The sequence below is a fragment of the Pedobacter sp. B4419 genome, from assembly GCF_059693725.1.
In genome coordinates this window covers 2,358,317-2,473,659 of record NZ_JCASSL010000002.1, presented here as the reverse complement: position 1 = coordinate 2,473,659, position 115,343 = coordinate 2,358,317, and the positions used below count along the sequence as shown (strand labels likewise).

Below are 115,343 nucleotides of genomic sequence, written 5' to 3'. Positions count from 1 at the left end.
GCCAGCAAACTCTTTGGTTATTTTGTACAGCTCGTAAGCCTGCTCCGAGTTGGTTTGATAGAAAGATTTGGCGCCGATCTTGAATTTCACTTTGTTGGTATCAGATCCATCTAATGACATTTCTTCAAAAATGTGGTCTCGGCCCGCATATACGATCACTTCCTGATCAAAAATAGTGTCGTTTCTTTTTTGGTTAACGATGTACATTAAGGAAGTAATTTCTGGAAACGAAACTTTCACCTGCTCCATCAATCCATCAATCTGATCTTGACTGGCATAGGCAAAAACCACTACCACCATCAGCTCGCCTGTTGAAGAAGTACGGATAATCAAGTTGCGAAGTGCACCTTCATGGTTACGTAAATCGTAAAAGCTCAGGTCGTTTTGCAAGGCATATTCGCGAATACGCAAACGCAAGCTATTGCTCGGCTCTTTTTGGAGGTAGCAATGCTCGATATCCAATATTTTATCAAAACGCAAAGGCACATGAAAACCCAAGGCATTCATTTCTTTATCGCCGTGCTCCATTTGCATATCGCCTGCATTGAGCCAGCGCTTATTAGAAAAAGTATATTCTAGTTTATTGCGGTAATATCTGTTTACTACAGAGCCCAAAATCGGTTCCATGGCACTGGTATCTACCTTGGCCAATCGTTGCAAGGCGGCCTCTACATTTTTATGTTTAAAGCGCAGTTGTGCTTCATAGTCCATGTGTTGCCATTTGCAGCCTCCACAGGTACCAAAATGACTACAAAATGGATCAGTGCGTAGTTCAGAAGGTTTTTTGAGGCTTTCGATTACGGCTTCGGCAAAATTTTTCTTCTTTTTAACCAAGCGTACATCTACTACGTCTCCGGGAACGGCTTTGTCTACAAATATCACCAAGTCATCAGCTTTGCCAACGCCCTTGCCTTCTTCGGCAATATCAATAATCTGCAGCTCAGAGATTAAAATCGGAGCGCTATTTCTTCTGTTTCTACTCATTAGCGCAAATATACGGGTAAAAGACTAGAGTCGGAAGTCTATAGTCAAGAGTTCATAGTTGATAGCCATTATCTATCGTTCAGCAATAAAAGACGTGAAAGATTAAATGGAAGAGGGAAGATAGGTAGAAAATTCAAGGCATAAACTTCCCTTCGAATTCGGGAATTCGTATTGCGAATATTCAAATGAGCTTACTGCTGTCCAAAAACTTTTAGGATTAATCCAAAAACGCCTTCAACCAGATCAAAGTTCATGTCGAATTGTTCATCAACCATTACAGAAATTTCTAAAACTTCTTTACTCATGACCTATTTTAATGATATTTCAACAAAAATAGTGTTTTTGAACCAAAAACCAAAATGGTATATGTTAAATTTATGTAAAGTCGATTTAAAACTGCGGCTTGTTTTTTTATTATATTTGATTACATCTTGGGAACCTTACTTATCGCATTCTACCCTGCTATTTCCAAATTAATTACCAAGAAAAGTAATTAGAGAATTTACAACGCCGCTTTTACCAAATAAGGCAATATTTCTTTTTGGAAGGTGACGAAGTTTTTGCGTACGTCGGCATCGCTAACCGAGGTAAAGGCAAAAGAGAATACAATACTTTTGCTGGCTTTGAGCAAAAATGCCAAACCGCCCCTACGTGCAGGATTCTTTTTAAAACTATCTAATTCTAGATAGGCCGAAAGCAACAAGGCCTCCAACTGGTCTGACAGATGTTTGAGAAATTCTTGCGAGTTGGCATTTTCACGTACAAAATCCCAGCCTATAAACTCGTTGCAAACCGTAAAAGAAAGGCGACAGGTTTTCATTACCAAAGCCTTTAAATGTTCTTCTTCGCTGGCAAACTGTACTTTATTACTTAAAATTTCATGCAGGTTAACATCCAGATAATCCATCAAAATGGCATCTAGCACCTGTTCCTTGCTGTCAAAATATTTGTAGATGGTAGCCTTTGCAATACGTGCTTTTTTGGCAATTTCGTTTACGCTGGTTTTATGGTAACCATATTTTCTAAACAGCTCTTTAGCTGCTTTGACAATGCTTTCTTTTATTTTTTCTGGTTCCATTAATTAGTCACCTGTAAGTTATTGCCTGCAATGGCAACACTGTATTGTTTTAAAGATGTTTTAGCTGGCGCCTTTACCGGGCTGCCATCAAACAAAGAGTACTTGGCTCCAGAAACAGGGTCTGTAACCGTAATGGTAGGATCATCTAGCACAACGGCATTCTTCTTTTCGGGGTTCACGGTACTGCAACGATCATAAGCCACATAGGCATTATCTGGCCTGCGGTAAATGATGATTCCCGCTACGCCATAACCATTTAAAGTTATCGCCCCTCCTGCACTGCTCAACCTGCTGAGCCTCGGATCGGTTAAGGGCGCACTGAAATTGACCGGATAATCGGGTATCAGGTTATTTTCTTTGGCACAGGAAGTGGCCATAAGCACGATGAATAATATCCCGATCAGCTTTTTCATTAAATTAATGCGCTTTTATATTGTTTAAGGAAACGTACATCGTTCTCTGAGAACAGACGCAAATCCTTGATTTCAAATTTAAGGTTGGCAATACGCTCAATACCCATTCCGAATGCAAAGCCACTGTATTTTTTACTGTCGATGCCACAGTTTTCCAAAACGTTTGGATCAACCATGCCACAGCCCAAAATTTCTACCCAGCCACTGTATTTACACATTGGGCAACCTGCGCCCTTGCAAATGGTACAAGAAATATCCATCTCTGCCGACGGCTCAGTAAAAGGGAAATACGACGGTCTGAAACGAACTTTTGTTCCTTCGCCATACAGCTCTTGTACAAAATAGAATAAGGTTTGCTTCAAATCGGCAAACGAAACCTTTTCGTCTACATATAAGCCTTCTACCTGATGGAAAAAGCAGTGTGCCCTTGCCGAGATGGCTTCATTACGGTAAACACGACCTGGCATTAAGGCCCTGAAAGGTGGCTGACCAGCTTCCATCATCCTTACTTGTACCGATGAGGTATGCGTGCGCAAGGCGATATCGCCTTTTTCGCCTCCTTTTTTGATGAAGAAGGTATCCTGCATATCTCTTGCCGGATGTTCTTCGGGGAAGTTCAAAGCCGAGAAATTATGCCAATCGTCTTCTATCTCTGGTCCTTCGGCAACGCTGAAGCCCAATTTATTAAAGATTTCAATGATTTCTCTCCTTACAAGGGCCAAAGGGTGACGCGCACCTACTTCAAAGCCTTCGCCAGGCAAGGTCATATCCAATTGCAAATTATTGCCTGATGATTGTGTACTTTCAACGGCTTCGTTCAGCGACTGGTATTTAGCTTCTGTTAATTGCTTGAATTCGTTCAGTACTTTGCCCAAAACCCTTTTCTCTTCTGGAGAAACGGCCTTGAACTGATCGAAAATATCTTTGATGATGCCCTTGGTTCCTAAAAACTTAATACGGAACTGTTCTAGTTCGTCGGCATTACTGGTATCAAATGCATTGACCTCTGCGGTGTACTGTGTGATTTGGTCTTGTAACATCTGCCAAATATACAGCATTTTATAGAAATATTTTGCTGCCACTCGGTTCAAAAATCATCTTGAGCGCTTTTATTACAAGAAAATGAACTAAGCAACACAAAAAATACAGGCTTTCAAAAGCCTACTTCATGTTTTTATTTAAATAGCTACAAGTTTTATCGAGCACCAATTGCCATTTACCCTCTTGGCTAAACTCGTGGTTGGCACCTGCAACAAAAAACAATTCATTGGGAACCTTAATTTCGTTAAGCTTGGCCGTAAACATTTGGAAAGTATTAAGATCTTGTTTTGGCAAACCCATTACCTCGTTATGCTCTGGAAAAATATTGAGTGTTGGCACTTTTTTGCTGGTATTTGCTGTATAAATTGGGCTAATTGCCTTGAAATGTGCTTCATTTTCGACGCTTACTTCAAAGCCTGTATAGCGATAACCTCCTTCTAAAACATAAGGTGGCAACAGCTCCCAGTTGGTAAAATTGGTGAAAGTGAGATCTAATGCACCAGCAATATTGGCAATGGCTTTTACTTTGTCGGTATTTTGGGTGCTATAGCCATAAAGCAATCCCAAAGTACCACCTGCACTATGGCCAACCACTGCAACCCTAGTTTGGCTTGCTACCCATTGTTTGGCATGGGCAAGTGCATAATCAACGGCAACACCCACATCTGCAACTTGGTCTTTGATCTTGATATTGCTTTCTAAATGCAATGGCGACGCTACGCCCAACAAGCCTCTAGAATCTACCAATCTGTAATTGATATTGAGCACGGCAAAGCCACTTGCGGCCAAGTATTTAGAAATTGGGGTAAATTCGCTTTTATCCCCGCCAATGAAACTGCCTCCATGCACCAGCACAATAACACCAGTATTGGAGGTTCGGTTTGGTGGCAGGTAAACGTCCATTTTTTGCAATGGATCATTTCCATATGCCAAATCAAGATAAGTTTTGGCTTGGGCAGCTACCTGAAAAGAAGGTGGATCGCTCTTTTCACATTTTGTAAAAAGCATGAGGCAAATAAGCCCCATGCCGATGATCTTTAATCTTCTTTTCATTGATTTTTTAAAGCCTATTTAATAACGCCCAGTTCTTTACCTACTTTGGTAAAGGCGGCAATTGCCTTATCTAAATGGTGTTGTTCGTGGCCAGCCGAAAGCTGTACCCTGATTCTTGCCTTGCCCTGCGCTACTACCGGATAGAAGAACCCGATCACATAAATTCCTTCTTCGAGCATTTTAGCAGCAAACTGTTGGGCAACTTTCGCATCATACAGCATTACCGGAACAATGGGGTGGAAACCTGGCTTAATATCAAAACCAGCTTCTGTCATTTTCTCGCGGAAATATTTGGTGTTGCTTTCTAGCTTATCGCGCAAATCGGTGGTTTCGCTTAACATGTCCAATACCGTAATTGAAGCACCTGCAATTGAAGGAGCTAGGGTATTAGAGAAAAGGTATGGGCGAGAACGCTGACGCAGCATATCGATAATTTCTTTTTTGCCAGAAGTAAAACCGCCAGAAGCACCGCCAAGGGCCTTGCCCAGGGTACCTGTAATGATGTCGATTCTGTCCATTACATTAAAGTGTTCGTGCGTACCACGACCTGTTTTGCCAATAAAGCCCGAGCAGTGCGATTCATCGATCATCACCAAAGCCTCGTATTTATCGGCCAAATCACAGATTTTATCCAATGGAGCTACCGAGCCATCCATAGAAAAGGCGCCATCGGTAACAATAATTCGGTGGCGACAGTTTTTGGCAGCGATCAATTGCTGTTCCAAATCTGCCATATCAATGTTTTTATAACGGAAACGTTGTGCCTTGCAAAGCCTCACGCCATCAATAATAGAGGCATGGTTCAATTCATCAGAAATAATAGCGTCTTCTGGTCCGAACAAAGGCTCGAAAACCCCGCCATTGGCATCAAAAGCAGCCGCATATAAAATTGTATCTTCAGTACCCAAAAATTGAGAGATTTTAGCCTCCAACTCCTTATGGATATCCTGGGTGCCACAGATAAAACGTACAGAAGACATTCCATAGCCATGCGCGTCGATTGCTTTTTTGGCAGCCTCGATTACTTTTGGATGCGAGGATAATCCCAAATAGTTATTGGCACAAAAGTTAAGCACTTCTGCTCCGGTACTTACTTTGATGGCAGCACCCTGAGGCGTGGTAATGATACGCTCGCGTTTGTATAGGCCGGCGTTTTCTATTTCTTCTAGTTCTTTCTGTAGAACAGGCTGTAAAGTTTTATACATATTTATTTTTCATTTAAGATGCAACCATTCTGCTGGCAGATCGCTCTACAAATATAAGACACGTTAACAAACTTTAACAGTTTAAATGTGTTAAGTTCCAGAACTTAATCGATATTTATATTTTAATACTATTTATGAAGAAAATCTCTCTCTCCTTACTTTTCATCCTGTCATTTCTTAGTTTCTCGTTTGCCCAGCAGTATCAATTGAGCGGAAAGATCACCGATAACAAAGGCGAAATCATTCCTTTTGCTTCTGTTTATATCAAAAATACTACACAAGGTGTTTCGGCAAATGTTGATGGTTTATACAAGTTGACGTTGGATAAAGGGAGCTATACCTTGATTTATAAGGCTATTGGCTATAAAGAAGTGGAGAAAACTGTTTCGATCAGCCAAAACATGACGCTTAACGAAACATTGGCCGAAGAAAGCTATACTTTAAAAGATGTGATAATTAAGCCAAATGCCGAGGATCCAGCCTACGAAATCATCAGGCAGGCCATTGCAAACAGAAAAAAACACTTGAACGAGGTGGAAGAATACACCACTGATGTTTATATCAAAGGCTTACAGAAACTGGTTGGCGCACCAAAGAAATTCTTGGGCAGGGATATCCAAAAAACATTGGACCTGGATACCAACCGCAAAGGAATTCTGTATTTGTCTGAATCGCAGTCGAAGTTCAGCTTTAAGCGTCCGAATAAGATTAAAGAAGAAATGGTATCGTCTAAAGTATCAGGACGGAGCAATGCCTTTAGTTTCAACAAAGCGTCAGATTTGATCATCAATTTTTATGAAAACCTCTTGTTTGAAGGATCAGGTTTAAGCTCTAGAAGCTTTGTATCGCCCATTGCAGACAATGCGCTTTTCTATTACCGATACAAATTATTGGGCGCTTCTGAAGAAAACGGCGTAATGATCAACAAAATAGAAGTTACACCACGCCGCAAAAACGATCCGGTTTTTAGGGGTGTCATTTACATTGCCGATGAGAGCTGGAGGCTAATGGGCACCAATTTGTTTCTTACCCAAGATGCCGGCATCAACCTGATCGACACCCTAAACATTGGGCAGCAGTTTATTAAGGTAGATAATGTTTACATGCCATCTAACATTAAGTTTCAATTTAACGGAAGCGTATTTAAGTTTAAGTTTGAAGGATATTTTGTGGGAGTTTACAGCAATTTCAATATCCATCCCAACTTCCCGAAGAACTACTTTACTGCCGAAATCCTGAAAGTAACCAAGGCCGTTAACAAAAAAGATTCGCTTTATTGGGCCAATAACAGGCCTATTCCGCTTACAGATGAGGAAAGATTCGATTACAAAAGAAAAGACAGTATCGCCCTGCGCAAGGAGTCAAAGCACTACCTCGACTCTTTGGAACGCGAGAACAATAAATTCGGTCTGGCCAAATTACTCCTAACCGGTTTCAGCATTAACGACAGGTACAACAAAAAATATTTCTATTTCGATCCGCTCATCCGCTCTATTTTTTATAACACGGTTGAAGGCGTGGGCATCAAGTATGGCGTTACTTACAGAAAACAACTGGAAGACCGTAAATTTTATAGCATTAGGCCTGAGGTCCGTTATGGATTTTCTAACCACATATTTACAGGGAGCCTAAGTGGATCCTATTATTACGACCCGCTAAAACGCGCTTCCATTAGTGCTTCTTTTGGCAATGAGATTGCCGATCTTAACCGCTATGGTTCGATGAGTTTATTAACCAACTCTATCAATACCTTACTTTTTGAACGAAACCTGTCTAAGTTTTACAAAAAGGAATTTGCCAATGTCGCTACTACTCGAGAATTGGCCGATGGACTCCAAGCTTCGGTTTCTGTAGAATATGCAAAGAACTCTACTTTAAAAAACACCAATAGCTTTAAGATCAGAAACGTAAAGGATGAGGAGTTTACTTCAAACAATCCTTTTACGCCAGACAAAGAAACACCCTTGTTTCCTACTTACAGTTCGTTTACCGTGGGTGCAACCTTAAACTATACCATTGGACAGCAATACATCACCAGGCCTGATGGCAAGTTTTATGAAGACTCGAAATATCCAAGCTTTCAGTTAGGCTACCGAAAAGGCATCAAGGGCTTATTGAGCAGTGATGCAGATTACGACTTGTTAAGCATAGAGATCTCGCAAGAGCACATTAGTGCCGGTTTGCTGGGCTTCTCTTCATTTGCAGTGGGTGCGGGCAAATTTTTGAACAACAATGTTGTTTATTATCCAGACAGCAAACATTTCAGAGGCAACAACTCTACTGTATTCCCTCCCAACCTGCGCAAGTTCAGGTACCTCGATTTTTACATCTACAGCACCAATCAGCAATATGTTGAGGCACATTTTGAACATAATTTTGCCGGTTTCATGACCAATAAAATCCCGCTGTTGCGCAAGTTAAAGCTCGAAGAATTTGTGGGCATCAATTACTTAACCCAACCACAAAAGAAATACTACGCGGAATATTACTTTGGCGTACAACGCTTAGGTTTTGGGATAAGTTATGGTTACGCCTACAACGGCAACAAAAAAGTAGAGGAAGGTTTTAGGATTGCCTATGCTTTCTAAGGCTTAAGGTTAAAAGCTAGAAGGCAGAAGGTTAAATTAGTTCTGACCCCTTAGCCTTCCATCCCTCAACCTTTTACCTTCTTTCTACCTTCAACCTTTTTTCATATCTTTGCAACGCATTAAACGCCGTTTGCAGCGGTATCAATGGAACATGAACTATCAGACATTACTTTATTACTGCTATTCTCCAATAGCCGATGCAGAACAATTTGCTGCAGACCACCTTGCTTTTTGTAAATCTTTAGGTCTTGTAGGCCGTATCATTGTTGCCGACGAAGGCCTTAACGGAACTGTTTCTGGAACTGCCGAAGCCTGCACAGTATATATGGCGCACATACATGCCGATGAACGTTTTGCCAAAACAGAATTCAAGATAGACAATGTAACTGAACCTTCTTTTATCAAGATGCATTGCCGTTATAAGGCAGAGATCGTGCATTCTGGATTGAGAGATACGAGCATTATCGATCCAAATAAACAAACCGGAAAACATCTCGAGCCATTAGAATTCAGCAGGATGATGGAAGAAGAAGATGTGATTGTTTTAGATGTCCGCTCCAACTACGAGCATAACCTGGGCAAGTTTAAAAATGCCATTACGTTAGACATCGACAATTTCCGTGATTTTCCTGACCAGATCAATGCTTTGGCGCAATACAAAGACAAAAAAGTGATGACTTATTGTACAGGTGGCATCAAATGTGAAAAGGCCTCAGCCCTGCTCCTGCACCATGGCTTTAGCGATGTATATCAATTGCACGGTGGCATTATCAAATACGGCAAAGAAGCTGGCGGAAAGGATTTTGAAGGAAAATGCTATGTTTTCGATAATCGGATTGCTGTTGATGTGAATTCGGTAAATCCTACGGTGGTATCCACATGTTTCAACTGTGGCAAAACCACGCCGAAGATGATCAATTGTGCCAACCCAGAATGCAATGAGCATTTTACGCAATGCGATGAATGTGGAGAAGAATTGCAAGGCTGCTGTTCTGTTGCCTGTTCTAGCCACCCGCGCAAACGCCCTTATGATGGAACCGGCTATTATGTAAAAGTTCCTCAGCCAGTGGCAAAGGCATAGGCAACGACGAAGAGGTTCTGAATGTTTGGATAAGCTGATCACAATTTGTGACAAGCTATTTCCAACAGCAAACGTAGCCTATAGGTTAATCGTAGATGGCTTATAGTTGATAGCTTAATTGCGAAACTGATTGTTATATTTATTTATACAAAAAGCTTAAAAATTTCTTATCATATCCTGTATTCAGGCTATCAATTACAGACTATAAACCAGATTACATGCGCGCCTTTTTAACCATCCTCTTTTTGCTCATTTCAAATACCTTCATGACTTTGGCCTGGTACGGCCATTTAAAATTCAAGGATATGGAATGGAGCAAAAGTTTAGGGCTTTTAGCCATTATCTTGATCAGTTGGGGTATTGCCTTGTTCGAGTATATCTTTCAGGTACCAGCCAACAAATACGGCTTTAAAGAAAATGGAGGCCCTTTTAACCTGATGCAGCTTAAGGTAACCCAAGAAGCGATTTCCATTACAGTTTTCCTCATTTTCTCCATCCTGTTCTTTAAAACCGAAAAAATTGCTTGGAATCATATTGTAGCTTTTGTGCTGATCATTCTGGCTGTGTTCTTCGCCTTTATCAAGAAATAAAGAGCGTATTATTTTTTAATACCTATATTTATTTTGTTCAAATTATTGACTTGCAGTTCCTTTAGAACAACTTTGTATATGCTCACTAAAAATAAGACGCTCCAATACCTGCTTACCTGCGTATGCCTTTGCCTGTTCTCTGTTTCTCTTTGGGCCAGCGACATCCAAAGTATTGGAGTGCCTTATGTACAGAACTACCCTAAATCTTCTTACCTATCGGGAAACCAAAACTGGTCTATAGCCAAAGACAAGGCTGGCTTGGTTTATTTTGGCAATGCCGAAGGCTTACTGGTTTATGATGGCAAATATTGGCAACAGTATAAAATGCCCAACAGACAAATTGTTCGCTCGGTAGCCACCAGCAACGATGGATTGATTTATACGGGAAGCTTTGGAGAGTTTGGCTACTGGTCATACCAAAAACGCAAATTAGCCTATACATCGTTAACCAAGCTCATCCCTAAACCCAATCAGCTTGTAGACGAAATCTGGAAGATTTATGTAGACGGCAAAAGGGTAATTTTTCAATCTTTTTCTGCCATATACATTTACGAAAACAAAAAAGTAAGCGTTGTTAAGGCACCTAATGCATTATTGTTTCTGCACCAGGCCGGCCAACGTTTGTTTGCAGAAGTTTTGGGCAAAGGCCTTTTCGAGTTAAAGGGAAAAACACTGACACCTCTGGCAGGAAGCGAAACTTTAGGCGCTACAGGTATCCTTTCCATTCTACCTTACAAAGAAGGCAGTTTTATAATTGGCACCAGCAAAAATGGCCTATTTATTTATGATGGAAACGGTTTCAAGCCATTTGTAAATGCAGCTAATACCTTCCTTAAAACCTATCAGCTCAATAACGGCGTCAAAATCCTGAACAAGTATTATGCTTATGGCACCATCCTCAATGGTTTGATCATTATAGATGAGGATGGCAATATCGTCCAACGGATCAATAAATCGAGCGGTTTGCAAAACAATACCATCCTGAGCCTCTATGCTGATAACGAGCAAAATCTTTGGGCTGGCTTGGATAACGGAATTGATCGGATAGAGCTTAACTCTCCCCTCTATTTTTACTTTGATAAGGTTGGCCAATTTGGCACGGTTTATTCAAGCTTAATTTTAGGAAATAAAATATATTTGGGAACCAATCAGGGACTGTTCTCTAGTCCTTGGTTACCCGAAAGCGGCAACCTGTTCAACTCGTTTGATTTTCGCCTTGTGCCCAATACGCAAGGCCAGGTATGGGATTTACGGGTAATTGACGGCCAGTTGCTGTGTGGACATAATGATGGTACTTTTAGCGTGTCTGGCAACCAGATACAGAAAATATCATCGGTAAGTGGCGGCTGGACCATCAAGAAACTAAATTCCAATCCAGACTATCTTATCCAGGGCACTTATACGGGATTGGTTATTTTTGCAAAAGCAGCCAATGGCCAGTGGAAATTTAGTCACAAGATTGCAGGCTTTGGCGAACCTTCGCGGTATGTTAAACAAGATGCCAAGGGCGATATTTGGGTAAGCCATGCCTACAAAGGCCTCTATAAGCTTACGCTCAGTGCAGACCTGAAAACGGCAACCAACATTAAATATTACGATGAAAAGAATGGTTTGCCCAGCAGCTATAACATCAATATTTTTAACATAGAGAACAGAATACTTTTTTCAACCGACACTGGTTTTTACGTATACGACGAGATCAGCAATCATTTTAGCAGGTACGAAACCCTGAACAAAGAATTGGGCAGCTTTAAGTCTGCGAATAAGATTATTGATGCCGGCCTTAAAAAATACTGGTTCATCAGCCACGGCAAAATGAGTTTGGTTAATTTGGCAGAACCCGGAAAAATATCAATCGATTCGACAAGGTTTAGCGTATTGGATGGCAGGATGGTTCAATATTATGAGAACATCAGCCAAATTGACGATAAAATATACCTCATCAGTGTAGACGACGGTTTCGTCATTTACAATACTACAGATACCGAAAACAAAGAGAAAGCTAAGCTTCCTTCTGTATTGATCAGGAGACTGGAAGATATTACCGATAAGTACACTACGTTGGCAGAAAATGGCGACAATACCGAAACCATAGAAATCCCTTTCAGCAGAAACAACATCAGGATCTCTTTTTCCCTACCTTATTACCGTCAGTCTAAAATCAAGTTCCAATATTATTTGGAAGGCTATTCTAAACAATGGTCTGATTGGAGCACGGCCACCCAAAAAGATTTGACCAATTTGGGCAGGGGCACCTACAAGTTTAAGGTACGCGCGAAGATTAACGAAGAACCCATTAGTCAGGTTACCGAGTATGAATTTACTATCCTGCCGCCATGGTATGGCAGCAATTGGGCTATTGCATTTTATGCTTTAGCTGGTGTAGTTGCATTGATTGCGGGCAAGCGTATTTATGAGGCCAAATTAAACAGAGACCAACACCTGATTACCCAAAAATTGCAGGCCGAAAAAGAAGAATTCTTAAAGAAAGAAGCCGAGGCTACAGAAAAGCAGATCATCAAGTTGCGTACCGAAAAGCTGCAAGCCGAATTAGCTAGCAAAAACAGGGAATTGGCCAATTCGGCCATGAGCCTAGTTTATAAGAACGAGCTGTTGCAGAAATTGAGTCAGGAGATTACCAAGCTTAAGGATGAAAACGGCAAGAAATTATCCGAGGATCAATTGCGAAAAATCCAAAAGGTAATTGACGATGGCATGAACGATGAGCGTGATTGGAATCTATTCGAGAGCAGCTTTAACGAGGCTCACGAAAGCTTCTTCAAAAAGCTAAAAGCTAACCACCCCGACCTTGTTCCGAACGACCTTAAGCTCTGCGCCTACCTGCACATGAACATGAGCAGCAAAGAGATGGCATCCTTGCTAAATATCTCGCTCAGGGGTGTAGAAATACGCCGCTATCGTTTGCGTAAAAAACTAGATGTACCCCACGATAAGAACCTTGTTGAGTTTTTAATGGAACTCTAGCACTACATCATTACCTCTCATCATCTATTTTCAGGTACACAATTTCCGACTTCAATCTTTTGGTTTGTAGTACCTGCTATTTTCGTGTTATCAGTCTAAAAACGCTGTTTTTGAACCAAAAATCAATTTTGTTGCTGGAGCTGAGATAGTACATCTAGTCCCTTTGATGTATTAATGTATAGGTGAGCTCGCTTGCACCAACCAAACAAAAACAGAAAATTAGATTAATCAATTAACACAAACATGTATAACAGTATGAAAAAAATCTTTACAAAATTTTCTGTTTTAACTTTTCTCTGTTTGCTTTTTTTATTAGACGCAGCCTATGCCCAAAACGTTACAGTTAAGGGGGTAGTAAAAGACGATCAAGGCCTACCTGTTCCGTCGGTAAGCGTAGTAATAAAAGGAACAACAAACGGAGTACAAACAGACGCTAACGGAAGTTATTCCATTAGCGCGCCAGCCAATGGCACCTTGGTATTTACCTATATTGGTTTCAATACCCAAGAGATTGCCATTAACAACAAAACAACAATCAATGTCAATTTAGTTTCTTCTACCAACGACCTCCAACAGGTAGTAGTGGTAGGTTATGGCACTCAGAAAAAGGTAGATGTTACAGGATCTATTTCAAGTGTTAAAGGATCTGATATTGAAAAATTGGTAGTAACAAACCCTGTTGCTGCTTTACAAGGTAAAATACCTGGTATGACAGTATTGAATAACGGTGCGCCTGGCTCAAGTCCAGTTGTTCGTTTACGTGGGGTTGCTAGTACAAAATTTTCAAATCCATTGTATGTTGTAGATGGTTTGTTGCAAGACAATATCGATTTCCTTAACCCAAATGACATTGAGACCATTGATTTATTGCGTGATGCATCCTCTACAGCGATATATGGTTTGCGAGGTGCTAACGGCGTAATTGCTATCACCACAAAAAGAGCCTCAAGAGGCAAAACCGTGGTTAACTTTCAGAGCACGGTTGGTATACAGCATGTAACAAACAAAATCGATGTTACTGATGCAACTGGATTTAAAAAACTGTATTCTGCTCAATTGGCTAATACCGGAGCTGCACCTTTCGACTATACCAATTACACGGCAAACACGAATTGGCAAGATGAAATACTTCGAAATGCGATTATAAACACCAACTCCTTAAGCATCTCCAACAGTGGAGAGAAATCAACAACATTAATTAGCCTAGGTTATAACAATCAGGATGGAGTTGTCAAATACAATAATTATAAAAAATTTATTGCCCGCTTAAATGAGGAGATCAGAATTACAGATAACATCAAGGTAGGTGGGGATTTAACCGGTTTTCATTGGAGAAACCAGCCAACTGCTGCCTCCCTAAATAGGGCGTTGTGGGCTGCTCCTATTGTGCCTATCCAAAGAGATGAGAACACTTATTACGCCATGCCTTCATTCCAATCTGGTCAAGTACCGAATCCGGTTGCAGAAATGAACCGCACTAGAGGTGCATCAATAAACCGTGGTTACAGATTTAATGGAAGCGTTTATGCGGAAATCAAATTCTTAAAAGATTTCACTTTTAAATCTACTTTTTACACGGATCTTGGATTTAATAATGCCAGAGGCTATACGCCACTCCCTTTCAGCTTCATTAGGCTAGGAGAAGGTACAAATCCAACTGAGACCACATACGATAACGCTGCAAGAACCACCATAAGCCAAAATACTTTTGAAAGCAGAAAGTATCAACAAGATCATACTTTAAACTATAGTAAAGATCTTAAAGGAGGCCACAGAATTAATGCCTTGCTTGGTTTTACAACTATATACTCATCAAGTACAACATTAAGCGGTTCTCGTAGAGACACTACACTAAATGTGCCTTTCGATCCAAAATTCTGGTACTTGTCAGATAACATCATTAACCCAAACAATCCAACTTTTAACGGTGGTGGCGGTGCTGAAGAATCTAATGTAGGTGCATTTGCTCGTGTGAGTTATGCCTACAACAATAAATATTTATTAAATGCTACTTTAAGGAGAGACGGTAGCTCGAGGTTTGCACCTGCAAACAGATGGGGCACTTTTGGTAGCGTAGGTTTAGGATGGGTTGCCAGCGAGGAAGACTTTTTTAAAGACAATGTTAAAGGCATAGATTTCTTAAAATTACGCGCGGCTTGGGGTAGGTTAGGCAACTCGAATGGAGTTGATGCCAATCTTTACCAACAAGGTTTACAAACCTCTACTGTTGCAGTATTTGGCAACAATGTTTACCCTGCCATTCAGAATGCCTATTTCCCCGATCCAAACTTGCGTTTCGAGATTGTACAGGGAACTGATATTGGGTTAGAAGTTAGGGCTTTGAATAACCGATTAAATGCAGAAGTTACCTATTACAACAAAACAACAGATGGAATTTTAACTGCATTAACTTTGCCCGGCACTACAACCTCTTTCTTTACTAACCTTGGAAAAATCACCAACAAAGGTATTGAAGCAAGTTTAGGCTGGAATGATAAAATTGGAGCCGATTTTGGCTATAGTATTTCTGGTAATTTTAGTTATAATAAAAACGTTGTTAACTCAATTGGCGATAAAACCAACTTTCAGATCTTGGGTAACGGTGGCATTAACGTAACCGAATCTGGCAGATCTATTGGTTATTTTTATGGCTATAAACAAATCGGCATTTACCAAACTTCAGCCGATATTGCTAAAATGGCTGGCTTCGCAGATTCTGCCCCAGGTGATATTGCCTATGCAGATTTAAACGGGGATGGCGCAATCACGGCAGCAGACAGAACCTACTTAGGCACTCCATTTCCTCCTTATAGCTATGGTTTAAATCTAGCTTTAAACTATAAGGGATTTGATGCAACGATAGAAGGTCAAGGCGTTGCAGGCAATAAGATTTATACCCAACGCAGAACAGGAAGCTTTGCCGTATTAAATTACGAAAGCAACCGATTAAATGCTTGGACAGGCCCTGGAACCAGTAATGTTGAACCGATCATCAACAGAAACCGCAACAATAACTTTCTATTCAGTTCTTATTTCTTAGAGCCTGGAGATTATTTCCGTATACGTAACGTACAATTAGGATACACTTTTGGCGCAAATATGATGAAATCAGTAGGCATCCAAAAACTGCGTGTTTTCATTAGTGGCCAAAATATTAAAACATGGACTAAAGCAACTGGTTACAGCCCAGAGGCCCAAGTTGACAATATTTTAGGTGGAGGTGCTGACAATGGCGTTTACCCAGTTCCTGCTATTTATTCTTTTGGCTTAAACGTAACATTCTAACCGATTATCATTTAATTTTTATAAAATGAAAATATTATATAAAACAACAAAGAAAATTAGCCTTGCATTAATTGCAATAACGCTTATTTCTATGGCTTCTAGTTGTAAAAAGTTTTTAGACACACAAAAACAAGGCGAATACACAGATGAGAATTATCCATATCCTGGAGGTTCAGGACCGTATGATCAATTTCTATTTGCTGCCTATAATGGTTTGAGGGCTTATGGAGTACATTCGTTTGGCTTCGTATTGTCAACGAGCGTAAGAAGCGACGATGCAGATATTGGTAGTATTTCTGGCGATGGAGGCGCAAACGTGCAAAACTTCGAAACATTCCCACTATCTCCCGGAAATGGCATTGTAAACGGCATGTGGGTAGAATATTACAGCTTAATTGATAAATGTAATATTACTTTGGATCAAATAGAAAACAACAAAGATTTGGTAGCTACCGAAGCTAATAAGATCCAATCTCAAGCGGAAGCCAGGTTCTTAAGGGCTTATGCTTATTTTAACATGGTGAGATTATTTGGCAAAATCCCGTTAATTGTAAAGCCAATTACGGTAGCACAACCAAGCGGACCACAGAAACCGGCTTCAGAAATTTACACATTAATAGAAGGTGATTTACAATTTGCCGCTGCAAACCTACCTATAAAATGGGATCCTCGGTTTGTTGGCCGTGCAACAAGCGGTGCAGCTAACGGTTTATTGGCCAAGGTTTACTTAACGCAAAAGAAATGGGGGCCGGCAATGACTGCAGCAAATGCAGTAATGACGAATGGACAGTATGATTTATCAACTTCTTACGACAAAATCTTTGGAGAAGAAGGCGAGAACAGCAAAGAAAGTGTCTTCGAAGTTCAAGCTACGGCGTCGGCAGCTGTACCAACCGCAAATGGTGTTCAATATGCGGCGAACCAAGGCGTAAGAAGTACAAATGAGTGGAACTTGGGTGATGGATTTAACGTACCTGGTGCAACTTTAGATGCTGCATACGAGTCTGGAGATCCACGTAAAGCTAGAACCTTTTTGTATAGAAGTACTTCGACTACCACCTATAGAACTTTCTATGGAGAGACTACCCCTACAACGTGGGTAAATCCAATTTACAATCATAAGGTTTATACAAATCCTGCAAGAAGGGCATCGATAGGCAATAGATTTGGCTGGTGGATGAACATCAGGATTTTACGTTATGCGGATGTAGTTTTAATGTACGCCGAAGCAGCAAATGAGCTGGGAGGAACAACAAATACAACTGCAGCTTTGGCAGCTTTAAATAGTGTTCGTGCAAGAGCGAGAAATGGGAATACAGCCATTCTTCCTAATGTGACAACAACAGATCAGGATGCATTACGTTCCGCAATTCGCCAAGAAAGAAGAATTGAGCTAGCCATGGAGAACGATCGTTTCTTTGATTTGGTAAGGTGGGGCATATCAGGTGCCGCAATGGCAGCTGCTGGCAGGCCTGGGTTTGTAGAGGCTCGAGATGTTTTGTTACCAATTCCTCAAACTCAAATTGACCTCAGCAAAGAACCGAATAAACTAACCCAAAACACGCTTTACTAATTCTTATCAATATGAAATTTTCGAAATTAAATATAAAGTGTTGCTTGCTAGGTTTTGTGCTGGCAACAGCCATTTTCTCATCCTGTAAAAAAGATGGAAACCCAAATAACCTCCCAGAGGTTAACCCAAATGATTACCAAGGCAAAATTGATGGTTTTGCAAGTACAGATGAGGTTTTTGCGAGCAACTTAGTTGCTTATTTTAACTTTGACGACAACTATGCAGAGAAAATAAGTGGCATAACGCCAACATCTGCTGCTGGCAACTCATTTGTAACTGGATTTAAAGGCAAAGCAGTAAGTTTGAACTCAGGCTATCTGTATTATGCAACACAACTGGCTGCACTTAAAACAGATGTTTTTAAGAGTTTCACCATAAGCCAATGGATTAAAATATCCAATAACGGTTCAAAACGCACCATGTTATTGACAATAGCTAGACCAGGCAATCTTCAAGGCAGTCTAAATATCAACTTGAACACCAATGGAAAGCCCGCAGACAACATTGATTATATTGCTATCCAACCTATCTTTTTAGCTGTTGGAGGAGGAACTCAAGATAATTTAAATGCTACCCTTTCACCGAAAATCGGCCCCAACAATTGGGTTCATTTGGTGATAGCTTACAATGGCTTAACTGGGCGATTTAACATCGTTGCCAACGGTGTAAATATTGGAAGCTATTCTGATAGGGGCATCGGCAACAGTCTTTTCAAATCTTATGAACCTGGCGAGTTAATCTTTGGTGCCAATTACAATCTCATCCCAGGCAAAACGGTTAACGCTGATGCCTCTTATGCAGCGATGACGGGCACAATTGATGAGGTAAGGATATATAATAAATTCATGCCAGATGCAATTGCTAAAGCATTGTATCAATTAGGCATAGCCAATAAATAGAATTCTGAATACAGTGCCTTAACTGGCACTGTATTCTTTCATCACAATCATCTCTAAGCATTGAAATCAAGTTTTACCTCATCGTTGCGTATAAAAAGTTTAGTCAAAATTTTATCGGCTATATTTTTAACAGTTTCTATTTTGGCTTGCAAAAAGAGCAAAACCGATACTCCGGTTAATACAGATACTTCTTTATCGTTTACCGTAAACAATGCAAATAATGGAACCTTAAAGTATAGTGGCCTAAATCTCAAACCTGAAGTTAAATTTACGTTCACAGAAGCCATCAATACCACTTCAGTAACCAATGGGGTTAAATTAACCGATGCAACAGGTGCCAGTGTACCTGTAACTACAACTTTCCAAAATGACAACAAGCTTTTGTTGATTAGCCCACAAGCTGATTTTAAATCTTTTGGAAGCTATACTTTATCGATTACCGATGGCCTGAGATCTTCAGGAGGTGGCAAATTGATCAACCCGGTTAACATCACTTTGATTGCCGGTTTAGACGATACCGATAAATTTCCAAGGATTACAGACGACGAGCTGCTCACGCTCGTACAAAAACAAACCTTCAAATATTTTTGGGACTTCGGACATCCTACAAGTGGCCTGGCCAGAGAGCGAAATACTTCAGGCAATACGGTAACTACAGGCGGTTCGGGCTTTGGTGCAATGGCCATTGTTACCGGTGTAAGCCGTAACTTTATTACCCGTGCCGAAGGTTTGGCACGTCTGCAAAAAATGGTAGATTTCCTTAAAAACAAAGCTACACGATACCATGGTGCCTTTCCGCATTGGTTAGATGGCGAAACTGGAACTACGCTTCCTTTTAGCACCAAAGACAACGGCGCCGATCTCGTGGAAACATCACTATTAATGCAGGGATTAATAACTGCCCGACAATTTTTCAATGCCGGCGACGCCAACGAAACCACTCTCAGAAATGACATCACCGCGCTTTACAATGGCGTAGAATGGGCATGGTTCAGAAAAGACAATGGCAATGTACTTTACTGGCATTGGAGCCAGAATTACAACTGGGATATGAATTTGCCAATCCAAGGCTGGAACGAATGTCTGATTACTTATGTATTAGCCGCTTCCTCTCCTACCTCAAGCATTCCAAAATCGGTATATGACCAAGGCTGGGCAAAAAATGGCGCTATTAAAAACGGTGCCAGCTACTATGGGGTTCAGTTGCCTTTGGGCAGTCCAAATGGTGGACCCTTATTTTTGGCTCATTATTCGTTTTTGGGCATCAATCCTAATGGTTTAAGCGATGCCTATGCCAATTACGAAACCCAAACCAAGGCACATACCTTGATCAATTACAATTATTGTGTAGCCAATCCGGCTAAAAACTATGGTTACAGCGAAAACTGCTGGGGCCTAACTGCAAGCGATATCCCTGATGGCTATACCGCAAGCTCGCCGACCAATGACAAAGGCGTGATTGCCCCTACCGCAGCCTTATCTTCGTTTCCATATACCCCAACAGAGTCTATGAAAGCGCTTAAATTCTTCTATTATAAATTGGGCGATAAAATCTGGAAAGAATACGGATTTGTAGATTCTTTTGCATTAAACGATCCTTGGTTCGCCAGTTCTACTTTGGCAATAGATCAAGGTCCAATTATTATCATGATCGAAAACTATCGCAGCAAATTGCTTTGGAACTTGTTCATGAGCGCTCCCGAAATTAAAACCGGAATGAGAAACTTGGGCTTTACTAGTCCTAACCTATAAAAACACACACATGAAATTCAAATTCTTAATCATACCTTTTACGCTGGTTGCGCTTTGTATCAACACATCGGCACAAACTTTTGAGCAAATCAAGAAAGCCCCGGCAATCAAAAAAAACCTTTCTGATGATCAATTATTAGACGTTGTTCAAAAACAGACCTTCGAATATTTTTGGGATGGCGCAGAACCTACTTCTGGTGCTGCCAGAGAGCGCTACCATGCCGATGGCATTTACCCCGAAAAAGATAAAAGCACAGTGGCGACCGGCGCTACGGGTTTTGGATTGATGGCCATTTTAAGCGGCATCGACAGAAAATATGTTAGCCGTGAAGCAGGCTTGAAAAGACTGAACCAAATCCTCGATTTCTTAGCCAAATCTGATCGCTTTCACGGCGCCTGGCCACATTGGTTCTATGGCGAAACCGGAAAGGTGCGTCCTTTCGGGAGAAAAGACAATGGTGGTGATTTGGTAGAAAGCTCCTTTGTAGCGCAAGCGCTGATCTGTATCAACGAGTATTACAAAAACGGAACTCCTGAAGAAAAAGAAGTTTCAAAAAAAGCCGATGAACTGTGGAGGGGTATCGACTTCGATTGGTACCGCAATGGCCAAAACGTGCTCTATTGGCACTGGTCGCCAGAATACCTTTGGCAAATGAATTTTGCGGTTAGAGGCTACAACGAATGTCTCATCATGTACGTATTGGCGGCCTCATCGCCTACACATGGTGTGCCTGCGGCTGTATACCATGAAGGCTGGGCAAGAAACGGCGAACTTAAAACCAATTTTGAGGTGTATGGGCATCCCTTCACCTTGTCGTATCAAACACCAAAAAACACTGTTGGCCCCTTGTTCTGGGCACATTATTCTTACTTGGGCTTAAATCCGAAAGGCCTCAAAGACCAATATGCAGATTATTGGCAAAACAATGTAAACCAAACTTTGGCCATCCACGATTATTGTGTAGCCAACCCTAAAGGCTTTAAAGGTTATGGACCAAACAACTGGGGCCTAACAGCCAGCTATTCTGTAAAAGGATATGCTGCACACAGCATTCAGGAAGATTTTGGCGTAATCTCTCCTACGGCAGCCATTTCTTCTCTTCCTTACACCCCAAAAGAGTCAATGAAGGTGATCAGACACCTTTATGAGAACATGGGGAAAAAAGTTTGGGGCAAATATGGATTTTACGATGCCTTTTCTGAAACCGACAACTGGTATCCAAAAAAATACTTGGGCATTGACCAGGGACCAATGGTAGTGATGATCGAAAATTACAGGTCAGGCCTATTATGGAATCTGTTCATGCGCAATACAGACGTACAAAACGGCTTAACCAAACTGGGATTTGAAAGCCCTTACCTTAAAAAATAACACAAGTGAAACCATTGAGCAAACAGGCTATTACTAACTGTTTGCTCATTTATTAAACATTACATATCTAATCATACACAAATGAAAAAAAACAGTTTCCTTCTTCTTTTAGCTACGTTCTTCACTATCCAAGCCAGTGTTGCCCAACAAAAGGCATCAAGCGCTTCAACACAAAAAATGGATGTCTTCATTAAAAACCTGATGGCAAAAATGACCGTTGATGAAAAGATTGGACAGTTGAATCTAGTTACGGGTGGCGAAGCAACTACAGGTTCGGCAGTAAGTACCGATGTAGAATCGAAAATTGCAAAAGGAAACGTGGGTGGTATTTTCAGTTTAACCACTCCCCAAAAAATCAGAAAAGCACAAGAAATTGCCATGAAAAGCCGTTTGAAAATTCCTTTGATTTTCGGACAAGACGTTATTCACGGCTATAAAACTACCTTTCCTATTCCTTTGGCATTGGCAGCGAGCTGGGACATGCCCCTGATCCAAAAAACTGCCCGTGTAGCCGCCACAGAAGCAAGTGCTGATGGCTTGAACTGGACATTCTCGCCCATGGTTGATATTGCCCGCGATGCCCGTTGGGGCAGGGTTGCCGAAGGCAGTGGTGAAGATACCTATCTGGGTGCTGAAATTGCCAAGGTAATGGTTAAGGGCTACCAAGGCGACGACTTGACCAAAAACAATACCATCATGGCCTGCGTAAAACATTTTGCCTTATATGGCGCCGCAGAGGCTGGGAGAGACTACAACACCACCGACATGAGCTTAGACAGGATGTACAACGACTACCTCCCACCTTACAAAGCTGCCTTAGATGCCGGCGCAGGCAGTATCATGGTTTCCTTTAACGATATAAATGGTGTACCCGCAACAGCAAACAAGTGGTTGTTAACCGATTTATTGCGCAAACAATGGAGCTTTAACGGCTTCGTGGTTTCAGATTATACCGGTGTTAGCGAATTGATCGATCATGGCTTAGGCGATTTAAAAACCGTATCGGCGCTCTCGTTAAAAGCAGGTACCGATATGGACATGGTAAGCGAAGGATTTTTAACCACGCTTAAAAAATCATTGCAGGAAGGGAAAGTAACCCAAGCTCAAATTGACCAGGCTTGTCGATTGATTTTAGAAGCCAAATATAAATTAGGCCTATTCGACGATCCATTTAAATATTGCAGCGAAGAACGGGCAAAAAATGAAATCCTAACTCCAGCCAACATCCAATTTGCTAGAGAAACGGCTACCAAGACTTTTGTGCTCCTGAAAAACCAAAATCAGGTATTGCCTCTTAAAAAAACAGGCACTATTGCACTGGTTGGTCCTTTGGCCAATAGCAAAGCCAATATGCCCGGTACCTGGAGCGTAAATGCCGACATGAACATTGTTCCTTCTTTGCTAGAAGGCATTAAAAACGTAGCAGGTAACGACGTAAAGATATTGCACAGCTTGGGTTCAAACCTTACAGCCGATGCTACCTTGCAGGCCCATTCGACCATGTTTGGAAGGGAAATTCCTAGAGATAACCGCAGCGAAGAAGAGCTGATTAAAGAAGCTGTAGATAATGCAAAAAAGGCAGATGTAGTGGTAGCAGCCCTAGGCGAATCGTCTGAAATGAGTGGCGAAGCTTCAAGCCGTACAGATTTGGGCATTCCAGATGTGCAACAAAGGTTATTGCAGGCATTGGTTAAAACTGGAAAACCAGTAGTTTTGGTGTTGTTTGCTGGCCGACCAATGACCTTAAAATGGGAAAGCGAAAATGTACCTGCCATCTTAAATGTTTGGTTTGGGGGTATCCAAGGTGCAAATGGAATTGCCGATGTTTTATTTGGCAATGTAAATCCTTCGGGCAAATTGCCGATGACTTTCCCTCAAAACGTTGGCCAGTTGCCATTGTATTATGCACACAAAAATACAGGTCGCCCTTTGGCAGAAGGCAAATGGTTCAGCAAGTTCCGTTCTAATTATTTAGATGTAAGCAACGATCCCTTGTATCCCTTTGGTTTTGGCTTGAGCTATACTACCTTTGCTTATGGCGATTTAAAACTGAGCACCAGCACGCTAAAACCTGGCCAAAAAATCACAGCCAGCATTACCGTAAGCAATACCGGTAAAGTTACAGGCGAAGAAGTGGTGCAACTTTATATCCGCGATTTAGTGGGCAGCAGCACCAGACCAGTGAAATTGCTAAAAGGCTTCCAGAAAATCAGCCTGCAGCCAGGCGAAAGCAAAACAGTTAACTTTAGCATAGATGAAGAAGCTTTGAAATTTTACAACAGCGATCTTAAATTTGTTGCCGAAGCCGGCGATTTCAAAGTATTTGTTGGCCCGAATGTGAGAGACGTTAAAGAGGCTGACTTCAAATTGGTAAAATAAAATATAAATTAGTCATCCTAACATAATTTGTCATTCTGAGCATAGCGAAGAATCTATATAAAGAACCCATCACTTAGATTCCTCCTATCGTCGGAATGACAAAATCACTGGAATAACAAAATTTGCTCCACATGAAAAAATTAATCCCTTTCCTGCTTTGCTGTTTTACGATTGTGTTGGCGCAGGCGCAAGATTTTTCCAAGTTCAAAAAGGAAAACTTCATTGAAGGTACGGATACCTTAAAATACAGGATTTTATATCCCGAGAATTTTGATGCTGCCAAGAAATATCCTATCGTATTCTTTTTGCACGGCCGCGGAGAAAGTGGCAACGATAACGAAAAGCAATTGACCCATGGCGCCAAAATGTTTCTGGCCGATGATTTCAGGAAGAAATTTGAGGCGGTGGTTATTTTTCCGCAATGCGCAGAAGAAAGCTATTGGGCCAATGTAGAGATAGAGGCTGTTAGCAACAAACGTTTCTTCACTTTTGTAAAAGGCGGGCAACCCACCAAATCGATGTCGCTGTTGTTGCAGCTCACGGATAAAATATTGAAGGAGCCTTTTGCAGATCGAAGCAAAGTTTATGTAGGTGGCTTGTCTATGGGTGGCATGGGAACATTCGAAATCCTGAGACGCAAACCTTCAACTTTCGCAGCGGCCTTTGCCATTTGTGGCGGAGATAACGTAGCGAACGTCAAACGATACAAAAATGTTCCACTTTGGATTTTTCATGGCGGTTTAGATGATGTAGTTTCTCCACAATTCTCTTATGGCGTATACCGTGAGCTCAAAAAACTAAATCACGAACCAAAATTCACCGTTTATCTCCAAGCCAACCACAACAGCTGGGACAGTGCTTTTGCAGAACCCGAATTGTTGCCATGGCTGTTCAGTCACGTTAAAAAATAACAATAAAAAAGCCCCTGAATGTATCGGGGGCTTTTTTATTTGTAATGGTATTCGATTTACTCGGCCATGTTATGATAAACGGCCTGTACATCGTCATCTTCCTCAAGCTTATCGATTAGTTTTAAAACATCTGCAGCTTGTGCTTCAGTAACTTCGTGGTGTGAAAGCGCGATACGCTCTAACTTCGAACTTTTCAACTCGATTCCTTTTTCTTCCAGGGCTTTTTGTAAAGAGCCAAAATTCTCAAAAGCACCTTGAGCTACGGCTACATCGTTTCCTTCCTCATCAGCCTCTACATACAATTCTTCTAAACCCGCATCAATCAATTCAAATTCAAGCTCTTCCAAATCTAAATCTTCGGCTGGTACAAACCTAAAGATAGACTTACGGCTAAAAACGAAATCCAATGATCCTGTTTTACCCAAAGAGCCATCTGTTTTGTTGAAATAGCTGCGTACGTTGGCTACGGTTCTGTTCGTATTATCAGTTGCAGTTTCGATCAGTACGGCAACACCATGTGGCGCATAGCCTTCGTAAACGATCTCCTCATAGTTAGCCATCGATTTATCAGAAGCACGCTTAATCGCTGCATCTACCCTATCTTTTGGCATGTTTACCGCTTTGGCATTCTGAATTGCCGTGCGCAAACGAGAGTTGGTTTCCGGGTGTGGTCCACCGTCTTTTACCGCAATTACGATATCCTTACCAATACGCGTAAACTGAACCGCCATTTTGGCCCAACGCTTAAATTTTCTTTCTTTTCTAAATTCGAATGCTCTTCCCATTTTAGTATCAAATATTTAGTATCGAGTATCAAGATTTGAGAAGTGCGATTAATTTCCTTTTTGCCTTCTCCCTTCCACTTTCAACCTTGTTTATTTTTTCAAATTCTTCAACATTTCATCAGTCATTTTGGCCAAATCAAATTCAGGCTTCCATGACCAGTCTTTTTTTGCATAACTATCGTCTATTGATCTTGGCCAGCTATCGGCAATGGCCTGACGAGGATCATTTTCGGTATAAGTTAACTTAAAGTCAGGAATATGCTTACGGATTTCTGCCGCCAGCACCTCTGGCGTAAAGCTTACACCTGCAAAGTTATAGCTCGATCTGATGCAGATATTTTCCGCTGGCGCATCCATCAGTTCAATGGTTCCGCGAATGGCATCGTCCATATACATCATCGGCAATTCTGTAGTGGCCGACAAAAACGACGAGTAGCTTCCTTTTTTCAGGGCTTCGTGAAAAATATGGATCGCATAGTCGGTAGTACCTCCGCCCGGCGCAGCTTTCCAGCTGATCAATCCCGGATAACGGATACTCCTCACATCTAAGTTATATTTCTGATAATAATATTCGCACCAGCGCTCACCCGCCAATTTACTGATTCCGTAAACCGTATTCGGATCCATGGTGCAATATTGAGGCGTTTGGTCTTTTGGCGAATTCGGTCCGAAAACGGCAATCGAACTTGGCCAATAAACTTTTGCGGTTTTATAAACCAAAGCCAAATCGAGCACGTTTAACAAACCATTCATGTTCAGGTCCCATGCCAATTTTGGGTTTTGTTCTCCAGTAGCCGACAATAACGCAGCCAGCAAATACACCTGTTTTGGCTTATATTTTTCGAAAATCTCTTTCAAGATATCTTTGTCCAAAACGTTCACAAATTCAAAAGGTCCGGCGTTTTTCAATTCATAATCCGGCCTCCTGATATCGCAGGCAACTACATTATCATTTCCATACGCCTTACGCAAGGCAGTAACCAATTCGGTTCCAATTTGTCCGTTCGAACCTAGTACTAATATTTTCTCGTTCATTTTTAAAATAGGTATGGGAAGCAAAGGTAAAAAAATGCGTCAAACCTTATCATAGGTAATGATCTAAATTTTTACGCCATTTATCGTCTTGTAAATTAATTTTTACAAAGCGTTTATGCGTCTGGAGGCTAGCCTAAGTGTATTTAATACAATATATAATCTATAATCATTCTAAATAAAGTTCGATGTTCTTTGAGTTAACATATAATCAGTAATTTAAGTGCACAGAAACCTTTAACCAAATACTTATGGACAGAAGAGAAGCCGTAAAAAGTGTTGCTTTCTTAATTGGTGGAGCCTTATCGGCAACTACCCTTGCAACCTTGTTCGACAGCTGCAATGAACCGGGTAAAGACAGTGCGCACTTGTTCACTGCCGACCAAGAAAAACTAGTTACAGAGCTGGCCGACATCATTATCCCAACTACCCAAAAATCGCCAGGCGCCAAAGCCGCCAATGTAGGTCCTTTCATTGTAATGATGATGAAAGAGTGCTATCCTGAAGATGCTCAAAAAGCCTTCGTTAAAGGTCTGGATGATTTGGAAGAACGTTCGAAAAAAGATTTCGGCAAATCTTTCCTAGCCATCTCGGTAAAAGAACGCGAGCAATTGGTAACCAAGCTCCGCGATGAAACGGTAGCCTCGCAAAAAACAGAAAAAGACGAAAACGAAAAATTGCAGAAGCAAGAACAGGAAACCAAGGAAGTCAAACCTGAAAAGGAAAAAGCAGGCAATCCTATGGCGGCCAAAGAAAAACCTAAAACCAAACCTATGTTTTTTGCCATTGCAAGAGACTTGACCATGTTGGGTTATTTCACATCAGAAATTGGCGCTACCAAAGCGTACGAATTTGTAGAGATTCCTGGCCGTTACGACGGCTGCGTAGATCTTAAACCAGGTCAAAAAGTTTGGGCATAAATCGATAATCTTTCCATATGAACTTAAATACAAAAGCTGCGACACAAAATACTTATGATGCCATTGTAGTAGGCTCGGGTATTAGCGGAGGCTGGGCAGCTAAAGAACTAACCGAAAAAGGTTTAAAAGTGCTGATGTTAGAACGCGGCAGAAACATTGAACACATTAAGGATTACACCACGGCCATGAAAAAGCCATGGGAATTTGAACATAGAGGCAGACTAACAGAAGCCCAAAAGGCAACGCATCCGGTTCAGATCCGCGATTATCCTTATCAAGAATACAACGAAAGCTTCTGGGTAAACGATTTGGAATGCCCTTATACCGAGGTAAAGCGTTTCGACTGGTACCGTGGTTTCCATGTAGGCGGCAAATCGTTGATGTGGGGCCGCCAGAGTTACCGCTTAAGCGACCTTAATTTTGAAGACAATGCCAAAGACGGACATGGCGTAGATTGGCCGATCCGTTATAAAGACATTGCCCCTTGGTACGATTATGTAGAGAAATTTGCAGGAATCAGCGGCCAGGCCGAAAACTATCCCCACTTCCCTGATGGACAGTTTTTGCCTCCAATGCAGATGAACTGCGTAGAAAAATCGGTAAAAGAGCGTATCGAAAAAAAATACAACAAGGCCCGTATCATGACCATTGGTCGTACGGCAAACCTTACCGTAGAGCATGGTGGCCGTGGCAGTTGCCAATACCGAAATTTATGTAGCCGTGGCTGTCCATTTGGTGCTTATTTTAGCACCCAATCTTCTACGCTACCTGCGGCTATGGCTACTGGTAATTTGACCTTACGCCCTTTTTCTTTGGTAAACGAAATCATTTACGACAAGGAAACTCAAAAGGCCAAAGGCGTCCGCATCATTGATTCGGAAACCAATGAGCACCATGAGTATTTTGCTAAAATCGTTTTTGTGAACGGCTCTACATTAGGCACTACTTTCTTGTTATTGAATTCTACCTCAGCAGAGCACCCTAATGGTTTGGGCAATGCCAGTGGCGAATTGGGCCATAACCTGATGGACCACCATTTCCGTTGCGGCGCATCTGGACAGGCAGAAGGTTTTGAAGATAAATATACCTACGGTAAAAGAGCGAATGGCATTTATATTCCCCGCTACAGAAACATAGGCAACGATAAACGCGATTATGTTCGTGGTTTTGGTTACCAAGGTGGCGCTAGCCGTTCGGGCTGGCATAAAGATATTGCCGAATTGGCTTTTGGTGGCGATTTCAAAGACTTGATTTCTACACCGGGCATTTGGAACATGGGCTTGGGCGGTTTCGGCGAGTCGTTGCCATACCACAAAAACCATGTGTACATCGACAAAACCAAAAAAGACAAATGGGGTCAGCCAGTATTGGCTATCGATTGCGAATTTGGCGACAACGAGTACAAAATGCGTCAAGATATGATGAACGATGCGGCAGAAATGCTGGAAGCGGCGGGCATTAAAGATGTAAAAACCTACGATAACGGTTCTACGCCGGGTATGGCCATCCACGAAATGGGAACTGCACGTATGGGCAAGGATCCAAAAACTTCGGTTTTAAACAAATGGAACCAGATGCACGAGGTGAAGAACGTATTTGTAACCGATGGTTCATGTATGCCTTCGGCGGCCTGCCAAAACCCATCATTGACTTATATGGCATTAACCGCAAGGGCAGCAGATTACGCCGTAAGCGAATTAAAGAAAGGTAACATTTAATTATCAAGGTATAAGGTAAAACGGTTTAGGCATAGGGTTAAATAGACCTTATGCCTTAAATACTGAAACCCTTCACCTCAAAACACTATGCAAGACAAAATAAGAATGGGTATGATTGGTGGCGGACGCAAAGCCTTTATTGGCGCAGTTCACCGCATGTCGGCCCAATTAGATGGATTAATAGAATTAAGTTGCGGGGCTTTAAGCTCCGATCCTAAAGTAGCGCTTGAATCTGGCAAAGACCTAATGTTGCCTGCCAACAGGATTTACGAAAGCTACCAGGAGATGATCACCAAAGAAAAGCAATTGCCCGAAAACGAGCGGATGCACTTTGTAAGCATTGTTACCCCAAACAACGTGCATTTTGAACCTGCAATGCTGGCCCTCGAAAATGGTTTCCACGTAGTAATAGACAAACCCATTACCCTCACCTTAACAGAAGCCAAAGCCCTTAAACAGAAAGCCGACGAAACCGGACTTTTTGTTTGTTTAACCCATACCTATGCAGGTTATCCGATGGTCAAACAGGCTAAGCAAATGATTAAAGATGGACAGTTGGGCGAAATCAGGAAAGTTTGCGTAGAATATCCGCAAGGTTGGTTAAGTCAACCTGCTGCTGGTGATAACAAACAGGCCGCTTGGCGTGCCGATCCTGCCAAAAGCGGCATTAGTGGCTGCATGGCCGATGTAGGTACACATGCTGCCCATTTGGCCGAATATATTTCTGGACTGCAGGTTACAAAAATCTGTGCCGATTTAAATATTGTAGTAAACGGCCGTGCCTTAGACGATGACGGGAACGTACTGCTCAAATTTAACAATGGGGCAAACGGGACTTTAATGGCTTCGCAAATTGCAGCTGGTGAAGAAAATGCCTTGAAAATTAAAATCTACGGCGAAAAAGGCGGGATGGAATGGCACCAAATGGATCCGAATAATCTCCTAGTAAAATGGCTGGATCAGCCGATGCAGGTTTACCGCACAGGCAATGCCTATGTAAGTGAAATTGCCAAATTCAATACCAGAACTCCATCGGGACACCCAGAAGGCTATCTGGAAGCTTTTGCCAATATTTATAAAAACTTTGCTTTGGCTTTGACAGCCAGACTTGATGGCGAGACCCCTACTCCATTTATGCTTGATTTCCCAAATGCCAATGATGGCGTAAGAGGAATGGCCTTTATAGAAAATGTAGTGGCCTCGAGCAAATCAGACCAAAAATGGTACGATTTTAAAATTTAAAACAAATGACAACGATACAAGGACCAGCCATATTTTTAGCCCAATTTATTGGAGATGAAGCCCCATTCAACTCGCTTGACGGCATTTGTAAATGGGCCGCTGATTTGGGCTTTAAAGGTATCCAAATTCCTACCCTCGATGCTCGGTTTATCGATTTAAAGCTAGCAGCCGAAAGCAAAACCTATGCGGATGAACTGAAGGCTAAAGTAGCTTCTTATGGCTTGGCCATTACCGAGCTTTCTACGCATTTGCAGGGGCAATTGGTGGCGGTAAATCCGGCCTATGATCAATTGTTCGATGCGTTTGCGGCACCAGAAGTAAAAAACAATCCGAAAGCTAGAACCGAATGGGCTGTACAGCAATTAAAATACGCGGCCAAGGCTTCCCAAAACTTAGGATTAAATGCCCATGCTACTTTTAGTGGCTCCCTGCTTTGGCATACCTTCCACCCTTGGCCACAACGCCCAGAGGGTTTGGTTGAAGATGGATTTAAGGAATTAGCCAAACGTTGGTTGCCTATCCTTAACGAATTTGACAATTGTGGCGTAGATGTTTGCTACGAGATCCATCCAGGCGAAGATCTTTTTGATGGCGAAACCTATGAAATGTTCTTGGACAAAGTGAACCACCATCCAAGGGCATGCCTGTTATATGATCCATCGCACTTTGTGTTGCAGCAATTAGACTATATCCAATACATCGATTTTTACCACGAACGCATCAAGGCTTTCCACGTAAAAGATGCCGAGTTTAATCCTACTGGCAAACAGGGCACTTTTGGAGGTTACCAAAGCTGGGCTAACCGCGCAGGCCGCTATCGTTCGCCAGGCGATGGGCAAGTCGATTTCAAACGGATCTTCAGCAAGTTGACCCAATACGATTTTAAAGGCTGGGCAGTAATGGAATGGGAATGCTGCATTAAAGATTCTGAAACCGGTGCCAGAGAAGGAGCCGAGTTCATTAAAAAACATATTATTCCGGTAACCACTAAAGCATTTGATGATTTTGCGGCTTCGGGCGGAGATACCGGTTTCAACCAAAAAATATTAGGCATTTAAACAAAATCAATACACGTACACCAATGAAACTTTCACAGCAAACACTTTTATTTTTAAGCGGACTGGCATTATTTCTTGCATCCTGCGGCGGTTCCAGTCCGGACGAATCTTCAACGGCCAATACCGAAACGCCGCCTCCCGCAGCAGCCAAACCGGCCATGGAGCCCGGCGAACTGCTGATCGTCAAGTCGGACTGCATCGGCTGCCACCACAAGGAAGACAAGCTGATCGGACCCGCCTACCGGGAAATCGCAGCCAAATATCCAAATACGCCGGAAACCGTTGCCGCACTGGCAGGAAAGATCATGAAGGGAAGCAAGGGCACCTGGGGAGCGGTCCCGATGACCCCGCATCCAAAAATCGGCAGCGACGATGCGCAGCTGATGGTAAAATATATCTTATCGCTCAAAAAATAACATCCCCTAAAAACTTAAGCTATGGATAAGGAAAAAAAAGAACCGGAAGTACAAAGCAGACGCAGCTTCATCAAGGCGGGAGCGATAGCCGCCGCTGCATTCACGATCGTTCCGCGCCACGTATTGGGCGGCAGGGGCTTTCTCGCCCCCAGCGACAGGCTATTGGTGGCGGGCGTAGGCGTGGGCGGCAAGGGCCAGAGCGACATCGCGGCATTCGCAGCCAGCGGCAAGGCCGACATCGCCTTTCTGTGCGACGTGGACGACCGCCGGGCAGCCAGGAGCGTGAAGGACTTCCCTAAGGCAAAATACTACCGCGACTGGCGCGAAATGTACGACAGGGAGCATAAGAACTTCGATGCGGTTTCGGTATCTACCCCGGACCACAACCATGCCGTACAGACCCTGGCTGCCATGCAGCTGGGCAAGCACGTGTACGTCCAGAAGCCTCTGACCCACGACATCTACGAGGCGCGTGCACTGACCGCAGCGGCAAAGAAATACAGGGTGGTAACCCAGATGGGCAACCAGGGCGCATCAAACGACGGTCCGCGCCAGATGAAGGAATGGTACGATGCGGGCCTCATCGGCGACGTGCATACCGTCTACGCCTGGACGGACAGGCCGGTTTGGCCGCAGGGCATTGCCTGGTCTGCCAACAGAGCCGAAGTGCCAAAAGAGCTGGACTGGGACCTGTGGCTGGGAACGGCTCCATACAAGGACTATGTAGACAAACTGGTGCCTTTTAACTGGCGCGGCTGGTGGGATTATGGAACCGGTGCGCTGGGCGATATGGGCTGCCACCTGCTTGAAGCTCCATTTAGTGTATTGAACCTCAGATACGCCACCGAGGTACAGGCCAGTGTGGGCTCTGTCTATGTTGACGAATTCAAACGTGGCTACTTCCCCGAAAGTTGCCCTCCATCGAGCCATGTTACCCTCAAATTTCCCAAAACCACCAAGACCAAAGGCGATGTAACCGTACATTGGATGGACGGTGGCATCCAGCCGGAAAGGCCGGAAGAGCTCCAGGCCAGCGAAACCTTTGGCGACGGAGGCAACGGAACACTGTTTATCGGTACCAAGGGAAAAATGATGGCCAGCACCTATAGCGCCAATCCGCGTTTGTTGCCTTTGTCTAAAAATGCCGACATCAGGGTGGCGCCAAAGTTTGCCCGTGTACCCAACCAGGCCAACGGCCACTATGCCCAATGGGTGGAAGCCGCCATTGCCGGCTATGGCAAAAACGAGGTCAGCTCGCCGTTTGAGATTGCAGGCCCGCTGACCGAAGCTTTATTGATGGCGAATTTGGCCATCAGGGGTGCCGATATCCAGAGAAAAGGTGCCGACGGCAAAATCAGCTATCCGGGCAGGTACACCAAATTGCTTTGGGACAACGACCAGATGAAGGTGACCAATTTCGACGAGGTGAACCAGTTCGTAAAAAGGGAATACCGCAAGGGCTGGACCCTTGGCGCTTAACGAGATTAAAAAAGCTATATTAAAAATATTATAATGAAAAAGTATTTATTATCAGCTGCCGTTTTATTGGCGATGGGCTTTGGTGTGGCTGCACAGACCGCCAAGGTGCCCAAGGGTTTTAAATTGTTGTTTGATGGCAAATCTGTTGCCGGCTGGCATTCCTACGGAAAGACTACGGTTGGCCAGGGATGGAAAGTGGAAGATGGTGCCCTGCATCTCGATCCGAAAGCGAAGAACAACGACGGAGGCGATATCGTAACCGATAAAGAGTATTCGAATTTCCATTTGAGCCTCGAATGGAAGGTGGCGCCAAAGGCCAACAGCGGCGTCATTTTCTTTGTGCACGAGGAACTGCCCAAATATGGCCAGACCTACAGCACAGGCCCGGAAATGCAGGTTTTGGACAACGACGGCCATCCAGACGGAAAGATTGCAAAACACCGTGCCGGCGACCTGTACGACCTGGTAAAAAGCTCTTCGGAGCCCGTGAAGCCGGTCGGCGAATGGAACAAGGCCGAGATCATCAGCGACAAAGGCAAGCTGACCTTTATTCTGAACGGCGTGAAGGTTGTAAATACCACTTTATGGGACGACAATTGGAAGGCCCTGATCGCGGGCAGCAAGTTTGCCAAATGGCAGGGCTTCGGCACCTACCAGACCGGGAAGATTGCACTGCAGGACCACGGCGACGAGGTATGGTACAGGAATATCATGATCAAGGAACTATAAAATGGAAGATGTAAGATGGCAAGTGGACAACCTGTCCTCCATCTTACCTATTTCATCTACATTTTACCTAAAAACTAACCAAACTAAACCAAATGAACGCAACTACAAGATTTAAACTATCTTTCATGATGTTCCTGGAATTTTTTATCTGGGGCGCATGGTTTGTAACAATGGGTACCTATCTGGGCAAAAACCTACTATCTGACGATATACAGATCGGCTCGGCCTATAGTACACAATCACTTGGAGCCATCATCGCTCCGTTTATTATCGGATTGATCGCCGACAAGTTTTTTGCGGCCCAAAAAGTACTAGGTGTTTTGCACTTGGTAGGCGGTGTGCTGTTATGGCTGGCTGCTACCTCGTTAAATTTCGATAGTTTCTTTCCATTCATTTTAGGCTACATGATCGCCTATATGCCAACCTTGGCCCTGGTTAATTCTATTTCGTTCAAACAAATGAAAGATCCGGGAAAAGAATTTCCTTCGATCCGTGTTTTCGGAACCATAGGCTGGATTATAGCAGGCTTGGCAATCGGCTGGCTAAACTGGGAAAAAGACGGCAACCTGATCCTCACTTTTAAAATGGCCTCGGTAGCCTCGATCATTTTAGGTCTATTCAGTTTTCTGTTGCCTAATACGCCTCCCGCCAAAAAGAATGAAAAAACTACATTTGGCGAAATCATTGGTTTAGATGCCATCGGCCTATTAAAAAACAAATCCTACCTGCTGTTCTTTCTAGCCTCGGTAGCTATTTGTATCCCTTTGGCTTTCTATTACAATTTTACAAATCCATTCTTAAACGAAGTAGGCATGAAGTCGGCCGCTGGAGTACAGTCGCTAGGCCAGGTTTCAGAAACTGTATTCATGATTCTAATGCCGTTGTTCTTCGTAAGGCTGGGCGTTAAAAAAATGTTGGCTATTGGCATGATTGCCTGGGTAATCCGATACCTTTTCTTCTCCTTTGGCAATGCCGACGCCAATTATTGGATGTTGATTGCGGGCATTGTACTGCATGGGATCTGCTACGATTTCTTTTTCGTTACCGGACAGATCTATACCGATAAGCTTGCCGGCGAGAAATTCAAAAGCGCTGCACAAGGATTTATCACCTTGGCTACCTATGGTGTAGGTATGCTAGCTGGTTCGTTTATTTCAGGCATTATTGCCAACAAATATGCGATTGCTGGTGGAGGCCACAATTGGTATGATATTTGGATTATCCCTGCTGGTATTGCCTTTGTGGTTTTTCTATTGTTTATTCTATTATTTAGCGATAAAAACAAAGACGTAACCGAAGCCAAAAATTAAACTTGATACTACCCGTACATATGAATTCTAGAAGATCTTTTATTAAACAAACCGGTTTGCTGCTAGCAGGAGCAAGCCTATTGCCTTCTTTGCCGTCGTTTGCTTTTGCACCAGGCAAAAGAGTGGCAGGACTACAGCTTTACTCGCTTAGAGATTTATTGCCGAAAGACGTGAAAGGCGTTATTGCCGCCGTGGCCGATGCCGGTTATGGCGAAGTAGAAACCTATGGCTATACTAAAAAAGATGGTTTTTGGGGCTTAGAGGCCAAGGCCTTCGCCGATTTGCTTAAACAGCACGGCTTAAAAGCACCAAGTGGGCATTATGACATGGATGGCTTTCTTTCAACAGGAAACAGCGATGTGCTAAAAACTTATATCGAAGCTGCAAACATATTGGGTTCTGAATATATAACCATCCCCTCATTAGGTGGTTTCCATGTAAAAGACCTTGATGGCTTTAAAAAAGTAGCTGCCAAATTAAATGAAGCCGGTGCCTTGTGCAAGGCTAACGGACTAAGGTTAGGTTACCATAACCACGATTTCGAGTTCAAGAAATATGGCGAAACCACTGGCTATGAGGTAATGCTTAAAGAAACGGATGCCAAACTGGTAGATTTTGAAATGGACCTGTATTGGGTGGTAAGATCGGGCAATGACCCTTTAAAACTGATTGCCTCACATCCTAAACGTTTTGCCATGTGGCATGTAAAAGACATGGATAAAACCAATCAGGCTTTAAATACCGAAGTGGGTAAAGGTTCTATAGACTTTAAGGCAATTTTTGCACATGCCAAGCAATCTGGTGCCAAACACTTTTTTGTAGAGCACGAAACCAATTATCAGCCTAACGAACTAGCCTCTATTAAAACCAGTTGCGATTATGTAAAGGCCAACCTGCTTTAGCAATAAGCACTTATAAAAGCCCAACTCTTTCTTAAGCCAAGGAGTTGGGCTTTTTTATTAAGAATCTAAGATTGTTCTTCGTTATGTTGTGCCTCGGCTACCAAATCTTTAATGGCCGATTTACGTTTTTTAGGAGCAGGCTCTTTAACAAAATGTGGCACTTCGGTTTCCGCTGCCAACTCCTCATGCTCCTCTCCCACAATGCGGCGTTTTAACGAATCGTAACCGTTGCGTACACCACTGCCTAGGCTTTTGGCACCATCGGTTATTTTTTTACGCGATTCTTCACCACTGGCCGGGGCAAATAAAATACTAATTACTGCACCTGCAGCCAAACCTGCTATTAGCGCTACTGCTACTTGGGCGTTATTATTCGATCTTTGAGCAAAAAGTTTTGCCATTATTTTTCCGTATTTCATAACAAACGTTTTAAAAACAACAACACTATCAATATTTTGTTTAAAATAATTGACATGTTTTTCCGTGGTCTGCGACCCACAGAGCATGAAATTCAGCCATCTAATTCAACTTGGTTGCCAACACGCAGGCTTGCCTAAAGCTTTCTTTTTTGCCATTTAAGGCAAAGGCGTCAAACTGCACCACATAAATCCCAACATTGCTTTTTTGTCCGGCGTCGTTCATTCCATCCCATACAAAACTGCCGTTAGTAGCCATACTGGTATTTCTTTCTAGTTTGCGCACCAGTATTCCTTTATCAGAATAGATATTTATATTGGCCAAATTGCCATTGCTCACAAAGCGATAATCAATCTGGAGCTGGTCTTCAAAACCGTCGCCATCTGGCGAAAATGTTTTGCTGCCTAGGCTTACGCTATTTTTGGCCATATTGATGTCCTCTTGTTGCGAATTGGCATAAGTAGGCGTAGCAAAACCAACACTTGCCGCCGCAGATTTAAAATTGCCGGCTTCATTGGCAGGTTTGCTCAACGAAACCCGTTCTAACGAAACTCCATCCGCATTGCGCAATAAAGCCAGGTGCATATCTTCGTTATAAGCCAAGCTATCTATTGTCCGTTGCGCACTGAGCAAAATTACCGTACCCTTATCGTTATTAAAAGCTGGCAGGCTTGCCATCGATACAAACTGATCTGGAAAATTCACCTGATATTGCGCTTTAACGGCATTTGGATTAGTAGTGAGTACCCAATAGCTCTTGGCAGGCATGAGAAATGAAGCGTTGCTTACGTTCCTAATGCTGGCAGGCTTGCCATTTGCATCGATATTAGCCAATTGAAGGTTCTTCAAATCCAAAAGCTGATTGCTGGCATTATAAATCTCTACAAAATCGACTCCCCCGCTTTTGGGATTAGCCAAAACCTCGCTGATTAAAATATCGCCCCTTTGCAGATCATAGGGCTTTACGTAAATAAAATTGGCCTTATGTTAGCCGCAATTATATTTCCCTTGAGGTCTTTTACATTGACAACTGTTAAAACATAGTTCCCTGTTGGCAATGCCTGATTGTAGGTTAATTGATAGACATTGGACAAAGCTGTAGCCTTAACCGCCGTCGGAACTCCAACATTAGCAATCGAATAATTATTGATCTCCAAGGCCGAACTTGCATTTAAGCGTTCAGAAAAAACCGCTTCTACAGTCTGATCATCAATGGCTTTGGCACTGAGCAAGGCTGGTGGCGTGGTATCGGGCACTAGTTCGCTGATGCTGAAATCGTCGAAAATGAAACCTTCAGATCTTGTGGCGGTATATCTGCATGAAACTCCAAACCAATCTGTACTGATGAAAGTATGATCCGTAACGCTGCCTTCTAAGCTATAATTCGTTCCACCGGTAATATCCGTAAATAACTCCCAATGCCCTTCATCAGTTCGGGTTATTTTTATTCTGGCCATAAGCTTATTTACATCGCTCCGCGTTTTGGCAGGGCCATCTATAATTTTGCTTACCGTGGTTCCGGTTTGTCTGTACAAATCGTAGCTGTCTGCATTGCCGTTTTCGCCAATCTGTAGAAAGTAGCCGTTTAAAGGGCGACTGAAGTCTTGCTGATCAGCTACTAAATAAATTTTTGCCTGGTTGGCCACCGAAGGATCAAAGTTCAGTTGCACAAAGAATTCCCACTTGACGTTCGCCCCCAGCAAATTAGGCACAGATAGCATAACCGTTTGTGCACTAGCACTTAAGGAAGTTTGCAATTGCTTTTCGGCATTCACCTTAAAAGCTGTAGAGCTGCCGTTCCATGTGGGATTGGCGCTAAAGTTTCCGTCAGAAAAATCGTCGAGAACCTGGCCGAATGCAAGTTTAGCACTCAGCATCATAAAAAAGAGCAAAGTTTTTCTCATATTTGGTAGATATTAGAAATCAATTAAATATAATTAAAAAAAATGAAAGTTGCAGTAGTAGGTGCCACAGGATTAGTGGGCACTGTTATGTTAAAAGTATTGGAGGAAAGAAACTTCCCGTTAACCGAATTAATCCCAGTTGCTTCAGAGAAGAGCGTTGGTAAGTTAATTACGTTTAAGGGTAAGCAGTATCCAATCGTTAGCATGGATACTGCAATTGGCATGCGCCCGGCTATCGCTTTGTTCTCAGCAGGTGGAAGCACTTCGCTAGAGCATGCGCCACGTTTTAAAGAGGCGGGCACAACCGTAATTGATAACTCATCAGCTTGGCGCATGGATCCAGCCATCAGATTGGTGGTTCCAGAAGTAAATGCCAACATTTTGTCTATCGACGACAAAATCATTGCCAACCCTAATTGTTCGACCATCCAAATGGTAGTGGCCTTAAAACCATTGCATGATAAATATAAAATCAAAAGAGTAGTGGTATCAACCTATCAGTCGGTTACAGGAACCGGTGTTAAAGCGGTTGACCAGATGATGAACGAGCGAAAAGGTATCCACGATGGCCCTATGGCTTATGCCTATCAAATCGATTTAAATGTGATCCCTCAAATTGATGTATTTACCGAAAACGGCTATACCAAAGAGGAAATGAAAATGATTAACGAAACCCGTAAAATTATGGGCGACGATAACATTCGTTTAACAGCGACTACCGTGCGTATTCCGGTAATGGGCGGGCACTCTGAGTCGGTAAACATCGAATTCGAAAATGAGTTCGACGTAGCCGAAGTGGTTGCGCTATTGGAAAAAACAGAAGGCATCATCGTTGTTGATGATATTGCCAACCTTAAATATCCAATGCCAAAAGATGCACATGAAAAAGACGAAGTATTTGTAGGCCGTATCCGCAGAGACGAATCAATGCCAAATACCCTAAACATGTGGATCGTTGCCGATAACTTGCGCAAAGGCGCCGCTACCAATGCGGTACAGATTGCCGAGTACCTGGTAAAAAAAGAACTGATCTAATTTTTTAAGTTGAAATAGAAAAAGTGATGTTCAGGCATCACTTTTTTTGTTTCGCCACGTTTTGTAATCACGATCAAGCCCAGCCTTGTATGAAAATTTTAAAATCACTTGCCTTTTTATTGCTGCTCTGCACGCAAACCATTTTCGCCCAAAACACAGCCACAAAGCTAGAACAGGCCTATGCCAATTTGGTGAACGATGAGCAGGCCAAATATGCCATTACCTCGCTCTGCGTATTGGATGCCCAAACCGGAAAGGTAATTTTTGCCAAGAACGAAAACATTGGATTGGCTACGGCTTCTACCCTTAAAACCATTACTTCGGCAACGGCATTTAGCGTGCTAGGTAAAGACTTCAAGTTTCAGACTACTTTGGCTTATACAGGAAAAATCACTACCGATGGCACTTTACAAGGCGATTTGATCATCATCGGCAGTGGCGACCCGACCTTGGGCTCATGGCGCTATGAACAGAGCAAAGAAAATGTAGTACTTAACCAATGGGTAACCGCCATCAGAAATGCAGGCATCAAGAAAATAGAAGGTTCGGTAATTGGCGACGACAGTTTATTCGGCACCCAATCGATGCCCGAAGGCTGGATTTGGCAAGATATGGGCAATTACTACGGTGCCGGCACATCGGCATTGGCTTGGCGCGAAAATCAATTCGATATCCATTTGAAACCAGGTTTTGGCACTGGCAGCGAAGTTAAAGTACTGGAAATGGTACCCACGATGCCTTATATAAAAGTTATTAACGAATTAAAAACGGGTTCGAACGGCTCGGGCGATAATGCCTATGCTTTTTTGCCACCTTACAGCTATACTGCTTATTTGCGCGGAACCTGGGGCCAAGGCATCAGCAAAGCTGGAATTTCTTTGGCTTTGCCCGACCCTGCCTTTGATGCAGCATTTCGTTTGCAGGATACTTTGGCAAGGCTAAATATTAGCAGTTCAAAAGAGGCAAGTACCGCACGTAGGCTTGGCTTGGAAGGAAAAACCATTGCACCTATCACCCAAAAACTGGCGACCATTAGTTCTCCGGAACTGAGCGAAATTGTGTACTGGTTCAATAAAAAGAGCATTAACTTGTATGGCGAACAACTGTTAAAAACCATCGCCTGGAAACTGGGCAAAACGCCCACCACCAGAAACGGAGCGGCTTCGGTGATCAGCTTTTGGGCAGCCAAAGGCATTGATCGAAACGCCTTGAATATTTTGGATGGCAGCGGACTCTCTCCCGGCACCAGGGTTACCACCGCGGCCATGGCCAGCGTCCTATTTCAGGCTCAAAAAGAAGATTGGTTTAATGCCTACTACAATTCATTGCCCGAATACAATGGCATGAAGATTAAAAGTGGCACCATTAACGACGTTTCGGCTTATGCGGGTTACTATACGGACAAGAATGGCAATAAATACATTGCCGTGATCAACATCAATAACTACAATGGTTCGGGCATTAGCAAGAAGCTGTTTAAAGTGCTGGATGCGCTTAAATAAGTCTGAAGTCAGTAGTCAATAGTCCATAGTCGATGGTTTAGTGTGAATCATCATTGCACAAAAGACTTCGTCATTGCGAGACCGATATTTCATCGGGAAAAGCAATCTCTTTCGATAGTTTTTTACACCATGCGTCATCCCAGATTTGATCCGGGATCTACCTCGAGAGAGATCCTGATTCGTTCAGCATTTTATTGTTTGTAAAGCCAACACGGTATTTCATTTGACTGTTAGTCCCGCTTTTTGCTAAAGCTTTTCGCTTCGCTCAAAACTATCGCTGTCAATCGGGTTTAGCAACAAACGGTTCTTGCTGCTAGGTTTGGTTGCACTGGCCAAGGTAAAATAGTCCGACTTTACGCTCTATCTTTTTTGCCAATCAAGGCAAAAAAGATAGAGCGTAAAGTCGGACTTCCTTAAGCCTCTTGCAGAAAACTTGCGCTCCAAAACATGATTAGCTAGAGTTTCAGCAATTCAACAATAAGCTTATGAACCAATAGTTCAAATATTTCTTATCTTGAAAATCCATAACAAAAACAACGCTTTTATATGCAGTTCGAACTTCGACCCTTTCAGCTTAGCGATTTGCCCAGTTTGGTAAAATATGCCAACAATTACAACATCGCCAAAAACCTGAGCAATAAATTTCCTTTTCCCTATACACAAGATGATGGTGTAGCTTTTATCAACCTAGCCTTATCAGCCACGCCCCAAGAGATTTTTGCCATTGTGGTTAACGGTGAGGTTGCGGGCTCTATCGGAGTACATCCACAACAGGATTTCTACTGCAAAAATGCCGAAATGGGTTATTGGATTGCCGAAGACTATTGGGGCAAGGGCATTGTTCCGGAAGCTGTAAAACTAATGTTGAGCTATGGCTTTAAAACCTTTGACATTACCCGCATATTTGCGCGTACTTTCGACACCAACATGAAATCGCAACGCGTATTGGAAAAAGCAGGCTTTAAATTGGAAGCAGAGCTGGCAGGTACTTTTTACAAAAACGGAACTGTTTACGACGAACTGATCTATGCCGTGAGAAAACCTTCGGGCTTGTAAGCATTGTGCTACTTTGGCTGTAACTATCCAAGCGAGCTGGTGTCTTAAATGCAAATTCCTTAACAATGGCTAATCCCTTCAAAAACGGTATACTTATTTTTCTAATTACTTTGTTAACAGTTGCCCAAGCAGCTGCCCAAAAAAGCAAAGCCGCACAAATTGAAGATTACCTCAGTAAAGCGCATCAGTCTGGCCTATTTAATGGCAATGTATTAATTGCAGACCAGAACAAGGTGGTTTTAAAAAAGGCCATTGGTTATGCCGATGCTTCAAAGCAAACACAGCTTACCACAGTCTATCGTTTCCATATTGGCTCTATAGCTAAAGAATTTGATGCGGTGGGTATCATGATGCTTCAAGAACAAGGCAAGTTGAACCTGACTGATAAAGTATCGAAGTTTTTTCCAGACCTACCATCTTGGGCACAAAAAGTCAGCATCAAAAACCTATTGCAATATACCAGCGGCTTACCCGATATTAAATGGAGCACCGTACATAGCGATGCCGATAACTGGAAAGACCTACAGGCACTGCAACAACTAGATTTCGAGCCGAGGAGCACTTACGCCTATAACAACAACAATACGTACATGCGCAGACGGGTGATTGAAAAAGTATCGGGTTTAAGCTTCAATGATTTCGTAGTACAAAAAATATTTAAAAAGGCGAACATTAAAAACGGCCTCATAGATCCAAACGATCAAGTTCCCTTAATGGCAAAATCATTTAACAATGCCTTTAAACAAGATGGCTTAGAAGTACCTATTTCTGGCTGGGCTTGCCTAAATTTGGATGATTTTTATACCTGGATGCAAGCCATCAATAACTTCAGCATCATCAATCCTGCTTCAACACGCGAAATCATTACCCCTTTTGGCGAAAACCAACAAGCAGGCTTGGGTGGCGGAATTATGAAAGACAATCGTGTAATTACCCACGTACACGATGGAACCGCAATGAATTATCAGGCCTTAGCCCTAACAGATACCAACAAAGGAAGGACGATTATCTTGTTAAGCAATCATAAACAAGGCAATAACTATGAAATTGCCGAAGCAATAGCAGCAATTTTAGACAACAAGCCTTACGTCCCTCTACAAAAGGGCAACTAAAAAATACCCGCTTTTCTAGTGTGAATGTTTTTAGGTAGATTAGTTATCACATGTAACTCTTAAACCTTAAAGAACAAACAGCTATGGATAAGAATCCATCCCTCATTCTCAAAGCCGGCCTATTGGTAGGCACATTGGATATTTTGGCAGCTCTTATTAATTTCTATATCCAAACAGGAAGAAATGTAGGCATTGCCCTTAAATACATTGCCAGCGCAGTATTTGGCAAAGAAGCCATGGGCGGAGGCAACGACATGATCGTTTATGGGCTGCTGTTGCATTATCTCATTGCTTTTGCCTTTACCATGTTATTTGCGATCATCCATCCTAAATTGTGGCAATGGTTTAAAAGTACGCCTCTTATTGCCCTTTTATATGGCATTTTTGTTTGGGCGGTGATGAATCTTCTTGTCGTGCCCAATTCTAAAGCGCCCCAGGGCCCGTTCTCCTGGTCATCGGCATTGCTCAACTGTTCAATCCTGATTGTTTGCATTGGCTTGCCCCTAGCCTATCTTTTTCGCAAAAACCATGTAGCTAATTCCCTTAAAAATTAATAAATTGCGATTTCATTCCATTCATTTTTAATCTTTTCATGAAACGAAGCCTATCTTTTATTCTGTTCCTATTTTTTAGCTTTCAAGTTTTTGCCCAGGCCGTTGACAATGGTGGTTCAGCCACAAGCAGTACCGACAATAGCGTTCCTAACGAGACCGAATCTATTGCCAATAGCGAAATTGCCATTATTCCAGAACCGGTAAGTATTATTAAGCAGGCCGGCCATTTTGTATTGCCAGCAAACATTGTTATACAAGTACACAAATCGCCTGAGCTGAAACAAACCGTGGCTTTTTTGCAAGAACGTTTGTCTACTCCTACTGGCTATTATGTAAGCACCGTGAGCACGGCTACCGCAGCCGCAACCATTAAGCTGATCATTAACGAAACCAACGAAGCTACCTTAGGGATTGAAGGCTACCGCTTAACCGTAGGCCAAAAACAGATCACCATCAGGGCCAATAAACCTGCAGGGCTGTTTTATGGCGTACAAACCCTATTGCAATTGTTGCCAAAAGAAATCGAGAGCAAAGAAGAAGTGAAAGGCGTAAAATGGACCATGCCTTGTGCAGAGATTACCGATTATCCGCGTTTAGGCTGGAGGGGATTAATGTTTGATGTTGCCCGTCATTTCTTTACCAAACAAGAGGTAAAGCAGTATATAGATGCCATGGTGCGTTACAAATACAATGTGTTACACTTGCACCTTACGGATGATGAGGGCTGGAGAATTGAAATTAAAGGCCTACCCAAATTAACCGAAGTGGGTGCCTGGAATGTGAAACGTGTAGGTTCTTTTGGCGATTTTATTCCGCCAACGGCAGATGAGCCACGCAATTATGGTGGTTTTTATACCCAAGACGACATTAAGGAATTGGTAGCCTATGCCCAAGAACGTTTTGTGAATATTTTGCCAGAGATCGATGTACCTGGACATAGCTTAGCCGCCATTGCTTCTTACCCAGATTTATCGTGCACGCCAGAGGCCGTAAATTATAAAGTACGCAGCGGCGAGAAAATCATGGACTGGAGCCGTGGTGCACCACCAATTGCAATGGTAGACAATACCCTTTGCCCAGCTAACGAGAAAGTTTATGTTTTCTTGGATACCGTAATTACCCAAATTGCCAAGTTGTTTCCATTCGAGTATATCCACATGGGTGGCGATGAAGCTCCACATAACTACTGGGAAAAGAACGACCAGATTAAAGAGCTGATGAAACGCGAAGGCTTGAAAACAATCCCAGAGGTACAGGGCTATTTCGAGCGCAGGCTTGAAAAGATTGTCCAATCGAAAGGCAAAAAATTTATGGCTTGGGATGAAGTTCTAGAAGGTGGCGTTTCTCCAAGTGCGGCTGTAATGAGCTGGAGAAATATGAAATACGGCACCGAAGCGGCTAAAGCCGGTCATGAGGTAGTAATGAGCCCAACCCAATATGCCTATATCGATTACATGCAGGCCGATGCCATTACAGAGCCTCGAGTTTACGCTTCGCTGCGCTTAAGCAAATCCTACGAATTTGACCCTGTTCCAGAAGGCGTAAACCCTATCTACATTAAAGGCGGACAAGCTAATTTATGGACCGAACAAGTGTTCAACATCCGTCAGGCCGAATACATGACTTGGCCACGTGGTTTTGCCATTGCCGAATCGGTATGGTCGCCAAAGGAGAAAAAAAACTGGCCTAATTTCTTTGCCCGCACCGAACAGCATTTTAAACGTTTAGATGTAGCCGAAACCAAGTATGCACCGAGCGTTTACGATCCGATATTTGCCGTAAGAAGAAGTGCCGACCGCAACCTGTTGGTAACTTTAAGCACCGAGGTAGAAGGTTTGGACATGTATTACAGTTTCGACAATTCATTCCCTGATCGTTTTTATCCAAAATATACTGCACCGTTGGTACCTCCTGTTGATGCCAAGATGTTGAAAGTAATTACTTACAGGGGCAAAACTCCGGTTGGCCGTATGATGAACATGCCAATTGAAGAACTGGAAAAAAGAGCGGGAAAAAGATAACTCGAACTAATCATCAATGCTATGATGACTTATAAATTCAAATTCTTACTTGCCTTATTGATCCCATTGGGCATAACTTCCTTACATGCGCAAAATACTCAGGTAAAGCTGATTAAAAATGCAAAGGCAAAAAAGATAGACGTATTTATAGGTAATCAACTTTTTACTAGCTTTTTATATCCCGATAGCATAGAAAAACCTGTGCTGTATCCGGTTTATACCAGCAATAAAACCGAGGTGACGCGTGGTTTCCCACTTCATCCAAAGTCTGGAGATCCCACAGATCATCCTCATCATATTGGGATTTGGTTTAACTTCGAAAATGTAAATGGCCTCGATTTTTGGAACAACTCCTATGCCATTCCCAAAGAAAAGAAGAGCCAATATGGCTGGATAAAAACCGACCGCATAGTTGAAGCCTCAAGCGGACCGAAAGGCACATTAAGATACCATGCCAATTGGACCAACCAAAAAGAAGAGGTTTTGATCGAAGAAAATACCCGCCTAACGTTTAGCGGGTCGGGCAACAACCGCATTATTGATCGTTTTACTATCTTAAAGGCCAATACCGACATTACCTTTACAGACGCTAAAGACGGCTTTTTAGGCATGCGATTAGCCCATGAACTACAGATACCGAGCAAGGAGGACCAGAAGTATATTGACGACAAAGGCAATGTAACTTTGGTAAAAGGGGGCATGGATAAAGTAGCCAATGGCAATTATTTAACCAGCGAGGGCAAAACTGGGGATCAAGCCTGGGGTACGCGCGCATCTTGGTGCAAAGTATATGGAAAAATGGGCACCGACTCGGTAAGCATTACCATTATCGACCATCCAAAAAATATAAATTATCCTACCTACTGGCACGCCAGAGGCTATGGTTTATTTGCAGCCAATCCACTTGGCGAAAAAATCTTTTCTAACGGCAAGAGCTCAACAAACCTGCAATTAAAAAAAGGCGAAACAATCACGTTCAGGTATCGCATGGTCCTAAATGCCGGCACTACTTCTATCAATCCTCAACAAATCGAGGTACTTGCTGCAGATTTTGCCCGATTATACTAAAATCAAACTGGGTTTCACTTTTACAAATTAGGAATATATTTTAAATCAGCCTGTTAAGCCGTTTGTTATATCAAATATTTTGTTTAATTTAACATAAGCTTTAAAAGGAGGTTTATTATGAACGTTATCCAAAAAGTTGAGCATTGGGGCGATGCCCATCACGCAAAATGGCTAGATGTAGTCCGCATCGTTTTAGGTCTCATCATCTTTAGCAAAGGTATAGCACTGATCAGTGATACCGGCCAGCAACAAGAACTCTTATTAAAAAACAATGTATTCGGATTTTCAGAAATGATGTCGAGCGTTGCCATTCACCTAGTGGCCTTTGCACATTTGGTGGGTGGAATTCTGATTACCATTGGTTTGGTTACACGTTTCGCCGTAGTGATCCAAATCCCGATTTTAATCTGTGCGATCCTATTTGTAAATATTTCAAATGGTTTCTCGGCACTTAATTCAGAGCTTTGGCTATCGCTAATTGTGCTTTGCCTCTTGGTGCTATTTTGGGTAATTGGTTCCGGCCCTTTCTCTGTCGACCAGCAAATCCGAAAGAAAAAATCTTAATATAGCCTTCTTATTTTACTGGCTGATCTACTTCTTTAATTGGGTCCTGTATTCTGATGGCCTCATGCCTTTGATTTCTTTAAAGAACTTATTAAAGTTAGTAAGGTTATTGTAGCCACTTGAAAAACAAACGTCTGCAATAGAAAGATCTGCGTTCTGCAGCAGTTTACAGGCATGCCCTATTCTGATCTCGTTAATAAACTGCGTTAGCGATTTTTGCGACCGACCCTTAAAAAACCTGCAAAAGGAATTGGTAGTCATATTGCAAAGGTCTGCCACTTCCTTTAAATGGATATCCCGCTGGAAGTTTTGCATCAAAAACTGGTATACCTTGTTGATCCTATTGTTGTCCTTCTCATCGTACTGGTTTTTAAACGTAACGCTGGCCAAATACTGGTAATCGTTAGATTTTGATAAGATTTCGATGATCTTAAGGATAGATATAATCCGCTCAAAACCACTTTGGGCTGGTATTTCCATTAAAAGAGACTTCACCTTTTGATTGGTTTGTCCATTAAACATCAATCCTCTGCAAGACCTTTCTATCAGATCCTGTGTTTGGGCCAAGGTATTTTGGTCATCGGTTAGCCCCATCAAAAAATCATGGGGGAAATAAATTACGGTAGACTTCACGTTATTATTTTCCTGATCGAGATAGCTCCTGTCGTTTTGCCAAATATGTGGCAGGTTCGGCCCCATGAGCACCAGGTCATTGTCTTCAAAATTGCCGACATGGTCGCCTACTATGCGTTTACCAGAGCTTTTCTCAATCCACACCAATTCGCACAAATCGTGAAAATGAAAAGAAGAGATCAAACTATGGGTATCGAGTTGTTTGATCCTTATGTTTTTATGGCCAGCCAGGTCCACTTTAATCAGTTCAGGCCTCATCGTTAATTGACATTATTTTAACATAAACAAAACTAAATTAATCATTTTCTCAATAAATAGCTATAAAGAGGTAAAATAGTTTAAGGTTTTACAAATTTAGTTTTACAAACAAGCTTCCTTTCCACATTAAATTTACAACACCCAACAAATAGGTCAAGTATCCCCTTCTGTTTGTGGGCACAGATATAAGCCGAAAACTTAGCCGCATCAAACGGTAAAACCATTTAGTGCAAGCCTCTAAAACCAAAAAACCTAAACCACTCAGTACCATTTATTTATATACTGAGCTATAAAACATTTCCAAGGGCGGTCAACCTGAGGGAATTTAATATGTGTATTTAACCAAATAAACCATCTATGAAAAAAACACTTTTACTATTTATCATTTCGCTGTTCTCCTTATTTGCTTTGGCCCAAAACAAAAAGCAAATCAAGGGAACCGTAAAAAGCAGTGAAAAAAAACTGCTTGAGGGCGTAAACATTGGAGTTATTGGCCAAAACATAGGAACCACGACGGATGTTTCTGGTAATTTCTCCCTCGAAGTGCCTAATCCCTCCAGTGCAAAACTTAGGATAAGCTTTGTAGGCTTTAAAACTTTGGAAGTTGCTGTGGGCGACTCGACTTTCCTCAACATCGTGCTAAATGAAGACGACAAAACTGCGCTGAATGAGGTTGTTGTAGTAGGATTTGGTACAACAAGTATCAGGAAGAATACTACTTCTGTAAGCACTTTAAACACCGAAGCCATTAAAAACGTTCCTGTTGGGGATATGGGATCGGCTTTGCAAGGCAGGCTTCCTGGCGTGATCGTGCAACAAGGTTCTGCAGAACCTGGACAAAATGGGGCCAGTATTTCTATTCGTGGCAATGGAGAGCCATTGTACATTATCGATGGTTTCGTTTCTAACCGTCAGCGGTTTTTAACCTTAAACAAAACCGACATCAAATCGCTAACCATTTTGAAAGATGCCGCCTCTACGGCAGTTTATGGAATGAACGCCGGTAATGGCGTAGTGGTGATTACCACCAAACAGGGAGAGGCGGGGCAATTAAGTGTAGAGTACCAAGGCAATTATGCCTTCAATACTCCTTCATACGTTCCGCAGCGTATGAATGCATTTGAGTATGCAACTGCATTAAACAACCTTTATCAGGCTTTAGGGCAAGGCGTTAATGCTTTTAAAACCCCAACGGAAATGGATCAGATCAATCAAAATCTGTCCAGCTATACCAATTGGGAAAAGACATTGTTGCGCAATTATGCCCCTCAGAAAGAGCATACCGTTTCGATAAACGGCGGTACCGAACGCTTAAAGTTTTTTGGCAGCTTGAACACCCTGGGACAGGAAGGAATTATGAAGTTTAATTCCCTAGATTACAACAGGTATAACTACCGCTCTAATGTGAGCAGTTATTTTGATAAGATAGGCTTAACGGTAGAATTGAACGTCAATGGTACTATATTGGACGAAAAATATCCTCCTGCCAGTGCCTATACAATCTATTCGCGTTTAAGAGACCGTAATCCTTTCGAAAAACCATTTACCTCTAGCGGGAACATTTCTAATCAGTTCGATAATCCGGTTCTTCAGCTGATGAGCCCAGGCTATATTAAACTCAGAACGGTTTATAACCAATTGGCGGGTGCATTAAATTGGAAAGTGCCTGGAGTAGAGGGCTTAACTTTTGGGTTTAACGGAAACTATAATGTAAACACCCAAGACCGCGTAGACTGGATACAGACGGCTACTTATTACGATGAGCAGGGCAATGCCACTAAAGAAGATCCGGCGAATATTGGGATCAGCCGTTCGTCGTTCATGACAAGCCAATATGACTTTAACTTTAGGGCAGATTATAAAAAGACCCTTTTCGAAAAACATAACATAGAGGCTACTTTGGTCCATACCAGACAGCATTTTTACAACAACACGCTAACTGCAGGTTCAAGAGGCTTCAATACTACAGAAATCCATCAGATTCAAAAGGGAGATGCGACATTGATCACGGCTTCGAACACGGAGGGCGAGCAGGCTTGGATGGGTTATGTGGGTCGTTTCCACTATGATTATAACCGTAAATACATGCTTGAGTTTGCCGGCCGCTATGATGGCTCAGACAATTTTCCCGATGGCAAAAGATGGGGCTTCTTCCCTTCTGTATCGGCAGGATGGGCCGTTTCTGAAGAGAAATTTTTCGAAGGCATCAAAGACAAAAAAGTATTCAATTACCTTAAAATCAGGGCTTCGTATGGACAAATCGGCGTAAACAACATCGACCACTGGTTATATGCCTATCTGCCAACTTACAACTATAACTCTAATGCTTATGTAGTAGATGGCAAGTTGCAAAACAGCGTAACCCCAGGCCCAACCCCAAGCGTAAACATTACCTGGTTCGACCGTACCAAATACGATGCCGGTATTGATTTCTTCCTATTCAACAATAAGCTAGAAGGCTCTTTTGATTACTTTTTCGAAACCACTAAAGGATTTTTATCTGCTGATAAATTCCGTTATACCGATCCTATCGGCTATGAGCTTCCACTTATTGTATCAAAAGCCGAAGACAGAATAGAAGGCTTAGATGGCTCGCTAAAATACAATACGAAGATTGGAAGAGTGAATTTTAATGCAGGCTTCAACTTTACTTATTACAGGTCGATTGCCTTTAGAACAAATGAGGATAGCGTTACATTGGCAAACCCTCGCTTGCGTGCCCAAGGCAACGAGAAATTTTATGTAGGTACGGGTTATATCGGTGCTAAATTTTATACCAATCCGCAAGATATCTTGAACAATCCAAAACGTGTTACTTCTCGAGATCTTAGACCTGGTGATTTGCAATACCAAGATGTAAATGGAGATGGAAAGATAGATGGTCAGGATCAGGCGAGATTTGGGCACAATACTTCTCCAACTTTTGTATTTGGCATTGACATTGGCGCCAGCTATAAGGGAGCAGCTATTGCCGCAACCATACAAGGCACTGGCGCTAGGCAAACCTACATGAGCAATGTAGCCATGGGTTCGGAAGGGGAAAGAAGGTTGGATTTTGCTTTCCAAAACGATAACTGGTCGCCAAGCAACCCTAACGCCACGATGCCAAGACCAGGCAACGCTTCCTTAAACGACAATAACAATTATGCTTCGTCTGATTTTTGGGCACGCAAATCGAATTACATCCGACTAAAATCTGTAACCCTATCCTACGACTTTAAGTATGCGATACTCGACAAACAAAACTGGCTGCGCAACCTTACCGTGTTTGTAGCAGGCGTTAACCTGTTTGCCGTTGGTCCATCTGTAAAATATGGCGATCCTGAGGCCAACAACTTCGATGGCTATTCTTATCCAATGATGAGAACATATTCTGCAGGCTTTCAATTAGGTTTTTAAATATTAGATAAAAATGAAAAAATATAAATTAATTTGGATTTTGGGCTTGATAGCCTTCGGTCTTTCTTCTTGTAAAAAGTTTCTAGATACCAAGCCATACGACAAAATAACTGGCGAGCAAACCTGGAGCAGCGAAAACCTAACAACCGCATTTATTTACCAGATCTATGCAGATGTATTAGCCGATGGCTCATGGTTGGCGGCCTATGCCCACAATAATTCTGCCCGTGCAGAAAGCGTAACCAAAAATGCCATGGCAGGCACCTTGAACGGCCCTTATTGGTCAAAAGATCGCGCAGAACTAATGACCAAAAACGACAATTATGGCTGGTTAAATTATGGTTTGCTTTGGAGAATACATACGGCGATCAAAAATATCCAAGCAAGCGCCACATTTTCAGAAGCCTATAAAAAACGTTCATTGGGAGAGCTCTATTTTTTAAGGGCTGCACATTATTTTATCTATGCGAAGCAATTTGGCGGCTTACAAATTATTGACCGCGAGCTTGATCCAAATGAAAATTTACAGATCCCTAGAAAATCAATAAAAGAGACTTACGATTTTATCCTGGCCGATTTGGATAAAGCAGTGGCGGCGCTTCCGGCAACGGCCGAAAGAGGCAGAGCATCTTCTAATGCAGCGAATGCGCTTATCATGCGGGTAGCTTTACAGGCCGCGGCCTATGTTGATGGTGGTACAGCAGGCAGCACCTATTATGATAAAACAATCGCATCTGGCACTGCCCTTGGCTTGAATGCTGCCGGATCGCAGCTCAGTCCTTATGCAGATATGTTTAGAAAATATGAAACTGCAATCGCAACCAAAGAGAACATCTTAACCAGAGAGCGTTCTAAAACCAATACTTCGCTTTACGATATCCCAATGCAATACCAAGGCTTATGGGCCAACGGCAAGTTCTCTGATTATGCAAAGCAGAATTTCCCAATCAATGTAACCATGAACTTTTGGGGAATGGACGGTGGCGCCTGGCCAACTCAAGACTTAGTAGATGATTACCTGGTTAAAGATGTAGATGGCAGCATTAAATTTTGGCAAAACGCATCCTATGTAACCACAGGCGCTGATGTAGATGAAAAAATGTATTTCAGCACGACCAAGAAGAGAGATCTTAGATTCTATGCCTCCATTTTATACGATGGTTGCATGTATTTTAACAATCAGGCCCGCGTGTTTTTTAGGAGAGACGGTAATGTGAGCAATGCAAACAGTAAAATTAATGAGGGATCATTTGCCGAATACGGCTACAACGCCGGCAATACCGAAAACTATAATTCTTCTACTGGTTATGCCATGCTTAAATATAATTACGACCATGTAATCAGCTTACCAAATCCTTCAGACCAAAAACTGGATTACTCTTTTTCTGTATTGCGCTATGGAGAAGCTTATTTGAACATGGCTGAAGCTTATTTAATGAAAGGAGATTATGAAAATGCAAAAAGATACATGATCCCAACCATGGTTAAACATGCCGGTTTTGACGAAAGCCAAGTCATCAGCTACTTAGCGCCTTTATCTGGAAATGTATGGGGCAACTCTTTATTCGAAGCTTACAAGAGAGAAAGAAACGTAGAAATGGTGTATGAAAACAATGATCGCTACTGGTCTCTCTTACGTTGGGGCATGAGAACTTCAGGTGGCGTTAAAAATGGAGAATTTGCCACAAGTGGCTATGTCATTCCCGATTTACAGGGTACCCTTCGTGGCATACGCATTTCGCGTGATGGCAAAACCTATACCTTTTTTACAGACAACAACGTGGTTGGCGAAGCAAGATTTACGGCCAAACGTTACCTGTTACCTATTAATGAAGCCTTCCGCTTAAGATCTGGCATTAACCAGAACCCAGGTTGGGATTGATTTTACTACTAATTTGAATAGAAATGAAAAACATGATAAAACCACTGCTTAATATCTTTTTATTTGGACTGATCTTCTCGCTCTCGGGCTGTTTAAAGAAAGGATTAGACAAGCTGAATAATTCGAGCCTAAAAGTAATGTCGACGGTTGACTATACTTACAGATTTTTATATACCGATACCATTCAAAAAGGCACGCCCAAACAAGAGATCCAAAAAGATCGCGTTTGCGAAGTATTGTTAAAGAAACAAACGGTAGCCATTAAAGAAAATGGACTGGATGGATTCCAAACCACCTTGTCTTATGATGCCAATTCGGTATTGAAAGCTGGACCAACAGGTTCTGTAACCAAGGCAATGCTCTATGCCCAATTTGATAAACTGATAAAAGTAGACCAATTGAACAAATTATGGGTTTACGTAACCGTTTCAGATGTGGCCACGGTAAGTCCTGTAGGTGACGCACCTAAATTGGGCAGTCCTGGAGATTTTTCGAAGGACCGCATTTACCAGGTAAAAGCATCTGACGGCTCTACCAAGGATTACTTAATCAGAACAATAAAAGGCTTTTAGATTTAGTTTAGTTTAAAAAGGAGAGGCTTGGTCATGAAAATGATCAAGCTTTCTTGTTTATAGGACTGTGCTAAAATCGTTAGAACCAATTTTAGACCCTGATTTATCACCTTTAGCCGCTACAAGAAAGTAGCAATAAACAAAAAGGCCAACTTATTTAGCTGGCCTTCATGTATCAGTTGAATTAATTTTGAACTGGTATAACCTGAGTTCGACTATTAATTTCTATTATTTAATACCCCAATCTATGACCATCCCTCTAAATTGGGAAATTACCACTCAATTTAGCCTATTATAAAACTAGAAGAAGATCAGGTTAAATACTACAGTAATGAGGAGCACGATAACTCCCAAGTACAAAGGATTGGTATACCAATATTTAGATTTGATCTGTTCACGTGGCGTAAGGCTATAAACCAAGCCAACCAAATCCTTTTCTGGCTTTGCATTTGTAAACAAACTCACCGTTATGGTCACCACCGTACAAACGATAAAAGAGATAGAAGCAATCGTAAATGCCTGACCAGTGGCCGAGTAAAAATCAAACAAATGCGAAATCCACGCCCCCTTGCCCTCGGCCATAGAAAGTCCATGAGTAATGGCAGCTGCTACAGTTCCTGACAATAAGCCCCAAAAAGCACCGTGCCCAGTTGTTCGTTTCCAAAACATGCCCAAAAAGAAAGTGGCAAACAACGGTGCGTTTACAAAACTGAAAACCAGCTGCAACAAATCCATAATGCTATTGAATCCTTTTGCTACATAGGCCGTAGCAATCGAAATCAGAATGCCAACAATGGTAGTCGCCTTTCCTACCAAGAAGTAATGCGCATCTGAGGCATTCTTTTTGATATGGGTTTGATAGATATCATAAGTCCAAACGGTATTAAACGCGGTTACATTTCCGGCCATGCCACTCATAAAAGAGGCGATCAACGCCGTTATTCCCAAGCCCAACAGGCCATTTGGATATAGTTTTTGCAACAATAAAGGCAATACCATATTGTAGTCTTTATCGCCACTTGCATTCACCGGAAGGGCAAAACCAGTATACTGATTTTGCAGGGCCAACAAAATGATACCTGGCAAAATAACGATAATCGGCATCAAGATTTTAGGAAAGGCCGCCAGTATTGGCGTGCGCTGGGCCTCATTTAAATTTCTGCTGGCCATGGCGCGCTGTACCACCAAAAAATCGGTGCACCAATAGCCGAAGGCCAAAACAAAACCCAATCCGAAAACCATACTAAAGGCATCAACGCCCATGGGGTTATTCGCGGGGCTATCGAGCCCTTTCCAAACGTGGAGCTTTGCATCTTCTACATGTTGCAAAATGCCTTGCACACCCCCAGCCTTTTCCAGACCGATGTAAACCAGCGGTGCAATGCCGATAATGATCAGAAAAAACTGCAACACTTCGTTGTAAATGGCACTGGTTAATCCACCAGAAAATGTATAGACCAGCACAATGCCCGCCGCTAGCCAGATCGAAAGGTCAAAGTTCCAGCCTAATATAGCTTCCATCAGCATCGCCAATGCGTATAGCGAAACACCCGATGAAAACACCGTCATTGCTGCAAAGGTAAGCGCGTTAAAAGTTCTGGTTTTCTCGTCAAAGCGGAGTTTGAGGTATTCGGGAACGCTTCTGGCCTTGCTTCCATAATAAAACGGCATCATGTAAACACCCAAAAATATCATCGCCAATGCCGCACCCAACCAGTAAAAGTGCAAGGTGTAAAGCCCGTATTTAGCGCCATTTGCGGCCATGCCCAATACTTCTTGTGCACCCAAATTGGCCGAAATAAATGCCAAACAAGTAATCCACAAGGGGATATTATGCCCGCTCAACAAAAAATCCTTGCTGGTTTTGATCTTCTTTTTAAGGATAAGCCCAACGCTCATTACAAAAAGAAAATATATGCCTATAATGACATAATCAATTGCTACTAATTTCATCTGGTTATATATTTTTTTCAACGGTGATGAAGCGATCATGATGTTGTAGCCATTTCCCTTCGGGCTTCAGTAAAATCATGATGGTTTCATCTGGTTATATTGGTTAGTTCTTACTTTTCATCTTGTAGGCATGTGTTGCTTGGCCCTTAGCCTCAACTTTGGCCAAAAACAAAGCACCACTGTTTGGATATTTCTTTAAATCTGTTGCTGATAGCCCAGCCTTCGCAGTGGTAATAAACAGCTGATCCATATCCTTGCCTCCAAATGTACAAGCACTTACAAATGGCGCATCTACAAGCACCGTCCCTATCAATTCACCGGTTAAGGGATTATATCTGTTTACGCAACCACCATTCCAAATGGCTACCCACAACATACCTTCGGTATCTATGCACATGCCATCGGCGCACTTATCTTCTTCATCTATCGTTACCACTATCCGTTCGTTGGCGATTGTACCGTTGGTCAAATCAAAATCATAAGCCCTGATGTTGTAGGCAAAAGAATCGATATAATATAATGTGCGATTATCCGGCGACCAGCAGATTCCATTGGATACGCTTGTATCGGCAATTTTCTTCTCAAGATGGTCTGTAAAGCAATATAGATTGCCCTCGTTTAATTTGGCTTCTTGATGCATGGTACCGATCCATAACCTTCCCTCGGCATCGCAGGCACCATCATTGCACCTGTTTGCTGGTTGGGAAGCTTCTATTTTAATAAGTGATCGAAAAATCCCTGTTTCAAAGTCTAATTCGGCAATTTCTCCCTGTAGGGCAATAATTAAACTTCCGGTACTGCTTGGCACCACCATTCCAGGCATCTTTTGTAATCGCCTCAGTTCTAATTTGGCATCGATGGGATCGATGGTACCTAATACTTTCCCTTTGATGTCTACAAAAAGAAATTTTTGCCAATCCTGGTGCCATCGAGGGCTCTCGCCGAGCAATAGGCTGGTTTTAGACAGTACTTCTGCTTTCCAGGTCTTCATTTAATTATCCTGCATTAATGCGCTTCTTCCGCCGTCGATCAGGTAAGTAACCCCAGAAGCAAAACCGGCATATTCGCTTGCCAAAAACACGCACCACGCGCCTATTTCTTCAACCGTACCTATTTTCTTTACAGGATGCAAGTTAATGGTACGCTGTTTTTCTTGGGTTGGATCTTCGAATGAGTTAAACCATTGCTGGTTTCCCGGGGTATCTATAAAGCCAGGCGCTATGCCTACTGTTCTGATTTGTGGTCCCCATTCTATAGCCAAGCTCCTTACCAAACCGGTTAATGCAGTTTTGGCCACATTGTATGGAAAACAGCCTGGAATGCTTGCATAAGCATGATTAGAGCTCATCAGAATAATTACGCCATTTTTTTTTTCGAGGTAGGGCTTGCAGCTTTTGGCCAATCGCCAATGCGATCGCAGATTAAGGTCCATGTTAAGTTCCCAATCGGTTTCAGAACTCTGCTCGGCTCCTGTAAAGACGTTTTTTCCGGCATTTGACACCAAAATGTCCAATTGGCCACCATACACGTTTGCTATATGTGTCGCCAACGCTTCAATATCCTGTGCCACTAGCATATCGGCCTTTACATAGCTCACATTTTCTTTATACGCAGCCAATGCCTTGCTAAATTGTTCGGCTTCGGGGCTGTTGGTGGCATGCTCGGCACAAGCAATAAGCGTACAGCCTGCTTTAGCCAACATGCTTGCTATTCCCAATCCGATGCCCGATGTTGCTCCAGTTACCAGGGCAACTTTGCCTTTTAAATCGATTGCTAATGCCATAACCCTATCAATTAAACATAAAATCCAGCCCTAGGTGCTAAAATGCCTGGGTGTTGCTCCATTTCAGATTCTACCAAATCAACACCAAGTCCGGGGCGGTCGCTCAGCTGCAGGTGCCCATTGCTGATCATTTCGCCTATTGGATGGTCGATTACCGTATCCCGCCAAGGCACATCATTAAACATAAACTCTTGCCTAAAGAAATTTGGAACCGAAGCACAAACATGTGCCGAGGCCAAAGTAGAAAGCGGTCCGTTCGGATTATGTGGTGCCAATAATACATTATAAGCCTCCATCATGGTGGCCATGCGTTTCATTTCAGAAGGGCCTCCACAACGGGTAATATCCGGCATCATGATATCGCAAATGTGTTTTTCGAGCACATCGCGTATCCCGTGGCGGGTATAATGGCGTTCGCCTACACAAATAGACACGTTGGAAGGAATCCTATCGCGCATGGCTTTCAATGTATTGGCATTCTCTGGTCCGGCAGGTTCTTCGTACCAGGTAATATCTAGTTCAGCTAAACGCTGTGCCATTTTTACGGCTACCCTATAGTTGAGCATGGCATGGGTTTCGATCATGATATCGAAGTTCGGTCCAACTGCATCTCTTACTGCCTTGCTTACTTCGAATGCCAAATCCTGCTGTTCGGCAGTTAGCTGCAGGTTCGAAGACAAGTCTTCTCCATATAAATAATTGGTATGGGCAAAAGGATCGAATTTCAGTCCCGTAAATCCTGCTTCTTTTACCTTTATGGCCTGTTGTGCATAATCTTCTACATTGTGGCCACCTCCTGTAAACCAATAATTGGCGTACAGCAAAATGTCTTTTCTAAATGCACCGCCCAACAATTCATAACATGGTGTGCCCAATACTTTACCTTTGAGATCGAGCAGGGCCATATCTATACCACTGATGGCACACATACTGGCTCCAAATGGCCCTATCCAATTGAGGTCGCGGTAGAGCTTGGTCCATATGAAATCTGTTTTCATCGGGTCTAATCCAATGATTCGTTGTCCCACGTGCTTAGCAGCTTCGAACACAATCGGACTTCCTGGCCAATTGGTTGCTTCGCCTACACCGGTATGGCCCGTATCCGTATATATTTTTAATAAAGTCCAGTTATATTTTACGCCCTCAACCAGCCAAACTTTTACATCTGTTATTTTCATCAGTATATATTTGTTTTTTTATGGTTATGAAGCTATCATGAGCATGTTCATCTTTATTGTGAGTGGTATGCTCATGATGGTTTCATTCCTATTAATTTTTACTGCAGTTTAAATGTCACGCTGCCTTTTAATTGTTTTCCTTTTGTTGCGATGCGCCCATCGGTAAACGGTGATCCATAAAAAGGCTCTGAACCGTTATTGCTATAAGCCGCAATGAGCAATTGTATATTTTCGTCTTGGAGCCAGCTGCGCGAAGATTGGCTTCCGTCTCCAAATACATTGATTCCGTTTTTTGTAGCATTGAATAAACCAGCCTGCAAGATACTACGTTTTGTAGACCTGAAATCATTCGATCCCATTTCGTTGGCGTCGTCTTTCCAATCTTTATTTGGCATCTTACCAAACTCTTCCACAGCCGGCAACCATTTGGCATTTAGCTTGGCTTCGCCTATTGCCCTTGCCGGATCTTCGGGTGCATAGGTTGTAAATTCGCCTTTTCGTTTCCAGCTCAATTGGTCAAATTCTTTTGGTAACTGAAACAACAGCCCATACTGATAAGGGTTGGCCGTATTGGCTTGTACTTCATAGTCGACTTTAGTATTACCATTGCTCATAAAAATATACTTCAACTTACCATCGCCATTGGTATATTTCACAGTAGCAGAAACAACAATCGAATCCTGGCTTTTATCTACTTTGATCTCCTGTGCAAAAATGGTGTATAACGGATAGTTTTTAATGGGGTGAATATTGTTCTGATAAGTTTCTCCAGCTACGTTTGGCTTGCCACCGTCTTCACTATTCATAGGCACTACACAAAATACCGGCCCTTGAGCCAATACTTTACGATTGTTGATGCTTGCGCCAGAAATTACCCCGGTTATTTTGTTAATGGTAAATTTGGCCTCGCCCTGCGTAACAAAATAGGCCGATTCATTTTCGGTTATTGCAATCGGAACAGTAGAATTGGTTTGGCTTGCTGATTCTTTTTTCAGCACAATCCGTTCCTCATTGGCTATAAATCCGTGTGGATCTTTGAAAGAAACATAAACTTCCTTGGCATCGGGGTTGATTGGAATTCGCAACTCGCCTTGCTGATGTGGTCCGACGTTAGCGCTGATCGCATTTTTTACACCATCTATTTCATAATTAATAGCTACATCTTTTAGTGAAATAAAATCGTAACGGTTTTCTATTTTTAGCACTAATTGATTGTTCTTGATTTCTGGTTGAGCCCAATTTTTAATCACTACTGGCGCATAGGCTTTTTTCATGCCCCAATATTCGGGTTTAGGTCTGCGCCAGCCGTCTATTGGGCCCCATGGCCCGTAACCTACGATATTGCCATCGGGCATGTGGAAGGTATCGTCTATGCCACTCCAAATTGCACCGCCCAAATTGCCTTTATGGTAGTAGATCGAATCGTACATCTTCACCATTTGCGGTCCATAAGCAGACCTCACGCCTGGATCGGTAAGCAGTTCTCTACGGTTATAGGTGCTCAAATGCGCGTATTCTCCAAACAGAGTAGGTCTTTTCATGGTATCGGTAGCTGCCGGACCATTCATACCTGGATAATGGTAATTTGCAATATCCGCTTTGCTGCCCGCATTGTTAAAACCACCCCAGCATTGATCATGGAAAGAAGTTGGTCGGGTTGGGTCGAAGGCTTTTACCTTGTCTAATACTTTTTGCCAAAGCGGACTCCACATCGATTCATTACCCAATGACCAGATGATTACTGATGGATTGTTTTTGGCAGCCTGCATTTTTTCGAGGTTGGCGGCCAACATATAGGGCAAGAATTTTTCGTCTTTATAGTTCCATAACCTCCAGATTGGCGAAGCCCCATGCTGTATCCAGGTTAATGAGGATTCGTCTTCAACAAATAAGCCGATACGGTCTGCAGCCTCTAAAAATTCTTGCGATGGCGGGTAATGCGAAGTACGGATGTAATTGCAATTTGCCTGTTTAAACAATTCGGCATCTTTTACTTCCAGGTCATCGCTAATGCTCCTGCCCGTAAGCGGGTGCACCGAGTGCCTGTTCACTCCCCTTAGTTTAATCGGCATGCCATTTACCAATAACTGGTTCCCTTTTACAGTAACCTCCCTAAAACCTATTTTTTGTTGATTGGTCTGCACAGCTTTTCCATCAACCAGCAATACAATTTCTAAATTGTAGAGATAAGGCAAATCGGTGTTCCATTTTTGAGGATTTTTAACCAAGAAACTTTGTTCAGGCAGGTTGAACTGGCTGCCGGCTGTAACTTGATGTGTTACTGTTTTTTTGCTCAGCACTACTTTGCCCGTTTTGTCTCTCAAGGTATAGGCCAATTGTACCGAGCTGTTATGTTTGCTTTGGTTATTGATCTTCGTTTTAAGATTTAAATTGGCATCTCTAAACTTCTCATCTAAATTGGTGATCACTGTAAAATCGGAAATATTTACCTCAGGCAATGCAAAAAGCGTAACATTCCTCAACAAACCGCCAACGGTATGTACGGCATATTGCGAGGTACAGGCCAAAATATCGCTAATGGTATTTGCCTGCACTTCTACTTCGATCAGGTTTTCACCAGGTTTAAGAGCCGAAGTAATGTCTGCTTCAAAGGGCACAAAGCTGCCTTCGTGCTCAATCATTTTTTGCTGATTGACTTTCACAAGGGCATGAGAGCTCACCCCATCGAACCTCAATCTGATTCTTTGTCCTTTCCAACTGGCAGGAATCTCTATTTTCTTGCTATAGATAGCAGTTTCTCCGGCATTAACCGTAAAACCTTGCATGGCCCACTCGCCGGGAACTTTAATCGCACTTTTTTGGCCATCTTTTGCAAAACTCCATTCGCCATTAAGCGATAAAGTTGGCTTTTGTACTAGTGGAAGCGTTAAAGGCAGGGGCGATAAACCATTTACCGACAAGGCTTCTTGCTTTGAGGTTTGCGCAACGCTATTTTGAAGCGCCAGACAAAAAATTAAACTCAGCGATAAGAGTAACCCCTTCCTCATTTTTAAATTATTTTGCTTGCCCATCTTATTTATCCTTTAGCTGCAGGTGAATACTATCTTGAATGACATCGCCAACTTTTAACGGTCTGTCCATTTTTTCGGCATGACCCCTAAAAAATCTTTCGGCGCCCATGTTGCTGTAACCTGCCACCAAAGCTTTAATGCCTTGCTCGTCTTTCCATGCCCTGATGTGTTGCTGTCCGTTTGATAAAACATCAAAATTAGAAACTCCATTGCTGAGCTGGGCTTGGTTAATATACATTTTGGTAGACCTGAAATCATTGGTACCCAAATCATTTCGGTCTAGGCTCCAAGGCGTAGTTGGCAAGGCAGATGGACCAGCAGGACCAGAAACTTTATTGGCTGAAGTGAGTTTTGTTCTACCAATAGGCCGGCCAATGTGGTCTGCAGGGTAGTAATTCCAGAGGGCATTTCTGTTCCAATCCAATTCCTGAAAAGTAGTGGGCAAACCAAAAACCAATCCCCATTGACGTGGGTTAACCTCTTTTTTGATCACATATTTATAGTCTATTTTAACAGCGCCATTGGTCGAAAAGCTATAGCTGGTTGTGCCTTCGGCTTCGCTATATAAATCTGTTACGCTCACCGTAAAACTATTTTTGGCTTTATCGAGCTTAATCTCCTTGACGATCCTGTTTTTGCAGACATCGGTAAAAGGATCAAACTGCTGGCTTTCGCCTGTCATTTGGGTACCCCTGCCCTCGCCGGTTAAAGGCAATACCATTAACCTTGCTCCTGTATTCCAAACCGTTGCGCCATTATCGTTTACTTGCTCGATGTCGCCGTTGGCCAAATTAAAATTCACCGCAAAGCTACCCGCTTTGGCAGTCAGGTTATTTCCGTTTTGGGCATACGTCCATGCTTGGCCAGCTGTTTTTTGAGCCGAAGCCATGTCTGTAATTGTAGGGGTTACCGTAAACTGGTAAATATCGATCAAGATACCACGTGGATCATACACTTTTATGGTTAGCTTATCGGAAGGAGCAGGTTTTTTGTTGATGCTTAGGCTAGCTGACGTTTTGCCGTTTCGCTTTAAATCGGCTTGAACATACCCACTTTCGTTAGCCAGGTTCCACTCTATTTTGCATTCGTTCAAATTGCTAAAAAGCAATCTGTTTTCTAGTTCTACGGCAACTTTGCCATTGTTCCAATTACTGGCCAATTTGATCTTTACCGGCGAATAGATTTTCTTCATGTGCCAATATTCTGGTTTTTCCCTACGCCAGCCATCAAGCGGGCCCCAGGTGCCATAGCCAACTGTTTTGCCATTGGGCAAAAAGAAGGTATCGTCAATACCAGCCCAAATGGCACCTCCAAGTACCGCATCAGTTCTGTACATATTTTCCCACATTGCTTCAAAGCCAATTCCCCAGGCATCACGAACGCCAGGATCGGTAACCAGTTCTAATCGGTTATAGGCATTCAAATGTACGTATTCGTCAAAAACAATAGGCCTTTTATAGTTTCTGTAAGTGCTTGGGCCTGTTGGACCCGGATAATGGTGATTGGTAATCTCCAAGTCGCCTTCATCAGCATCTGGTCCGTATTGGCTAAAGTTGCGCGGACGGGTTGGATCAAAGGCTTTGACCAGTTTAGCGGTTTCTTTAAAGTATGCCGCGTACTTTCCAGATTCGTTACCGATAGACCAGATCAGCACAGCTGGATTAGACCTGAAATAATTGACCATATCCAAAGTCTGATCAACCATTAGTGCCTGGTAGATTTCTGTTCCCGCAGGCACATTGGTATTCTCTGCCCAGCAAAAAGGAGCTTCTACTTCCAAAAACATGCCCAAGCGATTGCAGGCATCGATCAATTCTTCTGCAGGCGGATAATGGGATGTCCTGATATAGTTGACATTGCCTTCGGCAAAAAGCTTTACATCTTTTTCCCACATGTTATCGTTTACCGAACGGCCACGCAAAGGCATCGTTTCGTGACGGCAAACTCCACGCAATTTGATCGGCATATTATTGACAAAAACACGATTTCCCCTTACCTCTATTTGGCGAAAGCCGATGCTTTTGGTAATGACATCTTCCAAATCCTTGCCTTTAAAAATGCTGAGCTTAACCACATATAAATTAGGATGTTCTGGATCCCATTTGGCAGGTTTGATCACATCAAAACTAATGTTCTGCTGTGCATACTCGCCTTTATTGATGCCGCTTTCAACAGTCACCATTTTTTCGGTTACTTTCGTGGTCCCATCAGCCTTAAAGAGTTCGGCTTTAATGCTCAAGTTGCCAGTTTTGGAATCCTGCTCGTTGGCAATGATTACGTCTGCACTTAAAACGGCATTTTCATAGTTTTTATCCAACAATGTTTTGATATCGGCATAAGCAAAATTTACTTCTTCCACGGCCATCAGGTATACTTTCCTAGAAATTCCTCCCAAAGGATGTACCGCATATTCAGAAGCACTGGCCAAAGAATCGGCTTTGCTTTTCGATTTTACCTTAACCAATACCTGATTATCGGCATTCCATTTTACAAAATTGGTTACATCAACTTCTATCGGGGTAAAACCACCCAAATGACTGGCTGTTTTTTTACCATTGAGCCAAATTTCGGCATCGCTGTAAACCGCGTCGAAACGTAATTTTAAGCGCTTATTTTTCCAATTGGCAGGCACAGTAAAACTCCTTTGGTAGCCTGCAACCGCATCTTTGTCTACCTCGAAACCTTGCATTACCCATTCGCCCGGAACCTGTATGTTTTTATTGCAGGGCGATGTATTGATATTTTCGGAAAACTGCCAAGTTCCATCTAGCGATAGCTTGTTGGGCTGTGCCGAAGCAACCGGCGAGATCCTGTTCAGTTTCAGCACCTGTTTATCGGCCGTGGTATAGTTTATTTTCTGGATCTGCGATTTTGCACTTCCCGCAAAGACCAGTAAAACCGTAAGTGTGGTATAAAAAATCTTCATTTGTGTGGTTGTTGTTTAGTTAATTTACATGATGCCGTATTTGGCAAAAGCTTCGGTTGCGCTCATCCCCTCTAATATCTTAACCTGTACCATTTTTTCTCCCCTTGCCTTTTCAATGGCCAAATCCATGATTTCTGTTTCGTGTTCTTGTGGCACTACGCAAACGCCATCAATATCTCCCACGATAATATCGCCTGGATTGATTTTAACGCCATTGATTTCTATAGGCACCCTAAAATCTATCACTTTGCCTCTTGGTGCCTGGTCTTGTGCATAATTGCCGTAAGAAAACGTAGGGAAATTGAGTTTTAGAATCCCTTTGGTATCTCTCGAATATCCATTCACAACAGCGCCAACAGCACCTAATATCAATGCCCGAGTGCTCATCAATTCGCCCCATAAGGCATAATTTGGCGATGACCCTGTGCAAATGTAAACTTCGTTCCTTTTTAAGTCATCTAGTGCTTCGAGCATCAGACCAAAAGGCTTTTTTAAGATTGGATTATTACCCTCATACTCATTGGCTTCCAACACATCTGCTTCAACAACTGGCATTGCCCTCCCTACTACAAACATATCTGGATGAAGTGGCTGTATACTTGGTGGTAAAAATTGGTGCAATAGCCCCATTTTATCCATTATATCTCCTATTACTGCGGTATAAAGTTCGGCTCTTACAATTTCAAAAAGCTCATCGTCATTCTGCCAATGCATAATTTCTTTGTGTGTTTATATGATTAAAAATTAAACTACACACCGATTAAATCGATGTGCGCGATTTGGGGTTGCGAATACAGATATTGGCTTTCAAAATTCAGCATTAACTAGCGCCTATCCCAAACCCTTTTTACCAAATACTTAAACTTTTTTACCATTATTTGATCATTTAAAATTTATTAAAAGAGAATTTAATTTGTTTCGAGAGTAAAAACCTAGCTGTTCCAAGCATTTTCTAGGCAAAAAGCGAAAATCAAATTAGCTGTGCTAGATAGTGCCGATCATAAAAAATTTACGTCTGAGTTCACTGGATTTCTGCCGAATAAATTACCTTTAGCTTTTAACTTGAAACAACCATCAAGATTTTACAAATCACCAAGAAACGCCCGCTAAAAAACAATTATATACTGATGAAAAAACTGATACTGGCCTTGATCTGCCTTTGTGCAATCAACAGCTTTGCACAAAACCAAACCGCTGATTATTTTAAACTCACACGTGCTGGCTTTAACGAGAAAAATGCCTATGCTACTACCGCTTTTGTAGAAAAATATTTTCGCGTACCCGGCAACACGGGCTTTAACGCAAGCATCCATTATGTAGAAGATATTCTTAAAAAAGCAGGTTTCGTTGAGCAAAAAGCCAATGAGTTTGAAGCGCCGCTTACCTATAGGATCGAGAAACGCCCAATGAAACGCAGTACTTGGGAGCCTGTAGATGCCAGTGTAACACTAGTTGGCGAAAGCCAGCCCTTGATTGCTTTTAAAACCAATCGCAATATGATTCCGATCAATTGTCCCTCAACTCCAGCTGGTGGTGTTACTGCCGAAGTTGTTTTTGTAGGCAAAGGCACGGCGCAGGATTTGGAGGGCAAAGACTTAAAAGGCAAGATTGTATTTGCAGATGCTTCGGCCGGAAGATTGATAGCTATCGCAGCAAAAGCTGGCGCCATAGGCGTTATGGGCTATTCGATGCCAAAATATACCCAACCAGAAGTACACCAAACCTCTATTCAGTTTGGCAATATGCCAGCAAATGCGGGTATTTGGTCCTTGCTTTTATCTTATGGTGTAAAAGAAAAACTAAAAGCCGCCTGCCTCAAAGGAAAAGTAGAGCTGAAAGTAACGATCGAAACCAAGATTTACCAGGCAGAGGAATTGACTTTATTGGCCAATGTGAAAGGCAGCGTAAGTCCCGATGAGCGTTTTGTATACAGTGCCCACGTACAAGAACCAGGCGCTAACGACAATGCCAGCGGTGTAGGTACCTTGGCCGAAATGGCTCGTGTAACGGCTGCTTTGGTAAAATCAGGCAAATTTAAGCCACAACGTTCGCTTACCTTTTTATGGGGCGATGAAATTGTATCAACCGGAAGGTACATTACCGACGATAAAGAACGTGCAAAAGGCATTATGTGGGGCATGAGCTTGGATATGGTGGGTGAAGACACTAAAAAAACAGGAGGTTCTTTCTTAATCGAAAAAATGCCTGATCCATCGGCCATTTGGACCCGTGGAACGGATAAACATACCGAATGGGGTGCTGGCGATGTAAAAGAGAAAGACCTTTTCCCACATTATTACAATGATTTTATCTTCGACATTTGCAAAGCGCAGGGCAAATTTGCCAATTGGACGGTTAACTATAACCCTTTTGAAGGAGGCAGCGACCATACGCCATTTTTGCAGAATAAAATCCCCGGCTTGTTGATGTGGCATTTTACCGATGTATTTTACCATACCGATAACGACAGGATCGATAAGGTTTCGGCTACTACCATGAAAAATGTGGGTGTGAGTGCACTAACAGCAGCCTATACTTTAGTTACCGCCAATGAAAATACGGCATCGCAAACCGTGAGCCAAGTAAAGACAGATGCATTGATCCGTCTTAAAACAGAATTCGACCTGAGTAAAAAAGCCATTGCAGAAGGAAAATCGGCAACAGACGAACAGCATATCCTGGAAGTTTGGGGCAAATGGTACACTGATGCGTTGGCTACGATTGGCAATATGGCTGTAAAACCAGCAACCACCAGAGTAGGTTCAGCGATTAAAGTAGCCACCCTCGAAGTAGAAAAACAAACACAGGCTTATATCAGCCAGTTGAAGTAGGTTTTAGTCGGAAGTTTGAAGTCGGGAGTCCGAAGTCTAGAGTCAGGTATTTAAACAATATTACACTCAAGGCTTCGGACTATAGACTTTGGACTACAGAATTAAGACTCCCGAATCGCTTTCTCAAGTCTTTCCGCATCCAGGTCAAAAGAATTGATGATTACTTTTGACTTGTTGTAAAATGGATTCCTTTCTTCCAGTTTTTTTACAATAAATTCCAGCAACTGCTCATCATCCATGCCTTTAAGCAAAGGCCTTTTTTCGCGGTTATGCAGGCGCGACACCAATTGTGGCGGAGTCATTTGCAGGTAAACAGTCGTACCGTGTTCGTTCATCCAATCCATATTGTCGAAAAAGCAAGGCAGGCCGCCGCCTGTAGCTACCACACAAGTTTCGGGATAAGCATAGGTTTTTAGGGTTTTGCTTTCCAATTGGCGGAAAGAATCCTCGCCATGGGCAGCAAAATAGTCGGCGATGGATTGTTGCTGTTCCTCTACCATAACGGCATCTAAATCTATCACCGGGCAGTTTAAGCGTTGTGCCAGTTGTTTGGCTTTGGTACTTTTGCCACAGCCCATAAAGCCCACCAAGAAAATAATCATAATTGGTTTGTTCTTTTTAATATCACGTAATCGGTTACTGGTGGTACTTGACCAGCCTTTTTGAGCATCGTTGCAATTTGTGCCCGATGATAGGTTGAATGGTTGACCACATGGAACAGGATATCTTGTAGGTCGTTTTCAAACTCGCCATAAGTGTTCGCATAATGAATAACCTCATCTAATTGTCTAGTGGCCAAAATCGTTTGAAACAACTGGGCATTTGCTGCACTTAACTCTTCAAAAACAGCTTTCGGCTGCTCTTCCCAAACACCTTTGTCTGGTTGCATGCCCAAAATGCGTTTGGCCCAAATGTGCTGTGCGGTAAGCACGTGACTAAATAATTTATTGGCTTCCGGCAAATCTACCGATGGCGCATTTAACGCAGCAATAACGATGGCGTCGGCTTTTGTGGTATAATTTAAAAGTTCTGCAAGCATGTTAAGCAAGTTTAACCCTAGGATCTATCCAGGCGTACAACAAATCGACCAAAACATTAACCACCACAAATACAAAGGCTATAAATAAAATGGAGCCCATCACTACTGGAAAATCAGACATTTCTAATGCGGTAACCGTGGTACGGCCCAAACCGTTATAGCCGAAAATATATTCTACAAAGAATGATCCAGCCAACAAAGAAGCAAACCAGCCCGATACAGCGGTAATTACCGGATTTAAGGCATTTTTTAAAGCATGTTTGTAAATGATGGCATAGCGCCCCAAGCCTTTGGCCTTTGCTGTTCTGATATAGTCTTGTGCCAATACATCGAGCATGGCGCTACGGGTAAGCTGTACAATGATGGCCAAGGGGCGCAAGCCGAGGGTAATCATAGGCAACCAAAGGTTTCTCCAAGTGATGATTTCTCCCTTAAACGGATCGTAACTATATAAACTTCCACTCATGTTCAGTCCTGTAAAGTCGGCCAATACAAAACCAAACAGCCAGGCGATGATAATCCCTGCAAAAAAAGAGGGTGCAGATATCCCTAAAATGGCAAAAGAATTGGCCAGCTTATCTATCCAAGTTCCCTGATGTACGGCCGAAACCACACCCAGTAACACACCAATCAGTGTGGCAAACAACATTGCCGTTAAGGCCAATACAACTGTATTGGGCACGGTTTCTGAAAGGATGGTGGTTACATCTCTCTTGGTTTGGTAAGACCGGCGCAGGTAAGGCACTTTGAGTACGACAACATCCGTACCTACCTTAAATATTTTTTGATAATGGTATTTTTCTTGGTTTTCGCTGGTGTAGGGATGGATGCTGATTGGCGAAAGATCGTTGAGGTAAAGAAAAAACTGCACGGGCTTAGAACGGTCCAAGCCAAATTCCTTGCGCACAGCCTCTAGCGATTGTACATCAGACCGTTGCCCCATCGTCATTCGGGCAGGATCTCCCGGCAGGATATTGAACAATACAAAAACCACCACTATCACCCCGCCCATTACGGCCAGGCCATATAAGAATTTTCTGATGGCGTAACGTCCCATTGGTTATTTGCTGAAATATTCTTTGCTCAGTTTTTCAAAAGAAGGCACGGTATGGTAATGCCATTTGTTGATGATCGTTCCGTTTTTGAGCAATAGCACCCCCGGATTAGCCCTTACCATGCTTTTTAAGGGAACGGCATCGGCATAAAACACTTCAGAAAAAAGTTTCATGCGTTTGCTAAAAGCGACAGCCTCCTGTGCCGAATTTGAGGTAAGCAATACCGTACGGATATTGAATTGCTCTGTTGCGTTTAAAGCCAAGGCATTGATTTCGGCGATGGCCCTCTCATCGGTATGCTTTAAATCGTAAGCCACAATGACCAAATTATAATATGGGTTTTCGATCAGTTCTTTGGTGTAATCGGTGCCCGATGCATCGGTAATTACCAAATCTTTGATTTTGACATCATAGCCTTTTTTAATCAGTTTTTTCTCTGGCGTACCCACCACTTCCCAGTTGTTGTCTTTCCAGATTTCCTGCTTCATGTAATCTTTGTCGCTCATGGTTTTGGTTTGTCCATTCGCCTTGTTTTTCAACTGGTACATGATCAAAAACTCATCTTGTGGCGCACCTGGTGGAATTTTCATTGACTCGGGGATATTCGACCCTACTTTATAAGGCAGAAAATCGATCACCGGCAGGTAATTATAGGTAAACATGCCAAACGAGAACGAAGCTACCAAAACAGCCGTTGATAAGCCGCCTTGCCAGCCGGGATGCTGGGTAAGGGGTTGTATTTTTTCACGCTTAATGAAAAGATAAACGATTAAAACCAATAGCACGAGGTCTTTGCTAAACGATTGCCAAGGCGTAAGCGGAATGGCATCGCCAAAGCAGCCACATGAAGTTACGACCTTAAAAGCAGCCGATACAAAGGTGAGGAACGTAAAAAAAATGATCAGCCCTAACAGACCCTTGGTTACCAAATTTCGCCAAAAACCGAAAAGCAACAAAGCGCCCAGGTAGATTTCGAGCACGCATAAAATAAGGGCAATACCCGTTGACCAATTGCTTAAAAAAGTGATATGGAAAACCTCAAAATATTCCTGAAGCTTATAGCCAAACCCAAGTGGATCATTTATTTTGATCAGCCCTGAGAAAATGAATAAAATCCCTACAAACCATCTCGAAAAGTTTAAAGCTATTTTCTGCATAATCAATTTTTAATATTTGTTTCGACGAGGCCCAAGGCCAATCTAAATTTTATTTAACACCCAATTTGATCAAGGCAAATACGGCATAGTTTAGCATATCCTGATAATTGGCATTTACGCCTTCAGAAGCTACGGTTTGACCCAAATTATCTTCAATTTGCTTTACCCTAAATATTTTCATCAGGATCAGGTCTGTCAGTGAACTGATGCGCATGTCTCGCCAGGCTTCGCCATAATCGTGGTTTTTGGCAAACATCAGCTCCTTTGTTCCATTCACTTTTTCGTTAAACAGCTTTTCTACCAAGCCTACTTCCAACTCATTCGGATCGTTTTCGGTAAGCTCAAGCTGCAGCATGGCAATTACGCAGTAATTAACAATGCCGATATACTCTGAGGTAATGTCTTCGCCAACTTTAGATACCTTTTTTTCTTCGAGCGTACGGATACGTTGCGCCTTGATAAAAATCTGGTCGGTTATAGATGCTGGCCTTAAAATCCGCCATGCGGTTCCATAATCTTTTGTCTTCTTTAAAAAAAGCGATTTGCATACCGCTACTACCTCGTCGTACTCTTGTGATGTGTTATTGGCCAAAACAATAAAATATTTAGTTTAAAGCTAGGTTAATGCCTATTTTTGCATTAAATGATGGCTAAAGATACGTTTTTAAACCGAAAAGCAACACTAAATAGCAGAGGCAAGCCTATCGAACTGGACAGTCCGGCTGTTATGGCGATTTTAAATTTAACGCCCGATTCTTTTTACGGAGAAAGTCGTGCAGCGGGTATCAAAGAAGCGCTTGACAAGACCGAAACCTTTTTAAAAGAGGGGGCCAAATTTATCGATCTTGGCGCTTATTCTTCAAGACCGGGCGCTGCCGATATCAGTACAGACGAAGAATTGAAGCGTTTGATTCCGGTAGTAGAAGCATTAGCCAAAGAATTTCCAGAAGCACTGCTTTCTATCGATACTTTTAGGGCTAGGGTAGCTAAAGAAGCCATTGAGGCCGGCGCACATTTGATTAATGATATCGCCGCTGGCAATTTAGACGACGAAATGTTTGCTACGGTTGCCGAACTACAGGTGCCTTATGTGATGATGCACATGAAAGGAACGCCACAAAACATGCAGCAAAACCCAAGCTATGAAAACATTACGGTAGAGGTATTTCAATATTTTAGCCAAAAGATCGAAAAGCTCAAACTATTAGGCGCTAAAGACATCATCATCGATCCCGGCTTCGGTTTTGCCAAAACCATTGAGCACAATTATGAGCTGTTGCAGCAAATGCAGGTCTTGAACAGCTTTGGCTTGCCTATTTTGGCGGGTTTTTCAAGAAAATCGATGATTACCAAAGTGCTCCAGAACAAAGCCACGGATGCATTGAACGGCACCACTGTTTTAAATACGATCGCTTTGCTAAAAGGCGCCTCCATTTTGAGGGTACACGATGTAAGGGAAGCCTTGGAGTGTATTACGCTGACCGAAAAAATGTGGAGTGTTTAATTTCATCTCCTATTTGTCATTCCGCCCGATCCTATTTTGTCATTCCGACGACAGGAGGAATCTGATTTTAGTAGACTCCTTCCTGTAGATCCTTCGCTTTGCTCTGGATGACAAGCTTTGTTCCGGATAAAAAGTCTCGTTTTGGATAACAAACTTTATTGTAGAAGGACTACTCCCTGTCCTATTGATTAGAAAGAATGAATTGACTAACTTGTGCCTAATGAAAAGCTTCGACTTTGATTTCCTTAAATTTACTTGGACCAACGCAATAGACATCATTCTGGTGGCTATCCTGATCTACTATATCTACAGCCTTATCAGAAATACGCTTGCCGTAAACCTATTGTTGGGCATGTTCATTATCCTCATTTTTTACCGAGTGGTAAAAGAACTGCATATGGACTTGCTTTCTACCATTATAGACAAGTTTATCAGCGTGGGGATCATGGCCTTGATTATTATTTTTCAGCCGGAAATCAGGCGCTTCTTGTTACACATAGGCAAAAGCACGTTTTTACAAAAGAACAAGGCCTGGTGGGGCTATCTTTTTGGCAGCAAAGACTTGGAAAGGGATAACCTGTTAAGGATCAAGCCGATTATTGATGCCTGCAAAAGCATGAAAAAATCGAGAACAGGCGCTTTGATCGTTTTCGTGAAGTTTTACGACGACGAGCTTTTTACCAACAGTTGCGAGGTAATCGATGCCAAAATTTCGAAGCGTTTGCTGGAGAGTATTTTTCAAAAACACAGTCCATTGCATGATGGTGCCGTTGTTGTGGCTGAGAATAAAATCAAAAGCGCAAGTTGTATCCTTCCCTTAACCGATAATGATAAACTGCCTACACAATTCGGCCTGCGCCATAGGGCGGGCATTGGTATTTCTGAAACTGCCGATGCGGTTGCCGTGATTGTATCTGAAGAAACCGGCGAAATTGCCTACGCCAAACAAGGCCGTGTGCGGATGAATGTTTCTTTTGGCGAACTGGAGAAGTTATTGAATAAAGACTTTTAGCCTGGAAGTCTTTAGCCCATAGTCGATGGCTAATAGTTCACAGTTGCCAATTAGCAATTAACAATCAGCTGACGAGCGAATGAATTAATGGCTAATCAACAAAAAAGGAGCAAAGATTCATCATCCTTACTCCTTGTTCTATTATCTTTTATCTAATTAGCAATACTGCTCAAAAGCTCCGATTAAATTCTCGGCAATCATCTGTGCCGGTCTGCCTTCAATTTGATGGCGCTCAATGATGTGTACCAATTTGCCATCTTTAAACAAGGCCATTGATGGCGACGACGGCGGGAAAGGCATCATGTAAGATCTTGCCCTATCTACCGCATCTTTTTCCATGCCTGCAAAAACAGTCACCAATTTTTGAGGGTGTTTGGCATTGGCTGCCGCGATTTTAGCTGCCGGACGGGCATTAGCTGCCGCGCATCCACATACAGAGTTTACTACTACGAATACAGTTCCTTCGCCCTTAATCGCTTCGTCTACTGCTTCTACAGTCTTTAATTCTTCAAAACCTACGTTGGTCAACTCGGCACGCATAGGTTCTACTAAATATTCAGGATACATCTTTTTCTCTTTTTATTGAATAATGATACAAAGATAACAAACATTGTGCGCTAATATTTATATCACAATAAAATAACAATTTGTTGACGTTGGCGCATAAAAAAAGAGCCGAGATTTTCAACCTCGACTCTCCGATTATATAATTTGTTTTATTGCAGGTTTCTAATTGCCTCTTGCAGCGCTTCAGGATCTTTCAATACTCCAAAGCCGAACATCGCTAGGAAAGCAATATTTAATAGCAGGTATAAAATACTCAATATCAATCCGATAATGGCACAAACCCTACCTGCGTTCAGGTTTTTAAATGAGCTTTCGGTATAGGCACCGGCATTTACAGCAAAAAGCTCTCTGTCTTTTTTGCTCAATACCAATGCAATGATTGCCAATATCAAGCCCAATACGCCATAGCAACAGCAGGTTACAATTGATAAAATACCCAATACCAATACCGCAGTTGCATTGGGCAACGATTGTTGCATGCCTCCAAAATTATTTCCAAAATTTCCTCCAAAGCCTCCATTATTTGGTGGAAACGGTGTTTGTGGCGGTGTAGGTGGTGGTGGCGTACTCGATTGAGGTGTTGGATTTTCTTGTGGTTCTAATTGTTCTTCAGACATGTCTTTAAATTAATTGGTGATTATATATTTTATAAATGTAATTGGCTATGACAATTAAGGCGATACCAATATAAAGGATTTTAATCAAAAAAGCACCGTTCTTAAAATCAAATTTCAGGTGGACGAGGGTAAAGAAAACCAAAAAAAGAATAGGAACAGTTGCTGGATATAATTTTAAAGAGGCTCCGATATCACCTCTCAGCAAAGCCAGTATCGAACGTTGCAAGCCACATCCAGGGCAATCAATGCCAAAGGTCTGCTTAAACGGACAGGCCAGCAGGTGGTGTTCGAGCCAATGGAGAATTCCTCCAGCTTCTGTAAACACAAACAATAACACCAATCCGATAATGCCTTTCATCAGGGCTAAAATTAGCAATTAAATACAATTAAAAAACCGCTGATTTTTAACAGTGCATAAGTTGTATGTCAAAAAACAGAACACTTGCTTTAAGTCATTTTAGGTAAATTGTAACCTACTAACTAACCCTAAATCATTATGAAAAAATTAATCATCCTTATGGCATTCATTGTAGCCATGTTTACTCTGGCCAGCGTACAGCCTACACAGGCAGAGGCTAATGCCCGATCAAAATTTAACAAGCCGCCTGCAATTGTTTATGTGGGTCATTGGTACTATGCGCTCGGCGCTACCGATTACAGCGTTTACGTTTATCAAGACGACCAGACTTCGGTTGCCAAGGTTTCGGCAAATGGAGGAAGCTTGGTAAATGCCACCGGAACTTATGACCCCGATACCAAGGTAGCTACGCTAGAAAGCGCCATTGTCAATTTCTCGCACGAACTCAGTTATCCATAAGAGAGAAAAAGCCTCAGAAAGGAGGCTTTTTTTAATCAATCACATTTAGGCAATGCGTAGTTCTTAATCACAAACTGCTCCACAAAGCCAAGCTTGTCATACAATCCCTTGCCCATGGCCGATGCCTGTAAAGTAACATGGCTGGCTCCGAGCGCAATCGCCTTGTGTAGCAAGAATTTCATGATTTCTTCGGCAAAGCCTTTTCTGCGCTGCGATGGCAAAATGCCCACCGAATGTACACCCACTACCTCGCCAGTTTTAAAAAGCAAAGCCGTACCTACGGCTTCGTCCTTCAGGTAAACCGAATAATAATTAACCTCCTGATAAGTATGGCTCAAAACTTCGGCAGCTATCCGATAGCCAAAGCAGTTGAGGAACAGCTCCGACCACATCTCAAAGTCTGCTGGAGTGACAGCCAATTTAAAGTCCAGCTCCTGCTTTTCTTCAAAAGGTTTATCCAGTTTTAAATACATAGCTATTTGCTTAGAGCGCTCTACATAGCCATTGGCCTCCAAAAGTTCAAATGATTGGCTTTGGTAAATATCCCAATAGGGAATAACGACTGATGAGTTCCCTAGGTGTTTCAATGCGGTTGCTAAAGTCTTTTCCGTTATATCTTTTGCAAACCAAAGTCGGTTTGGCCATTCCAATCTTGCCACATGGCAATAGTCAAAATCGTTAAAGTGATGATAGGCACCGAAGGCCTCTCCTGCCTGTTGCCAAAGAGCGGTTAAATTATCTATGTTTGCTTTAGTAAGGTCCTTCATTTCTAATTCGAACAATGTGATGTCCGATCACGCAAAGTTAAACAGGCAAATGTTAGCCACACTTTACATATGTTGATTTAGCATTTTTATTTCAGCTCTTTTCTAATCCGGCTCAATTGTGTAGGCGTAATGCCCAAGTGCGAAGCAATGTGTTGCAAAGGGATCCTACTGACTATAGCTGGATGTTTATCGAGCAAAGCAAGGTATCGGGTCTTTGCATTCTCCATCACCAATGAAATTTCCCGCTGTTCCTTGCCTATTACCCAATTCTTTTCCAAGTAGGCAATGTAAAAATTCTTCAGGTCTTCATGAGCATCAATCAGCGCTTTGTATTGCTTAAAATCAAGACTGATCAATATGCACTCTTCCAAGGCCTGCAAGGCGAAACTCGATGGTGTTTGCAATAGAAGAGAAACTTTCGAACCTGCAAAATCGCCTTCCAAAAAGATGTTTTTGTTGTAGAGGTTGCCTGCTTCATCAGTAATATAAGCCCTCAGTGCACCTTTCACAATAAAATGAATGTGCTTTGCTACTGTTCCTTCGCAAAGCAACAATTCATCTTTTTTTAATGTCTCGAACCTAACAAGATTTGCAAGCAGGCCAAAAGACTCATCCGTTATTGGATAATAGCTTAAAAAAGCAGCTTTGAGCTGGGTAATGAAATCTTGCCGTTCGTGATCGTTAATTTGGTGATTTGGCATATCTCGGTGATCAGCCTACAATTTTATCATTCTTTGCGTGATATTTTTTTGCAGTCATCTCATAGGCACCGGCCAGTAAGAATTTCACCTGGTCTAAAGTGGCATCTGCCGGATTAAGCACACAACACCAATACATTTTTCCATACGTTGGATGGGGCATCAATTTGTCCAGTTCAGCAAAATCATAGGTGCTTTCGTGTGCTCTTTCACCAAACAAGGCTTGGAACGATTCCTTGCTCAGGCCAATGTTCAGTCGGTAAACCGCAGGACGCTTCAAATCCGAAACAGTATCATAATTATCATCGGTTACCAAGGTAACAAAGGGAAAACGGTGATCGGGTTCTTCTAATTTCTCAGGATCGTAAAAGAAAAAATAATCTCCCGAGGAAGCAACTACTTCTACATTGTTAAAGTTATCGGCAATAAATTGAATGATTGTTTGCTCTTGCATAAAAACAGGGATTTTGATGAATAAAAATAGGATGATTAATCTAATTAGAATGCCATAAAACCAAGTGGTCAAGATTTGATGCCCGCTTCCGATACATCAATGGCCGACTCGGCTTCATCATCTAATTGAACGTTGATTTCGATCATTTCGTTTCTTTTTCCTACGCTACGGGGAGGTATGCCCCCGCCTAGGCCTACGCCTACAGTTGCTAAAACCATCAGCAAAACGAGGCTGATTAGTCTCAGTATTTTTTTGAAATTTTTCATTAGTTCTTAAGGGATTAATGTTGCCAAAAGCAACAAACTGTGTAAAATATGGCCAATGTTTGGCCAAAGAATGGAGCGCGATTTAAGCGTTCAACCTTACACTTTCCTTAAAACTTTGGGGAATGGTTTTTTGATAGAGCAATTTTCTTGTAAAGCCATAACTAGCTACGCTTTTCAACAACGCTTCATAACGTACTTTTACCAGCAGGCCATAATTTAAAATAACCTGTTTGCTAATTTGTTGTGGCACAACTGGCGTTGCAACCTTGACAAAAAGCCCATAAAGAATGGCTTTCTTTTTAACGTTTGCCTTTTGTATATCAACCAGTTCTGTCAGATGTGCCTTTGGCAATCCGCTTTCCGCACTTCTGGCTAGGCCTGCAAAAGTGAAAATGCTCAAAAATAAGGCAAGCGCCAGCAACCATTTCTGGATGCTTTCTCTGCGATATGTAATATTTTTTAGCATTTGATATTCAAAGATACAATTTAGATAGTTATATATATTTTTTGTTATAAATGTGATTATCTTGCTTTTTATACAATGCAATTAAAAAAATGAAAAAAATATTAACAATTATTGGCGTTTTTACAGCTTTATTTGCTTCGGCACAAAAACCAGAGGACACCGAAATCTATAGTCCTATACCTAAAAAAGTAATTCCGGCCGAAGTTATTGGCAATGCTCCTTCTGATGCCTTGATTTTATTCGATGGAAAGAATCTAGACCAATGGGTTTCTGTAAAGGACCGGACAAAACCAGCTGGATGGGTTGTGGGCAATGGTGAATTCACTGTAAAAAAAGGTACTGGAAACATAGAAACCAAAAAATCATTTACCAACTACCAATTGCACTTGGAATGGAAAATACCTGCTAACATTACAGGCAAGGGACAAGCAAGAGGCAACAGTGGCTTGTTTTTAGCCTCCACCGGTGCTGGCGATGAAGGGTATGAACTCCAAATACTCGACAATTACAACAATGAAACCTATGTAAACGGGCAAGCCGGAAGCATCTATAAACAATTTGTCCCTTTGGCCAACCCAAATAAAAAACCGGGAGAATGGCAAACCTACGATGTAATTTGGACTGCTCCAATTTTTAAAGAAGACGGCACTTTGCAGCAACCAGCAAAAGTTACCGTAATCTTCAATGGCATCTTAGTACAGAACAATATAGAACTTCTTGGTCCTACTCAATACATAGGCAAAGCATCTTACAAAAAGCCCCATGGCCCATCACCGATAAAGCTACAAGATCATGGTGACCCTAGCGCACCAATTAGTTTTAGAAATATTTGGATCAGGGAGTTATAAGCTATCGGCTAAATCTATTTTGCAAGGCACTCAATTTTAGTTACACGCAAGTCATTAAGTAAGGTATAATTTTACTTTCACAAAGCTATGCCGTACCTTTGTGCTTCAATTTAAATCAAATAATATGTCATCAGTAGAGACAACTTACGTTCCTTACAAAGTTAAGGACATTTCACTGGCAGAATGGGGCCGTAAAGAAATTGGATTAGCAGAGGCAGAAATGCCTGGCTTAATGTCCTTGCGCAAAGAATTCGGACCATCTAAACCCTTAAAAGGCGCCCGCATTGCAGGCTGTCTGCACATGACCATCCAAACTGCGGTTTTAATCGAAACCCTGGTTGAACTGGGTGCAGAAGTAACCTGGTCGTCTTGCAATATTTTCTCGACCCAAGACCACGCCGCTGCTGCTATTGCCGCTGCAGGCATTCAGGTTTATGCTTGGAAAGGCTTAAACGAAGAAGAATTTGATTGGTGCATCGAGCAGACTTTACACTTCGGTGAAGGCCGTCAGCCGTTAAACATGATTTTAGACGATGGTGGCGATTTAACCAATATGGTTTTCGACAGGTTTCCTGAACTGATTGCCGAAATCAAAGGTTTATCAGAAGAAACCACTACCGGCGTACACCGTTTGTACGAAAGGATGAAAAACGGAACTTTGCACTTGCCTGCCATCAATGTTAATGATTCGGTAACCAAGTCTAAGTTTGACAATAAATACGGCTGCCGCGAGTCGTTGGTTGATGCGATCCGTCGCGCTACCGACGTAATGATGGCCGGTAAAGTAGCCGTTGTTTGCGGTTATGGCGATGTGGGTAAAGGTTCTGCAGAATCTTTAAGCTCACAAGGCGTACGCGTAATCGTAACCGAAATCGATCCAATCTGTGCTTTACAGGCAGCGATGGAAGGTTACGAAGTGAAAAAACTGGCTACTGCCATTAAAGAAGCCGACATTGTGGTAACCACTACCGGTAACTGCGACATCGTTCGTGCCGAGCACTTCAAAGCCTTAAAAGACAAAGCTATTGTTTGTAACATCGGTCACTTCGACAACGAAATCGATATGGCTTGGCTAAACGCAAACTATGGCAATACCAAAGTAGAGATCAAACCTCAGGTAGATAAATATACCATCGATGGTAAAGATGTTATCATTTTGGCCGAAGGCCGTTTGGTTAACCTTGGTTGTGCTACTGGTCACCCAAGTTTTGTAATGAGTAACTCGTTTACCAACCAAACTTTGGCACAGTTGGAGCTTTGGACAAACCCTGGCAAATACGAAAACAAAGTTTATGTATTGCCTAAGCATTTGGACGAAAAAGTAGCTCGTTTGCACTTGGAGAAAATCGGTGTAGAATTGGACGTTTTAGATCAGCACCAAGCAGACTATATTGGTGTTCCGGTTGAAGGTCCTTTCAAACCAGATACGTACAGGTACTAGACCCCAACCCCTAAAGGGGCTAAATATTATTAAAAAGGGATGTGCAAATTGCATGTCCCTTTTTATTTCAATCGTCATTGCGAACGCAGTGAAGCAATTTCTCTTTAGAAAAACTACGTTCGGCAGCTCTTCGGTGCTGTACAAGAGCGTAGAAGTGTTGTAGTTCTGTTAAATTTTAGTACTGCCATTAACACGATTTGTTCTTGCGCCATTCAAACGAAAGTTTAGAGTTTGCGATAAAGATTTGAAGCCTTGATTATTCATTAGTGTTAAAGATTTTAATGGCATTCATGAGTTCGCAAGCTCAGTTCTTTGGTCCCTTTCTCATCAAGGAGAAAGGACTAGCCCAGCCGGCTAGGAGGCGAAAGCTTGATTAATAAACATTTTAGTTTTAGAAAAACTACGTTCTGCAGCTCTTCGATGCTGAAGCCCTGCTGTCCGCTTTACTGCGTGCCCGCTCCCATCAGGTTTATTAAACAGCGTTTGGCTCCTTATCGTTATTTTGACGAGGTAATCACATCCCTACATTTAACAAAAAATAACAGACACATTTTGTGGCAAAAATTTACTTTTGAAAAACAACACATATGAAAAAAGTTATTTTTTGTCTATTCTTGAGCATTTTCTCCCTTGCAGCTAAGGCACAATCGCCACAAAAAATAGAAAGCAATGAGCAATTTGGCAAAGACTGCTATTATTACCAAATGCTTCCTCCAAACGGCGAAACAAAGGGCGTTTTGGTTTTGGTTCCGGGTTATGGCGAACATCCGCTTAGCGTAACCGGACAAAGCTCCATTGTACAGGAAGCCGAAAAGAATAACCTCGCCGTCATCATTGCCAATCTTTCTAAAGACAATCTCGAATTTCCTATCGATAAGGCTTCCATCGATCGGCTTGGAAAAATGATTACGCATTTTTATGCAAGCCAAAAACTGCCTATGGCAACCAAATTGTTTATAGGTGGTTTTTCTATGGGCGGCACTACCATACTAAAATTTTATACCGCGAAGAACAAGGAATTTCAGATCAGCAAGGTTTTTGCCATAGATCCGCCTTTGGATTTGGTTCGCTTAAGAAAATCACTGCTCAAAGGCCGAGAAAAAGAATTGGCACCAAAATTAGATGGACTGAGTAAAGAACACAAGCCATTGGAGCAACGCCTGAAAGAACTATCGGTTTACAATCCCGATTTTACAACTTTAACCATGCTCCCCAACTACACCAACACTGCTTTGAGGATTTACAGCGAACCAGATATTTTATGGTGGATCAAAAACAGAAACATGGACCTGTCAGACATGAATGTAACCGATTGTGCGGGCTATATCAACAAACTTTTGCAAAAATCTCCCGATCAAAAAGCCGAATTGATCTTAACCCAAAATAGGGGCATGAGAAATGGCAACCAAAGGCATCCCCATTCTTGGAGCATTGCAGCGCCTGAAGATTTAATCCAATGGCTTATCCGATAATTACCTTAAATTTGGTCTATCAAAATACAATTGACATGAAAAATCTATTCTTCATCCTCTGCTTAAGCTTATTTGCCATAAGTGCGAATGCCCAAACCAAGCCTAAAAAGGCCGCTACTGCTCAAATCCTCACCAAACAAACGGTAGAAATTGCCTGTGGCGAGTGTCAATTTAAAATGAAGGGCAAAGATTGCGAACTGGCGATTAGAATAGATGGCAAGCCTTATTTTGTTGATGGCAAAGGCATTGATGATTTTGGCGATGCGCACGATCAGCATGGCTTTTGCAATGCTATTAGCAAAGCTGAGGTAACTGGAAAGATTGTAAATAACCGCTTCAAGGCCGAAGAGATTAAATTATTGCCAAAAGACAAATAGGTATTAAATGTAAAGAAGGAATTGGCCATCAAGTTCCATATAAAACTCATACCAAGGGCAATAAACTTGGCCAGATAGAAATTTGCATTATTTTTCCGTTGGCTTATTTTTAATGTTAAAGCCAGGCACTTCATAGCCTTTGGGGCGATAAGCAGATGGAATAGAGGTTTCATTTCCATCTCTAACGGCTTGGTAATGTGGCGACATAATTTCTACACCGTTTTCGAAAAATACATTCTGTATTTCTTGGTGCAAATTAGAATAAACCTGTGCCATTTTGTTGGGAATATTGGTATAGGCATTGATCTGGTAAGATACGTACCAATCGTCGAGACTTGTTTGCAGCACAAAAGGCGGCTTGTCTTTCATAATCCCTTCGCATCGCAAGGCGGCATCTATCAATAGCTGATGGATTTGTATCCATGGGGTTTCATAGCCAATGGTTACTGTTGTATGCACAATCAGCCCATCATCTTGAGCCATTAGGCTGTAGTTGGTGGTATTGCCATTAAGGATTGCGGCATTGGGTATGGTAATAATTTCGTTTTTGATGGTTTTTAATCTGGTCACCAGAAAGGCTTTCTCCACCACATCACCCATCGTATCACCAATCTTAACCCGATCGCCAATCCTGAATGGCCTCATGTAGGTAATAACCAAACCCGCCACAATGTTGCCGATAGCAGTAGACGAACCCAAAGAAATCAACAAGCCCAAGAAAACAGATACTCCTTTAAAGATCTCCGAATCAGAACCCGGCAAATAAGGCCAAATTACCACCACCATAAAGGCATAAAGAATAAATCTTACAATGTTGTAGGTTGGTTGTGCCCAGTCTGCATAAAATCCGGCGATCTTAAGTTTTCCTGTCTCAATTTCTTTCGTAAGGAACTTAATAAGCTTATTGATGTATTTAAAAACAATTACTACAACAATAATGGTAATGAGATTTGGGATGAACTTAATAATGGAATTAAGAATATTGTTAAGAGGGTTCAGTATAAAATTGATCAGCGAATCGCTCCAGCCTTTTGTCCACGGGAAAAGCCTAAAAATAAAAGGCAAGGTACTATACACCAATATGGCGATAAAAATATACTTGAAAACATTAAACGCTTTACGAAAAAGAACAATTTCTCCTGTTTTTGTTATCAGTTCATAATCCCTGATTTTAACTCCCTTAAGCCTTTTAGATAGCCTTAACGTTACCGCATTTAATATTCGGTTGGAGTATTTATTCAAAAAGAAAATGGCTATCCCCAATACCAGCAAAATCAAAAGTCCCTGCCCTGTTCTCAGCAATAGTTCCGATACATCAGTTTGTTCCTTATAGTTCTTAATGGCATTTACGATTTTAAAGCGATAGATCTTTGCCAAAGCCTGCCTGTTTATTTTTACGCTGTCGGCATCGCTATTGGCCACGCTAACAATAATTTCATCATTGTACAGTATATCGCTTGTCGCCTCTTCCTCAACCACCTTTATCGAATCGGGAACAATGATCAAATTGCCTTCTAAGCGGGTCAAAATTGTAGTGGTTCGCGTAGCTCTTTCTGTAGCCGATAACGAGCCTAGCCTATTTTTAATGTAAAAAAGAGTATCGCTGTTTAGGCTTACGGGAATGCCTTTTTTAACCTTTAAACTGTCGGCAACCTGCGTTGCAAACAAGGTTAGAGGCAAGAGCAAAAGGAGCAAATTTAGTTTGATGAATTTCATTAGTTATCCATTTTACTCCAAAATACAAATTACTATTCAAATTCTTTCTCCAAGCCTTGCCTTAGGTCGAACAGCAGCCATTGTTTGTTCTTCACATCAATCTGCTTTTGTTGAAGCAATCTGATAAAATCCTTTACTCCGATTTCTTCATTGCCATTGCCGTGGATCAGCACAATGCTGCCTGTATGCGCCTGCTGTCCCTTGGCTAGCCAGGCATCGCTTCCTACCGGTATCAAGCCATAATCAACCATTCGCTCTACCAATTTTTGGCTAGACACCAAACCCGGAAAGCGGAAGAAAACCGAAGGCACCAACCCGTTCTTCAGCATCAGTTTTTCATTTTCCAGCACTTCGATATCCAGATTAGTATTTTTCGAAAGCAGAAAGTTTTCGGCCAATGGCAAACTGTTTACCTCATGGTTATAAGAATGGTTGATCCAGGTAATGTTCAGTTCGTTTTGGGCAACCAGATTTTTGAGCCAATCGAGGTCCATTTGGTGTTTGAGCATCCACTTGCCAGATACAGAAAGCGCCAAGGGAACTGGCTGTTGTATTTTCTTAAACTCGTTGAGCAGCTGCTGAAAGATAATCCTATCTAAGTCTTTGTGCGAGGGGCATAAGTCTACGGTCAAGGCAATTCCCTTTTCCTGCGGAATGGCATGATCGATACCCGAATTTTGCAAGCTCCTGTCATTAAGCAAAGCCGCATCCAAGGCTTTTACGTAGGGAGAATTTTTAAAAATTGCCCGCACATTGCCTATTTCCAACTGGTCGAGGGCAAAGCCACTTGCCGGCTTAACCACAGTATGCAAAGTTTGCGGCTCTACCAACAACAGATATTTTTCATTGCCGTTTACAAAACTCCGCAGAGCAATCCACTTGATATCGCCGTTGGTGGCCAGCGCATAATTCACCTTATAACGTTTAATGTCGTCAAAATTCTGGGCGAAGACCTTGCAAGCCAGCAACATGAACAGCAAGAGCAGTTTCAATTTCATGCCACAAATATAATGAGTTGCCTAGCCTTTCCATCTTGCATTTTACCTCGTCCATCTAAATTATTTGCCGATTAAAGGTTAGTCATTGTACAATTTTTGAACTGTAATTTGTAAACTACCAACTCAGCCACTGGACTATCAACCATGGACTATCAACTATCAACCATAGACTATTGACTATGGACTATTGACTATCGACTAAACACTAATGACCAAGACCTTACAAAAAAAATCTAACTGATTGCTATCTTTGCCCCATGACAAAACTTTCGGTTAACATCAACAAAATTGCCACTTTGCGCAACAGCAGAGGCGGCAACAATCCCGATTTGGTTAAGGTGGCGCTAGATTGCGAACGTTTCGGTGCCCAAGGCATTACCGTACATCCGCGTCCAGATGAACGTCATATCCGTTACCAAGATGTGTTCGACCTGAAAGCTGTCATTGCAACCGAATTCAATATTGAAGGCAACTGTAAGGAACAAAAATTTGTAGACCTAGTATTGGCCAATAAACCTGCCCAAGTAACCTTGGTGCCCGATGCTGAAGGACAAATTACTTCTAATCATGGCTGGGATACGATTAAACATGCCGATTACCTGAAAGAAATGGTTGGCGTTTTTAAAACTGCCGGCATCCGTGTTTCTATATTTGTAGATCCGGTTATCGAAATGGTAGAAGGCGCTTTAGCTACCGGCACTGATCGAATCGAGCTCTACACCGAAGCCTATGCAAGTACTTATCATCAAAACAAGGAACAGGCCATCGCACCCTATGTTAAAGCGGCCCAAAGAGCCGATGAGTTGGGCTTGGGCATCAATGCGGGGCACGACTTAGACCTGCACAATTTGAAATATTTTGCCCAAGAAATCCCTAATCTGCTCGAAGTTTCCATCGGCCATGCCTTAATTAGCGATGCCTTGTATCTTGGCTTGGAAAATACCGTTCAACTTTACCTTAAACAACTCGCATAATTCTTAAAAACCTATGTTAAAAGGCATATTACTTGTACTTTTTGGTGCATGCAGCTTCGGTATTCTCTCAACTTTTGTAAAACTGGCTTATTCAGAAGGCTATACCTTGGGCGATGTAACAGGTACACAAGCCCTATTTGGTGCGGTGATGCTATGGATCTTGCATTTTATCCAAGGCCAAACCAGCAAGGCTCCTAAACAGCCTTTACAAACCCATTGGCTCAAACTCATTGGCGCTGGTGTTTTTACGGGATTGGTCAGTTTAACCTATTACCAATGCGTAAAATTCGTCCCCGCTTCATTGGCTATTATCCTATTGATGCAGTTTGTGTGGATCAGCGTGTTGCTCGAGCTGCTCATTTATAAAAAGAAGCCAAGCAAAGCCCAGCTCTTTGCCATTCTTTTTATCCTGGTGGGCACTGTGCTGGCCAGTGGCTTTATGAACACGAAACTAGAGTCCATTAATTTGGCAGGCGTTGCCTTTGGCCTTTTGGCGGCTTTATGTTATGCCATATTCCTGATGCTTAACGGAAAACTGGGCAACGAATATCCCCCTTTACACAAAAGTGCCTTGATGATTACTGGTGCTTGTATCCTGATTTTTATCGTATTGCCACCCCACTTTTTATTTAATGGCGCCTTGGGAGGCAGTCTGTTAAAATGGGGAATGATCTTGGCTGTATTTGGCACAGTTATTCCGCCACTTTGCTTTGCAGCAGGCATTCCAAAGGCTGGCTTTACGCTCAGTTCGATCCTGAGTTCGGCCGAACTGCCCGTTGCCGTGAGCATGTCGGCTTTGGTGCTACATGAATCTGTAGGGCCGATACGCTGGCTAGGCGTACTCATTATTTTGGGCGCCATGCTGCTGCCAAATTTGGAAAATATAAAAAAGGGGAATATCTTTAAAAGAAAAACCTCACAATAGCTTCGTAAGGGCTAAAAATAATGATCTACTCATGAAAAATAAACTCCTCATCATATTAAGTTTTTTAGTGCTTGCATTGGGATGCAAAAACGTAGCCACCATTAATCAAGAAGAAGCTGGCGAAAAAATTACTGATTACCTTAAAGCCAATCCGGAGTACAAAACTGCCCGTTTTAGTTTTGGAGAAATGAAGTTCAATAGCGAGAAGGACATGAAAGAGCTGGAAAAATATCGCCACTTGGCCGAAGAAGGCTATGTTTCTTTAAACCTGCAAAGCGCCAAAAAGAAATTCCTTTCTAAAGACAGCAGCTATGTTTATCAGATCAGGCTTACCGACAAGGCCAGCGAACTGGTATTGAAACAAGACGAAGACAAAGCCACCGTTAAGGTAATTCAATATGAATTGGCCAGCGAAAAACCGGTTGATTTCAACAGAATAAACGACAATAATGCCAAAGTTACGGTATCCTTAAAAAAGACGAATACCGTTTTTGCGCCATTCCAAAAAAATGCCAGCGAAAACAGCGCTTTCATTACTAAAACCTATCGCCTAAAATTTGACAAGGAAGAAGGCTGGAAAGTGGCTAAATAACCGGCCAATGTTGGTGTTCTTCACCAATTTTGTCCCTTGTTGGTGTTTTCTTTATCAATAAGATTGGGAAATCATTTTACTAGGAAAGCAACAGCAGCATTTCATTGGAACGGCAGTCCCGCTTTTTGCTTAAGTTTTTCGCTTTGCTCAAAACTATCGCCGTCAATCGGGTTTAGGAAAGCACGGTTGTTGCCATTATGTTCTATAGCACTACCCCAATTGCAATAGCCCGACTTTAAGCGTTTCAGGATATTGCGCGCTAAAACAATTAAGGCTAAATTATTGGTAAAGAACACCAATTTGAACATTGGCCTAGCATTAGCCCTTGGATATGCAAACATTTGGTTTATCCATTCTGTGGAGAATAGTAAACCAAATGTAAGCTGCTCAGTTAAACTTACAGATGGATTGTGATGTCTTACACCCCAATCAATTGCTCATTAGTATCTCCCGTAAGTTTTCGCTAAAGTATAAATAATTAACTTTAAGTTATCCGTCATTGCCCAAAACTGGGCCGAAATAGGCCAAATGTCAAAAAATAGAGCAAAAATCAAGTTATCCAGTTGGCAAAACCTACTAAAAACATAGATTTAACCGACTGTTTTTGAGACTAAAATATGACGTTTGCCGTTCCTTTTTCATGACAAAAAATAGCTTTAGTTTTCTTACCTTTGCGGCATCAATTATTGCTATACTTCATGAGCTTAAACATCCACTACCAAGAAGAATTTAAAGAACGCCATATTGCGCCAAATGCTGAAGATACAGCAGCCATGTTGCAAACGGTTGGCGTTAATTCAATTGATGAACTGATTGAACAGACAGTTCCTCAACAGATCAGGTTAAAACAGCCTTTAAATTTACCTAAGGCTAAGTCTGAAACCGAATATTTGGCAAGCCTTAAGCAAACGGCTTCGTTAAACAAGGTTTTTAAATCATACCTTGGTCAAGGTTATTATGATACCATTACCCCTGGCGTAATCCTACGTAACGTAATGGAAAACCCGGGATGGTACACGCAGTACACGCCTTATCAGGCAGAAATTGCACAGGGCCGTTTACAGGCGCTGCTTAACTTCCAAACCATGGTTATCGACCTAACGGGAATGGAAATTGCAAATGCTTCATTATTGGATGAAGGTACGGCTGCCGCAGAAGCCATGTTTATGCAATACAGTTTGCGCAAAAACCAAGCTGCTGTAAAATACTTCGTATCTGAGCAGTTGTTTGCCCAAACCATAGATATCCTAAAAACCCGCGCCAATCCTTTCGGCATCGAATTGGTAATTGGCAACCACGAAGAATTTACGCCTAGCGAAGATTTCTTTGGCGCTATTGTACAATATCCTGCTGCCAACGGCGAGGTTTACGACTATACCAACTTTGCCAATGCATTGCACAACCAAAATATCAAATTAACCGTTGTTGCCGATTTATTGAGCTTAACCTTGTTAACTCCTCCGGGAGAATGGGGTGCCGATGTAGTGGTAGGTACAACGCAGCGTTTTGGCGTACCAATGGGCTTCGGTGGTCCACACGCCGCTTACTTCGCTACCAAAGACGAATATAAACGTTCTATTCCTGGCCGTATCATCGGGGTAACCATCGATAGCAACAACAATTACGCTTTACGTATGGCTTTGCAAACCCGCGAGCAACACATCCGTAGAGATAAAGCTACTTCTAACATTTGTACCGCACAGGCTTTATTGGCTATCATGGCTGGCTTTTATGCCGTTTACCATGGTCCAAAAGGCTTAAAACTGATTGCCGAGCGCACCCATGGCCTAGCTGTGAGCTTGGCTACATCGCTTTCGCAAATCGGATATAACGTATTGAGCAAAGCTTATTTCGACACGATCCAATTGGATTTGGGCGATTTAACAGATTCTATCCATAAAGAATGCTTAGACAACAACATCAACCTCAACTATAAAGGCAATTTGGTTAGCATCGCTTTAGATGAAACCACAACCTTCGAAGATATAAGCCTTTTGGTGCGCATTTTCTCAAAAGTTAAAGGCATTGCTTCAGATAGCGTTAATGTGGCCGACCAAGTAAGCACCACTATCCCGGCTGCCTTGCAACGTCAATCTGCTTATTTGACCCATCCGGTATTCAATGCGCATCATTCAGAGCATGAAATGTTGCGTTACATCAAATCATTAGAGACAAAAGATCTTTCGCTTTGCCACTCGATGATTGCCTTAGGTTCATGTACCATGAAGCTGAACGCAACTACCGAAATGATTCCGGTTACCTGGCCAGAGTTTGGAAAAATCCATCCTTTTGCACCAAACGACCAGGTATTGGGCTACTATACCGTATTTGACGAACTGGATAAATGGTTAAGTGAAATTACTGGCTTTGCAGCGATGAGCTTACAGCCAAATGCAGGCGCCCAAGGCGAATATGCCGGTTTAATGGTAATCAGAGCTTACCACCAAGACCGTGGCGACCATCACCGTAACATTGCTTTAATTCCAGCCTCGGCACATGGAACCAACCCTGCTTCTGCTGCGATGGCGGGCATGAAAATCGTTGTGGTTAAATCGCTAGAAAACGGAAACATTGATGTTGACGATTTGAAATCAAAAGCTGAAGAGCACGCTGCTAACCTATCATGTCTGATGGTAACTTACCCATCTACCCATGGTGTATTTGAGGAAAGCATTATCGATATCTGCAACATTATTCACCAAAATGGCGGTCAGGTTTATATGGATGGTGCCAATATGAACGCCCAAGTAGGCTTAACCAGTCCGGCTAACATTGGCGCTGACGTTTGCCACTTGAACCTGCACAAAACTTTCTGTATTCCGCATGGTGGCGGTGGCCCAGGTATGGGTCCGATTGGTGTGGCCGCCCACTTGGTGAAATATTTGCCAGGACACGCTGTAGTTGACATCAACAAAGAAAAATCTATCCATGCGGTTTCTGCAGCCCCTTGGGGCTCGGCTTCGATCTTGATCATTTCTCATGCCTATATTGCCATGATGGGTGCCGATGGATTGACCAATGCCACCAAATACGCAATTTTGAATGCCAACTATATGAAAGCACGTTTAGAAGCACATTATCCGGTGCTTTATTCAGGCAGCCAAGGCCGTTGCGCACACGAAATGATTTTAGATTGCCGCAGCTTTAAAAACTTTGGTATTGAAGTGGTTGACATTGCCAAACGTTTAATGGATTATGGTTTCCATGCCCCAACCGTTTCGTTCCCAGTGGCAGGCACTTTAATGGTTGAGCCAACCGAAAGCGAGCCTAAACATGAATTGGATCGTTTCTGCGATGCCTTGATTGCCATTAGAAATGAAATCAGCGAAGTAGAAAACGGCAAGCTGGACAAAACAGACAATCCGTTAAAAAATGCACCGCACACCGCAGCTGTAATTACAGCTAACGAATGGAATCATGGCTACAGCAGGCAAACTGCCGGCTTCCCGCTTCCTTATGTAGCAGCTTATAAATTCTGGCCATCTGTAGGTAGGGTAAACGATAGCCATGGCGACAGGTCGTTGATCTGCGCTTGTCCTCCATTAGAAAGCTACATGGAAGAAGCGATTGCTTAACAAAAAAAGTAAGTGTAAAAAATATAAAGCCCGGGCAATTGTCTGGGCTTTTTTATTTAAATGAGGAATATCGCACATGCCTGCCGCAATTGGGTTTTGTAGCTTTGGGTAAATGAATCCCAAAAAACTCCATTATTGCTCTGGCCTGATTCTTACTGTTTTTATTAGCCTGCATTTGTTTAATCATACTTTAAGCTTTTTTGGACCCAATAGGCATATCGAGATGATGAACATCTTGCGTGTATTTTATCGCCATGTTTTTATCGAAACCATTTTGTTGCTTGCGGTTGTCGTTCAAATCGTATCTGGACTAAAGCTATTTCGCGCGAACCGCAAAAAGGCAGTTTCCAAATTCGAAAAGCTTCACCTTTGGAGCGGCCTGTATTGGCCTTCTTCTTGGTCATCCACCTCAGTGCGGTATTTGCCGGAAGGTTGCTCTTGCACCTCGACACCAATTTCTATTTCGGTGTAGCCGGATTAAACACCTTTCCTTTTAACCTGTTCTTTATCCCTTATTATACCTTAGCCATCATTTCCTTTATCGGGCATATCGCGGCCATTCATCGCAAAAAAATGCACCGTGATATTTTTAACTTAAGTCCAAAAGATCAAGCAATTGTTGTTTTAGTATTTGGGTTTGTACTCACAGGTTTTGTTCTTTATGGATTAACCAACCGCTTTAGTGGCTTTACGATACCGAAAGCTTATGACGTTTTGATTGGGAGATGAAACAATCCGGCAACTTTATAAGCCAATTGTCAGAAATGAATTAAACCTTGGACCAGCCTGCACATCTAAGCCCTCTAAACGAGCACTAAAGGCAATGTTTAAGAATTTTCGAAAACGAAATCTTAACATATGGTATTTTTTAGCTTCGACAATTTAAATACCTTTACAAAAAACTTAAAAAAAATTCAGATGAAATTGAAAATCACATCAATGTTAATGCTAGCTGTTGTAGCTAGTTTCGCGTTCTTGGCTTTTGCTCCAAAAGCTGATATCTACACTGTTGACGTAACGAAATCGACAATTACTTGGGAAGGCAAAAAATTTGCAGGTTCTCACCACGGTACAGTTGACCTTACTTCAGGAACTTTGGGCTTTAATGGCAAAAAATTGGCTGAAGGTGGTTTTGTTGCCAATATGACTACGATTAAAGATGCCGATAAAAGTGCTGGTTTAGAAAACCACTTGAAAGCTGATGATTTCTTTGGCGCAGCCAAATTTCCTGCTGCTAATTTTGTAATCAAAAAGGTAGAAGGCAACGGAGCTAACGTAAATGTTACAGGAGATTTAACGATCAAAGGCGTTACACAATCGATCACTTTCCCTGCTGTAATTACTTGGAACGCTGATAAAACCGTAACAGCAACTGCCGATAAAATTACAATTGACAGGACCAAATTTGGCATTCAATTCAAATCAAAATCGGTTTTCTCTAACATTGGAGATAATTTCATCTATGACGATTTTACAATCGCAGTAAAATTGGTAGCTAAAAAATAATTGGATCAATCCTAAAGAAAAAGGCCTTTTGCAAAATGCAAAAGGCCTTTTTTGTATAAATACGTATTGACATTTAGCGCAGTAATCGATACCTTTAAAGCGTTAAGAAAAAGCTTTCTTGCTTCATATAAGAACCTCAATGTTAGATAAAAAGATTAATCTGTTAGTGATAGATGATGATGATATAAATATTTTTATCATCAAAAAGATTGTAGAGAAGACTGGATTTGACATAGAAATGGTGTCAAAAAGCAATGGCCAACAGGCAATAGATTACCTTAAAGAAGCAATTTCTGAACAAAAACCACTACCTCACCTCATTTTAATTGACATCAACATGCCGGTAATGAACGGCTGGGAATTTGTAGAAGCCTACCAACACCTGGGCATTTCAAACCCTGTTGACTTGTACATCCTTTCTTCGTCCGTCTACGAAAACGACATCGAAAAAACAAAGAGCTACAGCTCGGTAAAAGGCTTTATTTCTAAGCCGTTATCTATCGAAAGACTAACCGAACTGATCAAGGCGCTTCAGGCTAAACAATCTTAAAACGATCGTCGTCAAGTTCGATATAAGCTTGTGTTTTTGATTTAGAGTGATAAAAAAGACATTTCCACTGCTCTGCTGCAGCTTTCTGTCCATATGCTTCGCGCAATTCCATCGCTTTTCTGCCATCGTAATCATACTTGGCAATAAACTTGCGCAACAATTCTTCGGGCTCCGGCAAAACATCGCCGCCAAAAAACACCTTATCTACGCCATCGTCGATTAAAAACACCTGATGATACGGACAATGTGCGCCCGTGAGTTCATAGCTGATGAATTCGTTCAATTGTCCAGAGCCTTCGATCAGTTTAATATCTGCGTTGATTTGCAAAAAATCAAAAATATCCGTGTGGTAAGAAGACGAGGTACTCGAAAAGGCGGTTTCCCACTCTCCTCTTTGGATCACATAGGTGGCATCTGGAAAACTCAGCTCCATCTTGTCTTTATAATGATGTACCATGCCACCAGAATGGTCAAAATGCAAATGCGACATCAATACCAGCTGTATGTCTTCAGGCTCAAAACCGGCCTTCCTGATGTTTTCATGTAAATGCAGTTTCCCCTCTTCATTGCTATAGCCCAAGCCGGTATCCAGCAACACCAAAGTATCATTGATTTTAACCAAGAAAGGCTGTACATGAATAAACAAAGAAGCTGGCCTGTCCTTCGGGTTATCTTTTGCAGGATCGAAAGGAATAAACTTCTTGCTGGCATCAACAGAATAAGAGCCCTCGGTTAGGGTGAAAACTTGTATGGACATGGCTATTTTTTGAACAGAAATTAAATGATATATTTACGAACATGCAAATATAGGCAACCCGACCGATTTTTTGTGAGCATAGGCGGGTTTGGATATACTTCATGACATTTAACTCAGATTAACGTTGTAATGAAAAGCCACCTGCAAAGACGGTTCTAAATATTAATTTTGTAGAACTGAGTGGCTTCATCAAAAAACAAACAGACTTATACCGATGAGAAAGAGATGGGTGCAGGTTGGGCAAGGCGCGATAGAAACAAGTGAAAAACTTGCCCACGAATTAAATATAGACCACTGTTTAGCACAGATACTGGTACAGCGTGGCATTGGCACTTTTGAGGATGCCCGTTACTTTTTTAGGCCACAGCTAACACACCTGAACGATCCTTTTTTAATGAAGGACATGGAACAGGCCGTTGAACGCATTAGTCAGGCCATCCGACAAAACGAAAAGATTTTGGTTTATGGCGATTATGACGTGGATGGCACTACCGCCGTGGCACTTGCCTATAGCTTTTTTAGCCAGTTTACCAGTCAAATAGATTACTACATTCCCGATAGACACATAGAAGGCTACGGCATTTCTACCATGGGGATAGATTTTGCCAAGGCCAATGGTTTTGCACTGATCATCGCTTTAGATTGTGGCATCAGATCGGTAGATAAAATTGCCTATGCCAATGAGCTGGGCATCGATTTCATTATAGCCGACCACCATTTGCCTGCCGAAGAAATCCCAGGTGCGGTTGCCGTGCTCGATCCCAAAAGGAAAGACTGCGAATACCCTTTTAAAGAGCTTTCAGGTTGTGGCATTGGCTTTAAAATAGCACAGGCCTACTGCCAGATCAATAATCTGCCAGACGAACTTTACGAACAATACCTCGATCTGTGTATGGTCAGCATTGCGGCCGATATTGTTCCGATAGTTGACGAAAACAGGGTATTGGCTCATTTTGGTTTGCTTAAACTGAACGAAAAGCCCTGCACGGGTTTAAAGGCGCTGATGCAGATTTCGGGCAAAACCGAGAACTATTCCATTACCGATGTGGTATTTCAATTGGCCCCACGCATTAACGCAGCCGGCCGGATGGGGCATGCGCGCGATGCGGTAAAAATGTTGCTGAGCGATGAGGCTGCATTGGCCGAGGAACAGAGCACTTTTATCAACCTGCAGAATACCGATCGCAAATCCTTTGACCAAAACATTACCGCCGAAGCCTTAGCCATCATCAGGGAAAGCCAAGAGCTGATCAACCGTAAAACCACCGTTGTTTTTCAGCAGCACTGGAACAAGGGCGTAATTGGAATTGTAGCTTCACGCTTAACGGAAACCTATTATCGGCCAACCATTGTACTGACAGAATCTAACGGAAAGTACACAGGCTCGGCCCGATCAGTGGTAGGCTATGACCTTTACGAAGCCTTGCTGGCCTGCGAAGAATTGCTCGAACAGTTTGGTGGCCATAAATACGCTGCCGGACTTACCCTTAAGCCAGAAAATTTGGCTTTGTTTACCGAGAAATTCGAAAACATCGTCTCTTCAACCATTAGTCCTAATTTATTGGTGCCTGAAATTTCCATTGATAACGAAGTAAGGTTGGAGCAGATTGACGCCAAATTTTATCGCATTTTAGCCCAAATGGCTCCATTCGGACCACAAAACATGTCGCCGGTATTTGTAAGCCGGGGCGTAACCTTAGCCGGCAATGTGCAAATTGTTGGCACAAATCATCTCAAATTAACTGTAAAGCAACAAAATTCAGCTATTTTTGAAGGCATTGCCTTTGGCTTAGGCGAGTTTGAACAGCTGCTAAAGGCAAATCAGCCCTTTGATATCTGCTATACCATTGAAGAAAATGTATGGAAAGACAAAAGGCGCTTGCAATTGAACATAAAAGGCATTAAAATTGATGAAGGTGGAGAAACACCCCAATCGTAAACCATAATTCTAAAATCGTAAATCTAGATGATCTTAAAAGCCGAAAATCTGGTTAAAAAGTATAAGCAGCGCACCGTTGTCAACCATGTTTCTTTCAACGTAAGCCAAGGAGAGATCGTTGGTTTGTTAGGACCAAACGGTGCCGGAAAAACCACTTCTTTTTATATGATCGTAGGTTTAATTAAACCGAACGAGGGCAATATCTATCTAGAAGACGAAGATATTACCAAAGACCCGATGTACCGCAGGGCACAAAAGGGAATCGGTTATTTGGCGCAAGAGGCCAGCGTGTTCAGAAAATTGACCGTTGAAGACAACATCATGGCCATTTTAGAAATGACCGATCTTAAAAAAGACGAAAGGCACGAAAAACTGGAAGAGCTGATCAACGAATTTAGCTTGCACAAAGTGAGAAAGAACCGTGGCGACCTGCTTTCAGGAGGCGAGCGCCGACGCACAGAAATTGCACGTGCACTGGCTGCCAATCCCAACTTTATTTTATTGGATGAACCCTTTGCAGGTGTAGACCCGATTGCAGTAGAAGAAATACAGACGATTGTAGCCAAATTGAAACAAAAAAACATCGGCATTTTAATTACCGACCATAACGTACAGGAAACTTTATCCATTACCGATAGGGCTTACCTCCTTTTTGAAGGCAAAATACTCGAATCTGGCACACCAGAGGTATTAGCCGCCAACGAGATGGTTAGAAAGGTATATTTAGGCTCGAACTTTGTGCTGCGTAGAAAAAATTTATAATTTCAAAAACGAATGGCAATTGTAAATTCGATCTTTACTTGGTACATGAAAAAGCGCATTCATCAGATTGAGCTTTTCATGAAATATCCGTTAGATGTGCAGGAAGAATGGTTACATACCTTGGTTTCGAGTGCAGAAAATACCGAATGGGGAAAGAAATACGACTATAAATCTATCTTAACCGCAGCCCAATTCAAAGAGCGGGTTCCCATCCAAAACTATGATACTTTAAAGCCTTACATCGAGCGCATGCTCAAAGGCGAACAAAATGTGCTTTGGCCATCAGAAATCAAATGGTTTGCCAAATCATCGGGTACCACCAGCGACCGCAGCAAATTCATTCCGGTATCTGAGGAAGCCTTGGAAGAATGCCATTTCAAGGGTGGAAAGGATATGATCTCTATTTACTGCAACAACCGCCCCAACACCCAAATGTTTACCGGCAAAGGCCTGGTATTGGGTGGCAGCCACCAGATTAACCAGCTTTGCGATGACATCCACTACGGCGATCTTTCGGCAGTGCTGATCAAAAACCTGCCCATGTGGGCCGAATACTACCGTACTCCAGATATTTCTATCGCCTTGATGGACAATTACGAGGAGAAGATGGATAAAATGGCCGAGGCTACCATTAAGGAAAATGTAACCAATATTTCTGGCGTACCTACCTGGACCATTGTTTTGGCCAAAAAGGTGTTGGAAATTACCGGCAAAAACAACCTGCTGGAAGTTTGGCCTAATTTAGAACTCTATTTTCACGGAGCAGTTAATTTTACACCTTATCGCGAACAGTTTAAGGAACTGATTCCTTCGCCAGACATGTATTATTTGGAGACCTATAATGCTTCCGAAGGCTTTTTTGGTATCCAAGACCAAGATAACTCAGAAGAGTTGCTCTTAATGCTCGATTATGGTATTTTTTATGAATTCCTGCCTTTGGAGAACCTGGAAGATGAAAACCCAAAAACATTGTCTTTAGAGCAGGTGGAGCTCCATAAAAACTACGCCATCATTATCAGTACCAATGCCGGCCTTTGGCGTTACCTCATTGGTGATACTGTTCAGTTTACCTCCCTATCTCCTTTTAGGATTAAGATCACTGGCAGAACGAAGCATTTCATCAATGCCTTTGGTGAAGAGCTGATCATCGACAATGCCGAAAATGCCCTAACCAAAGCCTGTGCTACCACTTCGGCCAAGATCAAAGATTATACGGCCTGTCCTATCTATTTTAAAGGTGAAGAGGCTGGCGGCCACGAATGGATCATCGAATTTGAGCAACAGCCACAAGATTTTGAAAAATTTGTAGATGTACTCGACGAAACCTTACGTGAAGTGAATTCTGATTACGATGCCAAGCGTTTTAAAGACATGGCGTTGCGCAGACCGAAGGTTCATAATGCACCTGCTGATACCTTTTACAAATGGCTTAAGGTTCGTGGCAAATTAGGTGGCCAGCACAAAGTGCCCCGCTTGGCCAACGATCGCAAATATGTAGACGAGATTTTAGAAATGCTGTAGCCATGCAGAAGCAATTCAGCTATTTCAGTTTGGCTTGGCTCCTCTTCTTTGCCTTCTTTTTTGTGCTCATGCTGCAGCTTACCCTGCGCTACATTCCATTGAGCAGTACTGTTGCCTTTTTGCAGATCAAGCAAACCGAGGTCACCACCATCAGCTCTTATTTGCCCATTTTTTATGTGCACGTGTATACGGCAATCTTTTGCCTACTGGCTGGTTTTACCCAGTTCAACAATGCTTTGTTGGCCAAATACAATAAACTGCACCGCAGCATTGGCTATCTCTATGTGATAGTTGTAGTGTTTTTGGCTGGTCCATCAGGTGTTTATATGGGCTATTATGCCAATGGCGGATGGATTGCCCAAATTTCCTTTATTCTATTGGGCTTGCTTTGGATATTCTTCACCCTTAGGGCAGTGGTTTACATCAGGCAACGGAACATCAAAAAACACCGCCAGTTTATGCTCAGGAGCTTTGCATTGGCATTTTCGGCCATTACCTTAAGACTTTGGAAAGTTATTTTAGTATATTTATTTCATCCGGCACCCATGGATGTTTACCAGATTATTGCATGGCTGGGCTGGATCCCCAATTTATTAATTGTCGAATATTTAATCAGAAAAGACCGATAAACTTAAACTTATGAAGAAGCTCTTCCTCCTTGCCTTGTTCGTGGCCACCTATTGCCTGGCTTGCCAGAATAAAGATCAAAAAAATGCAAGTGCCGAACAATCGGCAGCGGCGCCAACTTTAGAACACCAGAATTTTAACGGCTTTTGGGTAGGCGATTTTGTAGCCGAAGAATATAAAAACGAAGATGAATATTACCCAACCAATAAGATCAACATCGCCATTAAGAGCATCGTAAATGGCGTGGTTACAGGCCAAAGCGTAGTGGCGGGCAACCAGAGGCCCTTAACCGGAAAAATAACCGAACGCAATGGCAAGATCTTTTTTAATTTGGCCGAACCCGGCGATGACAAATTCGATGGCCGATTTGAGTTTGAAGCCGTAAAGGACACCTTGATTGGAACCTGGATTGCCTATGATACCACCCTGCCCGTAACCAAGCGCAAGTTTAAGCTTACGCCAAAGGAATTTAGCTACAACGCAAATGTCATGCTCTCAGGCGAGACAGATTACGTCGACTACTATTCATCGCAAACCAAAACCACGATAGATACAACCGATGGCGTAATTGACACCTTGCGAGACGATTATTACAGACAGGCCAACGATGTAGTTTACAAGGTTAACTCTTCTACCCATGCTTTTACCGAAGCAGAGCTGAAGAACCTCAAAAAACTCGATTTGGAGATTTTAAGAAACACCATTTTCGCCAGACATGGCTATACGTTTAAAAAGAAAAGCTATCGCCAATTTTTTGATCCCGTAGAATGGTATGTTCCTGTTACCGCTAACGTAGATGGACAATTGAGTGCCATCGAAAAAGCAAACATCAAACTGTTTGTCCGCTTTGAGAAATATGCAACTGATAATTACGATACGTTTGGTAGGTAAAGCTTAGTTTTGTACCATTAACTACATGAATACATCCATCATTGCGCCGTCGCATCCCTTATTAAAGAAGCATATTCAATATTTCCTCTTTTTTAAACGAAATTCGAAAGAGGCAACGAGCTATGTAACTTTTCCAAACAACAATTTATGTTTGGCCATATATAAAAACAACAAGGTTGAATACGAGCGGGGAAAGGAGGTTAACGCATGCAGCGTTTCTTACGGACAAAATTCGTTTACCAGCAGACTCTATGGTTTTCATACCGTTCCTTTTAAGGCCCATATCCAATCGCCATTAGATCAGATATGTATTCTTTTCAATCCTTCTGCCTTACGGCTGTTTACTAGCGAGGCCTATAAAAACCTGCTAGGCACCGATGATGTTTTCAACGCCATCTTTGCTTCGAAAAGACCTAACTTTTTGGAAATGCTATTTGAGGAGGATGATTTTAACCGAAGAGCCGCCCTGTTAGAGCGGCTGTTATTAGAAAACCTAAATGCAACAAGGATACCCGCCAAAATGAGCGAAGCCTTACATTTAATTGCCTCAACAGACAAAAACAAGCTTCTTCCTATTGAAAATATCGCTAAAACACTCCAAATTAACGAATCTACACTCTATCGGCTATTTACCAATCACCTGGGGCAAAACCCAAAAAGCTACCTCAAAACCCTCAGGTTCAGACATACCTTAGCTCAATTAATGACAAACCCCGAGCGCCTAACCCAAGTGGCTTATACGAACCATTATTTTGACCAGGCCCATTTTATCAAAGACTTTAAAACATTTGCAGGCTGTACGCCAAAAGAGCTCAATGAAAATGTTTCTGTCAAAGCGCAGAGCTTAGTTTGGCTTTATAACAAAAGATAGGCTCTGCACGATTTTTACAATTTTAAAAACCAGGTGTTCTTTTTCTTTGCGCTCATTAAAATCTAACTGATATGAGAAGGAGAATAACACTACTATTGGCCTTGCTGGTTTTTGCCAAGCTCGGCTATTCACAAGAAAACTGCAATTGTGAGCAGGCGTTAAGTTTAACCATCAAGAAAATTGAAAGCGAATACCCCGGTTTTGAACAAAAAACCAAGGATAAACTGGCTTATAGCAATTACAAGAACAACCTCATCATTGAAGCAAAAAACATACAAGAGGCATCGTGTATTGAGCTCTTGAGGAAATACACTAACTATTTCAAAGATCGGCATCTTTGGGTTTTAACGAATGCAACTGCTCCAGTTCCTCCACAAAATGAAGCTGTCAAGGTCAAAAAAATGGCCAACATTAATCTCAAAAAATTCTATGCAAACCTCAAAAAAACGAAAGACAAGCTAGAAGGGGTTTGGCGCGACGATAAATACAAGATTGGCTTGCTCAAAACCAATGAAAACGAATATGTAGGCTTTATCATTGAGGCCGATCCAAGCTATTGGAAGCCTGGTGAAATTAAATTCAAATTATTGGCCAATGGCAGTTATGAATACTACATGCAAGACCATTCTGTACAAAAAGGAACTTTCAAAAGTTACGATGATTGCCTTTTGTATTTTAATGTGCTACGATCTTCTTTTGTAAAAGAGAATCCAACACCAGCACTTAATGCCATACAAATTGCCAATAAAATCAATGAAATTGAGGGGTTTTATGTCAAGTCATTAACGGCTAAAACTGCTATTATTAAACTTCCGAGCTTCGATTACCCCTACGTTGACCGGATCGAAAAGCTCATTGCGACTCATAAGTCGACCTTAGAAAACAGCGAAAATCTAATCATCGATTTAAGAGGCAATGGTGGCGGAACGGATAATGCTTACCAAACCTTGTTGCCTTATGTCGTTACCAATCCAACCAGGTATATGGGTGCCGAGTTTTTTGCCTCTCAATCCTTTATCGATGGCTTGGAACATTACAGAGCTGGGATCAAGGACGATGTGAAGAAAAAGGAAGAAGTAGAAGGCATTGACAAGAAAATAAGCTTGTTACGCCAAAATCTAGGCAAATATGTAAGGTTTAGCACCGATTCTGTTACTATTGACACCATAGCCAAAGCACAAAAGAGTCCAAAACAAATCGTGGTACTTACAGACGGAAGGGTAGCAAGCGCAGCCGAAAACCTAACGCTGGTAGCCAAACAAAGCAAGAAAGCCAAAACCATGGGCACTCCAACCCTTGGCGTAATAGATTATGCCAACGGCTATATCTTCGAAATTGGCTGTGCCAATTACAGATTGGTTGTGCCTACTTATCGCTCATTCAGGCTTCCAGATTATCCGATAGATAATATTGGCATACAGCCCGATATTTATTTAGATTCTTCTGTAAAGGATTGGATTGCTTATGCAATCGACTACCTAGAAAAATAAAACAAGACAGTAGCTTATGTAATACTAACGCTTGTTGATTATTTGGACTAGCTATTCTGATTTTTTTTAATTAAATTTAATTAGCTAAACCTCAAAGCCTTATGAAGACTGTTCAACAAATTCTGCAAAACAAATCAGCTCAGATTTATAGTGTTGTTCCCACCGCTTCGGTACTCGATGCACTAAAGGTAATGACCGATAAAAACATCAGTGCCTTATTGGTGATGGAAGGCCAGCAGCTGCTTGGTATTTTTACCGAGCGAGATTATGCCCGTAAGATCGTGTTGCATGGCAAATCATCAAATACTACGCCTATTAGCGAGGCCATGACCATGAGTCCGATTACGGTTAGCCCAAGCGACAGCATTGAGCATTGCATGCAACTAATGACCGATAAACACATTAGGCACCTGCCTGTAATGGACAATGCAATAGTAGCCGGAATGGTTTCTATTGGCGACGTGGTAAAATTCATTATTGCAGACCAGAAACAGACGATTTCGCAGTTGGAGAGTTATATCAATAGTTAGTCTATAGTCCATAGTCTTTAGTCTATAGTCAGGAAGTATATTAAGGATATGACAACCAAGGCCACTGCCTTTCTCTGCTAAACCTTATTGGAGCGGGCACGGAATGCAATGGAGTAAAGCGGAAAGAAGGACAGCAGTTGCCGATGAGCAATGTCTTTGGTTTTCCAAGCAAGGATAAGCCCATACGAGAGCCTATCACATTGGAACTGATCGTTTCTCGAGTGAGATAACGGATCGGAGCCGGCATGACGAATCGAAAATGACTAATCAGCCAATGAACTTATGAACCAATAAACTCTTAGTCGCCCCAACGCCACTCACCCGCAACCTGCAAAGGAAGTTTGAGGTTGTTTTTCTCTAAGAAAGCTTTTAAGTCTGCATCATTCATTTTGCCTACCGGAATTTTTGGCGTGTTGGCCAAAGCGTAGGTCAACATAGCCGAATAACGGACTGTATTTTTAAGTCCCTGCTCGTCTACCAATTTGAACAAATCGCCATCAGAGTGGTAATATGGACCAGAATTGTTTGGCAATCGGCCACCAGCACCGCCGCCTGTAGGGATACCCTCTAACATGAACGGCTGATGATCGCTATGCAAGCCAGCGCCTGCCTGAAAAAGGTTTTTAAACCCAGTATCGATCTTTACTACTTCATCGCCCCAGCCTTTAAACAAAGTTTCCATTTCTTTTCTGCTGGTCGAAAACCCTTTCGGATCGTTAGTCATATCATAATTGAGCATGAAACTTACCTGATCTAGGGTGCCGTTTTTCTTAGCTTGCTCTACATAAGCTTTAGAGCCCAGCAAACCTTGCTCCTCGCCCATAAAAAGTACAAACTCTACTGTTCTCTTGGTCTTAAGGTTCAGCTTTTTGAAGGTACGGGCCATATCTACTACGGCAAAAGAGCCAATTCCGTTATCGATGGCGCCCGTAGCTAAGTCCCAGCTATCTAAATGTCCGCCAACCACTACCTTTTCTTTAGGAAACTCGGTTCCCTTAAAGGTTGCAATTACGTTACGGGCTTTGATCATACCCGAAAAGTTGGTCATTTCTATACTGGCTGTCTGTGGCGTAGTTTTTAATTTTTCTTTCAAAGCCATGCCGTTTTCCAAGCCGATGCAAACCGCAGGAATTGGAATGAGTTTTCCGGTTACAGACGCTGTTCCGGTTAACAATACACCATTTTTAACGGTGTTGATGATGATTACCCCAGCTGCCCCATATTTGGTAGCGATGGCGGTTTTCTCCGAACGGTGCAAAGACGGAGTGCCTTTGGCTGAGCCCGGCAACACACCCAAATAAATCAAGGCTATTTTTCCTTTTACTTTGTCGGCAATACTTGCGTAATCTGCTTCAAGGCCGTTGCCTACGTCAATCAGTTCGGCAGTTACTTTTGCAGCTACCGGAGAGTGGGCCAAGGTTACCGCTTTCATATCCGCTAGACTATTGGCGTTAGCTCCAATTTTAACGGCAAGCGTCTTCCTGTCCCAGCTTTCTACTTCAAATGGCTGATATTTTACATCGCAACCATAAGATTTGAGTAGATTGAACACATAGGCCTCGGCTTTTGCTCCATTAACCGAACCCGTTAAACGGTGGCCAATAGTGGTCGATGCATCCTTTAAATTGTTATAGGCATTAGAATTGGCCTGCACTTCGGTATTGATTTGCTTAAAAGCCCCACCAAATTGATCTTGTGCATTTGCCGTAAAGCATAAACCGGCCAAAGCCAATAAAAAGAAATTCTTCATTCAGTATTATTTTTTGATGAAAATAAGTTTTTTTGGACGGATTGAGCTTAGCGCTGTAAAATTTTTACAATTAAGCCTGCGGATGTGCCTTCTTTTTCGGGAACACCAAAGAAGCTACGATACTCGCTGTTAAGATAAAGAGGATGATGAGCAGCGAATGCTCTGTGGTAAAGCCCCAGAATTTCAGGTAATCATGTGCCAACATTTTAATGCCGATAAAGGTGAGCAATACGGCCAATCCGGTTTTAAGGTAATGGAATTTATGGATGATGTTGACCAATAAAAAGAACATCGATCTTAGCCCCATGATGGCAAAAATATTCGAAAAGAATACGATGTAGGCATCTTTGGTTACCGCAAAAATAGCTGGTATAGAATCCACAGCGAAAATAAGGTCGGTAAATTCTACAATCAGCAATACCAGGAATAATGGGGTAAGCAGGGTTTTGCCGTTCACTTTAAAAAAGAACTTCTTGCCTTCATATTTTGGGTGTATGGCAAAGAATTTGGAGGCAAACTTCACTACTTTATGGTTTTCAGGATCGATTTTATCATCGCCTTCCTTGCTAAAGAACATGCGTATGCCGGTAAAGATCAGGAAGGCGCCGAATACATATAAAATCCACGAAAACTGGTTGATCAGGGCTGCACCAGCGAAAATGAAAATGAAACGCATGATGATTGCGCCTAAAATACCCCAGAAAAGCACCCTGTGGTAATATTTTTCGGGAACGGCAAAGGCAGAAAAAATCAATACGATAACGAAAATATTGTCTACCGAAAGCGCGTACTCGATCACGTAGCCCGTTAAAAACTCAATGCCCAGGTTTTGTTTGTATATCTTCAGGCTCTCTTCAAAATTGCCGGGAATAAGCGTAATCTGATGCTGATGCGCCTTAACTATCTGCTCCAGTTTGGCATAGCTATCAATACCGTGCAGTTCCTGACCTTCGAGCACTAACAGAAAGTAAAATCCAAGAGCAAGCAATACCATGATAAAGCTCATAATGCCCGCCTGCTTTAAGCTCACTACTTTCTCCGTCTTGCTAAAAAGGCCTAAATCTAAGGCCAATATCAATACGATGAAGAGCAGAAAGCCACCAATGAATAATACTTCGTTCGACATTATTTTTTACGTTCTGTAGTATATCTTACCAATTGTTCCAATCCCGTTCTTGCCTCGCCCTCGTTAAATTGATATAAAATATCGAAAGCTTCTTTTTGGTATTCGAGCATTTTTTGGTTGGCATAATGTACGCCGTCCTGGCTATTCACAAAATCGATGACCTCCTGTATTTTCTTCGGATCATCCTGATGGTTTTTAACCAAATTGATGATGCGTTTACGTTCGGCTTTCTCCACCCTGTTCAAAGCATAGATCAAAGGCAGGGTTACTTTTTTTTCTTTGATGTCGATACCCAAAGGTTTGCCCACATCATCGGTTCCAAAATCAAACGTATCGTCCTTGATCTGAAAAGCAATCCCTACTTTCTCGCCAAACAAGCGCATTTTTTCGATGGTTTCGGCACTGGCACCTACCGATGCCGCCCCGCAGGCACAGCAAGAGGCAATTAAAGAGGCCGTTTTCTGACGGATCACTTCAAAATACAATTCCTCGCTAATATCCATGCGCCTCACCTTCTCGATCTGCAGCAACTCGCCTTCGCTCATTTGTTGCACCGCTTCCGATACTATTTTTAACAAAGCATGTTCGTTATTGTTTACCGAAAGCAGCAATCCTTTGGCCAAAAGGTAATCGCCCACCAAAACGGCGATCTTGTTCTTCCATAATGCGTTGATGGAGAAAAATCCGCGACGCTCATAGGCATTGTCTACCACATCATCGTGTACGAGGGTGGCTGTGTGCAAGAGCTCTACCAAGGCGGCGCCACGATGCGTTGATTCCTGGATTTCGCCACATAGCTTAGCAGCAAAAAACACGAACATTGGGCGCATCTGCTTGCCCTTTCTCTTCACAATGTAATGGGTAATGCGGTTCAATAACGGCGCATCGCTGTGCATCGAATCCTTGAATTTTGCTTCAAATGCATTAATCTCTGCGGCAATGGGCTGTTGTATCTGATCTATTCCGGGCATTCGGCTAAAAATGTGTTTGCAAACTTAGTTAAATTCCATTAAAAGCGTATTTTTAATCAGACTATTCGTACAAAACGTTGCATACAATTGTGAAAAACATGCGACTGATCTAGCCATAATCCATTAATTGCCCAATAAAATAAATAAGATAAACCCAATGAAAATATTCCTCGGTATCCTCCTAGTGCTCGTTGTTGTACTTGCTATTGTTTATTTGCTTGGCCCACATCCTAAAAAACCGGTGTATGGCGATCGCTTGCCCACTGTTCCGGCACTTAGCCAATTGTCTGATTTTGTAGCGAAACAAGAAGCCAAATACAAGGTAAAACCAGGTAACGAAGCCGAAATTGTTTGGGCAGACAGCACGCATCAGCAAACCGAATATGCCTTGGTTTATTTGCATGGCTTTTCGGCTTCCAAAAAAGAGGGCGATCCCGCTTATTCTTATCTGGCCAAAGCCTTACATGCCAATCTTTACCTTTCTCGACTGGCCGATCATGGTCTCGACACCGTAGCTCCAATGCAGCATTTTACAGCAGAGCGATTATGGGAAAGTGGCAAATTGGCCTATGCTATTGGCAAGAAATTAGGCAAAAAGGTAATTCTGGTTGGCACTTCTACTGGCGGAAGTTTAGCCCTGCAACTGGCGGCTGCTTATCCAGAGGTGAATAGCTTGGTGTTGCTATCGCCGAATATTGCCATTAACGATTCGAAGGCTTGGCTATTGAATAATCCCTGGGGCCTGCAAATTGCCCGTCAGGTAACTGGTGGCGACGAACGACAGGTAGACGGCAAAACCCTGGAGTACCAAAAATACTGGTATACACATTATCGATTAGAATCGGTAGTTGAACTGGAAGAAATGCTCGAAACGGCCATGACACCCGAATTGTTTGCCAAGGTAAAACAGCCCGTACTGTTATTGTATTATTATAAAAACAAGACCGAGCAAGACCCAGTGGTTCGTGTAGATGCCATGCTCAAAATGTTCGATGAATTGGGTACTCCGGCCAACCAGAAAGAAAAAGTGGCTTTGCCTAATACTGGCAATCATGTGATTGGTTCTTCCATTACTTCGAAAGACATTCCCGGCGTAGAGAAAGCAATGGATGGATTCATTAAGGCCAGGCTGGGGAGGTAGAAGGTTGAGGGTTGAGGGTTGAGGGTTGAGGGTTGAGGGTTGAGGGTGAGATGGATTGATGATCGGAAGGTTTAACATTATTCAAATGAAACATCATTTTAAAGCTGTGATTTACAAGATAGGTATCAATTGGGCAGTTGATGTGCCTTTGGAGCTTACAGAAAAGCTCACAAAAGAGAAGGGCTATATCCGTATCAAAGGAGAAATCAATGATTTCGATTTTAAACAGACCTTGGTTCCAGTCAAAAATGCGCCTTATCGTTTGTTTGTCAACCTGATCATGATGAAAGGGGGAAAAACTGCCGTAGGAGAAATGGCTACTTTTATCATTGAGCAAAACGAAGAATTGTTAGAAAAAATGTATGCAATGCCTGATGCACTAACTAAAGTACTAAAGGCAAACAACCTTAATGAAGAATTCGACAAGCTCAGTCCGGCCAGAAAAAAAGATATTTTCAAATACCTCTATTATATCAAAACTGCAGAAACGCTACAAAAGAACATCGATAAAGTGATTGAGCAGCTCTTGCAAAAATCACAAAATGTGAGGATACCTTAGCATAGGTATTAGTTTTTAGTTATTAGTTGGTAGTTTTCAGTTTTCAGTAAATCGTCATTGCGAGCCTGTGAACCAAGTCTTACAAGTTAAGAGCGCTAATAAAAGCACAGGCTTATGGAATCTTAACTTTTCAGCATCCTCAGCTTACATGAGGAACAATACACTATCCAATAGGCATTATAAGTTTAACAATTTTCCTACTGCTTTGCATTTGGTTTTTATTTCGAAAGCAAAATGGCATCTACATTTTATCAAAACATATGGCTTTTATATCATTTCGCCTATTTTTGTTTTCACTTTTGCAAAAAAAGAGTAAAATTTACATAACTGGTAATCCTTAATCCAATCTAAACAAATGAAAAAATTAATTACCATTCTTTTGATTGGTTATTCAATGACAACATTTGGACAAAGTTTATCCACTATTGAGAAAGATCTGTTAAAAACCTTGAAAAGAATCAATTATTGGTCGAACATTGGTTATCAAGACAAAATTAGCGTAGAAGATTCCTTAAGCAAAGAGAACAATATTCTAAAAAACAAGTTGCTCAGGTATACGGATAATCAACCTCAAACTTTAAGTTATGCATTTTCGGCATTGCAAAAAGAGCATTTAATAATTGCTACTTCGGCCGATAAAAATTTTAGAATTTATTCATGGGACACCTATACTGGCGGGACCATGCATTTTTTTGAAAACGTTTACCAATACCAATCAGGCAACACAGTACTTTCCAAATCTATCGATTCGAGTGAGGGTTTCTTTTCAGAAATATTTACATTAAAGACGGATACAGGGCCTATCTATCTTGGCTATCTCAACGCCATTCTGTCAACTAAGCTATCTTATCAAAGCATCAACATGTTTAAAATTGAGAACAAGCAACTCAAAGACGCCAAACTAATTAAAACCCAAAGTGGCATTAATAATTTGTTAGGTTTCGAATTTGATTTTTTCTCTGTTTTTGACCGAAAGGAAAGACCTGTAAAGCTTATTTATTTTGATAAAGTGAAGAAAGAAATCAAGATTCCGGTAGTTAAAGAAGACGGGAAAGTAACCCCAAAATTTATTACTTATAAATATACTGGCAAATATTTTGAAAGGCAGAAAAATTAATCATTCAATAAAATCCCGAATCAAGTCCAGGATGACGATTCGTTTAATGAACAAGTGACACCAATGAACCAGTAAACTAATAAGCCAATAAACCCTTATAACTTTCGCCAATAGGAATTTCGACTTCGTTAATGCGCAATTGGTTTTTGCCGATTACCTGCACAGCCGACCAGTTAACCAGGTAAGAACGATGTACCCTTACAAATTCTTTTTCAGGCAACAATTCTCCTAGGTATTTCATGGTCATGTGTACAATCAGGTTGCCGTTAAGCGTGTACAATAAAATATAGTCTTTTATCGATTGGGCATATAAAATATCGGCATGTGGCACTTTCACCAATTTGCCAGACACTTTAAAATAAGTATAATCCTTTATCTCTTCTGCTATGGGCTGCAGTTTAAAAAATTTCGCTAAGCTTTTGTCGAAACGTTCTTGGGTAATGGGTTTTAATAGGTAATCTACTGCTTCCAGGTCGTAACTTGCAGCTGCATATTCAGAAAAGGCTGTTGTAAATATGACTGCTGGTGGATTTTTTAGCGATTTTACAAAATCAATTCCACTCATTCCTGGCATTTTGATATCCAAAAACAATAAATCGATATTTTCCTGGTGTAATACCTCGAAAGCCTCCAAGGCCGTATTACAGGTTTTCACCAAACACAAAGTACTTGTATTTTGCACGTAAGTAGCTAATATCTCCTGTGCCAGCGGTTCGTCGTCTACAATGAGGCAGTTGATCATTTCATTTGCAAAGTTAAGCGTACCTGATAAGTTTTTTCGTCGGCTTGCTGTTCCAATTGATAGACATTTGGATAGAGCAGTTCCAGCCGTTTCTGTACATTGGCCAGTCCGATGCCACCAGGTTTTGTAGTATCTTTCGCAATGCTATTGCCGATTTCCATCAACAGTTCATCTTCGGTTTGGCAAATTACAATCTTAACAAAACCTTTGTTTTGTTCGTCTTCTATTCCATGCTTAAAAGCATTTTCAATAAAAGGCAACAACAATAATGGACTAATGGTAACATGTTCATCAATGCCTTGTATTTCTAGCTGTATGGAAATGGCATCCCGATAACGGATCTGCTCTACTTCTACATAATTCTTGATAAAAGCGATTTCATCTTTGAGCAACACACGCTCCTGCTCAGATTGATACAGCATGTAGCGCATCATTTCAGACAGTTTGGCTACCAACGGAGCCGTATCTTTCGATTGTTTAAGGGCCAGTGCGTAGATATTGTTGAGCGTATTGAAAAAGAAATGTGGCTGTAATTGGGCTTTTAAGTACGTTAATTCTGAAAGCAATTGTTGCTCTTTGAGTGCTTTCATTTGTTCAGTTTGCTTAGCCGAATGAATAAAGTAGCCTAAAAAGCCGACACCACAAAGCTGCAGGGCCATATAATTTATGGTAAAGCCAAGTCTCTTCAAATGATACCATTTTATGGCATCGCTTCTTATTTTTTCGGAAAGAAAATCCAGCTGGGCAATTAATAAATAACTCGCTTTTTTAAAAAGAAAATAGCCGATCAAAAACAAAACAATAAGGGCTATAAATGCCGATAATTTATTTTTTTTCAAACAGTACTGCAATCCTTTATAAAACAGCAGAAAGGCAATTAGGTTATGGGTGCCGTACACCAGCGCAAATTCCAGTTCTACAGCTGAAATTCCTATCCGGTTTTCTTCCCATAAATTATATTCGAAACTGGAAAGTAAACCAATAGCATAAAAATAAACCAAAAAGAAAACGATTTCGATTTTAGCATATTTTGAAATTTTAAAATCCTGGTTGATAGGCACGGCAGCAAGGTAAAAATTATTTGGCAATCCACATTTTCGGTTCCCTGTTTTTCGACTAAAACCTGTAATTCTTCGACTAAACCCATTTTTTAGCTTTCTGTCGAATTGATCTCGAGCCTCGTCTAATTCAAAAAAATACTCGTCTTCTTCCTCCTAAATTTGGAAAACCAAAACCAGAATTCTCATGAAGATTTACATTATTTCGGCCATTTCCATTTTTTTGCTGCACCTAGGAGCCTCGGCTAAAAAAAATATAACTGCAGACTCTTTGCTCAATCGCACAAGTCAAACTCTAAACCAATTAAAGTCGATTTCCTACCATAGTTATAGAGAAATCAACAATTTTAAGGAAAACTACTTTGCCAAGAATAGTGGCGAAAGTTATGTGGAATACAACAATGCCATTTACGGCAAAGTTGCGAGGTTTCAGTTCCAATCGCCAAACATCTTAGAGATTTATAATGGGACCGAATATTTTCTTTTGGATCAAAAAAAGAAAACGATAGCACTTGAAAAGAAAACAACAAAACAACTTAAGAGCCTATCGTTGCTTTATAATTCCATTACTACAATCCGTTTGTTTCTCCCTCAGCTATATCAAGATAAAAGCATCCCAAAGTCGGTAAGCGATACAATCGTTGATGCAAAAACCTATTACCTCATTAAGTTCGAACTGCATAAAAAATCGATGGATTTCCCAGATGGATTTTCAAGCTTTGATAGCGAAGTAACTAAATATTACAAGTTGCTTATCGACAAAAGCACGTTTTTGCCCTTTATGATTTTCGATAGCAACAGCATTGCAAAGGATCAATATTATACCAAAACAGTTTTTACAGATATCAATCTTAACCCTAAGAATCGCACAGAAAATTCATGGTATTCATCTAGCTACAAAGGATACGAACCCGAAAAAAAAGCAGAGAGAAAGCCATTGGTACAAATAGGACAATTACTGCTAAACTGGTCGTTGCCCAAATATAGTCTTAATGCTTCCGGCACCCTAAAATCCGAAGATGTTAAAGGAAAAATAGTTTTAATGGAATTCTGGATTAAAAACTGTGGTTATTGCATGGAGGCTTTTCCAAAAATCAAGGAAATTCAAGAAAAGTACGGCAAACAAATTGAAATTTTGAGTATCAATGCGTATGAAAAGAAAGAAGAAATAGATTTCTTTTATAAAAGAGAAAAACCAACTTATACTATGTTGCACAATGGAGAAAGATTAGCCAACTCGTTGGGTATTTATGCCTATCCTACTGTTGTTTTACTAGATCGAACGGGCAAAGTGATTTCAGTTATGGAAGGGGTTGACCAAAAAGAAATAGAAAAAGCAATCCAAAAGGCACTTTAACCTAGAGGCGCCATCCCTATTTTCCATTAGCAGAACTTCAATTAAAACAGGTATTTTTTTGACTCGAGCCATCTTTTACTTTTATATTCTTCATCTTTAACCTTATCAAACCAAACAAATGAAAAAATTAAGCTTCGTATTTTTTACGGCATTGTTATTAAATACAACGATGGTATCGGCGCAAAAATTTAAAATAGAAGGAACCAGCGAAGGTCTAGATAATGGTACATGGCTTTATCTTAAACCTGATGCGGACCAGCCGTTGGACTCGGTTCAGGTTCAAAACAATAAATTCATTTTTAATGGACAATTAGCCGAAGAGGCAAGCAATGCCGTACTCTATACCGCCAAGTATAGCAATTACGTCTTCTTTTGGCTTGAGAACAAGACCATTACCATAGCTGTTAAAAACGGCGAGTTTAAGAAAGGCAGCATTAAAGGTTCTGTTACACAGGACGAAAACAATGAGCTCAATGCAAAAATACAGCCATTGAGGGATAAAGAAGAGGAGTTGATGAAAGCTATAAAAGGCACAACTAATCAAGAAAAGATCAAAGAGATGCGCCAATTGCTTGACAGCTTAGATCAAGAACAAACTCTTGCCTATAAAGCGCATGTAAAGAACCATCCGAACTCTATCACTGCAGCACATTTACTAAATGTTTATAGTTCTACTTGGGGCAAGGAAAAAACAAATGAGCTTTATAAAAACTTAAGTCCAGCGATAAAACAAACCAAATTTGGCCTGCAAATAGCCGAGTTCATCAAACTGAACCAAAGCATTAAAATTGGAGAGCATTTTGCCGATTTTGAACAATTGAATACCAAAGGCCAAAAGGTGAAGTTATCGCAAGTAAAAGGTAAATATATCTTGTTAGAATTTTGGGGTTCTTGGTGTGGCCCCTGCAGGCAAGAAAACCCCAATCTTGTTAAAACCTACAATGCTTATAAAAGTAAAGGATTTGAGATTTTAGGCGTAGCCGCGGATAACAATAAAGAACAATGGTTAAAAGCTGTTAAAGATGATGGCCTCACCTGGGAAAATGTAAGCGACTTAAAAGGCGATAAAAATACCGCAGCTTTGATTTATGGCATCAATGCTTATCCTACCAACTTTTTGATCGACGAAAAAGGCATCATCATTGCCAAAAACCTACGTGGGGAGAATTTGAGAAAGAAACTGGAAGAATTATTGCCTTAAAAAATAGATCAGGCCTGAGAAATCACGGCCTTTTTATTGGTTTTTGATATGCCTGATGATCTGCTTGGCATGTACCCTCGAATTTTCAATGAACCATTTATGGGTGTCCATTCCGCCACAAACCACGCCAGCCAAATACAGGCCTTTCACATTACTTTCCATGGTTTCAGTGTCATGTACAGGACATTGATCATCACCTAAACTTACGCTAAGTGATTTGAGCAGGTTAAAGTTCGGTTGATAACCCGTCATGGCCAATATAAAATCATTTTCCAGTTCGATTTCTCCTGCTGGAGTTTTCACCTTCACGGCATTGTCGGTAATTGCAATGACTTCGCTGCTATAATGTACTTTGATCTCCCCCTCTTTAATCCGGTTTTCGATATCCGGTCGTACCCAATATTTGACGTACGAGCCAATTTCGCTCCCGCGAATCACCAAAGTAACCTCAGCTCCTTTTCGATAGGTCTCTAAGGCTACATCAATTGCAGAATTGTTGGCACCAATTACCACTACCTTGCTAAAGGCATACAAATGCGGATCTTGATAGTAATGTTTGACTTTAGGCAGATCCTCGCCAGGCACACCCATTAAAATAGGCACATCGTAAAAACCCGTGGCAATAATTACTTTTTTAGCCTGATAATCACCTTTGGAAGTGTTGATTTTGAAAAATCCCTCAGCCTGTTGCTCGCTTGCTTTAACTTCTTCAAACAGACGGATATTGAGCTTGAATTTTTCGGCAACGCGACGATAATATTCTAGAGCTTCATTGCGATTGGGCTTGGTGCTGATGCTCACAAAAGGTACGCCGCCAATCTCCAGTTTCTGCGAAGTAGAAAAGAAAGTCATAAACACCGGATAGTTATACAGGCTGTTTACCAAAGCACCCTTTTCTATAATGACATGGCTAAGCCCAGCCTGTTGCGCTTCAATGGCACAAGCCATCCCAATTGGACCCGCACCAATAATCAAGACATCGTAAGATGCAATCGGATTTTCTTTCATTTGATCGTGTTTCGCAAAGCGAAAGCTTAAAATTCTGCTTTAGGCTTTCATTGCCTTGCTTGGACAGGCAAA

103 protein-coding genes (2 of these 103 running past the window's edge) are annotated in these 115,343 nt (G+C 41.9%); 59 read left to right on the top strand and 44 right to left on the bottom strand.

Annotation, left to right across the window (positions count from 1 at the left end; genetic code table 11):
• The 7 genes from rlmD to kbl form a co-directional block, all read right to left on the bottom strand.
• A protein-coding gene (gene rlmD, locus AC570H_RS22220; RefSeq protein ID WP_497359094.1) for a 23S rRNA (uracil(1939)-C(5))-methyltransferase RlmD crosses the window boundary here: on the bottom strand, positions 1 to 984 show its 5' portion. The gene continues 453 nt to the left of window position 1, outside the view; the window shows 984 of its 1,437 coding nt (coding positions 1–984); its start codon is at positions 982 to 984; its stop codon lies beyond the left edge, outside the window.
• Positions 985 to 1,175: 191 nt separating this feature from the next.
• Positions 1,176 to 1,289, bottom strand: coding sequence for a phenylalanyl-tRNA synthetase subunit alpha (locus AC570H_RS22215; RefSeq protein ID WP_497359092.1), 114 nt, complete (start codon positions 1,287 to 1,289; stop codon positions 1,176 to 1,178).
• Between the two features lie 197 nt (positions 1,290 to 1,486).
• Positions 1,487 to 2,062, bottom strand: a complete 576-nt coding sequence (locus AC570H_RS22210; RefSeq protein WP_199136895.1) for a TetR/AcrR family transcriptional regulator — start codon at positions 2,060 to 2,062, stop codon at positions 1,487 to 1,489.
• On the bottom strand, positions 2,062 to 2,475 hold the full coding sequence (locus AC570H_RS22205; RefSeq protein WP_497359089.1) for a Rieske (2Fe-2S) protein: 414 nt from the start codon (positions 2,473 to 2,475) through the stop codon (positions 2,062 to 2,064). Before AC570H_RS22205 ends, AC570H_RS22210 begins: the two co-directional genes overlap by 1 nt.
• Entirely contained in the window at positions 2,475 to 3,515 is a 1,041-nt protein-coding gene (gene pheS / locus AC570H_RS22200; RefSeq protein ID WP_497359087.1) for a phenylalanine--tRNA ligase subunit alpha, read from the bottom strand. Before pheS ends, AC570H_RS22205 begins: the two co-directional genes overlap by 1 nt.
• 121 nt (positions 3,516 to 3,636) lie before the next feature.
• Entirely contained in the window at positions 3,637 to 4,569 is a 933-nt protein-coding gene (locus AC570H_RS22195; RefSeq protein WP_497359085.1) for an alpha/beta hydrolase, read from the bottom strand.
• A gap of 14 nt (positions 4,570 to 4,583) precedes the next feature.
• On the bottom strand, positions 4,584 to 5,774 hold the full coding sequence (gene kbl, locus AC570H_RS22190; RefSeq protein ID WP_497359083.1) for a glycine C-acetyltransferase: 1,191 nt from the start codon (positions 5,772 to 5,774) through the stop codon (positions 4,584 to 4,586).
• 134 nt (positions 5,775 to 5,908) lie between these two features.
• Here kbl and AC570H_RS22185 point away from each other — a divergent pair, with 134 nt between their 5' ends.
• From AC570H_RS22185 to AC570H_RS22135, 11 genes are all read left to right on the top strand, one after another.
• Positions 5,909 to 8,362, top strand: a complete 2,454-nt coding sequence (locus tag AC570H_RS22185) for a DUF5686 and carboxypeptidase regulatory-like domain-containing protein (protein WP_497359081.1) — start codon at positions 5,909 to 5,911, stop codon at positions 8,360 to 8,362.
• 151 nt (positions 8,363 to 8,513) lie between these two features.
• Positions 8,514 to 9,443: an oxygen-dependent tRNA uridine(34) hydroxylase TrhO gene (gene trhO, locus AC570H_RS22180; RefSeq protein ID WP_497359079.1), complete on the top strand. Its 930-nt coding sequence runs from the start codon at positions 8,514 to 8,516 to the stop codon at positions 9,441 to 9,443.
• Positions 9,444 to 9,661: 218 nt separating this feature from the next.
• Positions 9,662 to 10,033: a DMT family protein gene (locus AC570H_RS22175; protein ID WP_497359077.1), complete on the top strand. Its 372-nt coding sequence runs from the start codon at positions 9,662 to 9,664 to the stop codon at positions 10,031 to 10,033.
• Between the two features lie 78 nt (positions 10,034 to 10,111).
• Positions 10,112 to 13,018 carry a ligand-binding sensor domain-containing protein gene (locus AC570H_RS22170; protein ID WP_497359075.1) on the top strand — a complete coding sequence of 969 codons (2,907 nt, stop codon included), beginning with the start codon at positions 10,112 to 10,114 and terminating at the stop codon, positions 13,016 to 13,018.
• Positions 13,019 to 13,273: 255 nt separating this feature from the next.
• Positions 13,274 to 16,303: a SusC/RagA family TonB-linked outer membrane protein gene (locus AC570H_RS22165; protein ID WP_497359073.1), complete on the top strand. Its 3,030-nt coding sequence runs from the start codon at positions 13,274 to 13,276 to the stop codon at positions 16,301 to 16,303.
• Between the two features lie 25 nt (positions 16,304 to 16,328).
• Positions 16,329 to 17,876 (top strand): RagB/SusD family nutrient uptake outer membrane protein, encoded by a 1,548-nt coding sequence (locus tag AC570H_RS22160; RefSeq protein ID WP_497359071.1) that lies wholly within the window; start codon positions 16,329 to 16,331, stop codon positions 17,874 to 17,876.
• An 11-nt stretch (positions 17,877 to 17,887) separates the two neighbouring features.
• The gene (locus AC570H_RS22155; protein WP_497359069.1) at positions 17,888 to 18,775 is read left to right on the top strand and encodes a LamG-like jellyroll fold domain-containing protein; all 888 of its coding nucleotides are present in this window, start codon (positions 17,888 to 17,890) and stop codon (positions 18,773 to 18,775) included.
• Positions 18,776 to 18,916: 141 nt separating this feature from the next.
• Positions 18,917 to 20,527 carry a glucoamylase family protein gene (locus AC570H_RS22150; RefSeq protein ID WP_497359067.1) on the top strand — a complete coding sequence of 537 codons (1,611 nt, stop codon included), beginning with the start codon at positions 18,917 to 18,919 and terminating at the stop codon, positions 20,525 to 20,527.
• A gap of 10 nt (positions 20,528 to 20,537) precedes the next feature.
• A complete protein-coding gene (locus tag AC570H_RS22145; RefSeq protein ID WP_497359066.1) occupies positions 20,538 to 21,899 on the top strand; it encodes a glucoamylase family protein in 1,362 nt (453 codons plus the stop codon).
• Between the two features lie 81 nt (positions 21,900 to 21,980).
• Entirely contained in the window at positions 21,981 to 24,278 is a 2,298-nt protein-coding gene (gene bglX, locus AC570H_RS22140) for a beta-glucosidase BglX (RefSeq protein ID WP_497359064.1), read from the top strand.
• Positions 24,279 to 24,409: 131 nt separating this feature from the next.
• Complete coding sequence (locus tag AC570H_RS22135; protein ID WP_497359062.1) at positions 24,410 to 25,189, top strand: carboxylesterase family protein; 780 nt, start codon at positions 24,410 to 24,412, stop codon at positions 25,187 to 25,189.
• Between the two features lie 56 nt (positions 25,190 to 25,245).
• On the opposite strand, the gene AC570H_RS22130 is transcribed toward AC570H_RS22135, so the two are convergent.
• Both AC570H_RS22130 and AC570H_RS22125 read right to left on the bottom strand, forming a co-directional pair.
• On the bottom strand, positions 25,246 to 25,974 hold the full coding sequence (locus AC570H_RS22130) for a YebC/PmpR family DNA-binding transcriptional regulator (protein ID WP_497359060.1): 729 nt from the start codon (positions 25,972 to 25,974) through the stop codon (positions 25,246 to 25,248).
• 90 nt (positions 25,975 to 26,064) lie between these two features.
• Complete coding sequence (locus AC570H_RS22125; RefSeq protein WP_497359058.1) at positions 26,065 to 27,009, bottom strand: NAD-dependent epimerase/dehydratase family protein; 945 nt, start codon at positions 27,007 to 27,009, stop codon at positions 26,065 to 26,067.
• Positions 27,010 to 27,257: 248 nt separating this feature from the next.
• On the opposite strand from AC570H_RS22125, the gene AC570H_RS22120 reads away from it, so the two are divergent.
• The 9 genes from AC570H_RS22120 to AC570H_RS22080 all read left to right on the top strand — a co-directional run bounded on the left by AC570H_RS22120 (position 27,258) and on the right by AC570H_RS22080 (position 36,780).
• Positions 27,258 to 27,926 carry a gluconate 2-dehydrogenase subunit 3 family protein gene (locus tag AC570H_RS22120; RefSeq protein WP_497359056.1) on the top strand — a complete coding sequence of 223 codons (669 nt, stop codon included), beginning with the start codon at positions 27,258 to 27,260 and terminating at the stop codon, positions 27,924 to 27,926.
• Between the two features lie 17 nt (positions 27,927 to 27,943).
• Positions 27,944 to 29,644, top strand: a complete 1,701-nt coding sequence (locus AC570H_RS22115; protein WP_497359054.1) for a GMC oxidoreductase — start codon at positions 27,944 to 27,946, stop codon at positions 29,642 to 29,644.
• 87 nt (positions 29,645 to 29,731) lie between these two features.
• On the top strand, positions 29,732 to 30,886 hold the full coding sequence (locus AC570H_RS22110; protein ID WP_497359052.1) for a Gfo/Idh/MocA family protein: 1,155 nt from the start codon (positions 29,732 to 29,734) through the stop codon (positions 30,884 to 30,886).
• Between the two features lie 5 nt (positions 30,887 to 30,891).
• The gene (locus AC570H_RS22105; RefSeq protein WP_497359050.1) at positions 30,892 to 31,944 is read left to right on the top strand and encodes a sugar phosphate isomerase/epimerase family protein; all 1,053 of its coding nucleotides are present in this window, start codon (positions 30,892 to 30,894) and stop codon (positions 31,942 to 31,944) included.
• 23 nt (positions 31,945 to 31,967) lie between these two features.
• Positions 31,968 to 32,360: a c-type cytochrome gene (locus AC570H_RS22100; protein ID WP_497359048.1), complete on the top strand. Its 393-nt coding sequence runs from the start codon at positions 31,968 to 31,970 to the stop codon at positions 32,358 to 32,360.
• A 21-nt stretch (positions 32,361 to 32,381) separates the two neighbouring features.
• Positions 32,382 to 33,839 carry a Gfo/Idh/MocA family protein gene (locus tag AC570H_RS22095; RefSeq protein ID WP_497359046.1) on the top strand — a complete coding sequence of 486 codons (1,458 nt, stop codon included), beginning with the start codon at positions 32,382 to 32,384 and terminating at the stop codon, positions 33,837 to 33,839.
• A 33-nt stretch (positions 33,840 to 33,872) separates the two neighbouring features.
• A complete protein-coding gene (locus AC570H_RS22090) occupies positions 33,873 to 34,568 on the top strand; it encodes a 3-keto-disaccharide hydrolase (RefSeq protein WP_497359044.1) in 696 nt (231 codons plus the stop codon).
• Between the two features lie 92 nt (positions 34,569 to 34,660).
• A complete protein-coding gene (locus AC570H_RS22085; protein ID WP_497359042.1) occupies positions 34,661 to 35,878 on the top strand; it encodes a nucleoside permease in 1,218 nt (405 codons plus the stop codon).
• A 20-nt stretch (positions 35,879 to 35,898) separates the two neighbouring features.
• A complete protein-coding gene (locus AC570H_RS22080; RefSeq protein ID WP_497359040.1) occupies positions 35,899 to 36,780 on the top strand; it encodes a sugar phosphate isomerase/epimerase family protein in 882 nt (293 codons plus the stop codon).
• Positions 36,781 to 36,845: 65 nt separating this feature from the next.
• Here AC570H_RS22080 and AC570H_RS22075 read toward each other — a convergent pair whose 3' ends face one another.
• The 3 genes from AC570H_RS22075 to AC570H_RS22065 all read right to left on the bottom strand — a co-directional run bounded on the left by AC570H_RS22075 (position 36,846) and on the right by AC570H_RS22065 (position 39,101).
• On the bottom strand, positions 36,846 to 37,199 hold the full coding sequence (locus tag AC570H_RS22075; RefSeq protein ID WP_497359038.1) for a YtxH domain-containing protein: 354 nt from the start codon (positions 37,197 to 37,199) through the stop codon (positions 36,846 to 36,848).
• Positions 37,200 to 37,299: 100 nt separating this feature from the next.
• On the bottom strand, positions 37,300 to 38,133 hold the full coding sequence (locus AC570H_RS22070) for a lamin tail domain-containing protein (protein ID WP_497359194.1): 834 nt from the start codon (positions 38,131 to 38,133) through the stop codon (positions 37,300 to 37,302).
• A gap of 26 nt (positions 38,134 to 38,159) precedes the next feature.
• Positions 38,160 to 39,101: a hypothetical protein gene (locus AC570H_RS22065; protein WP_497359036.1), complete on the bottom strand. Its 942-nt coding sequence runs from the start codon at positions 39,099 to 39,101 to the stop codon at positions 38,160 to 38,162.
• Positions 39,102 to 39,143: 42 nt separating this feature from the next.
• On the opposite strand from AC570H_RS22065, the gene AC570H_RS22060 reads away from it, so the two are divergent.
• From AC570H_RS22060 to AC570H_RS22025, 8 genes are all read left to right on the top strand, one after another.
• Positions 39,144 to 40,136, top strand: a complete 993-nt coding sequence (locus AC570H_RS22060) for an aspartate-semialdehyde dehydrogenase (RefSeq protein WP_497359034.1) — start codon at positions 39,144 to 39,146, stop codon at positions 40,134 to 40,136.
• 89 nt (positions 40,137 to 40,225) lie between these two features.
• Positions 40,226 to 41,638, top strand: coding sequence for a D-alanyl-D-alanine carboxypeptidase/D-alanyl-D-alanine endopeptidase (dacB, locus tag AC570H_RS22055; RefSeq protein ID WP_497359032.1), 1,413 nt, complete (start codon positions 40,226 to 40,228; stop codon positions 41,636 to 41,638).
• Between the two features lie 546 nt (positions 41,639 to 42,184).
• Positions 42,185 to 42,694 (top strand): GNAT family N-acetyltransferase, encoded by a 510-nt coding sequence (locus tag AC570H_RS22050; protein ID WP_497359030.1) that lies wholly within the window; start codon positions 42,185 to 42,187, stop codon positions 42,692 to 42,694.
• Between the two features lie 65 nt (positions 42,695 to 42,759).
• Complete coding sequence (locus AC570H_RS22045; protein WP_497359028.1) at positions 42,760 to 43,806, top strand: serine hydrolase domain-containing protein; 1,047 nt, start codon at positions 42,760 to 42,762, stop codon at positions 43,804 to 43,806.
• An 83-nt stretch (positions 43,807 to 43,889) separates the two neighbouring features.
• Positions 43,890 to 44,360: a hypothetical protein gene (locus AC570H_RS22040; RefSeq protein ID WP_497359026.1), complete on the top strand. Its 471-nt coding sequence runs from the start codon at positions 43,890 to 43,892 to the stop codon at positions 44,358 to 44,360.
• 38 nt (positions 44,361 to 44,398) lie between these two features.
• Positions 44,399 to 46,381, top strand: a complete 1,983-nt coding sequence (locus AC570H_RS22035; protein WP_497359024.1) for a beta-N-acetylhexosaminidase — start codon at positions 44,399 to 44,401, stop codon at positions 46,379 to 46,381.
• A 21-nt stretch (positions 46,382 to 46,402) separates the two neighbouring features.
• Positions 46,403 to 47,449 (top strand): DUF6807 domain-containing protein, encoded by a 1,047-nt coding sequence (locus AC570H_RS22030; RefSeq protein WP_497359022.1) that lies wholly within the window; start codon positions 46,403 to 46,405, stop codon positions 47,447 to 47,449.
• 117 nt (positions 47,450 to 47,566) lie between these two features.
• Positions 47,567 to 48,013: a DoxX family protein gene (locus AC570H_RS22025; RefSeq protein WP_497359020.1), complete on the top strand. Its 447-nt coding sequence runs from the start codon at positions 47,567 to 47,569 to the stop codon at positions 48,011 to 48,013.
• Between the two features lie 27 nt (positions 48,014 to 48,040).
• Here AC570H_RS22025 and AC570H_RS22020 read toward each other — a convergent pair whose 3' ends face one another.
• Positions 48,041 to 48,904 (bottom strand): AraC family transcriptional regulator, encoded by an 864-nt coding sequence (locus AC570H_RS22020; RefSeq protein WP_497359018.1) that lies wholly within the window; start codon positions 48,902 to 48,904, stop codon positions 48,041 to 48,043.
• Positions 48,905 to 49,261: 357 nt separating this feature from the next.
• Here AC570H_RS22020 and AC570H_RS22015 point away from each other — a divergent pair, with 357 nt between their 5' ends.
• The 3 genes from AC570H_RS22015 to AC570H_RS22005 are packed head-to-tail and all read left to right on the top strand — an operon-like array spanning position 49,262 to position 54,757.
• Positions 49,262 to 52,303, top strand: a complete 3,042-nt coding sequence (locus AC570H_RS22015) for a SusC/RagA family TonB-linked outer membrane protein (RefSeq protein ID WP_497359016.1) — start codon at positions 49,262 to 49,264, stop codon at positions 52,301 to 52,303.
• Between the two features lie 13 nt (positions 52,304 to 52,316).
• A complete protein-coding gene (locus AC570H_RS22010) occupies positions 52,317 to 54,185 on the top strand; it encodes a RagB/SusD family nutrient uptake outer membrane protein (protein ID WP_497359014.1) in 1,869 nt (622 codons plus the stop codon).
• 23 nt (positions 54,186 to 54,208) lie between these two features.
• On the top strand, positions 54,209 to 54,757 hold the full coding sequence (locus tag AC570H_RS22005; RefSeq protein WP_497359012.1) for a DUF5018-related domain-containing protein: 549 nt from the start codon (positions 54,209 to 54,211) through the stop codon (positions 54,755 to 54,757).
• 300 nt (positions 54,758 to 55,057) lie between these two features.
• On the opposite strand, the gene AC570H_RS22000 is transcribed toward AC570H_RS22005, so the two are convergent.
• The 7 genes from AC570H_RS22000 to AC570H_RS21970 all read right to left on the bottom strand — a co-directional run bounded on the left by AC570H_RS22000 (position 55,058) and on the right by AC570H_RS21970 (position 66,343).
• Entirely contained in the window at positions 55,058 to 56,710 is a 1,653-nt protein-coding gene (locus AC570H_RS22000) for a sodium:solute symporter family protein (protein WP_497359010.1), read from the bottom strand.
• A 103-nt stretch (positions 56,711 to 56,813) separates the two neighbouring features.
• A complete protein-coding gene (locus tag AC570H_RS21995) occupies positions 56,814 to 57,701 on the bottom strand; it encodes an SMP-30/gluconolactonase/LRE family protein (RefSeq protein ID WP_497359008.1) in 888 nt (295 codons plus the stop codon).
• Positions 57,702 to 58,493, bottom strand: coding sequence for an SDR family NAD(P)-dependent oxidoreductase (locus tag AC570H_RS21990; RefSeq protein ID WP_497359006.1), 792 nt, complete (start codon positions 58,491 to 58,493; stop codon positions 57,702 to 57,704). It lies immediately after the preceding gene.
• Between the two features lie 11 nt (positions 58,494 to 58,504).
• Entirely contained in the window at positions 58,505 to 59,671 is a 1,167-nt protein-coding gene (locus tag AC570H_RS21985) for a mandelate racemase/muconate lactonizing enzyme family protein (protein WP_497359004.1), read from the bottom strand.
• A gap of 98 nt (positions 59,672 to 59,769) precedes the next feature.
• Positions 59,770 to 62,679, bottom strand: a complete 2,910-nt coding sequence (locus AC570H_RS21980) for a glycoside hydrolase family 2 TIM barrel-domain containing protein (RefSeq protein WP_497359002.1) — start codon at positions 62,677 to 62,679, stop codon at positions 59,770 to 59,772.
• Between the two features lie 25 nt (positions 62,680 to 62,704).
• On the bottom strand, positions 62,705 to 65,629 hold the full coding sequence (locus tag AC570H_RS21975; protein WP_497359000.1) for a glycoside hydrolase family 2 protein: 2,925 nt from the start codon (positions 65,627 to 65,629) through the stop codon (positions 62,705 to 62,707).
• A 24-nt stretch (positions 65,630 to 65,653) separates the two neighbouring features.
• The gene (locus AC570H_RS21970; protein ID WP_497358998.1) at positions 65,654 to 66,343 is read right to left on the bottom strand and encodes an RraA family protein; all 690 of its coding nucleotides are present in this window, start codon (positions 66,341 to 66,343) and stop codon (positions 65,654 to 65,656) included.
• 413 nt (positions 66,344 to 66,756) lie between these two features.
• Between AC570H_RS21970 and AC570H_RS21965 the strand changes: the two genes are divergently transcribed.
• Positions 66,757 to 68,460: a M28 family peptidase gene (locus AC570H_RS21965; RefSeq protein ID WP_497358996.1), complete on the top strand. Its 1,704-nt coding sequence runs from the start codon at positions 66,757 to 66,759 to the stop codon at positions 68,458 to 68,460.
• 101 nt (positions 68,461 to 68,561) lie between these two features.
• Here AC570H_RS21965 and AC570H_RS21960 read toward each other — a convergent pair whose 3' ends face one another.
• Genes AC570H_RS21960 through AC570H_RS21940 form a run of 5 tightly spaced genes read right to left on the bottom strand, consistent with a single transcriptional unit; the run spans position 68,562 to position 72,303 of the window.
• Positions 68,562 to 69,062 (bottom strand): shikimate kinase, encoded by a 501-nt coding sequence (locus AC570H_RS21960; protein WP_497358994.1) that lies wholly within the window; start codon positions 69,060 to 69,062, stop codon positions 68,562 to 68,564.
• Positions 69,059 to 69,499 (bottom strand): DinB family protein, encoded by a 441-nt coding sequence (locus AC570H_RS21955; protein ID WP_497358992.1) that lies wholly within the window; start codon positions 69,497 to 69,499, stop codon positions 69,059 to 69,061. The genes AC570H_RS21960 and AC570H_RS21955 overlap by 4 nt, the downstream gene beginning before the upstream one ends.
• A 1-nt stretch (position 69,500) precedes the next feature.
• The gene (locus AC570H_RS21950; RefSeq protein ID WP_497358990.1) at positions 69,501 to 70,556 is read right to left on the bottom strand and encodes an ABC transporter permease; all 1,056 of its coding nucleotides are present in this window, start codon (positions 70,554 to 70,556) and stop codon (positions 69,501 to 69,503) included.
• Between the two features lie 3 nt (positions 70,557 to 70,559).
• Entirely contained in the window at positions 70,560 to 71,711 is a 1,152-nt protein-coding gene (locus AC570H_RS21945) for a BT_3928 family protein (protein ID WP_497358988.1), read from the bottom strand.
• A 49-nt stretch (positions 71,712 to 71,760) separates the two neighbouring features.
• Positions 71,761 to 72,303 (bottom strand): DUF1599 domain-containing protein, encoded by a 543-nt coding sequence (locus AC570H_RS21940; RefSeq protein ID WP_497358986.1) that lies wholly within the window; start codon positions 72,301 to 72,303, stop codon positions 71,761 to 71,763.
• A 54-nt stretch (positions 72,304 to 72,357) separates the two neighbouring features.
• On the opposite strand from AC570H_RS21940, the gene folP reads away from it, so the two are divergent.
• Positions 72,358 to 73,215 (top strand): dihydropteroate synthase, encoded by an 858-nt coding sequence (folP, locus tag AC570H_RS21935; protein ID WP_497359192.1) that lies wholly within the window; start codon positions 72,358 to 72,360, stop codon positions 73,213 to 73,215.
• Between the two features lie 220 nt (positions 73,216 to 73,435).
• Positions 73,436 to 74,227 carry a diadenylate cyclase CdaA gene (gene cdaA / locus AC570H_RS21930; protein WP_497358984.1) on the top strand — a complete coding sequence of 264 codons (792 nt, stop codon included), beginning with the start codon at positions 73,436 to 73,438 and terminating at the stop codon, positions 74,225 to 74,227.
• 156 nt (positions 74,228 to 74,383) lie between these two features.
• Here cdaA and AC570H_RS21925 read toward each other — a convergent pair whose 3' ends face one another.
• The 3 genes from AC570H_RS21925 to AC570H_RS21915 form a co-directional block, all read right to left on the bottom strand.
• Positions 74,384 to 74,794, bottom strand: coding sequence for a BrxA/BrxB family bacilliredoxin (locus AC570H_RS21925; RefSeq protein WP_497358982.1), 411 nt, complete (start codon positions 74,792 to 74,794; stop codon positions 74,384 to 74,386).
• 149 nt (positions 74,795 to 74,943) lie between these two features.
• Positions 74,944 to 75,411 carry a CCC motif membrane protein gene (locus AC570H_RS21920; RefSeq protein ID WP_497358980.1) on the bottom strand — a complete coding sequence of 156 codons (468 nt, stop codon included), beginning with the start codon at positions 75,409 to 75,411 and terminating at the stop codon, positions 74,944 to 74,946.
• 4 nt (positions 75,412 to 75,415) lie between these two features.
• Positions 75,416 to 75,769, bottom strand: a complete 354-nt coding sequence (locus AC570H_RS21915) for a DUF2752 domain-containing protein (RefSeq protein WP_497358978.1) — start codon at positions 75,767 to 75,769, stop codon at positions 75,416 to 75,418.
• 138 nt (positions 75,770 to 75,907) lie between these two features.
• Between AC570H_RS21915 and AC570H_RS21910 the strand changes: the two genes are divergently transcribed.
• The gene (locus AC570H_RS21910; RefSeq protein WP_497358976.1) at positions 75,908 to 76,228 is read left to right on the top strand and encodes a hypothetical protein; all 321 of its coding nucleotides are present in this window, start codon (positions 75,908 to 75,910) and stop codon (positions 76,226 to 76,228) included.
• 35 nt (positions 76,229 to 76,263) lie between these two features.
• Here the strand turns inward: AC570H_RS21910 and AC570H_RS21905 are convergent, their stop codons facing one another.
• From AC570H_RS21905 to AC570H_RS21885, 5 genes are all read right to left on the bottom strand, one after another.
• Complete coding sequence (locus AC570H_RS21905; RefSeq protein WP_497358974.1) at positions 76,264 to 76,995, bottom strand: GNAT family N-acetyltransferase; 732 nt, start codon at positions 76,993 to 76,995, stop codon at positions 76,264 to 76,266.
• A gap of 86 nt (positions 76,996 to 77,081) precedes the next feature.
• A complete protein-coding gene (locus AC570H_RS21900) occupies positions 77,082 to 77,696 on the bottom strand; it encodes a Crp/Fnr family transcriptional regulator (RefSeq protein ID WP_497358972.1) in 615 nt (204 codons plus the stop codon).
• Positions 77,697 to 77,706: 10 nt separating this feature from the next.
• On the bottom strand, positions 77,707 to 78,147 hold the full coding sequence (locus tag AC570H_RS21895) for a DUF6194 family protein (RefSeq protein WP_497358970.1): 441 nt from the start codon (positions 78,145 to 78,147) through the stop codon (positions 77,707 to 77,709).
• A gap of 68 nt (positions 78,148 to 78,215) precedes the next feature.
• Entirely contained in the window at positions 78,216 to 78,413 is a 198-nt protein-coding gene (locus AC570H_RS21890; RefSeq protein WP_497358968.1) for a hypothetical protein, read from the bottom strand.
• Positions 78,414 to 78,495: 82 nt separating this feature from the next.
• Positions 78,496 to 78,960, bottom strand: a complete 465-nt coding sequence (locus AC570H_RS21885; protein ID WP_497358966.1) for a hypothetical protein — start codon at positions 78,958 to 78,960, stop codon at positions 78,496 to 78,498.
• Positions 78,961 to 78,968: 8 nt separating this feature from the next.
• Between AC570H_RS21885 and AC570H_RS21880 the strand changes: the two genes are divergently transcribed.
• The 4 genes from AC570H_RS21880 (at position 78,969) to AC570H_RS21865 (ending at position 83,017) form a co-directional block, all read left to right on the top strand.
• Positions 78,969 to 79,727, top strand: a complete 759-nt coding sequence (locus AC570H_RS21880; protein ID WP_497358964.1) for a 3-keto-disaccharide hydrolase — start codon at positions 78,969 to 78,971, stop codon at positions 79,725 to 79,727.
• Between the two features lie 124 nt (positions 79,728 to 79,851).
• Complete coding sequence (ahcY, locus tag AC570H_RS21875) at positions 79,852 to 81,168, top strand: adenosylhomocysteinase (RefSeq protein ID WP_497358962.1); 1,317 nt, start codon at positions 79,852 to 79,854, stop codon at positions 81,166 to 81,168.
• 587 nt (positions 81,169 to 81,755) lie between these two features.
• Positions 81,756 to 82,640, top strand: coding sequence for an alpha/beta fold hydrolase (locus AC570H_RS21870; protein WP_497358960.1), 885 nt, complete (start codon positions 81,756 to 81,758; stop codon positions 82,638 to 82,640).
• A gap of 35 nt (positions 82,641 to 82,675) precedes the next feature.
• Positions 82,676 to 83,017, top strand: a complete 342-nt coding sequence (locus tag AC570H_RS21865; protein WP_497358958.1) for a DUF6370 family protein — start codon at positions 82,676 to 82,678, stop codon at positions 83,015 to 83,017.
• 87 nt (positions 83,018 to 83,104) lie between these two features.
• Here the strand turns inward: AC570H_RS21865 and AC570H_RS21860 are convergent, their stop codons facing one another.
• Complete coding sequence (locus AC570H_RS21860) at positions 83,105 to 84,733, bottom strand: mechanosensitive ion channel family protein (protein WP_497358956.1); 1,629 nt, start codon at positions 84,731 to 84,733, stop codon at positions 83,105 to 83,107.
• Positions 84,734 to 84,765: 32 nt separating this feature from the next.
• Positions 84,766 to 85,731, bottom strand: a complete 966-nt coding sequence (locus AC570H_RS21855; RefSeq protein ID WP_497358954.1) for a polysaccharide deacetylase family protein — start codon at positions 85,729 to 85,731, stop codon at positions 84,766 to 84,768.
• Between the two features lie 257 nt (positions 85,732 to 85,988).
• Here AC570H_RS21855 and AC570H_RS21850 point away from each other — a divergent pair, with 257 nt between their 5' ends.
• From AC570H_RS21850 to AC570H_RS21840, 3 genes are read left to right on the top strand one after another with little or no spacing between them, the layout of a single operon-like run.
• Complete coding sequence (locus tag AC570H_RS21850) at positions 85,989 to 86,705, top strand: pyridoxine 5'-phosphate synthase (protein ID WP_497358952.1); 717 nt, start codon at positions 85,989 to 85,991, stop codon at positions 86,703 to 86,705.
• A gap of 13 nt (positions 86,706 to 86,718) precedes the next feature.
• On the top strand, positions 86,719 to 87,630 hold the full coding sequence (locus AC570H_RS21845) for an EamA family transporter (protein ID WP_497358950.1): 912 nt from the start codon (positions 86,719 to 86,721) through the stop codon (positions 87,628 to 87,630).
• Between the two features lie 31 nt (positions 87,631 to 87,661).
• Positions 87,662 to 88,222: a hypothetical protein gene (locus AC570H_RS21840; protein WP_497358948.1), complete on the top strand. Its 561-nt coding sequence runs from the start codon at positions 87,662 to 87,664 to the stop codon at positions 88,220 to 88,222.
• A 101-nt stretch (positions 88,223 to 88,323) separates the two neighbouring features.
• On the opposite strand, the gene AC570H_RS21835 is transcribed toward AC570H_RS21840, so the two are convergent.
• Positions 88,324 to 88,563, bottom strand: coding sequence for a hypothetical protein (locus AC570H_RS21835; protein ID WP_497358946.1), 240 nt, complete (start codon positions 88,561 to 88,563; stop codon positions 88,324 to 88,326).
• A 357-nt stretch (positions 88,564 to 88,920) separates the two neighbouring features.
• On the opposite strand from AC570H_RS21835, the gene gcvP reads away from it, so the two are divergent.
• From gcvP to AC570H_RS21815, 4 genes are all read left to right on the top strand, one after another.
• The gene (gcvP, locus tag AC570H_RS21830; protein ID WP_497358944.1) at positions 88,921 to 91,797 is read left to right on the top strand and encodes an aminomethyl-transferring glycine dehydrogenase; all 2,877 of its coding nucleotides are present in this window, start codon (positions 88,921 to 88,923) and stop codon (positions 91,795 to 91,797) included.
• Positions 91,798 to 92,166: 369 nt separating this feature from the next.
• On the top strand, positions 92,167 to 92,526 hold the full coding sequence (locus AC570H_RS21825) for a hypothetical protein (protein WP_497358942.1): 360 nt from the start codon (positions 92,167 to 92,169) through the stop codon (positions 92,524 to 92,526).
• Positions 92,527 to 92,715: 189 nt separating this feature from the next.
• Positions 92,716 to 93,303, top strand: coding sequence for a YceI family protein (locus AC570H_RS21820; RefSeq protein ID WP_497358940.1), 588 nt, complete (start codon positions 92,716 to 92,718; stop codon positions 93,301 to 93,303).
• A 139-nt stretch (positions 93,304 to 93,442) separates the two neighbouring features.
• Positions 93,443 to 93,853, top strand: coding sequence for a response regulator (locus tag AC570H_RS21815; protein ID WP_497358938.1), 411 nt, complete (start codon positions 93,443 to 93,445; stop codon positions 93,851 to 93,853).
• On the opposite strand, the gene AC570H_RS21810 is transcribed toward AC570H_RS21815, so the two are convergent.
• Positions 93,840 to 94,610, bottom strand: a complete 771-nt coding sequence (locus tag AC570H_RS21810) for an MBL fold metallo-hydrolase (protein ID WP_497358936.1) — start codon at positions 94,608 to 94,610, stop codon at positions 93,840 to 93,842. The two genes, AC570H_RS21815 and AC570H_RS21810, sit on opposite strands and share 14 nt — an antisense overlap.
• 214 nt (positions 94,611 to 94,824) lie before the next feature.
• Here AC570H_RS21810 and recJ point away from each other — a divergent pair, with 214 nt between their 5' ends.
• The 8 genes from recJ (at position 94,825) to AC570H_RS21770 (ending at position 103,241) form a co-directional block, all read left to right on the top strand.
• Complete coding sequence (recJ, locus tag AC570H_RS21805; RefSeq protein WP_497358934.1) at positions 94,825 to 96,549, top strand: single-stranded-DNA-specific exonuclease RecJ; 1,725 nt, start codon at positions 94,825 to 94,827, stop codon at positions 96,547 to 96,549.
• Between the two features lie 27 nt (positions 96,550 to 96,576).
• On the top strand, positions 96,577 to 97,311 hold the full coding sequence (lptB, locus tag AC570H_RS21800; RefSeq protein WP_497358932.1) for an LPS export ABC transporter ATP-binding protein: 735 nt from the start codon (positions 96,577 to 96,579) through the stop codon (positions 97,309 to 97,311).
• Positions 97,312 to 97,323: 12 nt separating this feature from the next.
• On the top strand, positions 97,324 to 98,832 hold the full coding sequence (locus AC570H_RS21795) for a GH3 auxin-responsive promoter family protein (protein WP_497358930.1): 1,509 nt from the start codon (positions 97,324 to 97,326) through the stop codon (positions 98,830 to 98,832).
• Between the two features lie 2 nt (positions 98,833 to 98,834).
• Positions 98,835 to 99,461 (top strand): DUF2306 domain-containing protein, encoded by a 627-nt coding sequence (locus AC570H_RS21790; RefSeq protein ID WP_497358928.1) that lies wholly within the window; start codon positions 98,835 to 98,837, stop codon positions 99,459 to 99,461.
• A gap of 10 nt (positions 99,462 to 99,471) precedes the next feature.
• The gene (locus tag AC570H_RS21785; RefSeq protein ID WP_497358926.1) at positions 99,472 to 100,350 is read left to right on the top strand and encodes a YARHG domain-containing protein; all 879 of its coding nucleotides are present in this window, start codon (positions 99,472 to 99,474) and stop codon (positions 100,348 to 100,350) included.
• A gap of 25 nt (positions 100,351 to 100,375) precedes the next feature.
• A complete protein-coding gene (locus AC570H_RS21780) occupies positions 100,376 to 101,221 on the top strand; it encodes a helix-turn-helix domain-containing protein (protein WP_497358924.1) in 846 nt (281 codons plus the stop codon).
• 71 nt (positions 101,222 to 101,292) lie between these two features.
• On the top strand, positions 101,293 to 102,711 hold the full coding sequence (locus tag AC570H_RS21775) for a S41 family peptidase (RefSeq protein ID WP_497358922.1): 1,419 nt from the start codon (positions 101,293 to 101,295) through the stop codon (positions 102,709 to 102,711).
• A gap of 101 nt (positions 102,712 to 102,812) precedes the next feature.
• A complete protein-coding gene (locus AC570H_RS21770) occupies positions 102,813 to 103,241 on the top strand; it encodes a CBS domain-containing protein (RefSeq protein ID WP_497358920.1) in 429 nt (142 codons plus the stop codon).
• Between the two features lie 298 nt (positions 103,242 to 103,539).
• Here AC570H_RS21770 and AC570H_RS21765 read toward each other — a convergent pair whose 3' ends face one another.
• The 3 genes from AC570H_RS21765 to AC570H_RS21755 form a co-directional block, all read right to left on the bottom strand.
• Positions 103,540 to 104,991 carry a M20/M25/M40 family metallo-hydrolase gene (locus AC570H_RS21765; protein ID WP_497358918.1) on the bottom strand — a complete coding sequence of 484 codons (1,452 nt, stop codon included), beginning with the start codon at positions 104,989 to 104,991 and terminating at the stop codon, positions 103,540 to 103,542.
• Positions 104,992 to 105,061: 70 nt separating this feature from the next.
• Entirely contained in the window at positions 105,062 to 106,117 is a 1,056-nt protein-coding gene (locus AC570H_RS21760) for a TerC/Alx family metal homeostasis membrane protein (protein ID WP_497358916.1), read from the bottom strand.
• On the bottom strand, positions 106,117 to 107,088 hold the full coding sequence (locus tag AC570H_RS21755; protein WP_497358914.1) for a polyprenyl synthetase family protein: 972 nt from the start codon (positions 107,086 to 107,088) through the stop codon (positions 106,117 to 106,119). The genes AC570H_RS21760 and AC570H_RS21755 overlap by 1 nt, the downstream gene beginning before the upstream one ends.
• 157 nt (positions 107,089 to 107,245) lie before the next feature.
• On the opposite strand from AC570H_RS21755, the gene AC570H_RS21750 reads away from it, so the two are divergent.
• From AC570H_RS21750 to AC570H_RS21740, 3 genes are all read left to right on the top strand, one after another.
• On the top strand, positions 107,246 to 108,229 hold the full coding sequence (locus tag AC570H_RS21750) for an alpha/beta hydrolase (protein WP_497358912.1): 984 nt from the start codon (positions 107,246 to 107,248) through the stop codon (positions 108,227 to 108,229).
• A gap of 85 nt (positions 108,230 to 108,314) precedes the next feature.
• Positions 108,315 to 108,788, top strand: coding sequence for a YdeI/OmpD-associated family protein (locus AC570H_RS21745; RefSeq protein ID WP_497358910.1), 474 nt, complete (start codon positions 108,315 to 108,317; stop codon positions 108,786 to 108,788).
• Between the two features lie 355 nt (positions 108,789 to 109,143).
• On the top strand, positions 109,144 to 109,905 hold the full coding sequence (locus tag AC570H_RS21740; protein ID WP_497358909.1) for a hypothetical protein: 762 nt from the start codon (positions 109,144 to 109,146) through the stop codon (positions 109,903 to 109,905).
• Between the two features lie 76 nt (positions 109,906 to 109,981).
• On the opposite strand, the gene AC570H_RS21735 is transcribed toward AC570H_RS21740, so the two are convergent.
• The gene (locus AC570H_RS21735) at positions 109,982 to 110,647 is read right to left on the bottom strand and encodes a LytR/AlgR family response regulator transcription factor (protein ID WP_497358907.1); all 666 of its coding nucleotides are present in this window, start codon (positions 110,645 to 110,647) and stop codon (positions 109,982 to 109,984) included.
• The gene (locus tag AC570H_RS21730; RefSeq protein WP_497358905.1) at positions 110,644 to 111,708 is read right to left on the bottom strand and encodes a sensor histidine kinase; all 1,065 of its coding nucleotides are present in this window, start codon (positions 111,706 to 111,708) and stop codon (positions 110,644 to 110,646) included. Before AC570H_RS21730 ends, AC570H_RS21735 begins: the two co-directional genes overlap by 4 nt.
• 481 nt (positions 111,709 to 112,189) lie before the next feature.
• Between AC570H_RS21730 and AC570H_RS21725 the strand changes: the two genes are divergently transcribed.
• Positions 112,190 to 113,062, top strand: coding sequence for a TlpA family protein disulfide reductase (locus tag AC570H_RS21725; protein ID WP_497358903.1), 873 nt, complete (start codon positions 112,190 to 112,192; stop codon positions 113,060 to 113,062).
• Positions 113,063 to 113,180: 118 nt separating this feature from the next.
• The gene (locus AC570H_RS21720; protein WP_497358901.1) at positions 113,181 to 114,263 is read left to right on the top strand and encodes a redoxin domain-containing protein; all 1,083 of its coding nucleotides are present in this window, start codon (positions 113,181 to 113,183) and stop codon (positions 114,261 to 114,263) included.
• A 33-nt stretch (positions 114,264 to 114,296) separates the two neighbouring features.
• On the opposite strand, the gene AC570H_RS21715 is transcribed toward AC570H_RS21720, so the two are convergent.
• Both AC570H_RS21715 and AC570H_RS21710 read right to left on the bottom strand, forming a co-directional pair.
• On the bottom strand, positions 114,297 to 115,271 hold the full coding sequence (locus AC570H_RS21715) for a YpdA family putative bacillithiol disulfide reductase (protein ID WP_497358899.1): 975 nt from the start codon (positions 115,269 to 115,271) through the stop codon (positions 114,297 to 114,299).
• 39 nt (positions 115,272 to 115,310) lie between these two features.
• On the bottom strand, positions 115,311 to 115,343 hold the end of the coding sequence (locus AC570H_RS21710) for an MBL fold metallo-hydrolase (protein WP_497358897.1). The gene runs 1,383 nt beyond the window's last position; 33 of the gene's 1,416 nt are visible here — the last part of the coding sequence; its start codon lies off the right edge, out of view; it ends in the stop codon at positions 115,311 to 115,313.

Coding starts and splice junctions, on each gene's coding strand:
- AC570H_RS22215 (WP_497359092.1), bottom strand. CDS start 1,289: ATGAGTAAAGAAGTTTTAGAAATTTCTGTAATGGTTGATGAACAATTC.
- AC570H_RS22210 (WP_199136895.1), bottom strand. CDS start 2,062: ATGGAACCAGAAAAAATAAAAGAAAGCATTGTCAAAGCAGCTAAAGAG.
- AC570H_RS22205 (WP_497359089.1), bottom strand. CDS start 2,475: ATGAAAAAGCTGATCGGGATATTATTCATCGTGCTTATGGCCACTTCC.
- pheS (WP_497359087.1), bottom strand. CDS start 3,515: ATGTTACAAGACCAAATCACACAGTACACCGCAGAGGTCAATGCATTT.
- AC570H_RS22195 (WP_497359085.1), bottom strand. CDS start 4,569: ATGAAAAGAAGATTAAAGATCATCGGCATGGGGCTTATTTGCCTCATG.
- kbl (WP_497359083.1), bottom strand. CDS start 5,774: ATGTATAAAACTTTACAGCCTGTTCTACAGAAAGAACTAGAAGAAATA.
- AC570H_RS22185 (WP_497359081.1), top strand. CDS start 5,909: ATGAAGAAAATCTCTCTCTCCTTACTTTTCATCCTGTCATTTCTTAGT.
- trhO (WP_497359079.1), top strand. CDS start 8,514: ATGAACTATCAGACATTACTTTATTACTGCTATTCTCCAATAGCCGAT.
- AC570H_RS22175 (WP_497359077.1), top strand. CDS start 9,662: ATGCGCGCCTTTTTAACCATCCTCTTTTTGCTCATTTCAAATACCTTC.
- AC570H_RS22170 (WP_497359075.1), top strand. CDS start 10,112: ATGCTCACTAAAAATAAGACGCTCCAATACCTGCTTACCTGCGTATGC.
- AC570H_RS22165 (WP_497359073.1), top strand. CDS start 13,274: ATGAAAAAAATCTTTACAAAATTTTCTGTTTTAACTTTTCTCTGTTTG.
- AC570H_RS22160 (WP_497359071.1), top strand. CDS start 16,329: ATGAAAATATTATATAAAACAACAAAGAAAATTAGCCTTGCATTAATT.
- AC570H_RS22155 (WP_497359069.1), top strand. CDS start 17,888: ATGAAATTTTCGAAATTAAATATAAAGTGTTGCTTGCTAGGTTTTGTG.
- AC570H_RS22145 (WP_497359066.1), top strand. CDS start 20,538: ATGAAATTCAAATTCTTAATCATACCTTTTACGCTGGTTGCGCTTTGT.
- bglX (WP_497359064.1), top strand. CDS start 21,981: ATGAAAAAAAACAGTTTCCTTCTTCTTTTAGCTACGTTCTTCACTATC.
- AC570H_RS22135 (WP_497359062.1), top strand. CDS start 24,410: ATGAAAAAATTAATCCCTTTCCTGCTTTGCTGTTTTACGATTGTGTTG.
- AC570H_RS22130 (WP_497359060.1), bottom strand. CDS start 25,974: ATGGGAAGAGCATTCGAATTTAGAAAAGAAAGAAAATTTAAGCGTTGG.
- AC570H_RS22125 (WP_497359058.1), bottom strand. CDS start 27,009: ATGAACGAGAAAATATTAGTACTAGGTTCGAACGGACAAATTGGAACC.
- AC570H_RS22120 (WP_497359056.1), top strand. CDS start 27,258: ATGGACAGAAGAGAAGCCGTAAAAAGTGTTGCTTTCTTAATTGGTGGA.
- AC570H_RS22115 (WP_497359054.1), top strand. CDS start 27,944: ATGAACTTAAATACAAAAGCTGCGACACAAAATACTTATGATGCCATT.
- AC570H_RS22110 (WP_497359052.1), top strand. CDS start 29,732: ATGCAAGACAAAATAAGAATGGGTATGATTGGTGGCGGACGCAAAGCC.
- AC570H_RS22105 (WP_497359050.1), top strand. CDS start 30,892: ATGACAACGATACAAGGACCAGCCATATTTTTAGCCCAATTTATTGGA.
- AC570H_RS22100 (WP_497359048.1), top strand. CDS start 31,968: ATGAAACTTTCACAGCAAACACTTTTATTTTTAAGCGGACTGGCATTA.
- AC570H_RS22095 (WP_497359046.1), top strand. CDS start 32,382: ATGGATAAGGAAAAAAAAGAACCGGAAGTACAAAGCAGACGCAGCTTC.
- AC570H_RS22090 (WP_497359044.1), top strand. CDS start 33,873: ATGAAAAAGTATTTATTATCAGCTGCCGTTTTATTGGCGATGGGCTTT.
- AC570H_RS22085 (WP_497359042.1), top strand. CDS start 34,661: ATGAACGCAACTACAAGATTTAAACTATCTTTCATGATGTTCCTGGAA.
- AC570H_RS22080 (WP_497359040.1), top strand. CDS start 35,899: ATGAATTCTAGAAGATCTTTTATTAAACAAACCGGTTTGCTGCTAGCA.
- AC570H_RS22075 (WP_497359038.1), bottom strand. CDS start 37,199: ATGAAATACGGAAAAATAATGGCAAAACTTTTTGCTCAAAGATCGAAT.
- AC570H_RS22065 (WP_497359036.1), bottom strand. CDS start 39,101: ATGAGAAAAACTTTGCTCTTTTTTATGATGCTGAGTGCTAAACTTGCA.
- AC570H_RS22060 (WP_497359034.1), top strand. CDS start 39,144: ATGAAAGTTGCAGTAGTAGGTGCCACAGGATTAGTGGGCACTGTTATG.
- dacB (WP_497359032.1), top strand. CDS start 40,226: ATGAAAATTTTAAAATCACTTGCCTTTTTATTGCTGCTCTGCACGCAA.
- AC570H_RS22050 (WP_497359030.1), top strand. CDS start 42,185: ATGCAGTTCGAACTTCGACCCTTTCAGCTTAGCGATTTGCCCAGTTTG.
- AC570H_RS22045 (WP_497359028.1), top strand. CDS start 42,760: ATGGCTAATCCCTTCAAAAACGGTATACTTATTTTTCTAATTACTTTG.
- AC570H_RS22040 (WP_497359026.1), top strand. CDS start 43,890: ATGGATAAGAATCCATCCCTCATTCTCAAAGCCGGCCTATTGGTAGGC.
- AC570H_RS22035 (WP_497359024.1), top strand. CDS start 44,399: ATGAAACGAAGCCTATCTTTTATTCTGTTCCTATTTTTTAGCTTTCAA.
- AC570H_RS22030 (WP_497359022.1), top strand. CDS start 46,403: ATGATGACTTATAAATTCAAATTCTTACTTGCCTTATTGATCCCATTG.
- AC570H_RS22025 (WP_497359020.1), top strand. CDS start 47,567: ATGAACGTTATCCAAAAAGTTGAGCATTGGGGCGATGCCCATCACGCA.
- AC570H_RS22020 (WP_497359018.1), bottom strand. CDS start 48,904: ATGAGGCCTGAACTGATTAAAGTGGACCTGGCTGGCCATAAAAACATA.
- AC570H_RS22015 (WP_497359016.1), top strand. CDS start 49,262: ATGAAAAAAACACTTTTACTATTTATCATTTCGCTGTTCTCCTTATTT.
- AC570H_RS22010 (WP_497359014.1), top strand. CDS start 52,317: ATGAAAAAATATAAATTAATTTGGATTTTGGGCTTGATAGCCTTCGGT.
- AC570H_RS22005 (WP_497359012.1), top strand. CDS start 54,209: ATGAAAAACATGATAAAACCACTGCTTAATATCTTTTTATTTGGACTG.
- AC570H_RS22000 (WP_497359010.1), bottom strand. CDS start 56,710: ATGAAATTAGTAGCAATTGATTATGTCATTATAGGCATATATTTTCTT.
- AC570H_RS21995 (WP_497359008.1), bottom strand. CDS start 57,701: ATGAAGACCTGGAAAGCAGAAGTACTGTCTAAAACCAGCCTATTGCTC.
- AC570H_RS21990 (WP_497359006.1), bottom strand. CDS start 58,493: ATGGCATTAGCAATCGATTTAAAAGGCAAAGTTGCCCTGGTAACTGGA.
- AC570H_RS21985 (WP_497359004.1), bottom strand. CDS start 59,671: ATGAAAATAACAGATGTAAAAGTTTGGCTGGTTGAGGGCGTAAAATAT.
- AC570H_RS21980 (WP_497359002.1), bottom strand. CDS start 62,679: ATGAGGAAGGGGTTACTCTTATCGCTGAGTTTAATTTTTTGTCTGGCG.
- AC570H_RS21975 (WP_497359000.1), bottom strand. CDS start 65,629: ATGAAGATTTTTTATACCACACTTACGGTTTTACTGGTCTTTGCGGGA.
- AC570H_RS21970 (WP_497358998.1), bottom strand. CDS start 66,343: ATGCATTGGCAGAATGACGATGAGCTTTTTGAAATTGTAAGAGCCGAA.
- AC570H_RS21965 (WP_497358996.1), top strand. CDS start 66,757: ATGAAAAAACTGATACTGGCCTTGATCTGCCTTTGTGCAATCAACAGC.
- AC570H_RS21960 (WP_497358994.1), bottom strand. CDS start 69,062: ATGATTATTTTCTTGGTGGGCTTTATGGGCTGTGGCAAAAGTACCAAA.
- AC570H_RS21955 (WP_497358992.1), bottom strand. CDS start 69,499: ATGCTTGCAGAACTTTTAAATTATACCACAAAAGCCGACGCCATCGTT.
- AC570H_RS21950 (WP_497358990.1), bottom strand. CDS start 70,556: ATGGGACGTTACGCCATCAGAAAATTCTTATATGGCCTGGCCGTAATG.
- AC570H_RS21945 (WP_497358988.1), bottom strand. CDS start 71,711: ATGCAGAAAATAGCTTTAAACTTTTCGAGATGGTTTGTAGGGATTTTA.
- folP (WP_497359192.1), top strand. CDS start 72,358: ATGGCTAAAGATACGTTTTTAAACCGAAAAGCAACACTAAATAGCAGA.
- cdaA (WP_497358984.1), top strand. CDS start 73,436: ATGAAAAGCTTCGACTTTGATTTCCTTAAATTTACTTGGACCAACGCA.
- AC570H_RS21925 (WP_497358982.1), bottom strand. CDS start 74,794: ATGTATCCTGAATATTTAGTAGAACCTATGCGTGCCGAGTTGACCAAC.
- AC570H_RS21920 (WP_497358980.1), bottom strand. CDS start 75,411: ATGTCTGAAGAACAATTAGAACCACAAGAAAATCCAACACCTCAATCG.
- AC570H_RS21915 (WP_497358978.1), bottom strand. CDS start 75,769: ATGAAAGGCATTATCGGATTGGTGTTATTGTTTGTGTTTACAGAAGCT.
- AC570H_RS21910 (WP_497358976.1), top strand. CDS start 75,908: ATGAAAAAATTAATCATCCTTATGGCATTCATTGTAGCCATGTTTACT.
- AC570H_RS21905 (WP_497358974.1), bottom strand. CDS start 76,995: ATGAAGGACCTTACTAAAGCAAACATAGATAATTTAACCGCTCTTTGG.
- AC570H_RS21900 (WP_497358972.1), bottom strand. CDS start 77,696: ATGCCAAATCACCAAATTAACGATCACGAACGGCAAGATTTCATTACC.
- AC570H_RS21895 (WP_497358970.1), bottom strand. CDS start 78,147: ATGCAAGAGCAAACAATCATTCAATTTATTGCCGATAACTTTAACAAT.
- AC570H_RS21890 (WP_497358968.1), bottom strand. CDS start 78,413: ATGAAAAATTTCAAAAAAATACTGAGACTAATCAGCCTCGTTTTGCTG.
- AC570H_RS21880 (WP_497358964.1), top strand. CDS start 78,969: ATGAAAAAAATATTAACAATTATTGGCGTTTTTACAGCTTTATTTGCT.
- ahcY (WP_497358962.1), top strand. CDS start 79,852: ATGTCATCAGTAGAGACAACTTACGTTCCTTACAAAGTTAAGGACATT.
- AC570H_RS21870 (WP_497358960.1), top strand. CDS start 81,756: ATGAAAAAAGTTATTTTTTGTCTATTCTTGAGCATTTTCTCCCTTGCA.
- AC570H_RS21865 (WP_497358958.1), top strand. CDS start 82,676: ATGAAAAATCTATTCTTCATCCTCTGCTTAAGCTTATTTGCCATAAGT.
- AC570H_RS21860 (WP_497358956.1), bottom strand. CDS start 84,733: ATGAAATTCATCAAACTAAATTTGCTCCTTTTGCTCTTGCCTCTAACC.
- AC570H_RS21855 (WP_497358954.1), bottom strand. CDS start 85,731: ATGAAATTGAAACTGCTCTTGCTGTTCATGTTGCTGGCTTGCAAGGTC.
- AC570H_RS21850 (WP_497358952.1), top strand. CDS start 85,989: ATGACAAAACTTTCGGTTAACATCAACAAAATTGCCACTTTGCGCAAC.
- AC570H_RS21845 (WP_497358950.1), top strand. CDS start 86,719: ATGTTAAAAGGCATATTACTTGTACTTTTTGGTGCATGCAGCTTCGGT.
- AC570H_RS21840 (WP_497358948.1), top strand. CDS start 87,662: ATGAAAAATAAACTCCTCATCATATTAAGTTTTTTAGTGCTTGCATTG.
- AC570H_RS21835 (WP_497358946.1), bottom strand. CDS start 88,563: ATGTTTGCATATCCAAGGGCTAATGCTAGGCCAATGTTCAAATTGGTG.
- gcvP (WP_497358944.1), top strand. CDS start 88,921: ATGAGCTTAAACATCCACTACCAAGAAGAATTTAAAGAACGCCATATT.
- AC570H_RS21820 (WP_497358940.1), top strand. CDS start 92,716: ATGAAATTGAAAATCACATCAATGTTAATGCTAGCTGTTGTAGCTAGT.
- AC570H_RS21815 (WP_497358938.1), top strand. CDS start 93,443: ATGTTAGATAAAAAGATTAATCTGTTAGTGATAGATGATGATGATATA.
- AC570H_RS21810 (WP_497358936.1), bottom strand. CDS start 94,610: ATGTCCATACAAGTTTTCACCCTAACCGAGGGCTCTTATTCTGTTGAT.
- recJ (WP_497358934.1), top strand. CDS start 94,825: ATGAGAAAGAGATGGGTGCAGGTTGGGCAAGGCGCGATAGAAACAAGT.
- lptB (WP_497358932.1), top strand. CDS start 96,577: ATGATCTTAAAAGCCGAAAATCTGGTTAAAAAGTATAAGCAGCGCACC.
- AC570H_RS21795 (WP_497358930.1), top strand. CDS start 97,324: ATGGCAATTGTAAATTCGATCTTTACTTGGTACATGAAAAAGCGCATT.
- AC570H_RS21790 (WP_497358928.1), top strand. CDS start 98,835: ATGCAGAAGCAATTCAGCTATTTCAGTTTGGCTTGGCTCCTCTTCTTT.
- AC570H_RS21785 (WP_497358926.1), top strand. CDS start 99,472: ATGAAGAAGCTCTTCCTCCTTGCCTTGTTCGTGGCCACCTATTGCCTG.
- AC570H_RS21780 (WP_497358924.1), top strand. CDS start 100,376: ATGAATACATCCATCATTGCGCCGTCGCATCCCTTATTAAAGAAGCAT.
- AC570H_RS21775 (WP_497358922.1), top strand. CDS start 101,293: ATGAGAAGGAGAATAACACTACTATTGGCCTTGCTGGTTTTTGCCAAG.
- AC570H_RS21770 (WP_497358920.1), top strand. CDS start 102,813: ATGAAGACTGTTCAACAAATTCTGCAAAACAAATCAGCTCAGATTTAT.
- AC570H_RS21765 (WP_497358918.1), bottom strand. CDS start 104,991: ATGAAGAATTTCTTTTTATTGGCTTTGGCCGGTTTATGCTTTACGGCA.
- AC570H_RS21760 (WP_497358916.1), bottom strand. CDS start 106,117: ATGTCGAACGAAGTATTATTCATTGGTGGCTTTCTGCTCTTCATCGTA.
- AC570H_RS21755 (WP_497358914.1), bottom strand. CDS start 107,088: ATGCCCGGAATAGATCAGATACAACAGCCCATTGCCGCAGAGATTAAT.
- AC570H_RS21750 (WP_497358912.1), top strand. CDS start 107,246: ATGAAAATATTCCTCGGTATCCTCCTAGTGCTCGTTGTTGTACTTGCT.
- AC570H_RS21745 (WP_497358910.1), top strand. CDS start 108,315: ATGAAACATCATTTTAAAGCTGTGATTTACAAGATAGGTATCAATTGG.
- AC570H_RS21740 (WP_497358909.1), top strand. CDS start 109,144: ATGAAAAAATTAATTACCATTCTTTTGATTGGTTATTCAATGACAACA.
- AC570H_RS21735 (WP_497358907.1), bottom strand. CDS start 110,647: ATGATCAACTGCCTCATTGTAGACGACGAACCGCTGGCACAGGAGATA.
- AC570H_RS21720 (WP_497358901.1), top strand. CDS start 113,181: ATGAAAAAATTAAGCTTCGTATTTTTTACGGCATTGTTATTAAATACA.
- AC570H_RS21715 (WP_497358899.1), bottom strand. CDS start 115,271: ATGAAAGAAAATCCGATTGCATCTTACGATGTCTTGATTATTGGTGCG.